We start from the raw sequence: 114703 nt of genomic DNA on the forward strand, positions 1-114703 counted from the left end.
CATCGGTCTCGGCATGGCGTTGGCCCTGCTCGCGATCGGTATCGGCGCCGTGCACTGGGGCAAGGCCCTCATGCACGACGAAGAGGGCATCGACTACCGTCACAAGGTCGGCGGCAATCAGGCCAGCCGCGATCGCGCGGTGGAGATCATGCACCAGGCGAACGTCGAGTCCGGCATCGGACGACGCGCGCTCATCCGCAACAGCCTCATCGGCTCCCTCATCGTCTTCCCGCTCCCGGGCATCGCGCTGTTCCGCGGTCTCGCGCCGTACGACGAAGACCCCGTCGAGCTCATGCAGCACACGATGTGGAAGGAAGGCACGCGCCTCGCCCGTGACCCTTCCGGTACGCCAATCAAGGCGTCCGACGTGACCCTCGGCAGTGCGTTCCACGTGATCCCCGAGAACCTCCACGAGGCCGATCACGTCCTCAACGAGAAGGCGAAGGCGATCGTGCTGCTCATGCGACTGAAGCCCGAAGACCTCGTCGAGGAGGAGTCCAAGAAGGACTGGTCCTACGACGGCATCGTCGCCTACTCCAAGGTGTGCACGCACGTCGGTTGCCCGGTCGCGCTCTACGAGCAGCAGACGCACCACCTCCTCTGCCCCTGCCACCAGTCGCAGTTCGATGTCACGAACCACTGCGCGGTCATCTTCGGACCGGCCGCCCGGCCGCTTCCGCAGCTGCCGATCACCGTCGACGACGAGGGCTACCTCGTCGCGCGGAGCGACTTCCACGAACCTGTCGGCCCGAGCTTCTGGGAGCGTCATTGAGCACCTCGACCGCAACACGCGCCCCTGAGCAGGCCAAGGCCGCTCCGGCGAAGAGCTCCGGTGGATTCACCGGCGCCGCAGCGAACTACCTCGAAGAGCGGACGTCCATCTCGGTCGCCGTCAAGGAGTTCGGCCGCAAGATCTTCCCCGACCACTGGTCGTTCCTCCTCGGCGAGGTGGCGCTCTACAGCTTCGTCATCATCCTGCTGTCGGGCTCCTTCCTCACCTTCTTCTTCCAGGCATCGATGGCGGAGGTCCACTACGACGGGTCCTTCGTCCCGCTGAAGAACATCGAGATGTCCGTCGCCATGGCGTCGACGCTCGACATCTCCTTCGACATCCGCGGCGGCCTCCTGATGCGTCAGGTGCACCACTGGGCGGCCCTGCTGTTCGTGGCGTCCATCGGCCTCCACATGCTGCGCATCTTCTTCACCGGTGCGTTCCGCAAGCCGCGTGAGCTGAACTGGGTGATCGGTTTCGTCCTGTTCATCCTGGCCATGGCCGAGGGCTTCACCGGGTACTCGCTGCCCGACGACCTGCTCTCCGGTAACGGTCTGCGGATCATCGACGGCATGGTCAAGGGTCTGCCCATCATCGGCACGTGGACGACCTTCCTGCTCTTCGGCGGGGAGTTCCCGGGCACCGACATCGTCGGCCGCCTCTACACGCTCCACATCCTGCTCCTGCCGGCGCTGGTGCTGCTCTTCATCGCCCTGCACCTGGTGTTCGTCGTCGTGCACAAGCACACGCAGTTCCCGGGCGCCGGTCGCACCGAGCAGAACGTGGTCGGATTCCCCGTCCTCCCCGTCTACGCGGCGAAGGCCGGTGGCTTCTTCTTCATCGTCTTCGGTGTCGTGATGCTCATCGCCTCGCTGTTCACGATCAACCCGATCTGGAACTACGGACCGTACGACCCCTCCCCGGTCTCGGCGGGTACGCAGCCTGACTGGTACATCGGGTTCGCCGACGGCGCGCTCCGACTGGTTCCGCCGCACCTCGAGTTCGTCCTCTGGGATCACACGTTCTCGTTCAACATCATCCTTCCCGTCCTCGTCCTGGGTCTGTTCATCGTCACGGTGTTCATCTACCCGTTCGTCGAGGCGTGGATCACGGGTGACAAGCGTGAGCACCACATCCTCGACCGTCCGCGCAACGCGCCGACCCGCACCGCCATCGGTGCTGCCGGTGTCACCTTCTACGCCGCCCTCTGGGCTGCTGCGAGCTCGGACATCATCGCCACCCACTTCAAGGTGACGATGGAGGGCGTGATCCACACGCTGCAGGCGATCCTCATCCTCGGACCGTTCATCGCCTACTTCATCGCGAAGCGCACCTGCCTGGCGCTGCAGAAGAAGGACCGCGAGATCCTCCTCCACGGCTACGAGACCGGGCGCATCGTCCGCCTCCCCGGTGGCGAGTTCATCGAGGTCCACGAGCCCGTCGACGAGTACGAGCGCTGGCGCCTCGCGAGCTACGACGACCACAAGCCGTTGATGATCCGTCCGAACGCCAAGGGCAAGATCACCGGTGTCCAGAAGGCTCGCGCCGCGATGTCCCGCTGGTTCTTCGAGGATCGGATCGCTCCGGTCACGAACACCGAGATCGAACGTTCCCACGGCGACCACCACTAGGCGGATCCTCTTGGAAGGCCCCGCAGTCCTCACGGACTGCGGGGCTTTCGTCGTTGCGGGCGGGGATCGCCGAATTGCGCCGCGACAAGACGCGTGCGATAGCGGACGTCCGTGCAGCCCCTCTCCCCCGTTCTCCGGGCGCCGAAGGCCGGTGCGGATGAGGTGAGCCCTTCGAAAGGCTCAGGGACCCGCGTCCGCTCACCGTGGCTACCGGCATTCCTGCGCGACAGCAGACGATGTGAGCCGATCGACCGGCCCCGGGGGCGACGTTCCCGACCCAGGGTGATCGTGGCCGTACTGAACAGACACCGGACTACGGCTGCCCTTCGACGGGCTCAGGGACCGGAATGCCTGCGCCAGATCTCTTCGAACGCACCCTGAGTCCTTTGTGGGCCGCGCACCCGCCCGACAGGAGGGCCAGGTTCTCCCTCTGCGCCCAGGTCTCCTGATACGCGCCCTGAATCCTCTGCGGGCGGCGTGTGCCCCTCGACAGCGTCAGGGACCGGGGGCCGCTTCCCCTGTCGATCAGGAACAAGGAGGCGTCACCAATACGGCTGCCCACCGGGAGCAGCCTCGCCGAACGGAAGGGTGACGATCGCGACCTTCGGGGGCGGGTGCGCGCACCAACGCCGGCTGCTTGTTCTCCACGTCCAGGCGAGCACCAGAACACGAAAGAGCCCCCGAGCATGGCTCGGGGGCTCTTCGATGACTCTTTGGCGATCAGCCCAGCGGGAGGATCTTCTTGTAGAACTCCGCCGTCACGTTGTAACCGAGACGACGGTAGAAGTCGCCGGCTCGAGAGGTGGACATCGTCAGCTGGCGCGCACCGCGCTCGACGGCGTAGTGCTCGTTCGCCTCCACCAGGGCCGAACCGATGCCGGCGCCGCGGGCCGTCTCGTCGACGACGAGCTCCTGCAGGTGGGCGGTGAGGCCGGCAGCGTGCAGCAGCCGGGACACCGTCATCAGGGTGTAACCGACGACGCGGTTCGCTTCGTCGACCGCGACGTACAGCACGTTGGTCTCGTCTTCACGAGGGCGCATGACGTTGTTGTATGCGGCCATGAAGTCGTCCGCGGCAGGCGGGATGGACCCCGTGATCAGCTGGCCGGCCAGCGCGAAGACGGCTGAACGGTCGTCGGGCTGACCACGACGGATGCTGAACGAGGCGACCATCAGCGTGCGAAGTATCCGCGGTAGTACTCGTAGTTCCAACCGACGACCGCGATGACGACCAGCGGGATGCCGATGATCGCGATCCAGAACCCGACCGCCAGACCGAGCACGAGCAGACCGCACGCACCGGCGAGGATGATGGGCCACCAGCTCCACGGGCTGAAGTGCCCGATCTCCGGGTCGCCGTCGTCGATGTTCGCCGTCAGCGTGTCCTCGGGGAGCTCGGCGCCCTGGCTCTTGTGCACCCGGCTGAGGTAGAAGCCGAGGAAGGCGCTCAGGATCGCGGCGAGAGCCAGGGTGACCGTGCCGACCCACTCGACCCGACCGTGCAGCGGATCGACGAGCGACCACACCGTGTAGACCGCGCAGAGGAGGGCGCAGAACACCGTCAGGATCGTGAAGAGGATGATATTGGCGCGCATGGCGGCTACTTCACCTTTCCGGCGTCGATGTCGAGCGTGGGTGCGTCAGGTGCGTCCTTCGCGGGACCGACGCCGACCGGGATACCGACTTCGGGGTGGTGGAGGTCGAAGGCCGGTCGCTCCGAGCGGATGCGCGGGATGGAGACGAAGTTGTGACGCGGCGGGGGCGAGCTGGTCGCCCACTCGAGCGATCCCCCGTAACCCCACGGGTCGTCCTCGGTGACGCGAGGAGCCTTCCGGATCGTGATGTACACGTTCAGGAAGAAGGGCAGCAGCGAGATGGCGAGGATGAACGAGCCCACGGTCGACAGCTGGTTCATCCAGGTGAAGCCGTCCTCGGGCGAGTACGTCGCGTAGCGGCGCGGGAACCCGATGACGCCCAACCAGTGCTGGATGAGGAACGTCGTGTGGAAGCCGATGAAAAGCAGCCAGAAGTGCCAGTAGCCGAGCTTCTCGTTGAGCATCTTGCCCGTCCACTTCGGCCACCAGAAGTAGAAGCCGGCGAACATGGCGAACACGACCGTGCCGAACACGACGTAGTGGAAGTGCGCCACGACGAAGTAGGAGTCGGAGACGTGGAAGTCGAGCGGCGGCGAAGCGAGGATGACACCGGTGAGTCCACCGAAAACGAAGGTGATCAGGAAGCCGATGGACCAGAGCATCGGGGTCTCGAAGGTGACCGAGCCGCGCCACATCGTGCCCAGCCAGTTGAAGATCTTCACGCCGGTCGGAACCGCGATGAGCATCGTCATGAGGGCGAAGAACGGCAGGAGCACCGACCCGGTGACGTACATGTGGTGTGCCCACACCGTCACGGAGAGGGCCGCGATCGCGATCGTCGCGTAGATCAGGGTCTTGTACCCGAAGATCGGCTTGCGGCTGAACACCGGGAAGATCTCGGACACGATGCCGAAGAACGGCAGCGCGATGATGTAGACCTCGGGGTGCCCGAAGAACCAGAACAGGTGCTGCCAGAGGATGACACCGCCGTTGGCCGCGTCGTAGATGTGGGCGTCGAACACGCGGTCAGCTGCGAGACCGAAGAGGGCCGCCGCGAGCACCGGGAACGCCATCAGGACGAGGATGGACGTCACGAGGACGTTCCACGTGAAGATCGGCATGCGGAACATCGTCATGCCGGGGGCGCGCATCGTGATGATCGTGGTGATGAAGTTGACGCCACCGAGGATGGTGCCGAAGCCACTGAGCGCCAGGCCGAGGACCCAAAGATTGCCTCCGAGCCCTGGCGAGAACGTCGTGCTCGACAGTGGCGCATAGGCGAACCAGCCGAAGGCGGCGGCGCCCTGCGGGGTGAGGAAGCCACCGACGGCGATGAGGCTACCGAAGGCGTAGAGCCAGAACGCGAAGGCGTTCAGACGCGGGAACGCGACGTCCGGTGCGCCGATCTGCAGCGGCATGAGCGCGTTCGCGAACCCGGCGAAGAGCGGCGTCGCGAACATGAGGAGCATGATCGTGCCGTGCATCGTGAAGAGCTGGTTGTACTGCTCCTTCGTCTCCACGATCGTGCCGCCGGGCTCGAAGAGCTGGGCTCGGATGATGAGCGCCATCACGCCGCCGAGGCAGAAGAAGATGAACGAGGCGATCAGGTACATGTACCCGATGGTCTTGTGGTCGGTGGAGGTGATCCACTTGACCAGGATGTTGCCCTTGCGCTCGACCGAGGTGCGTCCGACGACGCTCGCCTGGCCTGCGGGAAGCGTGGTGGAGGTCATTCCCCGTCTCCGTGCTCTTCGAGACCTGCCGGCGCCTTGGTGCCGGGGAGGTTGCTGTTGCGATCGTATTCCGTGCCGTAGTCGCCGATGTTGCCCGACTCGGCCAGGTCTTCGAGGTGCTTGTCGTACTCGGCCTGCGAGACGACCTTCACGTTGAAGAGCATGAGCGAGTGGTACTCGCCACAGAGCTCGGCGCACTTGCCGGCGTACGTGCCCTCGCGCTCAGGGGTGAAGGACATGTAGTTCGTCTTGCCCGGGATCATGTCCTTCTTGTAGAGGAAGTCGATGACCCAGAAGGAGTGGATGACGTCGCGCGACTGCAGCGCGATCTTCACCGTCTTGCCGACGGGCAGGTAAAGCGTGGGAAGTGCGTCCTGGTCGATGACGCCACCGGGCTTCTCATCGGCCTGCACGCCCGCGGTCCAGACGTCCTGGCCGTTGACGGCCTCGTCGTACACGAAGTCCCACGCCCACTGCTTCGCGAAGACCTCGATGGCCACGTCGGGATCCTCGTACTGGGTCTCGATCGCGTTCTGGTCGCGCGCCGTGAAGGCGAAGAAGCCGAGGACCAGGATGAGCGGGACGATCGTGTAGAAGATCTCGATCGGCATGTTGTACCGCAGCTGGACCGGGAGACCGGTCTGCCCCTTGCGGCGTCGGTACACGATGACGGCCCAGATGATGAGCCCCCACGTGATGACACCGACTGCGAGCAGCACCAGCCATGCCGTCACCCACAGGCCCGCGATGCGGTCCGTGTGGTTCGTGACGGGAGATTCGCCCTCGACGAATCCCGGCAGGTAACCATGCAGTTCCGCCTGCGTACAACCCGCCAGGACTATGGCGAGTGTGGCTGCGACCGGAATGGCAGCCCATCTGAGACGACGAGTCGAGCGCACCTCTGAAACCTTTCGAATACACACCTGTGGATCGCCCCCCAGTCTAGTGGGGATGGGCGGTGAACGCCGGACCATTCGCGTCCGCGGTGCGGGATCGTGACCGGAATGACGAAGGGGAAACCACCCGGGACCGGGTAATTTCCCCTTCAGGAAGAATCTGGCTCAGTGGAAGCTGTCGCCGCAGGCACAGCTGCCCTCGGCGTTGGGGTTGTCGATGGTGAACCCCTGCTTCTGGATGGTGTCCTCGAAGTCGATCTTGGCGCCGTCGAGGTAGGGGACGCTCATCTTGTCGACGATGACCTCGACGCCGTCGAAGTCGACCGTGGCGTCGCCGTCGAGCATGCGCTCGTCGAAGTACAGCTGGTAGATGAGGCCCGAGCATCCACCCGGCTGGACGGCCACGCGGAGACGGAGGTCGTCGCGACCCTCCTGCTCGAGGAGGCTCTTGACCTTCTGCGCCGCCGTGTCGGACAGGCCGACGCCGTGAGCCGCGTCGATCTTGGTCTCGGTCAGGATGGTGTCGCTCATGATGCTCCTCGCGAGGTCTGGCGGCGCCGGGTCGACGCCTGTGTGAGATTCTACCGCCTGACGCGCCGGACGCACCCCGTGGTTCCGGCGGCGCGTCCGGCGCCGACTACGCGTCGGAGGACGGGCGGGGTGCGGCCGCCAGGCGGGCGAGGAGCACCGCCTCCGTGAGGATCGCCTTCTGGAAGACGCCGAGGTGCAGCGACTCGTTCGGGCTGTGGGCGCGCGAGTGCGGGTCTTCGACACCGGTGACGAGGATCTGGGCGTCCGGGAAGACCCGGACGAGGTCGGCGATGAACGGGATCGATCCGCCGACACCCGTCTCGACCGGCTCGACCTCCCAGGCGTCGGCCATGGCGCGCTTCGCCTCCGCGACGGCCCAACCACTCGTGTCCACGAGGAACGGGCTCCCCTGGTCGACCTCGTCGATCGTCAGCTGCGCGCCGAACGGGCTGTTGGCGAGGAGGTGGGCCTCGAGTGCACGGTAGGCCTCGGCCGGATCCTGCCCGGGGGCGATCCGCGCACTGATGCGCACCGACACCTCCGGGATGAGCGTGTTCGAGGCGTTGGCCACCGACGGTGCGTCGATGCCCGTGACGGTGATCGCGGGCTGCGACCAGATCCGGCTGAGGATGGAGCCGCGTCCGATGGGCGAGACCCCCTCGGACAGACCTGACTCGGCGCGGAGCTGCGCCTCGTCGAACTCCGGGGTCACGGCGTCGTGCGAGGTGAGTCCGTCGACCGCCACCGAACCGTCGGCGTCCCACAGGGTCGCGAGCAGGGTGACCGTGGCCAGCATCGCGTCCGGCACCGCTCCACCGAGCATCCCGGAGTGGGAGGCGTGGTCGAGGGTCTTCACACGCAGCCGGAAGGTGACGTTGCCGCGCAGACCGATCGTCAGCGCCGGCGTCCGCTCGTCCCAGTTGTCGCTGTCGGCGACGACGATCACGTCCGCCGCGAGGGTGTCGCGGTGCTCCTCCAGGAAGGAGCCGAAGGACCGCGAGCCGAACTCCTCCTCCCCCTCGATGAACAGCACGATACCGAGGTCGAGGTCGGAGCCGAGGACCTCGGTGACGGCTCGGATCGCGGCGATGTGGGACATGACGCCGGCCTTGTCGTCAGCCGCGCCCCGTCCGTAGATACGGCCGTCGCGGACGGTCGGCTCGAACGGCGGCGAGTCCCACTTGTCGTCGCTTCCGGGGGGCTGGACGTCGTGGTGCGCGTAGAGCAGCACGGTCGGTCGGCCGTTCCGTGGTTCGCGGCGGGCCAGCACGGCGGGCTGTCCGAGCTCCGCTCCGCCGTCGATGGCGGACCGGCGCACCGAGACCTCGTCGAAGACGCCGAGACCGCGGGCGAGCTCCGCGACCGCCTCGGCACTCCGCGCCACCTCGGCCGCGTCGAACGCCGACCACGACACCGAGGGGATGCGGACGAGCGCCGACAGATCGGCGATCGACGACGGCAACGCACCGGCGACGGATTCGCGCAGCCGATCGAGGACTTCCTGGTCGTTGCGTGGGTCTTGGGTCGATTCCGTCGTGGTACCTGTCGTCATGCGAGTAATCTTAAGGGAATCCCCGAATCAAGGACGTTCCATCGTGGCCAAACAGCAGAGCACCCCGGCATCAGAGCCGATCGTCGAGACCGCAGCGCAGACGGCTGAGCGCCTCGCCCGCGGCGCCAAGGAGGCGAAGGGTCGACCGACCCCGTCCCGGGCGGAACGCGAGGCGCAGAACAAGCGTCCGCTCGTCCCCTCCGACCGCAAGGAGGCGTCGAAGGCGGCGAAGGCGCAGCAGGCCGAAGCACGGCGGCGGGCGCAGGCCGGCATGGCCGCCGGCGACGACAAGTTCCTCCCGGCACGCGAGCGCGGTCCGCAGAAGAAGTTCGTCCGCGACTACGTCGACGCCCGGTTCAACATCGGCGAGTTCATGATCCCGGTGATGTTCCTCGTGATCATCCTCACCTTCATGCCGGTGCCCGAGATCCAGGTCTACGGCATGCTCACCCTCTGGGTGTTCTTCATCATCGCGATCGCCGACTGCTTCTTCCTCGGCTTCCGCGTCCGGAAAGCGCTGCGGGCGAAGTTCGGGCAGGACGAGCGTGGCGTGCGCTGGTACGCCGCCATGCGCGCGCTGCAGCTGCGCCCGCTCCGTCTGCCGAAACCGCAGGTCAAGCGCGGCCAGTTCCCCAACAAGTAGTCCCACGAACGACGAACGCCCGCCGGTCCCAGACCGGCGGGCGTTCGTCGTCGATGGCGCCTTATGCCGATCAGCGGGCGGTTCGAGCCAGTCGGTCGAGCCCGCGGTTGATGTGTCTCGCCCAGAGCGGCCCGCGGTAGAGGAACGCCGTGTAGCCCTGCACGAGGGTTGCTCCTGCAGCCAGGCGCTCCCGGACGTCTTCGGCGGTGTCGACGCCTCCGACTGAGATGACACACAACTCCGGGGGCACGATGGCCCGGATGCGCCGCAGGACGTCGAGCGAGCGAGCCGCAAGCGGCGCACCGGACAGCCCACCGGCTCCGGCCGCCTCGACGACGGCGGGATCGGTGGCCAGGCCGTCGCGAGAGATGGTCGTGTTCGTCGCGATGACACCGTCCAGGCCGAGTTCCACGACCAGCTCTGCGATGCGGTCGACCTCCGCATCGCTGAGGTCGGGCGCGATCTTGACGAGCAACGGCGTGGATCCGGCGGCCGCACGGACGGCTTCGAGCAGCGGCGCGAGCTGGTCGAGCTCCTGGAGGCCGCGGAGCCCCGGGGTGTTCGGCGAGCTGACGTTGACGACGAGGTAGTCGGCCACGGGCGAGAGGAGCGTCGCGCTCCGGACGTAGTCGGCCGTGGCGTCGGCGACGTCCACGACACGGCTCTTGCCGATGTTCACGCCGAGGACGGGTCGGTGGCTCACCCGCGCGGTCCGTTCGAGCCGACGCCTGGCCTGGTCGGCTCCCCCGTTGTTGAAGCCCATGCGGTTGACGACCGCCCGATCGGCGATGAGTCGGAACAATCGGGGCTTGGGATTGCCCGGCTGCGGAATCGCCGTGATCGTGCCCACCTCGACATGGCCGAACCCGAGGAGTCCGAGGCCGAGGACGCCCTTGCCGTCCTTGTCGAAGCCGGCGGCGACACCGAACGGGGTCTCGAACCGCAGCCCCAGCGTCTCCACCGACTGGTCGAGTCGCGGTGCCGTCCAGCGTCTGATGACGGGGCCGAGGCCGGTGGCGGGAAGCGAACGGATGACGTCGAAGGCCAGGTGGTGTGCGCGTTCGGGATCGAGCTTGGACAGCACCTGGGCGAAGAGGAAGCGGTACACGGCTCAGAGCTCCTCGGACGGCACGGGGGCGGCACCGGAAGCGTGCTCGACGCGGAGCAGCGCGATCGCGGACTCGAAGTCGTCGAGCGATTCGAAGGCCTGGTAGACACTGGCGAAGCGGAGGTACGCGACCTCGTCCAACTCACGCAACGGCGCGAGGATCGCCAGACCGATGTCGTTCGCGTCGATCTGCGACGCGCCGGTGGCGCGGATGGACTCCTCCACCCGCTGAGCCAGGACGGCGAGGTCGGAGTCCGTCACCGGGCGGCCCTGGCAGGCCTTGCGGACACCGCTCACGACCTTCTCCCGGCTGAAGGGCTCCACCACGCCGGAACGTTTGATCACGCCGAGACTCGAGGTCTCCATGGTGCTGAAGCGCCTCCCGCACTCGGGGCACTGCCGGCGTCGGCGGATGGCGAGTCCGTCGTCGCTGGTGCGCGAGTCGATCACACGGGAATCCGGGTGGCGGCAGAACGGGCAGTACATCAGCGGGCTCCCTCGGGGGCGGTGGGGGCGGTGGTGTCGTCCGCCGCACGGATCTCGGCATCGACGAGCCCGAAGCGGGCCGACACCGCCTCGCCGTGCGCCGGCAGGTCCTCCGAGCCTGAGAGAGCGACGATGTGGGCCGAGACCTGACGGAGCGCCGGTTCGTCGTACCGGACGACCTGCTGCGGCCGGAGGAAGGTGAACGCTCCGAGGCCCGAGGAGAATCGTGCCTGACCGCCCGTCGGGAGGACGTGGTTCGACCCGGCCAGGTAGTCTCCGAGGCTCACCGGGGTGTGGTCGCCGAGGAAGATCGCGCCGGCGTTGGTGATGGCGCCGAGGAGCGACTCCGGGTCGCGGGTCTGCACCTCGAGGTGCTCGGGCCCGTACGCGTTGCTGAACGCCACGGCCGCCTCGAGGTCGTCGACGAGCACGATCGCCGACTGCGGCCCGCCCAGGGCCTCGACGACGCGCGCTCCATGACGTGTGCCTGCGGCGTACCGCTGCAGCCACTCCTCCACCGCGGTGGCGAGCGCCGCACTGTCGGTGACGAGCAGCGATGCCGCCGCCTCGTCGTGTTCCGCCTGGCTGACGAGGTCGGCTGCGACGAGCCGGGCATCGGCCCCGGCGTCCGCGATGACCAGGATCTCGGTGGTCCCGGCTTCGGCGTCGATCCCCACCTGCCCCTTCACGAGGCGCTTGGCGGCCGCCACGAAGATGTTGCCCGGGCCGGTCACGACGTCGACCGGGTCGAGGGCGAGGTCTGGTACTCCGTAGGCGAACGCACCGATCGCTCCGGCGCCGCCCATGGCGTAGACCTCGGTCACCCCGAGCAGCCCGGCGGCGCCGAGGATCGTCGGGTGGACGCGGCCGCCGAACTCGCGCTGCGGGGGCGAAGCGAGCGCCACGGAACCGACGCCGGCCTCCTGGGCCGGCACGACGTTCATGACGACACTCGAGGGGTAGACGGCCTTCCCGCCCGGGACGTAGAGGCCGACGCGACCGACCGGGGCCCAGCGCTGCACGACGGTCGCGCCGTCGCCGAGTTCGGTCGTACGCTCCGGCGGGACCTGCGCTCTCGTGGCGGTCCGGACCCGGTCGATGGCCTCCACGAGCGCGGCGCGCACGGCCGGCTCGAGTGCCGTGACGGCGGCGTCGATCTCGGCCTGTGGGACGCGGATCCGCTCAGGGCGTCCCCCGTCGAACCGGTCTGCCTGCGCTGAGAGCGCCTCGGAACCGTCCGCTCGGACGTCGTCGATCAACGCCTGAGCGGCGTGCGCTGCCGCGGTGATGTCGACGACGGGACGGGGCAGCATGTCCAGGAGCTCGGTGCGGCTCGGCCGCACTCCCCTGAGGTCAATGGTGGTGATCATGGCCGTCACAGCCTATCGTCCGCAGCGGTCCGTCCCGGCTGCCGCCCGCGCCCGAGCGGGGTCAGCCGAGACAGTTCGGGCCGAGCAGGGACTTCAGCTCGCCGAAGAGTCCGGACGAGAGACTGACGCGATGGGGCAGCTCGAACACCCGCGCGATCTCGCCTCGGATGAGCTTCAATCGGACCTCGGTCGACCCAGCGTGCCGCGTCAGCACATCGCTGAGCGTGGTCACCGTCTCGGTCGTCGCCCGGGCGTCCGCCATCGACAGCTGGAGCATGCGATCGGCACCGGCCTCGGGCAGTTCGGGCGAGAAGATGCTGTACGCGTGGAGGTTCATCCCGTCGTCTCGGACACTGACCCGTCCGCGAACCACCACGATCGAGTCGCCGACGAGTTCGGATGCGAACTCCTGGTACGCCTTGCCCATGAACATGGCGGTCATCTCGCCGCCGAAGTCCTCGACCTGGATCATGCCGTACTGGTTGCCGGAGGCCTTGGCGATCCGGTGCTGGACACTCGTGACGAGCCCCGAGATCACGACGGTCTCGCCGTCCATGCCCTCGGAGGTCATGAGGTCGGTGATGGTCGTCGTGGCGTGCTTCGCCAACTCGATCTCGAGTCCGGCCAGCGGGTGGTCCGAGACGTACAGCCCCAGCATCTCCCGTTCGAAGTTGAGTTTGTCGCGCTTGCTCCAGTCAGGACGCGCGGGGACGCTCGCGAGCGGCACTTCGCCGACCTCGGCGAACAGGCTGTCGAAGTCGAAGCCGATGCTCCCGGACGCCTCGGCACGCTTGTCCTTCACGACCGAGTCGACGGCGTCCTCGTGGATCTCGTAGAGCGCACGTCTGCTGTCGCCCATGGAGTCGAACGCGCCGGCCTTGATGAGCGACTCGATGGTCCGCTTGTTCGCCACCGGCAGCGGCACCTTGCGGAGGAAGTCGTGGAAGGAGGTGAACCTGCCCTCGCGCTCGCGTGCCTGCCGGATGAGCTCCACGACGTTCGAACCGACGTTGCGGACGGCACCCAGACCGAACCGGATGTCCTCCCCGACTGCGGCGAAGAACCCGATGGACTCGTTGACGTCGGGCGGCAGGACCTGGATCCCCATGCGGCGGCACTCGTTGAGGTAGAGCGCCATCTTGTCCTTGGAGTCGCCGACACTCGTCAGCAGACCGGCCATGTACTCGGCCGGGTAGTGCGCCTTAAGGTACGCCGTCCAGTAGGAGATGACCCCGTAGGCGGCGGAGTGCGCTTTGTTGAACGCGTAGTCCGAGAACGGGAGGAGGATCTCCCACAGCTTGTTGACGGCCTCCATCGAGAAGCCGTTCGCGACCATGCCGCCGGAGAAGCCCTCGAACTGCTTGTCCAGTTCGGACTTCTTCTTCTTGCCCATCGCACGACGGAGGATGTCGGCCTGCCCGAGGGAGAAGCCGGCGACCTTCTGCGCGATCGCCATCACCTGCTCCTGGTAGATGATGAGGCCGTAGCTCGTCGACAGGATCTCGGAGAGCGGCTCCTCGAGCTGCGGGTGGATCGGGGTGATCTCCTGGAGGCCGTTCTTCCGCAGCGCGTAGTTCGTGTGCGAGTTCGCGCCCATCGGCCCTGGCCGGTACAGCGCGATCAGCGCCGAGATGTCCTCGAAGTTGTCGGGTTTCATGAGGCGCAGCAGCGCGCGCATCGGTCCGCCGTCGAGCTGGAACACCCCGAGGGTGTCGCCTCGGGACAGGAGTTCGTACGCACCGCGGTCGTCGAGTTCGAGGTCTTCGAGGACGAGTTCGATGTCGCGGTTGCTCTTGATGTTGTCGAGGGCGTCGTTGATGATCGTCAGGTTGCGCAACCCGAGGAAGTCCATCTTGATCAATCCGAGGGACTCGCACGCCGGGTAGTCGAACTGCGTGACGATCTGGCCGTCCTGCTCGCGCTTCATGATCGGGATGATGTCGATGAGCGGGTCGCTCGACATGATCACGCCGGCCGCGTGGACACCCCACTGGCGCTTCAGGTTCTCGATGCCGAGCGCGGTCTCGAAGACGGTCCGCGCTTCCGGGTCGGTGTCGAGGATGCCACGGAGGTCGACCGCCTCCTTGTACCGCGGGTGCTTGGTGTCGAGGATGCCCTCGAGCGGGATGTCCTTGCCCATGACCGCCGGCGGCATGGCCTTCGTCAGTTTGTCGCCCATGCCGAACGGGAAGCCGAGGACGCGCGACGAGTCCTTGAGCGCCTGCTTGGCCTTGATGGTGCCGTAGGTGACGATCTGCGCGACGCGCTCGTCGCCGTACTTCTCGGTGACGTACTTGATGACCTCGCCGCGGCGGCGGTCGTCGAAGTCGACGTCGAAGTCGGGCATCGACACGCGGTCGGGGTTGAGGAACCGCTCGAAGATGAGCCCGTGGCGGAGCGGGTCGAGGTCGGTGATCTGCATAGCGTACGCGGCCATGGAGCCCGCACCGGAACCACGACCGGGACCGACGCGGATGCCGTTGCGCTTCGACCACTGGATGAAGTCAGCGACGACGAGGAAGTACCCGGGGAAACCCATCTGCACGATGACGCGCGTCTCGTAGTTCGCCCGTTCCCGGACGTCGGCTGGGATCCCGTTCGGGTACCGCAGGTTCAGCCCGGTCTCGACCTCCTTGATGAACCAGCTCTCCTCGTTCTCGCCCTCCGGCACGGGGAACCGCGGCATGTAGTTGGCCGAGGTGTCGAAGGCGACGTCGCACCGCTCCGCGATCGCGAGGGTGTTGTCGCACGCCTCGGGGTACTCGCGGAACAGTCGGCGCATCTCGTCCGCGGACTTCAGGTAGAACTCGTCCGCGTCGAACTTGAACCGGTTCGGGTCGTTGAGGGTGGAGCCGGACTGCACGCAGAGGAGGGCGGCGTGGGCTTTGGCGTCCGCGGCGTGCGTGTAGTGGAGGTCGTTCGTCGCGAGGAGCGGAAGACCGAGGTCTTTGGACAGCCTGATGAGGTCGGCCATGATCCTGCGCTCGATCCCGAGCCCGTGGTCCATGATCTCGCAGAAGTAGTTCTCCGCGCCGAAGATGTCGCGGAAGTCCGCCGCGGCCTTGACCGCCTCGTCGTATTGACCGAGACGGAGTCTCGTCTGCACCTCGCCGCTCGGGCAGCCGGTCGTCGCGATGAGGCCGGCGCTGTACAGGCTCAGGATCTCGCGGTCCATGCGTGGCTTGAAGTAGTACCCCTCGATCGACGCCTTCGACGAGAGCCGGAAGAGGTTGTGCATCCCCTCGGTGGTCTCCGAGAGCAAGGTCATGTGGGTGTAGGCGCCGGCGCCGGAGACGTCGTCTCCCCCGCCGTCGCCCCACTTGATCCTCGTCCGGTCGCCGCGCGCGGTCCCCGGGGTGATGTACGCCTCGGTGCCGATGATCGGCTTGATACCGGCATCGGTCGCCGTGCGCCAGAAGTCGAAGGCGCCGAACATGTTGCCGTGGTCGGTCACGGCGACGGCGGGCATCCCCTGCTCGACCGCGGCCTGGATGAGCGGCTTCACGCGGGCTGCTCCGTCGAGCATCGAGTACTCGCTGTGGACGTGCAGATGGACGAACGAATCGGTGGACGTGGGCACGGACGGCGCCTCCGGGGATCGTGCTGTGGGGTTCGGCGCGGACGCCGAGGTGGTCTGTGATCCAGCCTAACCGTCACCGCCGACGGTCGGCTCCGGCGATGCCGTCAGGGACACCGACGGGATGGGCGGGCGTCGGCTCAGTCGAGCTCGAGCACGGACAGCGCGTGCTGGAGGTCGGCCGGGTAGGCAGCCTCGAACCGAACGAACTCGCCCGTGGCCGGGTGGGCGAACCCCAGCTTCGTGGCGTGGAGCCACTGGCGGGTGAGTCCCAACCGCGCCGACAGCGCCGCGTCGGCCCCGTACATCGCGTCGCCGACGCAGGGGTGCCGCTGGGCCGCCATGTGCACGCGGATCTGGTGGGTGCGGCCGGTCTCCAGGTGCACCTCGAGCAGCGAGGCGTACGGGAACGCCTCGAGCGTCTCGTAGTGCGTGATCGAGGGCTTGCCGTCGGCGGTCACGGCGAACCGCCAGTCGTGACGCGGATGGCGGCCGATCGGTCCGTCGATGGTGCCGGCGAGTGGATCGGGATGCCCCTGCACCACAGCGCGGTAGATCTTCTCGACCTCGCGGTCGTGGAAGGCCCGCTTGAGCCAGGTGTAGGCCCGCTCGGTCTTCGCGACGACCATGAGGCCGCTCGTCCCGGCGTCCAGCCGATGGACGATGCCCGCGCGCTCGGCGGCTCCCGAGGTCGAGATGCGGAAGCCCGCCGCCGCGAGGGCGCCGAGCACCGTCGGTCCCTCCCAACCGACCGAGGGATGCGCCGCGACGCCCGCAGGCTTGTCGACGACGACGATCTCGTCGTCGTCGTGGACGATGCCGAGGTCGGGGACGGCGATCGGGACGATCACGGCCTCCCGTCGAGGCGTCCATTCGATCTCGAGCCAAGCGCCGCCGAGCAGGCGATCGGACTTGTCGACCGACTTCCCGTTCATGGTAACGCCGCCGGCCAAGGCCACCTCGGCTGCGTAGCTGCGCGAGAAGCCCAGGAGCTTGGCGAGTCCGGCGTCGACGCGCTCGCCGTCGAGTCCGTCGGGGACGTACAGGCTGCGGGACTCGTTCACGGACGACCTGCGTCCGGGCTCGCGTCGCCAGGCTCCGCAGGATCGAGGACGGCCGCGTCGGCTTCAGCCTCGCGGTCCTCCGCGTCCTGGGCGGCCCGTTCACTGGCTCGCGTCGTGCGCGTGCCGTCGAGGTTGACACCGAAGAGCGTCAGGAGGATGAACAGCGCCATGCTGACCACGATGCAGATGTCGGCCACGTTGTAGATCGCGGGGAGCATCCAGGGCGTCGAAATGAAGTCGACGACGTGGCCGAGGCCGAAGGACGGCTCTCGGAAGAGGCGGTCGGTCAGGTTGCCGAGCACGCCTCCGAGGAGCAGGCCGAAGACGATCGCCCAGGCGCGCGAACGGATGCGGCGCGCGAACCAGACGATGACGACGACGACCACCGCGGCGAGGATCGAGAAGATCCAGGTGTAGCCGGCACCCAGCGAGAAGGCGGCGCCCGAATTCTTGACGAAGTACAGGACCAGCGCCTGTCCGAAGACGGGGACGGACTCACCGACCGTCAGGTTGGTGGTGACGAGGAACTTCGTGAACTGATCGGCCGAATAGGCCACGACGGCAACCAGCGCCAGGACTGCAAGAGTCCTGGCGCTGGCCTTCGACGGTGATGCGGGAGACAACCGGGTGTCTGCGCTAGACCGCTGCGCTGTCGGCGGTGACGCCGGACTTCGCATCGGGTGCGGAGCTCGACGACGAGGCGTCGAGGTCCTTCAGCTGACCCTCGATGTAGCCGCGGAGCTGCGAGCGGTACTCGCGCTCGAAGTTGCGCAGCTCGTCGATCTTGTGCTCCAGCACGGAGCGCTCCTGCTCGAGGATCTGCATCTGTGCGCGCTGCTTGGCCTCGGCCTCGGCGACGACACGTGCCGCGGTCGCGTGACCTTCGGCGATGAGTGCGTCGCGACGCTGAGCGCCCTCTGCGACGTGCTCGTCGTGCAGGCGGCGGGCCAGCTGCAGGAGGTTGTTGGAGCTCTCGGCCGTGTTGTCGGTCGACTCGGCGGCAGGAGCCGCTGCGGGTGCGACGACCGGAGCCGGTGCGGGAGCGGGCTCAGCCTTGGCGAGCGCGGCGGGAGCGGAGGAGCCGCCCTTCTGCAGCTCGGCGACCTTGGCCTCGGCCGCGGTCAGCTTCTGCTGGACCTCGTCCTTCTCCTGGATGAGGCGACGCAGTTCGACGACGACCTCGTCGAGGAAGTCGTCCACCTCGTCCTGGTCGTAGCCTTCGCGGAACTTGGTCTGCTGAAACCGCTTCTGGACCACGTCTTCGGGAGTGAGCGCCATAGCGAACCACCTTCACTGTCGAATCGAAAATCTGTGTACAACGCCCCCACGCTAGCAAAGTCTGACCCAGTGGGTGAGACATGTTGTCAGCGTCGGAGCTTCCCGTCAGGTGACGGGCGTTCTATCGTAGCCGCACAATCGGGGTGAACTCTGCGCGGGCACCGGCGTCGGCGGCTACAGGAGCTGGACGAGCGTCATCGCGATGATGCAACACAGCATCGTGAGCGTCCAACCGAAGTCGAGCGCGACGGGACCGACCGCGACGCGCGGCAGGACACGGCGGAAGAACCGGATCGGCGGGTCGGTGACCGTGAAACTGAGCTCGGCGAGGACCAGGCCGACGCCCGACGGTCGCCACTGCGGTCGGAGTACCCGAGCCAGGTCGAGGATGAACCGCGCCCAGAGGACGAAGAAGTACAGGAGCAGCGCGAGATAGAGGATCGTGCCGATCACGGAGATGAGAGAAGCCACCCCTCGATTATGACTGAGCGAAGAAGGTCGCCTCGGTCGCTTCCGGTGCGCCCTGCCCGTTGTCGCCGGAAACGGCGACGTGCTCGGGCGAGAGCAGGAAGACCTTGCTCGTCACTCGCTCGATCTTCCCGTAGAGGCCCTGCGAGAGGCCACTGGCGAAGTCGATGAGGCGTCGGGCGTCGCCGTCGCTCATCTGGGAGAGGTTGATGATGACCGGGACACCGTCGCGGAAGCTCTCGGCGATGATCTGAGCGTCGCGGTACTGCTTGGGGTGCACCGTGAGGATCTCGTTGAGGTCGGAGCTCGGGGCGACCGGCTGGCGGACCGGGACCGGCTTGCGCAGCGGGGTCACGGGAGCGGCCTTCTCGACGCGCTCGACACGCTCTGCGCGCTCGGGACGTTCTGCCCGGCGAGGCTCGGACTGCTGCGTGGGCTCGGCCTGGGCAGCGTGCTGCTGCTCGTACTCGAGATCATCGTCGGCGAGCCCGAGGTACACCATGGTCTTCTTCAGTGGGTTCGACATCGTTTCCTCCGTGATCTGCGGTCCTTGCACCTTTGAGATTAACGTCACACCGGACGATTCCCGGTGATTGCCGTGCCGATGCGTAGGTGTGTCGCGCCCGCTTCGATCGCCTCGACGTAGTCGTGGCTCATCCCGATCGACAGGCCGTCGGCCTGCGGAGCGAGGGATCGCACCCGCGCGGACGCCGCGACGACCCGCGCGAACGCGGCGGCCGGTGGCTCGTCGAGCGGCGCGACGGCCATCACGCCTCGCAGGAGGACGCCTTCGGCTTCGAGCGTCTCCGTGGCGAGCGCTTCCAGCGCCTCGTCGCCGACCACACCGCCTCGACCCGGGTCGTCGGTCAGGTTCACCTGGAGGAACACCTCGATGAGGCGGTCTGGTGATGACAGCGCGCGCAGGAGTTCGGGCCGGTCCACCGAGTGCACGGCGTCGACGTATCGGCGCACCTGCTTGGCCTTGTTCGTCTGCAACTGGCCGATGAAGTGCCACCGCAACCCGAGTCCGGCGGCCGCCTCGGCCTTGTCGCGGGCCTCCGGGTGTCGGTTCTCCCCCACGTCGGTGACCCCCGCGGCCGCGAGCTGCTGCACGAGTGCGACCGGGTGGAACTTCGTCACGACGATGAGCGTCGGCTCGTGGGTGCGACCGGCCGCACGGGCGGCGTCTGCGACGCGGCCGCGGATCGCGGCGAGGCGATCGAGCAGAGCCGGATCGGGCTCCGAAGAGCCCGACCCGGCCGGGGTGATCGTGTCGCCGCCCACTACTTCAGGAAGTCGGGGATGTCCAGCTCGCCCTCGTCGTCGAACGAGGGGTCGACGACGGCGGTCTCGACGACCGCTTCAGGCTGGCGGTGCGTCGCGCCGGAGAAGGGCGAGGACGCGTTCTGCCTGGAGCCCCAGTCGCCGCCGGAGGCGACCGGCGCCGCAGCGGGCGCCGAGCGGTGCTCGGACGACTCGGAGGCCGTGTTGGCCGAGGTGCTGATGGGAGCACTGGGTGCCTCGTCCGAGGTGCTCATCACGCCGCCCGAGATGACCGCGTCGGCCGGCGAGGCCGCCGTCCTGGTGAGGGGCTCACCGCCGTCGAATCCGGCGGCGATGACCGTCACGCGCACCTCGTCGCCGAGGGTGTCGTCGACGACCGCACCGAAGATGATGTTCGCCTCGGGGTGCACGGCCTCCTGGACGAGCTTGGCGGCGTCATTGATCTCGAAGATGCCGAGGTTCGAGCCACCCTGGATGGACAGCAGGACACCGTGGGCGCCCTCGATGCTCGCTTCGAGGAGCGGTGAGGCGACGGCGAGTTCGGCCGCCTTGATGGCACGATCCGCGCCACGCGAGGAGCCGATACCCATCAGGGCGGAGCCGGCTCCCTGCATGACCGACTTGACGTCGGCGAAGTCGAGGTTGATGAGACCGGGGGTGGTGATGAGGTCGGTGATGCCCTGGACGCCGGCGAGGAGCACCTGGTCGGCGGTCGCGAAGGCCTCGAGCATGCTGATGCCGCGGTCGCTGATCTCCAGCAGGCGGTCGTTCGGCACGACGATGAGCGTGTCGACCTCCTCCTTCAGGCGGGCGACGCCGAGCTCGGCCTGGGCCTGACGGCGACGACCCTCGAAGCCGAAGGGCTTCGTGACGACACCGATGGTCAGCGCACCGATCGACTTCGCGATCCGTGCCACGACGGGTGCGCCACCGGTTCCGGTACCGCCACCCTCACCGGCGGTGACGAACACCATGTCGGCGCCGGCGATGGCCTCTTCGATCTCCTCGGCGTGATCCTCCGCCGCACGGCGTCCGACCTCGGGGTCGGCGCCGGCGCCGAGGCCGCGGGTGATCTCGCGGCCGACGTCGAGCTTGACGTCGGCATCGCTCATCAGCAGCGCCTGCGCGTCCGTGTTGATGGCGATGAATTCCACGCCTCGGAGGCCGAGCTCGATCATGCGGTTGACCGCGTTCACGCCGCCGCCGCCGATACCGACGACCTTGATGACGGCGAGGTAGTTCTGGTTTGTAGTCACTTCAGGCCTCCGTGAGAACTCTCAACCTCTAGTTAAGGTTTAAAGTTATGCTGCGTATGCATTTTCTGTCCTGAGCACGACGTTAGGGCCCAGCCCCGACCGTGTCGGGACGCTTCCGGGCGTGTCGGCACATCGACGGGAATATCCCGGCGCGCTTCCTCAGCGAACGATCGCGGCGGAGGGCGACGACACGTCGTACTGGTTCACCTGGGACGGGTCGGTGGCCGCCATCGTGGTCGCGAGGATCCGCGCTTTCAGGACCGAGTCCTCCGCACTCCCCCACACGACTTCGGCGGGCGAGTCCACGAGCGTGAGGGTGACGTCGTCCGCGGTCGACGCCGAGACGGACGCCACGCGGGCGCGGAGATCGGCCGGGAGCGCGCGGATCACCGCCGCCGCGGCGACGAAGCCCTTCGAGGTCGGGCCGCCGGTGACCATGAGCGTGGGATACCCGGCGATCGGTTGGTCGCTGCGCTCGATGGTGACCCCGGCGGCGTCGACGAGGGTGTACACCGATCCTGATTGCAGCACGCCCACCGGCTCGCGTTCGACGATCCGCACGACGAGCGTGCTCGGGGGCTGGGATTCGAGGGAGTAGCTCGCGATGAGCGGGTATCCGACGAGCACCGCCTTGACGGCGCCCGCATCGACCAGCGCGAGTGGGCGACCCAGCTGGTCGCTGAGCGCCTCGGTGATCTCGGCCTGGTTGACCCGGCTCGCACCGACGACCTCGATGGACCGGACGGCCAGCAGCGGCGAATAGGCTCCGGCGAGCGAGACGACGATCAGGACGGCGAGGATCGCGGCCGCGATCACCCAGGGACGGTGGCGACCCCGCTTGCGGGCCGTGAACCGACGGATCTCCTGGCGTTCGTGACGACGTCGCAGCTTGGCGGCCTCACGCGGGGTGAGGAACGCCTCATCCTCCGGTTCGTCCGGGCGCTCCAGGGTCGCCGTCGCCGAGGCGGAGGACGTCGCCGCCGGTTTCGCACCGACCTTCGACGATGGTGCCGGCGTCGATGAGGCTGACGCCGACTTCGACTTCGACTTGGACCTCGAGCCCGACGGCTGGGACGGTGCGCCGGCACCCGACCGCTTCGGCCGGAGCCGCGCGGCGTCCAGCTCGATGACGTCCGTCTCCTGCTCTGTGACGGGCTCAGCAGGCGCGGCGGCGCGGTCGACCGGCGCGGACGCCGACGGTCGCGCCTGGCGCTCGGGGCGCGGACCGGCCGCGGGGTCGAAGCCGTCCGGGCGCTTCACCGGACGCCCATCAGACGGACTCGCGACCGGCGATGGCCTCGAGGAGCTGCGGCACGATGCGATAGACGTCGCCGCATCCGAGCGTGATGACGAAGTCACCGGGTCGCACGACCGTCGCCGTGTAGTCCGCGGCGCGCTGCCAGTCGTCGATGTACGCGACGCGGTCCGCGTCGGAGAACCGGGTCGACACCGTGGCACCGGTCACACCGGGCTCGGGGTCCTCGCGCGCGCCGTAGACCTCGAGCACGACCGTGTGGTCGGCGTACCGTTCGAGGGCGTCGGCGAACTCCTGGGCGAACAGGCGGGTCCGGCTGTACAGGTGCGGCTGGTGGACCGCGATGATGCGTCCGTCGCCGACCACCGTGCGCGCGGCGGCGAGAGCGGCGGCGACCTCGGTGGGGTGGTGCGCGTAGTCGTCGTAGACACTGACACCGTCGACGACCCCGTGCAGCTCGAATCGACGCTGCGTTCCGCCGAAGGCGCTGATGCCTCGGAGCGCGTCCGCCGGGTCGAACCCGACACCGACGAGGACGGCGAAGGCGCCGGCGGCGTTGATCGCGTTGTGGCGCCCGGGCACGCGGAGGGTCGCCGCGTAGCTGGTGCCCTCATAGCTGAGCTGGAACGAGACCGGACCGGTGGAGCCGACGTCGTGCAGTCGGACGTCCGCGTCGGGGGCCTCTCCGAAGGTCAGCACGCGCTTGCCGTCGGCGGCCGCGCGAAGCGCCGGGGTGATCCGGACCGCGCCGGCGTCGTCCGAGGAGATGACGACAAGTTCGCGAGCCTGCTGTGCGAAGGTCACGAACGCCTGCTCGAACGCTTCGAGCGAGCCGTAGTGGTCCAAGTGGTCGGGGTCGATGTTCGTGATGAGCGCGACGGCCGTGTCGTAGAGCAGGAACGAACCGTCGGACTCGTCCGCCTCGACGACGAACAGTTCTCCGGCGCCGCGGGCCGAGCTCAGCCCGAGGGACTCGATCACGCCACCGTTGACGAAGCTGGGATCGGCACCGAGCTCCAGGAGCGCCGTGATGATCATGCCGGTCGACGTCGTCTTCCCGTGGGCCCCCGCGACGGAGACGAGCCGTGTCCCGGAGGTCAGCCACGCGAGAGCCTGCGACCGGTGCAGGATCGTCAGACCCCGTTCCTTCGCCAGCAGGTACTCGGGATTGTCCGCCCACAGCGCTCCGGTCACGACGAGGGTGTCCGCGTCACCGACGTTCTGTGCATCGTGGCCGATGGCGACGGGGACGCCGAGCTCGCGCAGGGCGTCGATGTTCTTCGACTCGCGCACGTCCGAGCCGGTCACGCGCGATCCGGCGCTCACGAACAACCGTGCGATGCCGCTCATCCCGCTGCCGCCGATTCCGACGAAGTGCACGACGCCGAGGTCGGCGGGGATCTCGACGGTGGGGTCTGGCTTGATCACGGTGTCACGCTTTCTGGGAAGACTGGATCACCGGCCGCGCACGCGCTGCACCGATGGTTGGAGCGCCTCATCGATGAGGGCGATGACGCGAGCCGTGCCGTCGGAGACACCGACGCTCTTGGATTGGGCGGCCAGGTCGTCGACCCGGTGCCGATCGCTCAGCAACGGGACGAGGTGCTCACGCACCCAGGCTGGCACGAACTGCGCGTCATCTACCATAACCGCTCCCCCGGCACGCACGACGTCGGCGGCGTTGAAGCGCTGCTCACCGTTGCCGACCGGGTAGGGCACGTAGACGGCGGGGAGCCCGACCGCGCACAGCTCACTGACGGTGGCGCTGCCAGCACGCGACACCGCGAAGTCGGCTGCGGCGATGGCGAGCTCCATCCGGGAGCAGTACTCGAGGAGGTGGTAGTGGGCGACACCGGGATCTGAGATCTCGCTCTTCGCACCCGTGATGTGGAGCACCTGCCAGCCTGCCGCGACGATGTCTTCGGCGCTCTGGCTCATCGTCGCGTTGATCCGTCTCGCGCCGAGCGAACCGCCGGTGACGAGCAGCAGTGGTCGGTCCGACGCGAGGCCGAACTCGGCGAGGGCCGCCGGCCGGAGCGCCTCGCGGTCCAACTCCTCGATCTCGCGACGCAGCGGCATGCCGACGAAGCGTGCGTTGCGGATGGGCGTGTGGTGGAAGGCGACACCGACGTAGGGCGTGTACCTCGCGCCGAGCCGGTTCGCGAGGCCCGGACGAGCGTTCGCCTCGTGGATGACCAGCGGGACACCGGCGCGCCTGGCAGCCGTGTACGCCGGTGCGGCCGCGTAGCCGCCGAAACCGATCACGACGTCCACCCGATGCTCCCGGATCATCGCGACCACGGCTGCGACCGTCCGACGGAGGCGACCGGGGAAGCGGAGCGCATCGACGTTCGGCCGGCGGGGGAAGGGCAGTTTGAGGATCGTGAGCAATTCGTAGCCGCGTTCCGGGACGAGTCGCGCCTCGAGGCCCTCCGCCGTACCGACGACGAGGATCGTCGCTTCGGGGTCTCTGGCGCGGAGTCCGTCGGCCACCGCCAACAGCGGATTGACATGGCCGGCGGTGCCGCCGCCGGCGAGGAGGTAGGTGGTCATCGGGTGGCTCCGGAGGATTGGGGACGTCGAGCGGGTGTCCGACGGGACTGCTGGGACGCGGGGCGCCCCCGCTCCCGGGCGAAGGACAGGACGATCCCGATCGCGACGAGGGTGGTGAGCAGCGCCGTGCCGCCCGAGGACAAGAGTGGTAACGGCACGCCGAGCACCGGGAGGACTCCGAGGACGACGCCGATGTTCACGAGCGCCTGGCCGATGATCCAGGCCATGACGGCGCCGGTGGTGATCCTCACGAAGGAGTCGTCGCTGGTGCGGATCACCCGGATGAACATGACGGCGAGGAAGACGAACAGCCCGAGGACGAGGACGGCGCCGATGAGGCCCAGCTCCTCGCCGATCGCCGCGAAGATGAAGTCGTTCGAGATCGCCGGCAGCCACCCGTACTTCGCGCGCGAGTTGCCGAGGCCGACTCCCCAGAGGCCGCCGTTCGCCAGCGCCCACGTGCCGTGGGTCGACTGCCAGTCGGCGTTCTCGTAGTCCCCCTTGCCGTCGCCGAAGAACGCCATGATGCGCTGCATGCGGTTGGCGCTCGTGACGGCCATGATGAGGAACAGCACGGCCCCCGCGACCACGGGGATCGCGATGTAGCGCAGTCGCACTCCGGCGAAGTACAGCGCCGAGAACACGATGAGGGCCATGATCACGACGGTACCGAGGTCGCCACCGAGCAGGACGAGGCCGATGGAGAGACCGGCGAAGGGGATGACCGGGATCAGGGCGTGCTTCCACTCGAGGAGACGCGGTTGCTTGATCGTCAGCACGAGCCCGAGCCACACGACCAGTGCGAGCTTGACCGCTTCCGAGGGCTGCGCGGTGAAGCCGCCGATCTCGATCCAGTTGCGGTTGCCACCGATCTCGTAGCCGAGCGGTGTGAAGACGAGCAGTTGGAGGCCCATGGCGACCAGGAGGAACACCCACGCCCACTTCTTCCAGAACCGTGCCGGGAAGCGGCTCACGATGAGCATGAGCGGAACACCGATCATCGCGAACGTCGCCTGGCGCCAGAACAGCCCGAAGTACCCGTCGCCGGCCTCGTAAGACTCGACGGAGGATGAGGACAGCACCATGACGAGCCCGAGCCCGACGAGGAACAGGGTGACACCCAGCAGGAGGAAGTAGTTCTTCGACTCCGGACGCAGCACCTTGCCCAGCGAGATCCGCGCACTCGACATGCCTCTCGGCGACGTCGGTGCGTCGGGTGTCCCACTGCCTGAGGCGACCGTCGTCATCCGGGACGACGACCGCACGCGGCGCGGGTCAGCGCGAGGCGGATCGATCATCCGCCTCACCTCCCAGCTCTGCTTCGACGGCGGCCTGGAACAGGCGACCACGGTGTCCGTAGTCCGTGAACTGGTCCATCGAGGCGGCTGCAGGAGCGAGGAGCACGGTGTCCCCTGCCTGCGCGACCTCGGCGGCCCGGCGAACGGCCTCCGGCATGACGTGTTCAGTCTCCGCTGCGTCGACCTCGATGACGGTCAGGGTCGGCGCGTGTCGCGCGAATGCCGCGAGGACCTCCGAGCGGTCGGCGCCGATCACGACGGCCGCGCGCAGGTGGTCGGCGTGCCGCTCCACCAGATGATCGATCGAGACGCCCTTCAACAGGCCTCCGACGATCCACACCACCGAGCGGTAGGCGGCGAGCGAGGCGTCGGCGGCGTGCGGATTGGTGGCCTTCGAGTCGTCGATCCAGTCCACCTCGAGCCTCCGCGCGATGAGCTGGATCCGGTGCGCGTCCAGGCCGAACGACAGCAGGGTGTCGCGCACGGCCTCGACCGTGATGCCGGCGGCCCGGGCGAGTGCCGCTGCCGCCAGGATGTTGGCGACGATGTGCGGGGCGGCGAGCCCGCGCTGGGCGAGCGCTTCGACCGTCGTGATCTCGAGGGCGCTCGTCCGACGGTCGTCGAGGAACGCGCGGTCGACCAGGATGCCGTCCACGACGCCGAAGTCGCTCGGTCCGGGGACGTCGAGGCCGAACCCGACGGCTCGGGCGCCGTCGACGACCTCGGCCTCCTCGACCATCGACATCGTCGCCGCGTCAGCGCGGTTGTAGACGCACGCGATTTTCGTGTTCTCGTACACCACGGCCTTCGCCGCCCGGTACGCCGCGGCGGAGCCGTGCCAGTCGAGGTGGTCGTCGGCGAGGTTCAGGCAGACGCTGGCGAGCGGCGAGACGATGCTCCGACCGCCCTGCAGGCCGAGGGTGTGCAACTGGTAACTCGAGAGCTCGACGACGAAGAAGTCGAAGCCCTGCGGATCACGGACGGCGTCCAGGACCGGGACGCCGATGTTGCCGCAGGGCGCCGCCCGGAAGCCCGCCTCGACGAGCATCGACGCCGTCAGCTGAACGGTCGTGGTCTTGCCGTTCGTGCCGGTGACGCAGATCCACTCAGCCGGGGTGCCGACCTTGTCGCGGACCCGCCAGGCGAGCTCGATGTCGCCCCAGACGGCGACCCCGGCCGCCTGCGCCCACGCGACGACGGGGTGGTCGGGGTGGAAGCCGGGTGACACGACGACGAGTTCCGGAGCGAACTCCACGAGCTCGGACGGCACGGTCGACAGGTCCCGCTGGATGAGACGCGCACCGATGACGCCGACGAGTTCGGCACGTTCGTCCGCGGCCTCGCCGGCCAGGACCAGTACCTCCGAGCCGAGCTCGGTGAGCGTGTCAGCGACGGAGAACCCGGTCATGCCGAGCCCCAGGACGGCGACCCGGAGTCCGCGCCAGTCGGCGTGCCAGCTCCGGAGTCCGTCGAGGCGCTCGGCGCTCAACGGCTCAGCCACTCGAGGTAGAAGGAACCCACACCCGCGGCGACGAGCAGACCACCGATGATCCAGAAGCGGACGACGACGGTGACCTCAGCCCAACCCTTGAGTTCGAAATGGTGGTGGATGGGGCTCATGAGGAAGATGCGCTTGCCGTGGGTCACCTTGAAGTAGGCGCGTTGCACGATCACCGAACCGGCTTCGATCACGAACAGCCCGCCGACGAGCACCAGGAGGAGCTCGGTCTTGCTGAGGATGGCCAGCGCCGCGAGTGCTCCACCGAGCGCCAACGAACCGCTGTCGCCCATGAAGATCTGTGCCGGCGAGGTGTTCCACCAGAGGAACCCGATGAGCGCGCCCACGATCGCCGCGGCGACCACGGCGAGGTCGAGCGGATCCCGGACGTCGTAGCACTTGTAGGCCACGTCGGAGGCGAGCGAGGAGCTGAAGCAGGACTGGTTGAACTGCCAGAACCCGATGATGATGTACGAGCCGATCGCGAGGATCGAGGCACCGGTGGCGAGCCCGTCGAGCCCGTCGGTGACGTTCACGCCGTTCGACGTCGCCGCCACGATCACCGAGGTCCAGAGGATGTACAGCAGGATGCCGATCACCGGGATGCCGATCGCCATGAAGTTGATCGGGATGTCGCGGATGATCGAGATGTTCGTCGATGCCGGGGTGAACCCCTCGGTGTTCGGGAAGTTGATCGCTAGGACGGCGAACACCGTCGCGACGATGAGCTGCCCGGAGACCTTCGCCCACCCACCGAGGCCGAGGCTCTGCTTCTTGCGGACCTTGAGGAAGTCGTCGATGAACCCGACGATGCCGAGTCCGACCATCATCAACAGGACCAGGAGCGCCGAGACGCCGACCTGCTCTTGGAAGATCAGATAGCTCGCGAAGAAGCCGACGAGGGTACCGACGATGATGATGACGCCGCCCATCGTCGCGGTTCCGCGCTTGGTGTGGTGGCTCTGCGGTCCGTCGTCGCGGATGAACTGACCCCAGGCGAGTTTGCGGAACGCTCTGATGAAGAGCGGGGTCAGGAAGAGGGAGAACGCCAGCGAGATCGCTCCCGCGGCCAACAGGACTCTCATGCGTACAACTCCCCCAGTCGATCGCCCAGCAACCGGAGCCCGGCCGCGTTCGACGATTTCACGAGCACGGTGTCGCCCGGGGCGATCTCCGCGCTCAAGTACGCGAACGCCTCGTCCGCGGTCGCGAAGTACACCGACTCGCCGTCCCACGACCCTTCGTTGATCGCGGTGATGTGCATGCGGCGGGCCTCGGGGCCGACCACGACGAGGCGGCCGATGCCGAGCCGGACGACCTGGAGTCCGATGCGGTCGTGTTCCTCGCCCGCCCAGTCGCCGAGTTCGCTCATGGCACCGAGCACCGCGATGGTCCGGCCGCGTTCAGCACCGATCTGGGCGAGGGTCCGGATGGCGGCCGACATCGAGTCGGGGCTCGCGTTGTAGGCGTCGTTGATGATGGACACGTCGTCGCGTCCGCCGAGGGGCTCCATCCGCCACCGCTCCGCCCTGCTCACGCTCTCGAGGGCGTCGACGATGAGGTCGATCTCCACGCCGAGTTCGTGGGCGGCTGCGGCCGCGGCGAGGGCGTTCATGACGTGGTGCTCACCGAGCACCTTGAACCGGACGGGCGCAGAGGAACCGTCGGGCAGGTGCAGCGTGAACGCGGTCCCGGACGCCGTCGCGACGATGTCGGTCGCTCGAACGGCGGCGCGGTCGTCGAGGCCGAACCAGAGCACGCGTGCCCGGGTGGCATCGGCCATACCGGCCACCCGTGGATCGTCGAGGTTGAGGACGGCGACATCCTCCGGGAGCAGCTCGGACACCATCTCGGTCTTCGCCGTGACGGTCGCTTCGATCCCGCCGAACTCCCCCGCGTGGGCGAGTCCGACCTTCAGGACCACGCCGATGTCGGGCTTCGCCATGCGGATGAGTCGGGCGATCTCGCCGATGCCGCTGGCACCCATCTCCGCGACGAGGAACCGCGTCTCGTTCGTCACGCGCAGCATGGTGATCGGCGCTCCGACCTCGTTGTTGAAGGAGGCCTTGGGGCTGACCGTCTCCCCGACGCGCTCGAGGACCGCGGCGAGGAGGTTCTTGGTCGTGGTCTTGCCGTTGGAGCCGGTGATACCGACGATCCGGAGTCGTCCGAGCGCGCGCACCCTCGTGATGACCTCGGTGGCGAGGGCACCGAGCGCGGTCACGGAGTTCTCGACGACGATCTGCGGCACGGCGACGGCCAGTTCTCGTTCGACGAGGAGCAGGGCGGCGCCGTTCGCGACCGCCGCATCGGCGAACAGATGTCCGTCGGTCTCCTCGCCGGGCTTCGCGACGAAGATGTCGCCGGGCGTGATGAGTCGGGAGTCGGTGTCGGCGACGCCGGACACGACGAGGCCGGGGTCAGCCGTACCGGGGATCAGTCGGCCGTCGGTCGCCGCGGCGATCTCGGTGAGGGTCAGGTCGATCATCAGAGCCACCCTGCCTCACGCAGCGCGTCGCGCGAGTCGTCGCGCGCCGAGTACGGGAGCTTCACACCGGCCACCTCGTGGTAGTCCTCGTGCCCAGGTCCGGCGTAGAGGATGGTGTCGCCCTGACCGGCCAGCGCGAGGGCGGTGCGGAACGCGGTCGCCGGGTCGGCGACCTCGTGCAACTCGCCGTCCGGTGCGGCTTCGCGGGCGGCTTCGAGGAGCACGCGTCGGATCGACGCCGGGTCCTCGCTCCGTGGATGGAAGTCGGTGACCACCACGACGTCGGCACCCCGGGCCGCGATCGCGCCCATGTCGCGACGCTTCGTCGTGTCGCGGTCTCCGTCGGCGCCGAACACCATGATGACCCGGCCCGGCGTGACGGCCCGGATGGCCGCGAGGGTGTTGAGGAACGCGTCTGGGCTGTGCCCGTAGTCGATGTACACGACCGGGCCGCGGTCGCCGCTGATCCGCTCGGCACGCCCGGGGATGTAGGCGTCGATGCCACCGTCCCGCTCGAGGGACTGAGCGATCATGTCGAACTCAACACCGGACTCGACGAGCATCACGATCGCGAGCGCGGCGTTCGCCGCCATGAACCAGCCGAGCAGCGGCACGCTCGTCACGAGCACCTGGTCGCCGGGGCCGTCGAGGCGGAACGTCGTGGAACCGGCGGTCTCCTCGAGGATCGTCATGCGCCAGTCGGCGTCGACCTCCGGGCGGGTCGTCAGGGTCGTCACCGGGATCCGGCTCTGCTCGACGAGCCGGCCGCCCCAGTCGGAATCGATCGTGACCACGCCTCGTCGGGCCCGGTCGGGTTCGAACAGCTCCCGCTTGGCCGCGAAGTACTCGTCGAAGTCGCCGTAGTCGTCGAAGTGGTCGTGACTGAGGTTGGTGAAGCCGACGACGTCGAAGACGATGCCGTCGACGCGGTGCCTGGTCAGCGCCTGGGCGGAGACCTCGATGGCGACCGCGCGCACCTCGGACTCGCGCATGCGCGCGAGCAACGCGTGCAGCTCGCTGGCCTCCGGCGTGGTGAGGGAGCTCGTCACCGCGAGGTCGCCGATGCGCCGCTCCGCGGTCGAGCTCAGACCGGAGACGATCCCGAGTTGCGCGAGCATGCCGCTCAGGAGGTAGACCACGCTCGTCTTACCGTTGGTGCCGGTCACGCCGAACAACGTCGGCGGCTCCTCGGCGGTGCGGTAGACCCAGGCGGCGAGGTGGCCGAGGGCGGCACGCGGCTCCGGCACGACGATGATCGGCAGACCGGCCGCTGCGGCCAGGTCTCGTCCGGCGTCGTCCGTCAGCACCGCGACGGCGCCGCGTTCCTTCGCCTGCTCCGCGTACGCGGCACCGTGGGCACGGACACCCGGCATGCCGATGTAGAGGTCACCGGGCTCGACGGCACCGGAGCTCAGACTGACACCGCTGATCTCCACGCCGTCGGCTGATCCGTGCAGGTCGAGGTCGAATTCGGTCACCAGCTGCGAGAGCGCCCGCCGTTGCGGATGTTCCGGTCTGAGGCTGATCGGGCCCTGATTGTTCACGCTGAGCCCATCCTTCATGAGGTCGTTCAAAATCTGAGCGGCAGGTTCGGTGCCGGCTCCGTGGACGGCTGCACTCCCCTGCTCTTCAGCACCTGGGTGGTCACATCCCGGAAGATGGGAGCGACCGCAGCCGATGTGTTCATCTTAACCGGGTCCGCCAGGTTCACCGAAACGACGAACTGCGGGGCCTCGGCGGGTGCGAAGCCGGCCATCGAGACGAGGTAACTCGAGCTGTATCCGCCATCGCCGTCCGGCTGCTGGGCCGTTCCGGTCTTCATCGCGACGCGGTAGCCGGGAACGTCGACGTTCGCCGCGACCCAGCTCTCCTGGTCGACCATCTCGAGCATGTCGCTGACCTGCTTCGCGGCATCGGGCGAGACGACCTGGGTCCCGGTCGCGTCGGGGACGTCCGTCACCGTGCCGTCCGCGTTGCGACACCCCTCGACGAGCTGCACCGGCATCCTGACGCCACCGTTCGCGATCGTCTGGTAGAGGCTGGCACCTTGGATGGCGGTCGTCGAGAAGCCCTGACCGAACATGGTCGCGTAGTCCGTCTGGTTGTCCCAGTCCGCCGGGTCGGACATCAGGCCTCCGGACTCGCTCGGGAAGCCGACCTCGGTCTTCTGGAGCTGACCGAACTTCTGGAAATACGCGTAGCGGGTGTCGGCACTCATCTTCTCGCCGAACTGTGAGATCCCCGTGTTGGACGACTCGACCATGACACCCGCCAGCGTGAGGTTCATGTCCTCGTGGAACTCGCTGTCGTTGATGTCGGCACCGTTCGACGGCTTGTACCGGAACGGAGCGACCACCTGGGAGTTCGGGTTCGCGACACCCTGGTCGATGAGTGCGGCGGCGGTGAGGGACTTGTACGTCGATCCCGGTTCGAACGGGGCCGCGAAGGCACGTGAGCCTCGGTCCTCGGCAGGCGTCGCGCTGACGTTGCCGGGGTCGACGGCCGGGTACTCGGCGACGGCGAGGAGCTTGCCGGTCTTGACCTCCATCACCGTGACGACGCCCCAGCTCGCACCGACCGCTTCGGCCTGCGCGGCGAGCGACTGCTGCGAGAACCACTGGATGTCCTTGTCGAGCGTGAGCACGACGTCGCCGCCGTCCTTCGCCGGCTTCGTCACCGTGGTGCCGGGGAGCGGGAGACCGCCGCTGCCCTTCTCGTAGGTCGTGCGACCGTCCTCCCCCGCGAGGCAGGAGTTCTCCATGAGTTCGACGCCCGCTTGCGCCTCGCCCTCCTCGCCGACGAAGCCGACGATGTTGCCGGCGACGGCACCGTTCGGGTACACCCGGTACGGCTCTTCCTTGAAGGTCGTCCACGGGATCTCCAACGCCTTGAGCGCGCGGAGCTGGTCGAGGGTGAGCTTCTTCGCAAGGAGGGCGTAGAGCGAGTCCTTGTCCGCGGCGAGGGCGTCCGTGATGAGCGCGAGGACCTCCGGGCCGGGCTTCCCGATGATCGCGCCGATCTCGTTCGTCGCCTGCTCGAGGGTGATCGTCTGCTCGGTGCCGTCGACGTCGCGTTCGAACGGTCCGGCGTCCTTCGGAGACGCCGCCATGCTGTAGCGCATCACCGCTTCGGCAAGCACCGAACCGTCGGAGGCGAGGATGCTGCCGCGGGTGGCGAGGATCGTGTCGCCCGTCTCGGTCTTCTCGAGGGATTCGGCGCTCAAGGCACTCGCGCGGACCACCTGGATGTCGACCAGACGGAGGACGAACAGCGTCATCACGATGGAGACCGCGACGATGGTGAACGCGAGGCGTCGGCGCGTGGTCTTCGTGTGTCTCACCATGATGCCCGCACCGCGTCCTCTCCTGACGTCGCACCTCCGAGCAGGGCGTCGTCCTCCACCGTGAGCCGTCCGGTCATCGTGTGGTCGGCGACGGCAGCCCGTCCTGCAACGGTACGGGCGGGGTGACAGCTTCCTGGCTCGACGCGCCGTCTGCGGCGGCGGCGTTCTGTCCGCCGACGAGCGGGAGCGTCGCTGCCTGTGCGTTCGGCACGAGGGCGGCGTTGAAGATCGGACTCGTGCTCGCCGACGCCGGCGTGGGCGTCCCCAGCACAGCGCCGTCGGAGAGCCGGAGGTAGGTCGGGAGCGAGTTGCCCACCATGCCGAGTGCCTGCGCGTTGACGGCGAGGTACTGCGGCGAGGCGAGGCGGTCGAGGTCCTCGGCCAGCGCGGCCGAGGTGCGGCCGAGTTCGACCTGCTTCCCCTCGAGCTGCTGGATCTGGTAGGCGCCCTGGCTCAGCCCGACGCTGAGGAGCAACTGGCCCACGACGATGGCGACGACCGCACCGACGACGATGACCGCGTACATGGGCCGTGGTCGGAGCTTCGAGCGCGCCCCGGTCGTGACCGCACGGATGTGCTGCCGTTCGGGGGCGGTCCGGGTCGGCTGCGGCCGAGCGCGCCCGAGCCGTTCGGGTGCGAGATCGAGTGCTGCGGTCGCTCCGCTCATGCTGGCCTCCTCAGCCGTTCAGCCGCGCGGAGTCGCACGGGTTTCGCTCTGGGGTTCTCGTCGATCTCCGCCTCGGTGGCGAGTTCGGCGCCCTTGACGAGGAGTTTCAGCTCCGCACTGTGCTCCGGGAGTTCGACGGGCAGGCCCGCCGGTGTGGTCGACTTCGCCCGGGTCTGGAGCTCGCGCTTGACGATCCGGTCCTCCAGCGACTGGTAGGACAGGAACACGATCCGGCCTCCGACCCGCAGCAGGTCGAGGGCGCGGGGCACGGCGGCCTCGAGGACCGACAGCTCCGCGTTGACCTCGATGCGCAGCGCCTGGAAGACCCGCTTGGCCGGGTGGCCGGTGCGACGTGCGGCCGCCGGCGTGGCCCGATCGATGAGCTCGACGAGCTGACCGGAACTCGTCAGGGGTCGCTGCTGGCGTTCCTCGACAATGCGGCGCGCGTAGCGCTGCGCCAACTTCTCGTCGCCGTACTCCCAGAAGATCTTCCGAAGTGCGACCTCGTCGTAGGTGGCGAGGATCGTCTCCGCCGTCAGCTCGCTCGAGGCGTCCATCCGCATGTCGAGTGGCGCGTCCTGCGAGTACGAGAAGCCGCGTTCGGTCCGATCGAGTTGCAGTGAGGAGACACCGAGGTCGAACAGGATCCCGTCCACCTGTGGGAACCCGAGCTCCTCGGCCGCCTCGTCGATGTCGTCGTAGACCGCTTTGACGAACCGGGCTCGCGACCCGAAGCGCTCGAGCCGCTCCTGAGCGATGTCGAGTGCATCGAGGTCTCGGTCGAGCCCGATGAGGGTCAACTGCGGGAACCGCTCGAGCATCGCTTCGGCGTGGCCCGCCATGCCGAGCGTGGCGTCGATGAGGACCGCGCCCTCGTGGGACACAGCGGGGGCGAGCAACTCGATGCATCGCTCGAGGAGGACCGGGGTGTGGATGTCGTTGATGGCCATATGCGTAATCCGGACGGTCCCTGACCCCTGATCCCCATCCGTTCCGACCTGGCACCGGGGAAGTGTGTCAGGGCGGGCTCCGACCTGGCACCGGGGAAGTGTGTCAGGGCGGGACGGCTGGGAGTCAGGGGGCAGGGCACTAGAAGAGTCCGGGGATCACCTCCTCGGCGGTCTCGGAGAAGACGCTCTCCTGTTCGGCGAGGTAGGACTCCCATGCCTCGGCGTCCCAGATCTCCGCGCGGCTGCCGGCGCCGATGACCACGAGGTCGCGGCTGAGCCCGGCGTACTGGCGGAGGTTGGACGGAATGGTCACGCGGTGCTGCTTGTCGGGGGTCTCGGCGCTCGCTCCGGAGAGGAACACGCGCAGGTAGTCGCGGGCCTGCTTGCTGGTGACCGGAGCCTGGCGGATCTTCTCGTGGAGCGCCTCGAACTCCCGCGTGCTGAAGACGTAGATGCAGTGCTCCTGGCCTCGAGTCATGACGACCCCGCCGGAGAGCTCATCGCGGAACTTCGCCGGCAGGATGATGCGGCCTTTTTCGTCGAGTTTGGGGGCGTGACTACCGAGGAACATACGCCCCCGCCCCCAATCGTTCTGGCCAACATCTTGGTTGGGCTCCACTTTACTCCACTTTGCACCACCAATGCAGCACATTCCCCCACATTGGACCATTTGCTCATGAAAAAACCCCGCAAAGTCAGGACTCTGCGGGGTGGAGGGAAATGGAGGAGTTTTGCCATACTCGGGACGATCAGGGAGGGCCCGAAACGACGAAACGGGGCCGATCCGAAGATCGGCCCCGTTTGGAGTCGTGGTGCGGCGGCGCCGCGAGGGAGGGAAGTGGAGTCAGGTGGCCGACCGAGGAGCGACCAGGAGACCGGGCCTCGCTACCGCTCGTCGCCCGACTGGCGCTTGTCCCAGCGGTCGTTGAAGCGGTCCATCAGACGCGAGGACTTCTGTCCTGCCGGCGCAGCCTGACGAGGTCGCGGCTGTTCGAGTGGAGCCCGGGTCGGCTTCGTCGCCACGAGCACGCCCGTGAGCATGATCGCGAACCCGAGCAGACCGACGATGGGCTGCTGGATCACGACTCCGAGCACGAGGCCGATCGCCCCGACCACCGCGATGAGGGAGCCGAGCGCGATTCCGCGGTAACTCGGTTTGCCCGCGCCAGCGCTGACCTTGGAGACGAAATCGGCATCGCTGCGGTAGAGGTGGCGTTCCATCTCATCGAGGAGCCGTTGCTCCTGCTCTGAAAGTGGCATCTGATTCCCCTCAAGGTCACACGACGCGACGTTGTTGATCGAGTCTAGCCACCGAAGCATGACTAGGCTAGGTGCGTGATCGAAAGCAATGAACTCGCCACCCTGGTGGGCCGCGGGCTCTCCGACTTTCTCTCCTCGCGAAGCTCCATTGTCGCGCAGATCGGCCCGGAGCTCTCCCCGTTCCTCGACTTCTCCCGGGAATTTCTCAGCGGTGGGAAGCGGTTCCGAGCACAGTTCTGCTTCCGGGGCTGGCAGGCCGTCTCGACCGGGAGGCACGCCAGCGGCCAGGGCGGCCTCGAGACCGTCATCGCGACGTGTGGAGCACTCGAGCTGTTCCACGCCGCGGCGCTCGTCCACGACGACATCATCGACAACTCCGACACCCGCCGGGGTGCACCGTCGGCTCACGTCTCCTTCGCGGAGTTGCACCGTCGCAGCCGATGGGACGGCGACCCGACCACCTTCGGCACCGGAGCCGCTACACTCCTCGGCGACCTGCTCCTCGGCTGGAGCGACGAACTCCTCGACGACGGACTCGACCAGCTGGACGACCGCACCGCCGCTCGCGCAGCGCGGGCTGAGTTCAACCGGATGCGGACCGAGGTCACGGCCGGCCAGTACCTCGACATCCTCGAGGAGCGCGCCTGGCGCGACGCCGCCGACGACGAACAGCGCCGCCGGGCCGAGCGCGTCCTGATCTTCAAATCGGCCAAGTACAGCATCGAGTCCCCGCTCGCGCTCGGGGCGCTCCTCGGCGGCGGGAACGAGCAGCAGCTCGCGTCGCTCCGCGGGTACGGCCTCCCCCTCGGCATCGCCTTCCAGCTGCGTGACGACCTCCTCGGCGTCTACGGCGATCCCGCCGTGACCGGCAAGCCGAGTGGCGACGACCTCCGCGAAGGGAAGCGAACCATCCTCATCGCGCTCACGAGGGAAGCCCTCCAGCCGGGCGCGCGCGCCATCCTCGACGAGCTGCTCGGGGATCCCGAACTCGACGACGACCAGATCGGCCTGCTCCAGGCGACCATCCGCGACAGCGGTGCCGTCGACCAGGTGGAGAAGCTCATCCAGGACCACGTCGCACGGGCGCTCTCCGCATTGGGCGAGGCTCCGATCAACGACGACGCCCGGGCCCACCTCCGCGGCCTCGCGGTCTCGGTCGCACGCCGCGAGACCTGAGCCGTCCGGCTCGGACGGCGCGGGATCAGGCGAGCGCCTGAGCCACCCGGCGCACCTCGGAACGACGTCCCTCGCGGAGGGCTTGGATCGGCGAGGTCCCGATCGCGTCGTCGTCCTCGAGCATCCAGACCATCGCGGCCTCATCGTCGAAGCCGTTGTCGGACAGCAGCGTGAGCGTGCCGCGCAGGTTGTGCACCGGCCCGCCGTCCGCGATGAACGACGACGGCACCTGCAGCACGCCGTCACGTCGGACGGCGAGGAGGTCGCGCTCCTCGAGGTACTGGCGGATGCGGCGGATCGGCAGCCCGAGTTCGGTCGCCAGATCGGGAAGGGTGAACCACACGAGTTCGGAATTCTGCTCAGTCACGCACAGCAGTCTGCCACGACCGCGCTCCGCTCGGCGCCGTCGGATCGCGTTCGGGTAACGATCCAGGCACCTCGCCGCCCTCCCGGGGTGTTGACAGCTCTTCGCGCTCGACGTTCCATACACTCGACTGGTGAGTAGCAACCAGCAGACCGATCCGATGATCGGCCGTCTCCTCGACGGGAGATATCAGGTGCGCTCACGCATCGCCCGTGGCGGCATGGCGACGGTCTACCTCGCCACGGACCTCCGGCTGGAACGGCGCGTCGCGATCAAGGTCATGCACGGCCACCTCTCGGACGACACGACGTTCAAGAACCGCTTCATCCAGGAGGCGCGCTCCGCCGCCCGGCTCGCGAACCCGCATGTCGTCAGCGTGTTCGACCAGGGCCAGGACTCGGACATGGCATACCTCGTCATGGAGCACCTGCCGGGCATCACCCTCCGCGACCTCATCCGCGACAACGGCACACTGACCCCGCGGCAGGCCGCCGACATCCTCGACGCCGTGCTGTCCGGCCTCGCCGCCGCGCACCGCGCCGGCATCGTCCACCGCGACGTCAAGCCGGAGAACGTCCTCCTCGCCGACGACGGACGCATCAAGATCGGCGACTTCGGCCTCGCGAGAGCCGCGAGCGCGAACACGGCCACCGGCCAGGCACTCCTCGGGACGATCGCCTACCTCTCCCCCGAACTCGTCACCCGTGGACAGGCCGACGCGCGGAGCGACATCTACGCGCTCGGGATCATGCTCTACGAGATGCTCACCGGCGAACAGCCCTACAAGGGCGAGCAGCCGATGCAGATCGCCTACCAGCACGCCAACGAGTCGGTCCCGGCACCGAGCGCCAAGAACCCCGCCGTCCCGAAGGAACTCGACGACCTCGTCTTCTGGGCGACTGAGCGCGAACCGGACGATCGTCCGTCGAACGCCGGCGAGATGCTCGAGCGCCTGCGCTCCATCGAGTCCAGTCTCGGGTTCACCTCGGTCGCCACCGGGGCGCAGCCCACGATCGTCATGCCGGCCTCCTACTCGAGCGAGCACGCCGACGACGTCACCCAGGTCATCGGCCGCAACACCAAACCGCAGCAGGTCCCGGTGCGCGCCGACGCGACGGACGGTCCGGGCAAGCTTGCCACGAAGGCCCGCAAGCGCAGCCGCGTGGGCGTCGCGCTGTTCACGATCGTCCTCATGCTCGCCGCGCTCGCCGGTGGAACCGGATGGTACTTCGGCCAGGGCCCCGGCTCGCTCGTCGAGGTCCCGAACGTCGCCGACGGGAGTTTCGACCAGGCGTCCGCCAAACTCGTGGAGCTGGGCTTCGTGCCCGTCGAAGGCGCGACGTTCAGCCTCACCGTCCCGGCCGGCACGGTCGCCGGCAGCGATCCGCCGTCCGGCTCGAAGATCGACAAGGGAAGCTCCGTCACGGTCCTCGTCTCGCAGGGACCGCAGCCGGTGGACATCCCGGTCCTCGCCGGGCTCGCACAATCCGACGCCGAACAGCAGCTGGACGCGCTCGGCGTCGCCGTCGGCACCGTGAACCAGCAATTCGACCCGAGCATCGCGAAGGACATCGTGCTCGCGGCGACCGACGCGACCTCGGGCGCCGACTACAGCCAGGGCGGACCGTCCTTCCAGGGCTCCACGGTGACGTTGCTCGTCTCGGCCGGACAGGTGCCCTCGGTCTCGGGGATGACGCCGGACCAGGCGCGCGACGCCCTCGAATCCGTCGGGCTCGGCGTGGGTGCCTCGGACGAGGCGTTCGACGACACGATCCCCGCAGGGCAGGTCATCGGCATCCAGGCCAAGACCGATGCCGACGGGAACGAGACGGCGTTCATCCCGGGCGACGACGTCACGCTGATCGTGTCGAAGGGCGTCGAGTTGGTCGCCGTCCCGGACACCACCGGCCAGACGATCAACCAGGCCATCACGACGCTGCAGGACGCGGGTTTCACCGTGGGTGACATCGCCGTAGCCGAGGCCTTCCGCGACATCTTCAAGGTGAAGAAGACCGATCCCCCGGCGGGCAAGTCCGTCAAGAAGGGCTCCACCGTCAACATCACCGACTTCGGTCTGTAGCCACGGCGAAGCGCGATCCACCCACGCAGCTGCCAGACGACGAAGCGCCCATGCCGGACCAGGCATGGGCGCTTCGTCGTGTGAGACCTACTTCGCGGCGGCGAGCTCCTCCGCCACGAGGAAGGCGAGCTCGAGCGACTGCATGTGGTTGAGGCGCGGATCGCACAGCGACTCGTACCGCGTCGCCAGGGTCGCTTCGTCGATCTGCTCGGAGCCACCGAGGCACTCGGTGACGTCGTCGCCGGTGAGCTCGACGTGGATGCCGCCCGGGTGCGTCCCCGCGGCGCGGTGGGCTTCGAAGAACCCCTTGACCTCGTCCACGACGTCGTCGAAACGACGCGTCTTGTAGCCGGTGGGCGTCGTGAGTCCGTTGCCGTGCATCGGATCGGTGACCCACAGCGGCGTCGCGTCGGCACCCTTGATCGCCTCGAGCAGCGGAGGCAGGGCGTCCCTGATCTTGCCCGCACCCATCCGCGTGATGAACGTCAGGCGCCCGGGCTCGCGCTCGGGGTCGAGCTTGTCGATGAGACGCAGCATGTCGTCGGCCGAGGTGGTTGGGCCGAGCTTCACGCCGATCGGGTTGCGCACGCGCGACAGGAAGTCCACGTGCGCGCCGTCGAGCTCGCGGGTCCGCTCACCGATCCACACGAAGTGGGCCGAGGTGTTGTACGGCGTCCCGGTCCGCGAGTCGATCCGCGTCATCGGTCGCTCGTAGTCCATGAGCAGCGCCTCGTGGCTCGAGTAGAACTCCACACCGCGCAGCTGGTCGAAGTCGGCTCCGGCCGCCTCCATGAACTTGATCGCACGATCGATGTCGCGCGCCAGTCCCTCGTACCGGTGGTTCACCGGGTTGGCGGCGAACCCCTTGTTCCAGCTGTGGACCTCGCGGAGGTCGGCGAACCCGCCTTGGGTGAACGCCCGGATGAGGTTCAGCGTCGATGCGGAGGTGTGGTAGCCCTTGACGAGCCGAGCGGGGTCGGCCGTGCGCGACTCCGGGGTGAAGTCGTAGCCGTTGACGATGTCGCCGCGGTAGGCGGGCAGGGTGACGTCGCCCCGCGTCTCGGAGTCGTTGGAGCGCGGCTTGGCGAACTGCCCGGCCATCCGGCCCATCTTGACGACCGGCATCGACGCACCGTACGTGAGCACGACGGCCATCTGCAGGACCGTCTTCACACGGTTGCGGATCTGCTCGGCCGTCGCACCGGCGAAGGTCTCCGCGCAGTCGCCGCCCTGGAGCAGGAACGCATTGCCGCTCGCCGCCCGGGCCAACCGGTCGCGCAGGATGTCGACCTCGCCGGCGAAGACCAGCGGAGGGAGGGTCGCGAGTTCGGCGGAGGCACGCGCCACCGCGGCCTGGTCCGGCCATGACGGCTGCTGCTTGATCGGCAGCTCACGCCAATAGTCCAGTCCGGCGATCACCGAGGGTTCGGCCATGACGACTGGTTCTGTAGCGTGGGACACGGATTTCCTGTTTCTCTTCGACCGGACGCGCTCCGGAGCCCGCCCGGAAGGGGGAACGGACCGCGATCGCGGCCCGGTTTTTCAGCTTAGCGTCACGCCGACGCGGCGCGCTCCTTGACGCTCGTGGCGTAGACGTCGCGATAGTCCTGGCCCGAGAGCTTGCGGAGCTCGACCATCAACTCGTCCGTGACGCTGCGGAGGATGAAGCGGTCCCCCTCCATGCCCTCGAACCGCGAGAAGTCGAGCGGCTTGCCGATGACGATCCCGATCCGACGGATCCGGGGCAGCTTCGTGCCGATGGGCATGACCTTCTCGGTGTCGATCATCGCGACGGGGACGATGGGGACCCCGGCCTCGAGCACCATCCGCGCGACCCCGGTGCGGCCTCGGTACATCGTCCCGTCGGGACTGCGCGTGCCTTCCGGGTAGATCCCGAGCAGATGACCGCCACCGAGGACCGCGAGTCCGGTGTTGAGCGAGGCTTCGGAGGCCTTGCCTCCCGACCGGTCGATCGGGAGTTGCCCCGTGCCGAGCATGAAGGTCTTCGTGGCCCAGCCGCCGAAGCCCTTGCCGCGGAAGTACTCGCTCTTGGCCAGGAAGGAGATCCGCCGATCGACGCACAGCGGGAGGATCACCGAGTCGATGAAGGACAGGTGGTTGCTGGCGATGATCGCGCCGCCGTGCTCCGGGATGTTCTCGGCGCCGATCACCCACGGCCGGAAGATCGACTTCAGGATCGGGCCGGCGACCAGGTACTTCATGAACCAGTAGAACATCGTGCTCCTCCGTCTTGCCGTCGTCGTCAGCCGAGGACGAGGGCGCTCCTGGCGAGATCGCCGGCGCCGATGACACCGGCGTCGTTCACGAGCTGCGCGATGCTGAAGGACGGCTCCGGGTGGAACCCGCGCGCCGGGAGGTGCGTCAGGAACGCCTCACGAACGGGGTCCAGGAGGAGGTCGCCGGCCTGGGCGACGCCGCCGCCGATCACGAAGATGTTGGGGTCGAGGATGGCCGACATGCTCGCGAGGGCCTGCCCCAGCAGATCGGCGAGCTCGTTGAGGCACCGGAGGGCGCCGGGATCACCGGACTCGAGCAGGGCGGAGACGTGGTGTCCGTTCAGCAGCCCCCCGGCCGCCACCCGGGCTCGGGCGAGGGCGGCACCGTCGCCACCGGCGTCCGCTGCCTCGTTCGCGAGTCGGAGCAACGCGTTCCCCGAGCAGTACTGCTCGACGCAGCCACGCGCGCCGCAGCCGCAGGGCAGACCGTCCGGGATGAGGCGCATGTGTCCCAGTTCCGCACCGCTGCCGAAGCCACCGGTGAGGAGCCGGTCGTCGAGGACGATCGCTCCGCCGACACCCGTGCCGATCGTCACCATGACCATGCTGCGTTCCTCGCGCCCCGCACCGAACCGGAACTCGGCCCAACCCGCGGCGTTCGCGTCGTTCTCGATGGTCACGACCTTGTCGGGCAACCGCGCGGCCAGCCGGGCCTGCAGGGGCTCGTTCCGCCAGGCGATGTTCGGCGAGTAGTAGACGGTCGAGCGCGTGGCGTCGAAGAACCCGGGGGCGGCGACGCCGACGCTCGAGATGCTGCCGTCGTCCAAGGATCGGACCATGGCGACGACGTCGTCGATGATGGCGTCGGGATCGGAGGCCTGCGTCGGCGTGCGCCCGGCCGCGAGGATCCGGCCGTCGTCGTCGACGACCCCGCCCGCGATCTTCGTCCCGCCGATGTCGATGCCGATCGCGTTTGCCATAACGGTGCCGTCTCCCTGTCCTGATGTCGCCGATACCGGCAGCGGCGTGTGACCGACCGTCAGTCGAGTCGGTCGCCCGCGCACCGCAGTCGAGTCTACTGAGCGTCTGCGCGCCACAGAAACCGCGCAAACACCCGTGCTCTAGGATGGAGCCACATCTTGCCGACCTGGTACCGAAGGAGTTGCCGTGGAACAGTTCGACGTCCCTGCAGTCGTCGCAGCAGACCCATCCGCCAATGCGACCGATCTGCTCGTGAAGCGCCTGGCTGCTGCGCCCGACGCCGCACTGTTCGCCGTTCCCCGCGGGTCGGAGTGGGTGGACGTGACCACCGCCGAGTTCCACGCCCAGGTCGTCGCCCTGGCGAAGGGGCTCGTCGCCGCGGGGATCGAACCCGGCGACAAGATCGGGCTCATGTGCAAGACCCGATACGAGTGGACCCTCATCGACTTCGCCGTGTGGTTCGCCGGAGCACTCCTCGTCCCGATCTACGAGACCAGCTCGCCGAGCCAGGTGCAGTGGATCCTCAGCGACTCGGGAGCGACGAGCGTGCTGGTCGAGACGCCCGACCAGTTCGCCCGCTTCGACGAGGTGCACGGCGACCTCCCCGATGTGGCACGGGTCTGGCAGATCGACCTCGGAGACCTCGACAAGATCGCGGCCGCCGGCGTCGACGTCCCCGACGAGGAGATCGAACGCCGCCGCAACCTCGCGGTGGGTTCCGACATGGCGACCCTCATCTACACCTCCGGCTCGACCGGCCGGCCGAAGGGCTGCGTCCTCACCCACTCGAACTTCGTCGAATTGTCGCGGAACTCGGCCGTCGCACTCAAGGACGTCGTGTCCGCTCCCGGCGCCTCCACCCTCCTCTTCATCACGACGGCGCACATCTTCGCGCGCTTCATCGCCGTGCTGTGCGTGCACTCCGGCGTGAAGACAGGCCACCAGCCGGACACGAAGCAGCTGCTCCCCTCGCTCGGCACCTTCAAGCCGACGTTCCTCCTCGCGGTCCCCCGGGTCTTCGAGAAGGTCTACAACTCCTCCGAGCAGAAGGCCGAGGCCGGCGGCAAGGGCAAGATCTTCCGTGCGGCCGCCGAGACCGGGATCGCCTACTCGAAGGCCCTCGAGAGCGGTTCGGTGCCGTTCGGCCTGAAGGTGAAGTTCCGGGTCCTCGACCGCCTCGTGCTGTCGAAGATCCGCACGGCCATGGGCGGCCGGGTGCGGTACGCGGTCTCCGGCAGCGCTCCACTCGGTCCGCGACTCGGTCACTTCTTTCACGCGCTCGGCATCGTGATCCTCGAGGGCTACGGCCTCACCGAGACCACCGCGCCTGCAACGGTCAACCTCGCCCAGAAGTCGAAGATCGGGACGGTCGGACCGGCACTCCCCGGCGTTTCGCTCCGCATCGCCGACGACGGCGAGGTCGAGGTGCGCGGGATCAACGTCTTCAAGGAGTACTGGCAGAACCCCGAGGCCACGGCGGAGGCCTTCGACGACGGCTGGTTCCGCACCGGCGATATCGGGTCCTTCGACGCCGACGGCTTCCTCACGATCACCGGGCGGAAGAAGGAGATCATCGTCACCGCCGGCGGGAAGAACGTCGCCCCGGCGGCGCTCGAGGACCCGATCCGCGCGACCCCGGTCGTCGGACAGGTCGTCGTCGTCGGCGATCAGAAGCCGTTCATCAGCGCCCTCATCACGCTCGACACCGAGATGCTGCCGTCATGGCTCGCCAACAACGGCCAGGACGCGTCGATGAGCGCCGCCGAGGCTGCTCGGAACCCCGCAGTGCTCGCCGCCGTCCAGCGCGCCATCGACGAGGCCAACACCAAGGTGTCCCGCGCGGAGTCGATCCGCAAGTTCGTCATCCTCGACGACGAGCTCACGGAGGCGAGCGGTCACCTCACGCCGAAGCTCAGCATCAAGCGGAACGTGATCCTCAAGGACTTCGCGGAGACGATCGAGGGCATGTACCTCGGAGCGGGTTCGCCCGAGACCCAGGGGATGTCCCTGAAGTAGCGCCTCGACGGGCTCGGCGGTCGGTCGACGACCGCCGGGCCCGTCGACCGGCGTCTAGAACCAGTCGCTCTCGCGGACCTGCTTCATCGCCTCGCGGCGGTGCTCCTTCGACAGCCGGTCGAGGTAGAGCATGCCGTCGAGATGGTCGGTCTCGTGCTGCAGTGCCTGGGCGAGGAGTCCTTCACCCTCGACGACGAGCTCCTGCCCGTCGAGGTCGATGCCGACGGCACGCGCGTAGGGATGGCGCGGCGTCGGGAACCAGAGCCCGGGCACCGACAGGCAGCCCTCGCCGATCTCCTCGAGTTCACCGCGCACCTCGACGAGCTTCGGGTTGATGAGGTACCCGATGACGCCGTCGACGTTGTAGCTGAACACGCGGAGTCCGACGCCGATCTGCGTGGCGGCGACGCCGGCACGACCGGGGAGCTCCACGCTGTCCACGAGATCGCGGACGAGGCTGCGGATGTCGTCGTCGATCGTGACGACCTCGGCCGTCGGAGCCTTCAGGACCGGGTCACCGAAGTGTCTGATGGGTCGTGTCGTCACGGGTTGGATCCTTCCGGGCGGGACAGGTGTGGTGGACGCGGAGACCGGCCGCGTCGCCTCGAGGAGGGGCGCGGCCGGTCTCGGGAGGGTCAGGCGCTCGGCTTCACGACGACGAGCAGGTCGCCCGCCTCGACCTGCTGGGTCGCCGGGATGGCGAGGCGCTCGACGATGCCGGCGACGGCGGTCGTGATCGCCGCCTCCATCTTCATGGCCTCGATCGAGGCGACCGGCTGGCCCGCCTCGACGCGGTCGCCGACGGCGACCTTGACGGTCACGACGCCGGAGAACGGCGCGGCCACCTGGCCGGGGACGGAGGTGTCGGCCTTCTCGGCCGCGCGGGAGTCGACCTCGATGCTGCGGTCGCGGACGAACACCGGTCGCAACTGACCGTTGAGGGTCGCCATGACGGTGCGCATGCCCTTCTCGTCGGCCGCACCGATCGCTTCGAGCCCGACGAACAGCCGGACGCCCTTGTCGATCTCGACGACGTGCTCCATGCCCGGCTCGAGGCCGTACAGGTAGTCGGCGGTGTCGACGACGGAGAGGTCGCCGTACAGGTCGCGCTGCTGCTCGAACTGCTTGGTCGGCGCCGGGAACAACAACCGGTTGAGGGTCGAGCGGCGCTCGGCGGACTCGCCGTCGAGCGAGGCCTGATCTTCAGCGGAGATCGGCGTGATCCCGATGTCGACCGAACGACCGGCGAGGACCTTCGAGCGGAACGGCTCTGGCCATCCGCCCGGGAGTTCCCCGAGTTCGCCCGCCATGAACCCCACGACGGAGTCCGGGACGTCGTACTTGTCGGGGTTGGCCTCGAAGTCGGCCGGGTCCGCCTTGACGGCGGCGAGGTGGAGCGCGAGGTCGCCGACGACCTTGCTCGACGGGGTCACCTTGGGCACCCGACCGAGGATCTTGTTGGAGGCCGCGTACATGTCCTCGATGAGCTCGAAGTGGTCTGCGAGTCCCAGGGCGATCGCCTGCTGGCGGAGGTTCGACAGCTGACCGCCCGGGATCTCGTGCGTGTACACGCGACCGGTCGGGCCCGCGAGTCCTGACTCGAACGGCCGGTACATCGCGCGGACCGCCTCCCAGTAGGGCTCGAGGTCGGCGATCCCCTGCAGGGAGATGCCGGTGTCGCGCTCCGTGTGGGCCAGCGCGGCGACCAGCGAGGACGCGGACGGCTGACTCGTCGTGCCGGCCATCGGCGCGCTCGCGACATCGACGGCGTCGGCGCCCGCGTTGCTCGCCGCGAGGAGGGTCGCCAACTGTCCACCGGGGGTGTCGTGCGTGTGCACGTGGACCGGCAGGTCGAACCGCTCGCGGAACGCCGCGACGAGCTTGGCCGCCGCGGACGGACGGAGGAGCCCCGCCATGTCCTTGATGGCGAGCACGTGGGCACCGGACTCGACGATCTTCTCGGCGAGACGGAGGTAGTAGTCGAGGGTGTAGAGGTCCTCGGCCGGGTTCAGCAGGTCGCCGGTGTAGCAGACGGCGACCTCCGCGACGGTCGTCCCCGTCTCCAGGACCGCATCGATGGCGGGGCGCATCTGCGACACGTCGTTGAGGGCGTCGAAGATCCGGAAGATGTCGATCCCGGTGTCGGCGGCCTCCCGCACGAAGGCGTTCGTCACCTCCGTGGGATACGGCGTGTAGCCGACGGTGTTCCGGCCGCGCAGCAGCATCTGGATCGCGATGTTCGGCATCGCCTGACGCAGCGAGGCCAATCGCTCCCACGGCTCCTCACCGAGGAAGCGGAGGGCCACGTCGTACGTCGCGCCACCCCAGGCCTCGACGGACAGCAGTTCGGGGGTGAGCCGGGAGACGAACGGTGCGACCGCCAGGAGGTCCTTCGTCCGGACGCGCGTGGCCAAGAGCGACTGGTGGGCGTCGCGGAAGGTGGTCTCGGTCACGGCGAGGGCGGTCTGAGCGCGGAGGGCGTCAGCGAAGCCCTTCGGGCCGAGCTCGAGCAGTCGCTGACGCGAGCCGGCCGGGGCGTCGGTGGTGATGTCGATCGCGGGCAGCTTGTCGACCGGGTCCGCGCCGGACGGACGCGACCCGTTGGGCTGGTTGACCGTGACGTCGGCGAGCCAGTTGACGATCTTCGTCCCGCGGTCCTTCGAGACGTGCCCGCGCAGGAGCTGCGGACGCTCGTCGATGAAGGAGGTGCTGAGGTCGCCGGCCACGAACGAGGCGTCCTCGAGGACCGCCTGCAGGAAGGGGATGTTCGTGGAGACGCCGCGGATGCGGAACTCGGCGAGGGCGCGCTTGGCTCGCGTGACGGCCGCCTCGAAGGTGCGCCCACGGCAGGTGAGCTTCGCGAGCATCGAGTCGAAGTGGGGACTGATCTGTGCACCGGAGGCGACCGTGCCGCCGTCGAGTCGGATGCCGCCGCCGCCCGGAGAGCGGTAGGTCGTGATCTTCCCGGTGTCTGGACGGAAGCCAGCAGTGGGGTCCTCGGTGGTGATGCGGCACTGGAGCGCGAAGCCGCGGAGGTGCAGGGACTCCTGCGTGAGGCCGAGGTCGCCGAGCGACTCGCCGGCGGCGATGCGCATCTGCGACTGGACGAGGTCGACGTCGGTGACCTCCTCGGTCACGGTGTGCTCGACCTGGATACGCGGGTTCATCTCGATGAACACGTGCTGTCCGGCCCGCTCCCCCGCGGTGTCGAGGAGGAACTCGACCGTCCCGGCGTTGACGTAGCCGATCGACTTGGCGAACGCGATGGCATCGCGGTACATGGCCTGACGAGTGTCCTCGTCGAGGTTCGGGGCCGGCGCGATCTCGACGACCTTCTGGTGCCGGCGCTGCACCGAGCAGTCGCGCTCGAAGAGGTGGATGGTCTCGCCGTCGGCGCTCGCTAGAATCTGGACCTCGATGTGCCGGGGACGGACGACCGCCTGCTCGAGGAACATCGTCGGGTCGCCGAAGGCGCTGTCCGCCTCACGCATGGCGGCCTCGAGGGCGCCGCGGAGGTCCTCGGCGTTGTCGACGCGGCGCATGCCTCGTCCACCACCACCGGCGACCGCCTTCGCGAAGATCGGGAACCCGATGTCGGCGGCACCGGCCAGCAACTCTTCGATGTCGCGGCTGGCCGGCGTGGACTTCAGGACCGGGACCCCGGCCGCGATGGCGTGCTCCTTCGCGGTCACCTTGTTGCCGGCCATCTCCAGGACGGAGGACGGCGGACCGATGAAGGTGATGCCGGCGGCTCGAGCGGCCTCGGCCAGTTCCGGATTCTCGGAGAGGAAGCCGTACCCGGGGTAGATCGCGTCGGCGCCCGACTCCTTCGCGACGCGGATGATCTCCGAGACGTCGAGGTAGGCGCGCACCGGATGACCCTCCGTGCCGATCTGGTAAGCCTCATCGGCCTTCAGCCGATGCATCGAGTTGCGGTCCTCATAGGGGAACACCGCAACCGTCTTCGCCCCCAGCTCGTACGCGGCACGGAACGCCCGGATGGCGATCTCTCCGCGATTGGCGACAAGAATCTTCCTGAACATGGAACCCTTCCCACAACAGCCAACTCAGCAAACGTTGAGATTCCCTAGCCTAGTCACGGTAACGTTGAGCCTTGTGCATGTACTCAGCGTTAGCTCCCTGAAGGGGGGCGTCGGCAAGACCACCGTCACCCTTGGCCTGGCTTCCGCCGCGTTCTCGAAGGACATCCGCACGCTGGTCGTGGATCTCGACCCCCAATCCGACGTCTCGACCGGCATGGCCGTCGACGTCGCAGGGCACCTCACGGTGACGGATGTGCTGACCTCGCCGAAGAAGAAGATCGTCGAGCAGGCGATCGTGGCGAGCGGCTGGACGAAGATCCACCCGGGCAAGATGGACGTCATGATCGGCAGCCCGTCTGCGATCAACTTCGACGGCCCGCACCCCAGCATCCGCGACATCTGGCGCCTGGAAGAGGCACTCGCGCACGTCGAGGAGGAGTACGACCTCGTCCTCATCGACAGCGCCCCCTCGCTCAACGCGCTCACCCGCACCGCCTGGGCGGCGAGCGATCGCGTCGCCGTCGTCACGGAGCCGGGCCTGTTCTCGGTCTCCGCAGCCGACCGCGCCCTCCGCGCCGTCGAGGAGATCCGTCGTGGGCTGAGCCCCCGGCTGCAGCCGCTCGGCATCATCGTCAACCGGGTGCGTCCGCAGTCGATGGAGCACCAGTTCCGCATCAAGGAACTGCGCGACATGTTCGGTCCCCTCATCCTCAACCCGCAGCTGCTGGAGCGCACGTCACTCCAGCAGGCTCAGGGTGCCGCCAAGCCCGTCCACGTGTGGCCGGGTGACACGGCGCAGGAGATGGCGAAGAACTTCGACTCGCTCCTCGACCGCGTGCTGCGCACGGGCCGCGTCGGCGAGTACGCCGACGGCGCTCCCCCGGAGCCGGCTGCCGTCACGAGTCCCGCTGCCGTCGAGGCACCCTCCACCGACAGCTGAGGTCGCGGCGAGACCGTTCGGTCGGCTCACGGACCAGGCGCTCGCTCGGGTCGCCCTTCGACAGGCTCAGGGACCGGCAGGCGCGCTCAGGGACCGGCAGGAGCTCCAAGGATCGGCAGGAGCACCACGTACCGGGGATGCGTGCTCAGACAGCGTGTGGCGCGCGTCGGTGAGCCCTTCGACAGACTCAGGGACCGGCGCCTTCGGCTCGGGTCAGGCGCTGCGAGCGGAGCGACGTGCTGCGAGCTCGTCCATGGGGTCGGCCGACTGTGCGTCGAACTCGATGAGCGTGGACTCCACCTCGCGCAGCACCTTGCCGACGGCGATGCCGAAGACGCCCTGTCCGCGGCTGACGAGGTCGATGACCTCGTCGTTCGAGGTGCAGAGGTAGACACTGGCGCCGTCGCTCATGAGCGTGGTCTGGGCGAGGTCGACGATGCCCGCTTCGCGGAGCTGGTCGACTGCCGTGCGGATCTGCTGCAGGGAGATGCCCGTGTCGAGCAGGCGCTTGACGAGCTTGAGGACGAGGATGTCGCGGAAGCCGTAGAGACGCTGCGTTCCGGATCCGGATGCACCGCGGACGGTGGGCTCGACCAGACCCGTCCGGGCCCAGTAGTCGAGCTGGCGGTAGCTGATGCCGGCTGCACGGGCGGCGACCGCTCCGCGGTAGCCCTGGCCCTCTTCGAGTTCTGGAAGCCCGTCGGTGAACAGCAGCCCGAGGTCACCGTACCGTGACGCCCCGTCGCGACTGAGTTCACTCATGTCTGCTTCTCCTCGATGCTCGCTGCACGGTCGGTACGGTCTCGACGGGGGCGTCGAGCCGGCTTGACCACTCCCACCACGCTACCGATCCGCCCCGGTCAACGCTGCGACATCCGTTCGAAACGGACGGCGTGTCGTGACGAGTGATCGAACTGTGACCTGGCCGTGATGGATGAGGGCAGTCTACGCCCTGGTCGATCAGGAGGATTGGTGTCGCTCGAGTGCCGAGCGGACGAGGTTCGACCGCACACCCTCGAGCTGTGCGGCGATCTCCAGCGCCCGGTCGGCGGTACGTGCCCGGCCGGCGGCGTCGTTCCGCTTGGCGACGGCGCTCAACGCGCTCTCGATGAGCCCGACCTCGCGCTCGATCGAGGCGCGGAACCCGCGGAGGTGCCGTGGTTCGATGCCGGAGCGCTGCAGCTCCACGAGGATCCGCAGGAGGGACGCGACGTCCTCGCCGTAGTTCTCGGCGGGCAGGATCAGCGACGCGCTCACGGCGTCGTTGAAGAGCATCGGGGTGGCGCCGGCTTCGCGGATCAGCTCGTTCCGCGAGAATCTGCGGACCCCTGGGTGGATCGACGGCGCGCCGACGGCTTGCCCACTGCCAGGGAACAGCGGCGACCGTCCCGCGTCGACCTCGACGAGGTAGGTGCGGATGACCTTGAGGGGGAAGTAGTGATCTCGCTGCATCGACAGGATCAGCCGCAGGCGTTCGAGGTCATCGCTCGAGAACTTCCGGTACCCCGACTTCGTCCGTGCCGGGGACACCAGCCCCTGCTCCTCGAGGAACCGGAGCTTCGAATTGCTCAGCTCGGGGAACTCCGGAGTGAGGCGTGCGAGGACCTGCCCGATGCTCAGCAGCGGAGCGCCGTCGCTTCGCGCGTTCGCGCTGGCTGCCGCCACTAGCTTCCCAGCTGGGAGGCGAGGTCGATCCGCGACGCGTAGAAGGTGAGGCGGAACTTGCCGATCTGCACCTCGGCGGCGTCGCGCAGGATCGCCTTGTCGATGCGGACACCGTCGAAGTACGTGCCGTTCAGGGAGTTGAGATCGCGGATCTCGAACGCGGTCCCGTGACGGTGGAACTCGGTGTGCCGACGCGACACCGTGACGTCGTCGAGGAAGATGTCGGCCTCGGGGTGACGTCCGACGGTGGTGACGTCGGCGTCGAGGAGGAACCGCGCACCGGCGTTCGGACCACGACGGACGATCAGCAGCGCTGAACCGGACGGCAGGGCCGCGATCGCCTCGTGCTCCTCAGCGGTGACGTCGGAGTCGATCGCCGCGAGGGCCGCTCCGAGGTCTTCACCGAAGGTGAGTGTCGTGTCGACTTCCCGATCGCCCGAGCCGCTCGTCGGGGCACCGTCATCGACAGCTCCCGGCGTGTACGCCCCGGTCGCGGGATACTTCTCATCGTGCTCAGCCACCGTCGACCTCCTCTCCGTCAAGCGTATCCGATGTGGCGTCACTGTCGAGCCGCCCGGTCGAGGGTGATCCGTCGGATCGGGCCCGTTCCCGCTGCTTCGAACGGGCATCCCCCGAGATGCGCACGGTCTGCAGCAGGTAGAGGATGCCGGCCCACCAGTAGAGCGTCGCTCCGGCGATCACCGACACCCAACCGAGCGGCGTCGCGATCATCGCGACGGCTGGGAACGCCTGACCGAGCATGAGGACCGGGAGCCCGATGAACAGGAGTGCCGTGCCCCACTTCCCCACGCGGATGACCGGGAGCACGCCCGTACCGGACCGGTGCAGGACGACGGCGAGCCCGACGAGCAGCAGGTCGCGGGCGAAGACGACGATGAGCAACCACCACGGGATGAGTCCGCGGGCCGCGAGACCGATCAACGCTGCGAGGATGTAGAGGCGATCGGCGGCCGGATCCAGTTGTCGACCGAGCTTCGTCATCTGGTCGAACCGTCGCGCGATCCACCCGTCGAGGAGGTCGGTGACGCCCGAGAACGCGAGCGTCGCGAGAGCCAACAGGTCCTGCCCCTGCACGAGGAGGATCAGGAAGACCGGGACGAGGAGGATCCGGAAGACGCTGAGCGCATTGGGGAGGGTGACGACGCGGTCTTCACCGGTCCGTCGAACCCCGCGCCCCGCCCCGTCAGTCACGGGTCGAGTCTACCGATGGGCTGCTCTACCATCGGAGGATGGACAGCCCGTCGAGCGTGCGCGTCGACGCATGGATCTGGGCGGTGCGGCTGACGAAGACCCGCTCGGCCGGCGCGACCGCTTGCCGAGCCGGCCACGTCCGGGTCAACGGCGAGCGGGCGAAGCCGGCACAGGCCGTCAGGATCGGCGACGAGGTCCGACTCCGCGTGGCGGGCTTCGACCGGGTCGTGGAGGTCCGACGCCTCATCGCGAAACGGGTCGGGGCGGACGTCGCGGCGGAATGTCTCATCGACCGCTCTCCCCCGCTGCCGACGCCGGCGGAACGGCAGGTCGTGGCCGTCCGAGACCGGGGCGCCGGTCGACCGACGAAGCGTGAACGACGCGACATCGAGCGGTTGCGAGGGCGCTGACGCGCTGCTGACGACCCGACCGGCCTCATCGGCGACGCATCGTCCCCGTCCAGGGAACACTCAAGCGCCGCCAAGGTGGCTCGGGCATGCTGGGCCGATGTTCCGCCGCCATCCCGTGCTCAGCACCCTCACCGTGGTGTACCTCGCGCTCGTGGCGGCCATCACCCTCGGCCCACGGCCCTTCGACGGCCGGACCGAGTCCCTCGTGTACCGACTCGTCGACCTCCTCGCCCGGTGGGAGTCGACGGCGTGGGTCACTTACGAGCGCCTCGAATTCGGAGCGAACATCGCCATGTTCGTCCCGATCGGCGTCTTCTTCCTGCTCCTGCTCGGACGGCGGCGCTGGTGGCTCGCCATCCTCGTCGCAGCCACGCTGACGGTCGGCATCGAGGCCGCGCAACTCGCGATCCCCGGACGCGTGAGCGATCCCCGCGACCTCCTCGCGAACACGTCCGGGGCCGTCGCCGGGGTCGTCCTCGGCCTGATGCTGACCGCCGGGCGCGCCCGCCGGCTCCAGGCCTCGTCACGTCGCCGCGCGGCCCTGCAGCACTGAACTGCTCGCGACGGTCCTGATTCACAGGAGGCTGAGAGGCGTTCCAAGGCCGCTTCAGTAGAGTGCGAGCGGGCCGTCGGCCCGTCGGAGACAGAGCTGGAGCGCACGCCCATGACCGGACCAACGTCGTCGGACAACCTCGAGGAGCTGAAGCGCCTCAAGGACGAGTTCACGCGGTTCATGATGCTGTACAAGTTCGGCATCGACGAGATCACCACGAAGCTCAACATCCTCAAGGAGGAGTTCACGCAGATCCACGACTACAACCCGATCGAGCACATCAGCTCGCGGTTGAAGTCGCCGGAGAGCATCATCGGCAAGATCGAGCGCAAGCAGTACGGGCAGGACATCGACGACATCCGCGAACACATCACGGACATCGCGGGCATCCGCGTCACCTGCAGCTTCATCTCCGACACGTACAAGGTGTTCGAACTCCTGACGAGCCAGCAGGACATCACCGTGGTGAAGGTCAAGGACTACATCGCGAACCCGAAGCCGAACGGGTACCAGAGCCTCCACGTGATCGTCGAGGTTCCGGTGTTCATGTCCGACGGCGTCGTGCAGGTGCCCGTCGAGATCCAGTTCCGGACGATCGCCATGGACTTCTGGGCGAGCCTCGAACACAAGATCTACTACAAGTACGACAAGGCCGTGCCGGACAGCCTGCTCGCCGAGCTCAAGCACGCCGCCGAGGCTGCCTCCAGGCTCGACGCGAAGATGGAGCACCTCCACGGTGAGGTCCTCGCGCTCGACCGGGCGACGACCTCGCGGACCACCGCCGACGGGCACCCGAAGCCTCCGTCACTCGCCGACCGGGTCATGACCGAGCTGATCGACGGGCTGGACCCGCGTTAGAGCGCCTTGCGCATCTGCACGGCCATCGTCTCGTAGCCGAGCGACTCGTACAGGCCGCGCGCGATCCGGTTGAATCCGAAGACGTTCAGCCCGAGCGTCTTCGCGCCCTGCTCCTTGGCCGCCGTCTCGGCGAGCTGCATGGCCTGCCGGCCGAGCCCACGCCCGCGGAACGACTCGTCGATCTCCACGTCCCAGACCCACCACTCGTCCGGGTGGCTCGTGCTCCGCGGTCCGATCCAGAGCACGCCGACTGCGGCTTCGTCGAGGACCACCTCGAAGACGAGGTGTCCGACCTGGAGTCGGCCGGCCGGGAACGTCTCGGCGAGGGACTGTGCAGCCTTCGCCGTCGCCTCTGCCTCGGTCTCCCCCGCCTCGATGCGTTCGAGGCGGTACTGCGCGTTCGCGGCGAGCATCCACCCCCGCAGTCGATCGGCGGGCATGCGGACGAGCGTGGCGTTCATGAGGACATCCTCCCAGACCGTCGCGACCCGGTCGCTCGCCGTCCCGCGCAGGGTCGTCGCCGGGCTCGGGAATAGTTCCCGCCCGAAACGAGCTGGACTCCGAAGGACACACGATTGGGACCCGCCCGCCGTCATCCGGAGAATCGAGACATGCCGATCCACACCGCCCCGCAGCCGAACGCGATCGCCGAGCACGACGCCTGGCGCGAGGAGCGTCGAGCCGCCGTGACCGCGCCGCTCGGCAACCTCGCCCTCGTCGAGACGCGGTGGCTCGCGGAGGAGACGCCGGCCACCGTCGATGCAGCCGCAGCCGCCATCGCCGCCGAGCAGCCGAGCGGCGTCACGGTGACGACGCTCCGCCGCACCCACCTCGACACGGGCCAGGACGAGGTCGGCATCCGCCGATGGGACGCGAACGCACCCGCCATCCGCGCGTTCGACGGCATCGAGGTCTTCCCGTACGACCCCGCCTGGGTCCAGACGGCGCGGTTCACGCCCGTCGACGGCTCGCGGACCGTCCCGTTCGAGCACATCCGAGACAACGGCGGATCACGGGAGCTCGTCGTCCCCGGCGACATCGTGTTCACGCGGGACGGCGTCGAGTACACGATGAGCGCCTTCGACGACGGCGGCACGCTCCTCCTCGTGTTCGGCGACGCGACGAACGGGCGCGATGACGAGTCGGGCACCTACGGCGCCGGCCGGTTCCTGTTCGTGCAGCGGACCGACGACGGCGGCTTCGGCACGGCGGGCGAGGTCGTCCTCGACTTCAACCGCGCGTTCGTGCCGCCCTGCGGCTTCTCCGTGCAGTACAACTGTCCGATGCCGCCGCCGCAGAACCGGTTCGCCGGAGACGTCCTCGCCGGAGAACGGATCGTCCGGTTCCGCGAAGGCTTCGACCTCTACGCCGTCTGACCCCCAGCACCCCACACCTGCACCAGCACCCCCACACCACAGGAGTATCCGTGAAGAGAACCATCGGGCTCGTCGCCCTGTCCGTCGCCGCCGCCGTCGCCCTCGCCGGCTGCGCCGGTGGTGGTGGCAGCTCGGCGACGGGCGACGACGCGACCATCGCCGTCGGCTCGCTCTACGAGCCGCAGAACCTCAGCAACACCGGCGGCGGCGGCCAAGGCGTCACGGAGGCCTTCACCGGCAACGTGTACGAGGGCCTGTACCGCCTCACGGACGACGGCGAGGTCGAACCGGTGCTCGCCGCCGACAGCACGGTGAGCGACGACGGCCTGACGTACACCTTCACCCTCAAGGACGGCGTCACCTTCCACTCCGGCGACCCGCTCACCTCGGCGGACGTGAAGTCGAGCATCGAAGCCGTGACCGCCGAGGACTCGCAGTCGGCACGGAAGAGCAGCTTCGCGGTGATCTCCGGCATCGCGACCCCCGACGACAAGACCGTCGTCATCACCCTCTCCGAGCGCTCCATCTCCTTCATCTACAACCTGAGCTACGTCTGGATCGTCAACGACGCGGCGAAGGACCTCAAGACCACCGAGGACGGCACGGGTCCGTACACGCTCGGCGACTGGAAGCGCGGCAGCACCCTGAGCCTCGAGCGCTGGGACGACTACTGGGGTGAGCCCGCCAAGAACGCGGAGGTGGTCTTCACCTACTTCACCGACGCGACCGCGCTCAGCAATGCGCTCGTCACGAAGCAGATCGACATCATCACGAGCGTGCAGAGCCCCGACCAGCTGAGCCAGTTCACCGACAACGCGGACTACGTCGTCTCCGACGGCGACTCCACGACGAAGGAGCTGCTCGCCTTCAACGACCGGGTCGCCCCGTTCGACCAGGCGCTCGTCCGCAAGGCCGTGTACTCCGCGATCGACACCAAGAAGCTGCTCTCGTCGATCTGGGGCGACTACGGCACGCTCATCGGGTCGATGGTCCCGCCGACGGACCCCTGGTACGAGGACCTCACGCAGGTGAACCCGTACGACCCCGAGCTCGCCAAGCAGCAGCTCGCCGAAGCGGGCTTCGCCGACGGCTTCACCTTCACCCTCGACACCCCGAGCTACGACCCGCACCCGGCCGTCGCCGAGTTCCTCCAGAGTGAACTCGCGAAGGTCGGCATCACGGTCGAGATCAACACGATCAGCGCGGACGAGTGGTACTCGAAGGTGTTCAAGGAACGCGACTTCCAGGCGACCCTCCAGGAGCACGTGAACGACCGCGACGTCGTCTGGTACGGCAACCCGGACTTCTACTGGGGCTACGACAACCCCGAGGTGACCCAGTGGGTGTCGGAGGCCGAGCAGGCGACGACCACCGAGGAGCAGACGGCGAAGCTGAAGCTCGTCAACGAGCAGATCGCCGAGGACGCGGCGAGCGTGTGGCTCTACCTCTACCCGCAGATCGTCGTCGCCGCGAGCGACGTCTCGGGGTACGGCGTCAACGGCCTGAACTCGCAGTTCTTCGTGGCGGACATCGTCCGCAAGTAGTCGTCGCCCGGGCCGACCGGCACCGCCCGGTCGGCCCGGGCCTCGCTACGCTGAGGTCCACCATGCTCGCTTACCTGCTGCGCCGATCCGCGTTCCTCGTGGTGTCGTTCCTCGTCGCCATGACGGTGCTGTTCGTGCTGCTCCGGCTGCTGCCGGGCGACCCGTCGAACGCCCTGCTCTCGGTGAACGCCACGCAGGAGCAGATCGACGCGGCGCGCGAGCAGGTGGGAGCCGACCGGCCGCTCGGCGAGCAGTTCGCCGCCTGGTTCGGCGGCGTCCTCACCCTCGACCTCGGTTCCTCGTTCGTGAGCTCGCTCCCGGTCGGACCCGAGATCGCGTCGCGCCTCCAGGTCACCGTGCCGCTGACGCTCCTCGCCTTCCTCCTCGCCGTGGTGCTCGCCCTCGTGGCCGGTGTCGTGTCCGCACTCCGGGCCGACCGCTGGTACGGCATCGCGTTGTCCGGCCTCTCGCAGCTCGGGATCGCCGTGCCGGTGTTCTGGGTCGGCATCCTGCTCGTCAGCGTGTTCGCGGTGACGCTCCGACTGTTCCCGTCCGGCGGCTTCCCTCGCGACGACTGGGCAGATCCTGCCGCGGCACTCACGAGCCTCGCCCTCCCGGTCATCACCATCGCCATCGTCATGAGTGCGTCGATCACCCGATACGTCCGCTCCGCCACGCTCGACGTGGTCGGGAGCGACTATCTGCGCTCGGCACGGGCGCAGGGAGCCGGCTTCGGTGAGGCCCTGCTCCGACACGGCGCCCGGAACGCGGCGGTGCCCGTCGTGGCGATCCTCGGCATCGAGCTCGCCACCACCTTCCTCGGCGCCGTCGTGGTCGAGAGCGTCTTCAGCCTGCCCGGCCTCGGGTCGATGCTCCTGACGGCGATCCAGCAGCACGACTACCCGAACATCCAGGGCATCCTCCTCGTCTCGACCCTCGTCGTCCTCCTGACGGGTTTCGTCGCCGACATCGCGCAGCGGCTCATCGATCCGCGTCTGCGCACTTCGATCTCGGGGAACGGGCTCCGATGAGCGCCGTCGACGCCCAGACCGCGCTCGCCGACCGACGCCCGGTGCGGCGCCGCGCCCGGTCCGCGACGCTGACCGTCGGACTCGTCCTCGTCGGCGTCATCGCCGTCCTGGCGGCCGTCTCGCTCGTGTGGTTGCCCTTCGCCCCCACGGACACCTCCGGCGGTCGTCTCGAAGGCCCGACCGGCACCCACTGGCTCGGTACGGACAAGCTCGGTCGCGATTTGATGACCCAGCTCATGATCGGTGCGCGCATCGCGCTCGCGACCGGGGCGGGGGCCGTCGCGGTCGGCGCGGTCATCGGTATCGCCGTGGGACTCGCTGCGGCCTTCGCGTCGGCCTGGCTGGACGACACGATCTCCGCCGCGCTCGACGTCGTGATCGCCTTCCCGGTGCTCCTGCTCGCCATGCTCATCGTGGCAGCCCAGGGCGCGTCACTCGGCACCGCCATCATCGCGATCGGACTCGCCATGTCGGCCATCGTGGCCCGCCTGACCCGGATCCTCACGAAGCGGGTCCTCAGCGAGCAGTACGTGGTCGCGGCCAGGACTGCCGGGACGAGCTGGGCCGGTGTCATCGGCCAGCATGTGCTCCCGAACATCTGGCCCACCCTGAGCGTCAACCTCGCGCTGCAGTTCGGCATCGCCGTCCTCGCCGAAGCGAGCCTGTCGTACCTCGGCCTCGGCGCGCCACCGCCGAACGCCTCCTGGGGACGCCTGCTGCAGGAGGCCCAGGCCACCGTCACGACGGCACCGGTCGGCGCGATCGCTCCGGGTGTCGCCGTGGTGATGCTCGTGGTGGGCGTGAACTTCATCGCGGACGGCCTGCGGGACCTCGGCGATCCGACGAGGAGGCGCGGCGCATGAGCGATCTCCTCGACATCTCCGGACTGACCATCACCCGAGGCGTCCGGCGCGGTGCTCCCGACGGCGCTGACCAGCCGCTCCTCGACGGGCTGGACCTGACCATCGCCGCCGGGGGTCGCCTCGGACTCATCGGCGGTTCCGGGTCCGGGAAGTCCTTGACCTCCCTCGCGGTGATCGGGCTGCTCGGCGAACAGCTGAGCGCGAGCGGCAGCGTCGAACTGGCCGGCACCCAGGTGATCGGTGCCCCGGACCGCGCGCTGCGGCCACTCCGCGGTCGGGTTGCCGGACTCGTCTTCCAGGAGCCGCTGACCGCACTCGACCCGCTCATGCGGGTCGGCGCCCAGCTCGCCGAGCCCCTGCGTCGCCATCTGGGACTCCGGGGCGAACGGCTCAAGGAGGCCGTCGAAGCAGCCCTCGTCGAGGTGTCCCTCACCGACACTGCGCGCATCGCCGCCTCCTACCCCCACGAGCTGTCCGGCGGGCAGCGGCAGCGCATCGCGATCGCCATCGCGCTCGCCGGTCGCCCGCAGCTCCTCATCGCGGACGAGCCGACGACGGCGCTCGACGTGACCGTCCAGGCGGAGGTGCTCGCGCTCATCGACCGGCTCGTCCGGGAACGCGGCATGGCGCTCCTGTTCATCAGTCACGACCTCGCCGTCGTGTCGACCATGGTCGACGAGGTCGTCGTGCTGAGCGAGGGTCGGGCCGTGGAACGCGGCGCGGTGGCGCAGGTGCTGACGGCACCGCAGCACGAGGACACCCGTCGTCTGGTCACCAGCGCACGCGCGCTCGACGACGCGCTGGAGGACCCACGATGACCGATGCACCGATCACGACGACGCCGATCCTCGAGCTGGATGCGGTCGGTTTCCGGTACCGCGGCGGTCAGGAGGCCCTGGCCGACGTGTCGCTGGCCGTCGGCGCAGGAGAGGCCGTCGGGATCGTCGGTCAGTCCGGCGCCGGTAAGAGCACCCTCCTCCGGCTGCTGCTCGGCCTCGACCGGCCGACCACGGGCTCGGTCCGGTTCGACGGTGGCGCACTGGACCCCCGCGATCGGACACGGGTCCGTCGGTTCCGCGCATCGGTGCAGGCCGTCTTCCAGGATCCGTACTCCTCGCTCGATCCTCGGCAGCGCATCGGGCGCATCGTGGCCGAACCGCTGCGATCCCTCCGTCTGGCGACCACCGAGCAGGCGACCGTCCGCGCGACCGAGGCACTCGAGGCGGTGGGACTGCCCGCCGACGCGGCGTCGCGGTTCCCGCACGAGTTCTCGGGCGGCCAGCGGCAGCGGATCGCCATCGCCCGCGCGATCGTCCCGAACCCCCGGCTCCTCCTCGCCGACGAGCCCGTCAGTGCCCTCGACATGAGCACCCGGATCCAGATCATCGAGCTCCTCGCCGAACTGCGGGCCTCGAACGGTCTGGCGCTCGTGATGGTCTCGCACGACCTCGGCACGGTGGCCGCGCTGTGTGAACGCACGATGGTCCTCCGACACGGGCAGGTCGTCGAGGCCGGCGCCACCGCGCAGGTCCTCCACGATCCCGCCGAGGCCTACACGAAGCAGCTCATCGCGGCGATCCCCCGCCTCCCCCGCTGAGTCGACGACGAGGCCGACGCCATCGGCCCGGCCGAGCCGGGAATACGGCGCCGGCGGACGGTGTTCGAATCCGAGTGGCCTCGGCCGCATCGACTCTCCACAGGAACAGGACCCGTGACGCAGGATTCAGCGCAGCCCGACGACCACGACGAGGACCAGCCTGGGGCCGAGCGCCCCTGGCTCAGCGACGAGGAGCGGGCGGCACTCCGCAAACCACTTCCGGAGCGGGCGGTCGTCACGAGCCTCGCGTTCACCGGTCTCGTCGCGGCGTTCATGATGACGCTCGTCACCCCACTCGTGCCGACGCTTCCCACGATCCTCGGCGTGCACGCCTCCGACAGCATGTGGGTCGTGACGGCCACGCTCCTGTCGGCCGCGGTCGCGACCCCGATCGCCGGTCGGCTCGGCGACCTCTACGGCAAACGACGGATGGTGCTCGTCCTGCTCGGGATCATGATGGCCGGATCGGTGCTCGCCGCCTTCTCGTCCACGATCGTCCCGCTCATCGTCGCCCGTGCCCTCCAGGGGATGGCGATGGGCGTGATCCCGCTCGGCATCAGCATCCTGCGCGACGTGCTCCACGCGAAGCGGCTCGGCCCCGCGGTCGCGCTCGTGAGTGCCACCCTCGGCATCGGTGGTGCCGTCGGTCTCCCGATCTCCGCCGTGATCTCGCAGTACCTGGACTGGCATGTGCTGTTCTGGGTCGCGGGTGCACTCGGGCTCATCGGCTTCGTCCTCGTCGCGCGCTTCGTCCCGGTGAGCACCCTCCGGAGCGAAGGCGGTTTCGACTGGATCGGCGCGATCGGTCTCGCCGCCGGCCTCGTCCCGATCCTCCTCGCCGTCTCGAAAGGCAACGAGTGGGGTTGGACGAGCGTCGGGACCCTCAGCTGCTTGATCGGCGGCGTCGTCGTGCTCCTGCTCTGGGGGTGGTTCGAGGTACGGTCCTCCAGCCCGCTCGTCGACCTGCGCATCGCCGCCAGGCGGACGGTGCTCTTCACGAACCTCGCATCCATCACGGTCGGCTTCGCCTTCTTCGGCAGCACGGTCGTCCTCCCGGGCATCCTCGAGGCGCCGGTCGGCACCGGGGTCGGTCTCGGGCAGAACATGCTCATCGCGAGCCTCTGCCTCATGCCCAGCGGTCTCATCATGTGGGCGATGTCGCCGGTCGCCGCTCGACTGACCGCGGCCAAGGGCGCCCGGTTGAGCCTGCTGATCGGCATCACGATCATCGCGGTCGGCTACGCGATCGCGATCGGACTCATGACCGAGGTCTGGCACACCGTGCTCACAGCCACCGCGGTCGGCTTCGGGGTGGGGTTCGCCTACGCCGCCATGCCGACGCTCATCATGGGTGCCGTCCCGCCCAGCGAGACGGCGGCGTCCAACGGACTCAACTCCGTGATGCGGACGCTCGGTTCCACGATCGCGAGTGCGGTGATCGGCGCCATCCTGGCCTCCCAGGTCGTCACCGACGGAGCTGTCACGACACCCAGTGCGGACGCCTTCCGTCTGAGCTTCGCGATCTGCGCTGCAGCAGCCGTCGTCGGACTCGTCTGCACGATCCTGCTGCCGCGGCACCTGGCCAAGGACACCCGCTCCAGCCTCCACGAGGGCTGATGGGCGATCAGCCCACGATCCCGAGCGCGAACGGGAGGACCGGGCCGGATCCGGCGCGGCGGAGCGCGCGACCGGCGACGGTGAGCGTCCACCGACTGTCGGCCCGGTCGTCGACGAGCAGGACCGGCGCGCCCTCGAGCGCTGCGAGCTGCGCCCGGAGTTCGGATCCGACGGTGAAGGCGTCCCAGACGCCCGCCAGACGGTAGGCGCTGTTGCCGCCGGGACCACCGCGCGGGCCGTCGCCGACGAGGTCGAGCTCCCCGAGGTACGGCAGTCGCCCGAGCGACGCGATGCCCCTCGCCACCGAGTCGACGAGCTGCGGACGCGACCGTGACGGCACACTGACCACGGCGGCCGGCCGTTGCGTCCACGGCCAATCCGCCAGGACGCGGACACTCGCGTCGATGACCGCGCGGGAGGCGGGAGCGTCGGGTGCACCCGCGGCGAAGAGCTCACGCAGCACACCACCCCAGCCGAGGTCGGTGAGCCGAGCGAGCGCACGCCCGGCCTCGAGGCGGTCGTCGAGCGCAATGCGTCCCTTCACCGCTGCGCCGTCGGCGGTGACGCCGAGGCGGTCGGCTCCCGTGGGCCACTGCGCCCGCGGTTCGAGCTCCACGCCGACCCGACCGAGCGCTTCCGACGCGGAGGCGGCCGCCGCACTGTCGAGTTCGGTGGGGAACCACGGCCCGGCGCAGCGGTCGCACCGGCCACAGGGCACCGCGCTCGCGTCGTCGAGCTCACGTTGCAGCACGAGCATCCTGCACTCGTCGCCCCGCTCGTAAGCCAGCATCGCCTGTTGCTCCGCAACCCTGGCCTCAGCGATCCGCCGGTACCGCTCCCGGTCGTAGACCCACGGCTGCCCGGTCGACACCCATCCCCCGGCCACCCGCTGCACCGCGCCGTCGACGTCGAGCACCTTGAGGAGGAGTTCGAGGGGTGTGCGACGCAGGTTGACGAGCGCCTCGAGCGCGGGCGTGGACCGCGGCTGACTGTCGAGTGCGTCGAGCACCGCGGTGGCCCGCGCTTCGTCCGGCATCGACGCGGTCGCGAAGTACTGCCAGATCTCCTCGTCCTCCGCCCCGGGCAGGAGCAGGACGTCGGCATGCTCGGTGGCGCGGCCGGCGCGACCGACCTGCTGGTAGTACGCGACCGGCGAGGACGGAGCGCCGAGATGCACGACGAACCCGAGGTCCGGTTTATCGAACCCCATGCCGAGCGCGCTCGTCGCGACCAGCGCCTTCAAGCGGTTCTCCTTGAGGAGCCGCTCCGACTCCTCGCGTTCATCGGGATCGGTCCGGCCCGTGTAGGCCCGGACCTCGTGACCGGCCTCGCGCAGCAGCCGCGCGGTGTCCTCCGCGGCGGACACCGTGAGCGTGTAGATGATGCCGGACCCGGTGAGCCCGCCGAGGTGGCTGAGCAGCCAGGTGAGGCGGTCCCGGGACTCCGGCAGCCGGAGCACGCCGAGCCGGAGGGACGCCCTCGCGAGCGAGCCGCGGATGGTGAGCACCTCGGCTCCGTGGGAGCCTGCGGCGCCGGGTGCGGTGAGCTGCTCGGCGATGTCGCGGACGACGCGTGCGTTGGCCGTCGCGGTGGTCGCCAGAACCGGGACCTCGGCCGGGAGGCGTCCGATCAGTTCGGCGAGCCGCCGGTAATCGGGTCGGAAGTCGTGTCCCCAGTCGGAGATGCAGTGCGCCTCGTCCACCACCAGCATGCCCGTGCGGGCCACGAGGGTCGGGAGCTGTTCATCGCGGAAGCGTGGATTGTTGAGCCGCTCGGGTGACACGAGCAGGACGTCGACCTCGTCGGCCTCCAGGCGCGCCCGGACGTCGTCCCATTCGTGTGCGTTCGCCGAGTTGATCGCCACAGCGCGCACGCCGGCGCGCTCGGCGGCCGCCACCTGGTCGCGCATGAGCGCGAGCAACGGCGAGACCAGCAGCGTCGGCCCGGCGCCCCGTCGGCGCAGGAGGGCGGTCGCGATGAAGTAGACGGCGGACTTGCCCCAACCGGTGCGCTGGACGACGAGCGCACGACGTTGTTCGTCGACGAGCGCGAGGATCGCTTCGAGTTGACCGTCGTGGAACGTGGCCCCCGGAACGCCCGTGAGTGCGGCGAGCGCCGCCGTCGCCTCGGCGACCGATCCGGTGGGGGTCGGTTCGGAGTGGGCGGGGGTGGGCGCGCTGGGGTGGGACATGCGGCAAGTCTGTCAGGAGCTGCTGACGGTGGACTGCGTCGGCGTCTCGGAGGGGCGGTGTCCCGTCGATTGGTCGGTTGTGGAGGAGCCGCTATCGACCGTCCGCTGCGGCGATGAGTTCGGCGATGACGAACTTGGTCTGCCCCATCATGCATTGCATGGCCCGTGCCGCGCGTTCCCGGTCGGGGTCGTTCTGCAGTTCGGCGAGGATGGCTGGCACGATCTGCCAGGACAGTCCCCAGCGGTCCTTGAGCCACCCGCATTGGCTCGGGGCGCCGCCGTCGGCGATGAGGGCGTCCCAGAGCCGGTCGATCTCGTCCTGGGTGTCGGCTCTGACGGAGAAGGAGAACGCCTCGGTGAAGGAGAAGATGGGCCCGGCGTTCATCGCGCTGACGGGGAGTCCTTCGAGCTCGAACTCGACGACCATCGCCTGGCCGGCCGGCATGGGTCCGCCCTCCGGGTAGCGGCTCACCGAGGTGATCCGGGAGTCGGGGAACAGTGACACGTAGAAGGTCGCCGCCTCCTCGGCTTGCGAGTCGTACCAGAGGAACGGGGTGACGCGGTGCTCCATCATGTCGTGCTCCCTCTCAGCCCGGGCGTCGTCGCTCAGGCGCTCTTCTTGCGTTTCGTCGCGGTCGACGGTTTCGACGCCGCGGTCTTGGCGGTAGCGGTCTTCGCGCCACTCGTCTTGGCGGTACCCGTCTTCGCGGTACCGGTCTTCGCCGAGCTGCTCGTCGCGGCCGGCTTGGCGGTGCCGGACCGTTTCGCTCCACTCGCCGTCTTCGCGCCGGTCGTGCCACGTTGCCGTTCGATGCTGCGTTGCAGCACCTCCATGAGGTCGATCGGCTCGGCGCCCGTGTCGTCGTCGGGTTCGGGCTGCTCGCCGAAGGTGGCGGCGGTGTCGAGTGCGTCGCCCTGCTCGAGTTTCGCGTCGATGAGCTTCCGGAGCTGTGCCTGGTATTCGTCGACGAACGCGTCCGGGCGGAAGCGGGACGAGAAGGACTCGACGAGCGCCTCCGACATCTCGAGTTCCTTGGCGGAGATGCGGACGCGTTCCTCGAGGGCCGGGAACCGCACCTCCCGGACCTCGTCCTCCCAGAGCAGTGTCTGCAGGAGGATGACGTCCTCGCGCACCCGGAGGGCACCGAGACGCGTCTTCTGGCGGAGGGCGAACCGCACGATGGCCGTGCGGTCGGTCTCCTCGAGCGTCCGCCGGAGGAGGACGTAGGCCTTCGACGAGGAGGAGTCCGGTTCGAGGAAGTAGCTGCGGTCGAACATGATCGGGTCGAGGTCGTCGCTCGGCACGAACTCGACGACCTCGATCTCGCGGCTGCGTTCCTCGGGGAGTGACGCCAGGTCGTCGGCGGTGAGGACCACCGTCTGCTCGCCGTCCTGGTAGGCCTTGTCGATGTGGTCGTAGCTGACGACCTTCCCGCAGACCTCGCACTTGCGCTGGTACCGGATGCGTCCGCCGTCGGCGTCGTGGACCTGGTGCAACGACAGATCGTGGTCCTCCGTGGCGCTGTACACCTTCACCGGGACGTTCACCAGACCGAAGGTGACCGCACCCTTCCAGATCGCGCGCATGACCGCTCCCGTCCGCGGGCGGATCCGCCCGCGCTGTCGTGGTGACCAGTAGACACCCGGAACATCGTCAAGGGCTAGCCCTTGACGCCCCTGGGCGGCAGGCTGATCGCCATGGCGAGGACGAGCGGTGGCGGGCAGACGCAGTGGGTCGACGTCGACGGACGCCGGATCCAACTCACCCATCTCGACAAGGTGCTGTACCCCGAGACCGGCACGACGAAGGCCGAGGTCCTCGCCTACTACGCCGCGGTCGCCGAACACCTGCTCCCGCACCTCGCCGATCGGCCGGTGACTCGGAAACGCTGGGTGCACGGCGTCGGCACGGCTGCGTCGCTGGAGTCGGGGTTCTTCCAGAAGGACCTGGGCGCCTCGGCTCCCGACTGGGTCCAACGGCTCCCCATCGAGCACAGCGATCACACGAACGAGTACCCGATCGTCGACGATCTCGCGACACTCACGTGGCTGGCGCAGCTGGGTGCGCTCGAGCTGCACGTGCCGCAGTGGCGGTTCGACCGATCCGGCGAGCGCCGACCGCCCGACCGTCTCGTCCTCGACCTCGATCCGGGTGAGGGGGTGTCCCTCGCCGAGTGCGCGGGGGTCGCGGGCCTGGCGCGGGCGGTGTTGGTGGACATGGGGTTGGATCCGGTTCCGCTCACGAGTGGGAGCAAGGGGATCCATTTGTACGCGGCGCTGGACGGTCGGCAGAGTTCCGCGGAGGTGTCGCTCGTGGCGCATGAGCTCGCGCGGGCGCTGGCCGCGGACGAGCCGGGCCTCGTGGTGAGCGAGATGTCGAAACAGCGACGCACGGGGAGGGTCTTCGTCGACTGGAGTCAGAACAACGGGTCGAAGACGACGATCGCGCCGTTCTCGTTGCGGGGTCGGTCACGGCCGACGGTGGCGGCTCCCCGCCGGTGGGAGGAGCTCGACGATCCTGGGCTGGCGCAGCTGGAGTTCCCTGCGGTGCTCGAGCGGCTGGCGGACGGTGAGGACCCGTTGCGGGTGCTCGGCGACCCGCGTCCGTCGATCACGATCCGCCCGTCGGAACACGAGGACCGGCTCGTGGAGTACCGGCGGAAGCGGGACGCGGCGCGGACGCCCGAGCCCGTCCCGGAAGGACCGCCGGCGCCTCCCGCTGCCGGGACGCCGCCCTCGTTCGTGATCCAGCGACACGAGGCCCGGAAACTCCACCATGACTTCCGACTCGAGCACGACGGCGTGCTGGTGTCCTGGGCCCTGCCGAAGGGGGTGCCGACGGATCCGAGCAGCAACCATCTGGCGGTGCGCACGGAGGACCACCCCATCGAGTACGGCAGTTTCGAGGGCACGATCCCTGCTGGTGAGTACGGGGCCGGTGAGGTGACCATCTGGGACGCGGGCACCTACGAGCTGGAGAAGTGGCGCGACGACGAGATCATCGGGACCCTGCACGGCCGGGCGGGAGGTGCGCTCGGCGGGCCGATGCGGTTCGCGCTCATCCGGACCGCGGGCGGGACGGGACGGGAGGCGCCGTCGTGGCTCATCCACCGGATGCGCGCCCCGGGTGACCCGCCGGCTCCGCCGGTCGCACGGCCTCGTGGGATCCCCACCCCCATGCTCGCGAGTGTCGCGGCACCCGGCGAGCTGGTCGACGACGGATCCTGGGCGTTCGAGATGAAGTGGGACGGCATCCGTGCGATCGCGAGCGTCGACGGCTCGACGGGGCGGGTGCGGTTGTCGAGCCGGAACGGCAAGGACCTCACGGCGGCGTACCCGGAGGTGGTCGAGGAACTCGCGGCGTCGCTCGCCGGCCGTGCGGTCGTCCTCGACGGCGAGATCGTGGCGTCGGGTCCTGACGGCCGTCCCGACTTCTCGCTGCTGCAGCGTCGGATGCAGCTCACCGCGGAGCGCGACGTCGAACGGGAGCGCCGTCGGACGCCGGTCCGGCTGCTGCTGTTCGACCTGCTCGCGCTGGACGACACGGATCGGACGGAGCTGCCCTACCGGGAGCGTCGCGAACTGCTCGAGCGGACGATCGGATCCGGGACCGTCGTCCAGGTGCCACCAACGATCGACGGCTCGCTCGACGATGCGCTCGAGGTGAGTCGGGGGTTGCGGTTGGAGGGGGTGATGGCGAAGGAGCTCGACGGACGCTACCGCCCGGGTCGGCGCAGCAGCACCTGGGTCAAGTTCAAGCACGAACGCATGGAGGAGGTCGTCGTGGCCGGCTGGCGTCCCGGTCGGGGCGGGCGCTCGGGTGGGATCGGGTCGCTCCTACTCGGGGTGCCGGGCTCGGACGGGTTGCTGCACTACGCGGGACGGGTCGGAAGCGGCTTCAGCGATCGGGAGTTGGCGGCGACCGCGCTCCGCTTCGAACGGCTGGGCCGGGCATCGACGGCCCTCGTGGGTGTCCCGCCGGCCGATGCGGCCGACGCCAACTGGGTGGAACCCGTCCTCATCGGGGAGGTCCGCTTCAGCGAGTGGACACCGGACGGACGGTTCAGGCATCCGGTCTGGCGTGGGTGGCGCCCCGATCGGACGGTGGACGACCTCGAAGCGCCGGACCGCGGACGCTGAGCCCGCGCATCGACCGCGGACGTCCCGTCAGGACAAGCGGCCGGATTCGGCGAGGAGGGCGAGGACGGCCGAGACCCGTGGGTTGCTCGAGGTGTCGTGCTCGATCCCGAGTGCGGCGTAGATCGCCGTGAGGTGGTTCTGGACGGACTTCTCCGCGATCCCGAGCCTGGTCGCGATCCCCGTGTTCGAACGACCGGTCGCGAGCAGCTGCAGGACGGCGTACTGCCGGTCGGTGAGCGACTCGAGACTCGATCCCGCTCTGGGCCGGGTCCGGTCGATGAGTTCGGGATCGAGCATCGTCTCGCCACGTGCGGAGACCCGGATGGCCTCGAGGAGGATCTCGCGCGTGAGCGACGAGGTCTTCGACAGGTAGCTCCACCCGTCGCGGACGTCCGCCGGCATCTCGAGCAGCATGTCCATGAGGTCGTAGGCGGACAGCAGGACGACACCGAGGCCGGGTTGCGCACGGCGGAGGGAGACGCCGAGGCTCACCCCGTTGCCGTCGGGCAGCTCGATGTCCATGGTCAGCACGTCCACCGTTCCCGGGAGGAAGAGCCTGCGGGCCTCGGCGACCGTACCGGCACGCCCGACGAACTCCACGCCTGGCGCCCCGTCGAGCAGCTCGGCGAGCATGCCGCCGAGCAGCGGCTGATCCTCGATCACCCCGACACGCAGCGGCCTGGTGGTCGCGGCGTCCGTCGTCGCGTCACCGACCGTGGACAGCGCGGCGGGCGAAGGGTCGGAGTGCGACTGGTGGTGCATGTTCCGAGTATCCCGGATCGACCGGGGAACGACCGAGGGGGAAGCTCCCGACCGACCGCACGTCGATGTCGGCGGTGGCGCGCACGGCAGGTCAGAATGGACCCATGACCCAGGAGGCCCGGACCGCTCGCGCTGAGCGCTGGAGCGACAGCCGGGCGTTCATCACGGCCAGTGGCGCCATGGCAGCGGTCTTCGGACTCGCCGTGTCGTTCCAGAGCGTCTACATCTACACCTGGGTCGCCCCGGGCGGGACGCGTGGCATGCTCGCCGAACGGGTCACCGCGAACCTCGTCTCGCTGAGCGCGGCGATCCTCGTGCTCGCACTCCTGCTGTGGTCGAGGTGGGGTCCGTCGCTGCACGAGTGGTGGCGCCCGAAAGTGCTCGCGGGTGTCCTCCTCGTGGCGATGCTGACGGGGCTGCTGCGCAGCGGACTCCAGCTCCTGCTGGGCGTGTACCGCGACCCGAGCCTGCAGACGGTCCTCGTCGAAGCCGGGACGACGACGCTCGCCCTGGCGGTCTGCGCGACGTTCGGGTTCAGCCTCAGTGCCGCCCGGCGACGCGCCCGCGAGGAGGAGCGTGCGCACGCCGATCAGCGACACCGGGCCGACCTCGCCCTCCAGTCCCTGCAGGGTGAGGAGCTGCGGGTGAAGCGGGAGGTCGCGGAAGGCCTGCACGGCACCCTGCAGCAGCACCTCGTCCTCATCAGCGCCCAGCTCGCATCCGTCACCACGGCCCTCGAGCAGGGCGGCGCGGACGTCGGGTCGGATGCGGCCAGGACCCTGCGGTCGCTCGGCGAGGAACTCCGCACCGTGCGCGAGCGCGACGTGCGCGAACTCAGCCGGCTCCTGTCACCGCCGCTGCTCGAGGTCGGGATCGCACCGAGCATCCGCGCGATCCTGCAACGGCTCCCCCCGTCGATCACCACCAGTCTCGACGTCTCTCCGGAATTCCGGCTCCTCGACGACCCGATCGACAACGTCTTCACGACCGCGGAGCGCGCGGTCGTCGTCCGCACGCTCGAGGAGGCCGTGACGAACGCACTGACCCACGGGGCGGCCGACCGACTCGTCGTGGACCTCCGGGTCTCGTCGCCCGCCACCGAGCGGCGAGGGACGATGGCGAGCACCGTCGAACTGCGCGTCGTCGACAACGGCTCCGGTCTCCGCGAGGACGCCGAACCGTCCGGCGGCCTGCTGCAACTGGATCGACGGGCCGACGCGTTCGGCGGGTCCCTCAGGGTCGGCCCGGCAGCCGACGACGAGACCGGCGGCACCGTCCTGACCCTGACGATGCCCTACCGTGCGCCGGCCATGCGCTGAGCCGGATCAGGCGGTCGAGGTCTCGGTCAGCAGTTCACGGACGCGAGGGACGACCGCGGAGCCGTACAGACCGATGCTGTCCATGAGGTGCTCGTGCGACAGCGAACCGTTGCTGATCTTCAGATCCACGCGGGACAGCCCCAAGCCGTCGACCGCGGTCGCGACCTTCCGTGCGACCGTCTCGGGCGAACCGACGAACAGCGCACCCTCCGGGCCGGCCTCCTGCTCGAAGTGCCCGCGCGTCATCGGGCTCCAGCCCCGCTCGCGGCCGATCCGGTCCATCATCGCCCGGTAGTGCGGCCAGAGCTGCTCCTGCGCGAGCTCATCGGTCTCGGCGATGTGGGCAGGCGAGTGCATGCCGACGGGCTGGGTCGGCAGCTGGAACTGCGCGAGTGCGCGGTGGTAGAGGTCGACGAAGGGGGCGAACCGCAGCGGCCCACCGCCGATCACGGCCAGCATCATCGGCAGGCCGTATCGAGCGGTCCGCACGACCGACTCGGGGCTTCCGCCGACACCGACCCACGTCTTCAGCTTCCCGTGCTCCACCCGGGGGTAGACCGACTGCTCCCGGAGCGGCGCGCGCGTCTTGCCCGACCAGGTGACCGGTTCCTGCTCGAGGAGGGCGACGAACAGCTCGAGCTTCTCCTCGAAGAGCTCCTCGTACTGCGACAGCTCGTACCCGAAGAGCGGGAACGACTCGGTGAAGGATCCGCGGCCCAGGATGGCCTCGGCCCGCCCTCCGGAGATGCCGTCGAGCGTCGCGAACCGCTGGTAGACCCGCACCGGGTCGTCGGAGCTCAGCACCGTGACCGCGGATCCGAGATGGATGCGCTCGGTGCGGGCCGCGATCGCCGCCAGCACGACCTCGGGAGACGAGACCGCGAAGTCCTCGCGGTGGTGCTCCCCCACCCCGATGAAGTCGAGGCCGACCGCCTCGGCGTGGACGCCCTGCTCCACGACGTTGCGCAGGACCTGCGCCTGGGACAGTGGCGCGCCGTCGGCGTCGACCGTGACGTCACCGAAGGTGTCGATGCCGAACTCGAGGGGTGTGGTCATGGGGTTCTCCAACGTCGTGTGGCTCGCCGCGAGCTGTCACGGCGATTGTATGTGTTTGCATACATATCGGTGAACCCCGTCACTCCGACGGGTATTCCCGATCCACCCAGGGTGGCAGAACCGGACGCCGGCTGGGAGCGCCTTCTCAGCCGTCCCTGGCAAGCTGGAAGACCTGCACCCCGAGCCTTGGAGCCCCTGTGTCGCCGCGCCGCCTCTTCCGCCTGATCGCGATCGCCGAGGCGATCACCTGGACCCTGCTCATCATCGGGATGATCCTCAAGTACGTCACGAAGACGACCGACCTCGGCGTGAGCATCGGTGGCGCGCTGCACGGCTTCGTGTTCCTCGTGTACGGCGCGACGGTCCTGCTCATCGGGATCAACCAGCGCTGGCCCATCGGCACGATCCTCGTGGGCCTCGTGAGCGCCGTCGTCCCGTACGCGACCATCCCCTTCGACCTCTGGGCGGACCGCACCGGCCGACTCGACGGGGCGTGGCGCCGCGAGGCGGGCGCCGACCCGCGCGACCAGCGCGTGCTCGACCGCCTGACGCGCTGGCTCGTCCGACACCCGATCCTGCTCGTGGTCGTCGGCGGCCTCGTGGTCGTCGCCGTCTTCACGGCCCTGCTCGTCGTCGGGCCGCCGGTCCCGAAGGGCTGATCGTCAGGGTCCCTGCGGACCGCCGGGGCCAACCCCTACGCTCAGCCGAGCAGCTCGACCAGATCCCGCGTGATCTCGGAGCGGGCCTCATCGGTGGAGATCGTCGCCGTACCGTCGCCGGGCTGCACCCCGTAGTCACCGAAGCTCGCGTGGTTCGCCCCCTCGATCTCGATCATCGTCGCGTCAGCGGGCAACCGGACGCGCGCGTCGGCGACCTTCTCCGGGGTACTCAGTCCGTCGTCGCTCCCCGCGAGGCTCAGCACCTCGAGGGAGGAGCCGGAGAGGTCGTTCGCGCAGTAACTCCCGAACAGGACGAGACCCGTCACTGCGGGATCCTCCGCGAGCTGGCAGGCTCGCACCCCACCGAGTGAGTGGCCACCGACGAACCAGGTGTCGACGTCCGGGGCGGCGGCGGTGAACGTCTCCAGCGCCCGTTGGTCGAAGAACGCCAGGTTGAGCGTCGGCTTCGTGATGACCACGGTCACGCCGGCCTCCTCGACGACGCCGGACAGCTTGTACAGGTAGGCGTACGGGTCGACCTTCGCCCCGGGGATGAAGACGAGACCGGTACCGGAGGCAGGACGCTCGGCGTCCGCGGTCGGGGCGAGGACCACGGCGTCGCCGACGTCGGTGACGGAGACCGCGGGGTCCTCCCACACCGCGAGTGCGGCGGGACGGGTGCCCTGCATGACGATCTGGGTCCAGACGACGAACCCGAGGACGACGACGAGCACCGCACAGAGGATTCCGATGAGGATCGGCTTCAGCCGCCCCGCCCGCCGTAGTCGGCCAGGGTGCTCGGTCACATCGCTCATGTCGTTCCTCCACGCTCGGCGCCCCGTGAGGATCACGGCGGACCGGCTCCCTCCAGTATCCCAAACCCGGCCCGGCGCGCGTCGGTCGCGAGGCACGCTGCTGCCCGCTGGGCGCTCGGGTCCCGGTCGCGCTGTCAGGCGATCGGCCTATGCTCGACGGGTGACCACCACTCGCACGAAGCACCCCACCGGGCCGTCGATGACGATCGGCCTCATCACGCACCCGACGAAGAACATCGACGACTCCGTCCGCATCCTCCGCTCATGGCAGCTCGAACACGGCGCGCGCCTCGTCGGACTCCGCGCCGAGGCCAACCGGCTCGGCGACGACGTCGAACTGCTCGACGAGGACGCCTTCGCGTCGTCGGTCGACGTCGCCGTGGCGATGGGCGGCGACGGCACGATGCTCGGGGCGATGCGGCTGCTCGCCGGCCGGTCCGCACCGGTGCTCGGCGTCAACTACGGCAACGTCGGCTTCCTCGTGGAGGTCGAACCGGCCGCACTCGCGGAGGCGCTCCAACGGGTCAGCGACAACGAGTTCTCCCTCGAACCGCACCACGGCCTCGAGGTGACGATCACCACCGGCGAGCAGGTCGCCCATCTCCTCGCCTTCAACGACGTCTCCATCGCCCGGCGCCCGGGAACCGGCGTGGTCATGGCCGACCTCGCCGTGGACGGCACCGCCTACGGGTACTTCAAAGCCGATGCGATCGTGATCGCCACCCCGACCGGATCGACCGCCTACAACTACGCGGCCGGCGGACCGGTGCTCTCCCCCGCCGTCGCCGCCACCGTCGTGACGCCGGTCGCCCCGATGTCGGGCATCGACCGCTCCTTCATCCTCGGGCCGGCGGAGCGCCTGCAGTTCTCGATCGGGACGGCGACCAAGCAGGCCGCCGTCGAGATCGACGGCCAGGTCCTCGCCGATGTTGCAAGTGGCGCGGTCGTGACCGTCCGGCTCGTGCGCGACGCAGCCAACGTCGTCCGTCTCGACCCCAGCCGGCACTCGCGCAAGGGCCGGATGAAACTCAGCCTGCTCGACCTCCCGTTGCGGCGCGATCAGTTGCTCGACCTCGTTCCACCGGACATCCGCGCGCGCGTCGAGCGTCCGTCGCGGGTCCGCCGGACGCGGAGCAAGCCGGCCGACCCCTCGCACTGAGTCCCGCGCCCGCCCGCAGCGCGGCGCCGGGGCGGGGCGGGCGTCACGACGTCGGCAGGACGACCCCGATCGGTTCGCGCTTCTCCGCCTGGAAGCGGTCCTCCGTGCGTCCGTAGGCCCAGTACCCGGACAGAGAGAGCTGGGAGCGGTCGAGCCCTCGTTGGGTGAGGAACACCTCGCGCAACGCCTTCATCGACTCCCGCTCGCCATGGGCGAAGACCTGCACGCGTCCGTCGGGCCACGGGTGTCCGCTGATGGCGGTCGCGAGGAGCGCGGCCGTCGATTCGTCGCGGGCCGCACGGCCGACCCAGATCAGCTGCACCCCGGCCGGGTGGTCGAGGTCGACGAGGTCGTCCCGGCCACCGATCTCGAGGAACGCGAGCCCTTTCGCGTCCGCCGGGAGCGCCTCGAGGGCGGCGGCGATCGCGGGGATCGCCGACTCGTCGCCCGCGAAGAGGTGCCAGTCGGCGGTCGGGTCGGGCCGGTAGGCACCGCCGGGGCCGGCGAGCACGACGCGGTCTCCCGGCTGCGCGGCAGCGGCCCACGGGCCGGCGATCCCCTCATCGCCGTGCACCACGAAGTCGATGTCCATGGTGCCCGCCGCCTGGTCCACGCGTCGCACCGTGTAGGTGCGGGTGACCGGGAGGTCGGCGGGTGCCAGCGTCTCGCGGAGCGCCGCGAGGTCGTACGGCGGCTCGAGGCCGAGTTCGGGCTTGGCGAAGGAGATCTTCACGTAGCTGTCGGTGGCGTCCTTGGGCTGGAAGTCGGCGAAGCCGGGACCGCCGAGGGTGAGGCGCACGAGGTGCGGTGTGACCCAGGAACTGCGGACCACCTCGAGGATGATCTGTGGACGTGGGGCTCGAGGTCGCGGTGTCGTCGTCATGATTGTCTCCATTCTGCCGCCCATCGGACGGTCTCGGCATCCCCGGTCCCGCTGTCATACTTGAGGGATGGCTACGACCGCAGGCTGGTACCCGCACCCCGACGACCCGACGAAGGAACTCCACTTCGACGGCGAGACCTGGGGCGACTCGAGGGTGCTGCGGTTCCAGCGGGACAAGCCCTCGCAGGCCGAAGCCGCGGGCTGGTACCCGCACCCGACCGACGAGGAACGCCAGGTCCACTTCGACGGACGAGCGTGGACGGACACGCGGGTGTTGCAGCTCAGCGGCGGGGCGTCCGGTGACGGCGGGCAGGCTCCGGTCTACGTGTCGCCCGCCGAACTGCCGGCACCGGAACGCGAGAGCCGCGCCTGGACGATCACCAAGGCCGCCCTGTCGTTCGGGCCCATCGTCGCCATCGCGGTCGTCGGCGTGCTGGCGATCGTAAGCGGCAACACCGGGGGCTGAAGGCACCCTCCACAACGACGAAGAGCGCCCCGCCGAACCGGCGGGGCGCTCCTCGTGTACATGGGTCCTACTTGGCTGCGACGGCCTCGGGGGTCGCGATCGACGAGGCGAGCACCTCGTCGAGGCCCGCGGACGCCTCTTCGTCCGTCATCGACTGCGCGAGCGCGAGTTCGGAGACGAGCACCTGGCGCGCCTTCTGGAGCATGCGCTTCTCGCCGGCCGACACGCCGCTGTCCTGGTCGCGACGCCACAGGTCGCGGACGACCTCGCCGACGCGGTGGACGTTACCACTGGCCATCTTCTCCTGGTTGGCCTTGTACCGACGCGACCAGTTGCCGGGCTCCTCGACGAACGGCTCGCGGAGCACGCCGTAGACGGCCTGGACGCCGTCGTGGTCGATGACGTCGCGCACACCGACGAGGTCGGCGTTCGCGATCGGCAGCTTGATGGTGAGCTCGGACGTGTGCACGCGAAGCGTCATGACGTCCTGCTCGACACCCTTGATCGTCACCTTCGACAACTCGGTGATGGTGACCGCTCCGTGGTGCGGGTAGACCAGAGTCTCTCCAACGATGAACTGCATGGTTCCTCTTCTCTTCTCAGGTCGTCACCGGTACTCGCGCACCGGCGTCGTCGTGCTCCGGCGGTTCAGCGGCCGGATGGCTCAGGGGTCGGTGGTGGCGGTGACGCGCCGACGGGTCGTTCGTCGAGCAACCAGGCGGGCAGCAGGGCGACCAGGGCTTCGACCAGTTCGTCGTCCGAGACGTCGATGCGTCCGCGGCGCCAGCCGTCGACGAGGGAGAGCGTGCCACCGGCGACATAGGCGGAGACCAGGCCCGCCGGGATGCCGACCGGGACCTCGGTGCGCTCGAGCAGCGAGCCGATGAGGTGGTCGGCGTGCTCGCCGACGAGGTCGTCGAATGCGCTGCGGGCGACGGGGAGCTCGAGCACGCTCGAGTAGAGCGGTGCGTCTTCGAGGAGCTGGGCGACGAGGCGTCGGTAGGCTTCGCGGGCGCGCTCGGCGCTGCCCAGCGACTCCCCGGCGGGACGCACCGAGACACCGGACGCGGCAAGGCCGGCGAACTGCACCCGTAGGTAGGCCGCGGTGAGGTCGTCGAGGCTGGAGAAATGTGCGTAGAACGAGCTGCGGCTGATGCCGGCGACCCGGACGATGTCGCCGACGGACACCCGTTCCGGCCGACCGGCGAGGATGGTGGCGACGGCGTCGAAGATCGTCTGCCTGGTGCGCTCGGCACGTGGGTCGCCCGTCACTCGGAGGACGGGAGCGAAGCGCTCGACGCGCGACGGCGGAGCGGGACGTTCAGTGGTGGACTGCTCGACACCGAGGGCGGGAACTCCTGATGTGCGAGGCATTCCCACCAGTGTACCACGACTTCTCGGACAGCTGTCCGAGACAGGTGTCGGCTCGGGGACCGAGCGTGTCCAGCTGCCCCCTCCCGGTCGCCGAGGCAGCGCGACCCGAGTGCCCTTCGACAGGCTCAGGGACCGAAACGTTCCCGGAGAACCTCCCCCGGTCACTGAGCTTGTCGAAGTGCCCACGAGGACGCCTCATCGTCCCGGGCACACCGCGCCCGCTCACTGAGCTTGTCGAAGTGCTCAGGAGGAACCCTTCGATCTGAGTACGCCGCGGCAAGTCAGAACGGTGCGGGATCCGGTTCCGTCCGGTGGTGCTTCCCGTCGGGTGTCGTCCAGTCGAGCACGCCGCCGGGACCGTGGTCGAGGTTCCACCCGGGCAGATGCTTCATCCGGTGGTGATGCCGACAGAGACAGGCGAGGTTCCCGACATCTGTCGTCCCGCCGTCTTCCCAGGCGACCGAGTGATCGAGGTCGCAGGCCCGGGCTCGCCTGCCGCAGCCCGGTGCACGACAGGTGCCGTCCCGAAGCCGGACCGCGCGCTGCAGATCGGCCGGAACCCGGTACTGATTCCGCCCGACGGAAAGGACCGCACCCGTTTCCGGTTGGACGAGGATCCGGGTGAAGCTGGGCGCGTTCACCGCGATACGTGCTGCAGTCTCCGGGTCGATCGGACCGTACCCGTCGAGCGTGGCCGGGGCGTCACTGACACCGGCCATGCTCAGCGCCGGCACGGTGATCTGCACGGTCGGCTTGATGTGCTCCTGGACCTCGATCGGGTGCGGGAGCACCGGGCTCGACATCACGTCGTCCGGGGTCACTCCGGTGAGAGCGAGCGCCGCGAGGGCATCGGCCTGCAGCTGCGCGCAGGTGCGAGTGTCACCCGCAGCGCGCGACTCCGCTGCCGCTGCTTCGACGCGCTCGATGATGCCCTGCGCGATCGGCGCCGTGGTGAAGAGGTGCACCCAGGCCATACCGTCCGCTGCGGGCTCGAACTCCGCCCGACGGTCAGCCTCGGAGCGGGTTGCGCGTGTCGTGATGGATTCAGGGTGGAGGCGCTCGCGCAGGACGCGGGCGCTCGTGCGGAGGCCAGCGACAGTGGTGCGCTCGGCGACGACGAGAACCTGTTCGAGGAACACCGCCCGGCCAGCGGTCGGGACGTCGCAGAGTTGGTCGGTGATCACCTGGGCGTGCCGGGCGGAGATGCGACCGGCCTCGAGTGATTCGAGCACGGCTGGAGCGTCGTTGACGAGGCGTTCGGCGTCGTTCGTCGCACGCTGGATCGTCCGTTCCGGTATTCGGGTCGCCATCGCGAGGGCCGCACACGTCGACCGGCGGGAGAGGGCCTGACGTTCAGCCGGCGGGAAGATGGCCGGGACCGTGGCGTCCGCGAACGCGTCGGCATAGGCGGCGGAACGGGCAAGGAGGCGCGCCTTCCGCGCGTCGAGGACGGCCTGTTGCCGGTGGATCTCTGCCCACGCATCCGAGAACTCCGCCAGCTGCGCGGCGTATGTGTCGCCGACGCGGGTTGCGGTGAGGGTGGTCTCGGTCATGGAACAAGTCCACCATGGACCACTGACATTCCAGATGCCGAGTCGCGCCGATTGTGGAAGTTGCTCGGGCGCCCTTCGACAAGCTCAGGGACCGAAAGAGAGATACAGGCTTCGCGGGGTCTCTGGTGTGCCCTTCGACAGGCTCAGGGACCGGAGAGGGTTGCTCGGCGAACGGAGTGAATGCGAGTGCACCTCTCCCGGTCACTGAGCCTGTCGAAGTGGCTACGCGAGCCCTTCGACAAGCTCAGGGGCCGAGCGCCTTTCGGACAGACCGCTCCCCCCTCGCCTGGCGTGTCCAGGTGGAAGTGTTCCCCGGCTACGCGGCTGCCGGGGCGGCGATGTTGACCATCCAAGCGACGCCGAAGCGGTCCTGCAGCATACCGAAGGAGTCACCCCAGGGCGCCACCGTGAGTGGCTGCTGAACCGTCCCTCCGGCTGCAAGGCTGTCGAAGTAGCCGGTCAGTTGCGCTTCGTCCTCGTTCGGCCCGCTCAGCGACATCGAGAAGTTGCTGCCCTCGCGATAGTCCATGTGCTTCGGGGTGTCCGACGCCATGAAGACCACACCAGCATCACCCGTGAGCTGGGCGTGCATGACCAGATCCAGCTCGTCCGGTTCGACCTCGGCACCGAAGTCACGGAAGGTCGAGAGCAGCAGCTCGCCGCCGAAGACCCCCTGATAGAACTCCATCGCCTCGCGGGCTGTCCCGCGGAAGCCGAGGTACGGGTTGAGCGTCGTCATGATCGTCCCTTTCGCCTGGGCGGGCGCATCGTCGCGCTCGTCTCGCGATCATTCTCACGCTCCGACGTCGGATGCGCGAGCACGTTCCGGTGTCTCCGTCACGAGGGGCCGGGACGCCCACGGCTACTAGGCTCGTCTGGTGCCCTCGCAACCCCAGCCCCTCCGCATCGCGATGATCTCGCTCCACACCAGTCCCGGTGACGAGCCGGGTTCCGGTGATGCTGGCGGGATGAACGTCGTGGTCCGTCATCAGGCCGTCGCGATGGGCGCAGCGGGCCACGAGGTCGACGTCATCACCCGGCGGTCTTCGGCCGACCAGCCGTCCGCCGCCTCCCTCGCCCCCGGCGTGACCCTGCGCTTCCTCGACGCCGGTCCCGTCGAGCCGGTCGCGAAGGGTCGGCACGAGGAGTTCGTCGAGGACTTCCGCTCGGAACTCGCCCGACTGCCGCGATACGACGTCCTACACGCCCACCACTGGTTCTCCGGCATGGCCGCACTCCCCCTCGCGCGGGAACTGGGGATCCCGCACGTGCAGAGCTTCCACAGCATCGCCGCCGAGTCCACCACGCCGCTCTCGCACGGCGAGCGCGCCGAGTCCCCCGGGCGCCTGGCCGGCGAGGCACGGCTCGCCGCGGAGTCGGACGCAGTCGTCGCGATCAGCGCAGCCGAGGCCGACACCGCGATCACCCGGCTCGGAGCCCGCCCCGATCGGGTGTCGATCGTGCCACCCGGTGTCGACGGGACGCTGTTCCACCCGCTCGACGGTCCTCGTGCAGGTCGTCCGACCGCGGTGGTCGCCGGTCGCCTGCACCCGCTGAAGGGCTTCGACCTCGCCATCGAGACCATCGCCGCGGTCGCGCCCGAGCTCCGCCCCGAACTCGTCATCGCCGGGGACGTCTCGGTCGACTACGACCGCTACGCTGAGGAACTCGCCGCCCTCGCCCGCGACCTCGGCGTCGCCGACGACGTCCGATTCGTCGGGCCGCAGTCGCGCGTCGGGCTCGCCACGCTATTCCGCGAGAGCACGCTCGTGCTCGTCCCCTCCCATTCGGAGACGTACGGTCTCGTCGCACTGGAAGCCGCGGCGAGCGGAGTGCCCACCGTCGTGGCGGCCTCGGGCGGCTTGCGGGAGGCCGTCGTCGACGGTGAGACGGGCATCGTCATCGACTCCCGCGACCCGCAGGTCTGGGGCGCCGCGGTCTCGTCCATCCTCGGCGACCCGGAGCGGCTCGCGCAGCTCGGTTCGGCAGCGCGACGTCGGGCAGAGCGGTTCGACTGGCAGCGCTCGGGAGACGCCCTCGTCGACGTCTACCGGACCCTGCTCGACACCACTCCGGCCGCCGCCACCGCTCCGGCGACCTCCGTCTCGTGAACCGCGGACTCCTCCCGCTCGTCGACAGCGGGCGCACCGTCCTGTTCGCACACGCGCACCCCGACGACGAGACGCTCGCCTCGGGTGCGCTCATCGCCGAGCTCGTCGACAAGGGGGCTCGCGTCGTCCTCGTGACGGCCACGCGAGGCGAGCGCGGCGAGGTCGTCGACGGCCCGCTCCGGTCCCTCGCCGGCTCCGCTGCACTCGCGTCCCACCGCGAGTCGGAGCTCGCCGCCGCCTGCCGGACGCTCGGCGTGGCCGAGCAGTTCTGGTTGGGGACGGGTCCGGCGGCCCGGCCGGGGACGTCGACGCGGTACGTGGACTCTGGCATGCGGTGGGTGCGCGAGGGACTCGCCGGCCCCGCTGACGACGTCTCCCCCGGCGCGTTCTCACTCGCTCCGCTCGACTTCGTCGCCGACGACCTCGTCGCGCTCATCGGACACGTCTCGCCGGACCTGGTGATCAGCTACGACCACGGTGGCGGGTACGGGCACCCTGACCACCTCCGCATGCACGAGGCCGCGATCGTCGCGGCGCGGAGGAGCGGGGTGCCGTTCGCGGAACTCGTGCACCACCGCACCGACCTGGAACCGTTGGGCGACGACGCCGTGTGGTTCCCACTCGATCACCGCCTCCCGATCGTCGCCGCGGCACTCGCGGAACACGCCAGCCAGCTGACGGTCGACGGCGAGCAGCTCGTGCACTCCGGCGGTCAGCGCGAGGGCATCACCACCTCGGTGGGTCTGCGACTCCGGTCCCGCTAGGTGGTCGCCGGCTGGTTCCGGTGCTCCCGCGGCATGCGGGCCGCGAGCACGGGGACGAGCAGCATGAGCACGACCGCGGAACCGAAGGCCGCGGGGAACGAGAAGGCGTCGAGCAGTGCGCCGGCGACCAGCGGGCCGACGATGGCGCCGAGATCGGACGTCGCCTGGAAGACCGCGACGGCCCGGCCTCCCCGACCACCAGCGGCGTCTCCGACGGCCGCCGCCGGAGCGGTCCCGAGAAAGGCCGCCGCGACACCGTAGACGCACAGGGCGACGACCAGCAGCCAGAGCTCGCCGACGAACGGCATGGCGAGGAGCGCCCCCGCCGCGACCGGGAAGGCGACGAGCATCGCGGGTCGCCGTCCGACGGTGTCGACGAAGCGACCGGCGGGACCGAGCGCGAGCGTCTGCGCGACAGCGGCGATCGCGAAGGCGATCCCGGTCCAGGCGGCCTCCTCGTGGAGCGCCTCCACCACGAGGACCGGCACGAGTGCGCCACGGACGCCCATCGACGCCCATCCGTTCGCGAAGTTCGCGAGGAGCGCCGCCTGGTACCGGCGATCGGCGAGGACGGTGCGGAACGGCTCGGCCTGCGTGGCGGTCTCGACCGGCGCGGCGATCCGACTGCCGCGCAGCATCACGAGTCCGAGGACGCCGGCGACCGCGAGGGTCCCGGCGTAGAAGAAGAAGGGTGCCGTGAGCGAGATGGTCGCGAGCAGGCCACCGACGGCCGGTCCGGCCATGCCGCCGACGAGGAACCCGCCCTGGTAGAACCCGACCGCCCGCCCACGACGGTGCGGTGGGGTGGTGCGCAGCAGCAGCGTCATCGCGGCGACGGAGAACATCGCCGACCCGATCCCGCCGACCCCGCGGAGCAGGAGCAGCTGCGGATAGTCCGCCGCGAGCCCGACGAGCGCGCTCGACACCGCGACGATCCCGATGCCGGTGGCCAGCACCACCCGCTCGCCGATCCGATCGACGAGCGCACCCACGAACGGGTTCGCGATGAGCCGCATGAGCGCGAAGACCGAAACGACCGCCCCGACCTCGAGGTAGCCGACGCCGAAACTCCGCACGTACACGGGCAGGACCGGGATCACGACACCGAACCCGAGCATCACGAAGAACGCGACACCGCCGAGGACGAGGACCTCGCGGCCGAGGGGCTCACGAGGAACGGCTCCCGCTCCGCCTGGACGACGGAACGGGAGCCGGATCATGCTCTCAGGGTATCGGTGCGATCAGCCGATCGTCGCCGTGTCGATGACGAAGCGGTAGCGGACGTCGCTGCGGACCACGCGGTCGTAGGCGCCCTCGACCTCGTCGGCACCGATGAGCTCGATCTGCGAGCCGATGCCGTGCTCGGCGCAGAAGTCGAGCATCTCCTGCGTCTCGCGGATGCCGCCGATGTTCGAGCCGGCGAGCGAGCGGCGGCCACCGACGAGCGAGAACACCCGGAACTGCTGCGTGTTCTCGGGCAGTCCGACGAAGACCATCGAGCCGTTGAGCTTGAGCGTCGACAGGTAGGCGTCGATGTCGAGGTCGGCGGAGACCGTGTTGATGATGAGGTCGAAGCGTCCGCGGAGCGACTTCAGGGTGCCCTCTTCACCGGTCGCGTAGTAGTGGTCGGCCCCGAAGCGCTTGCCGTCCTCCTCCTTCGAGGTCGTCTGGCTGAGCACGGTCACCTCTGCGCCGAGGGCGTGGGCGATCTTGACGCCCATGTGACCGAGGCCACCCATCCCGACGATGGCGACCTGCTTGCCGGGACCGGCGCCCCAGTGCTTCAACGGCGAGTAGGTGGTGATGCCGGCGCACAGCAGGGGTGCCGCGACGTCGAGCTCGATGCCCTCGGGGATGCTCAGCACATAGTTCTCGTCGGCGACGATCTGCTTGCTGTAGCCGCCGTACGTGGGCTCGCCGTCGTACTCACGGCCGTTGTAGGTGGCGACGTTGCCCTTCAGGCAGAACTGCTCCTCGCCGGCGAGGCAGTTCTCGCACTCGCGGCAGGAGTCGACGAAGCAGCCGATGCCGACGCGGTCGCCGACCTGGTGCTTGGTGACCGCGTCGCCCACCTCGGTGACGATGCCGGCGATCTCGTGGCCGGGGACCATCGGGAAGATGGCCTTGCCCCATTCCTCGCGGGCCTGGTGGATGTCGCTGTGACAGATGCCGGCGTAGTGGACGTCGATGACGACGTCGTTGGCGCGCGGCGCACGGCGCTCGATGGTGCCGACCTCGAAAGGCGCGTCGGCGGTGGGCTTGATGATGGCGGCGACGGTGGTCATAGGACTCCTCGGGCTGGGGGTGTTGGGGGTGCCGTGGGGCGGGATGCACGCGCCGGACAGCACGTTCGACGCTAGCAGCCCACTCCACCGGACGAACCCCCAAGGGACGATCACCCGAGCTGTGCTACGAGCGGCGCGGAGGTGTGAATCCCTGCAGAGTTGCTTGGCAGTTCCCGCAGAGGATCGGCCTCAGGGTGGCATCCTGCCGCGAACCCGAGCAAGGTGGGGAACTCGTATTCGCGAACGGAACGGAGAACACACATGCTCACCCTGACCGAGAACGCCGGCCGAGTCGTCAAGACCCTCGCCGAGAACGCACCACTCACCCCGGGACTGGTCGTCCCGGACGACGCGTCGTCGCTCACGCACGGCGCCGGACTGCGCATCAGCAGCAGCTCCGACGACAACAACTTCGAAGTCACCATGACGGCGACACCGCACGAGGCCGACCAGGTCATCGAGAGCGCCGGAGCGACCGTCTTCCTCGAGGAGTCCGCAGCCGTCGCCCTGAGCGACGCGGTCCTCGACGCGCAGATCGACGAGCAGGGCGGCGTCCGCTTCGCCCTCGGCAAGGCCGAATAGCGCCCTGATTCAGCAGAACGCCCGGTGATCCACGATCACCGGGCGTTCGTGTGTCCGGGTGGGCTCAGTCCTCGGAGTGTCTGGCGCGACTCGGCTGCACCCGCGGCGGCTCGCCCGGCATCTTCGGGAAGTCGGGAGGGAACGGGAGCTCCCCCAGTCCTTGCTCGAGGTCCCGCTCCCACCACTGCAGGAGGACGTCGATGCGCCCGGCGGTGTCGTGCATGCCGGCCCACGGGTCTCCGGTCGTCCGGAGTCGCTCCGGGACGGTCCGCACGGTGAAGGCGCCCGGGTCGATCTCGGGGAGTTCGTCCCAGGTCACCGGACATGAGACGGTCGCCGAGGCCAGCGCACGGGGGCTGTAGGCGCCGGCCATCGTCCGGTCGCGGTTCGCCTGGTTGTAGTCGACGAAGATGCGTTCACCGCGCTCCTCCTTCCACCACGAGGTCGTGACGCGGTCGGGATCCCGTCGCTTCAGTTCCCGAGCCGCCGCGATCACGGCGTGCCTGACGTAGAGGAACTCGTGCTCCGGCACGATGGGCGCGAACACGTGGACACCTCGGTTGCCGGAGGTCTTCACGAACCCGGTCAGTCCGACCTCCGTCAGCAGCTCCCGCAGCGAGCCCGCAACGCGCACGGCGTCGGCGAAGTCGGTCCCCGGCTGCGGGTCGAGGTCGATCCGCAGTTCGTCGGGATGGTCGGTGTCCGACGCCCGTGACGGCCACGGATGGAACACGACCGTGTTCATCTGCGCGGCCCAGACGACCGCAGCGGCCTCGTCGAGGACGAGTTGCGGATGCCGCCGGCCACTCGGATACACGACGTCGACCGCCCGGACGTACTCGGGTGCTCCTTTCGGCGGGTTCTTCGAGAAGAACCATTCACCGTCCACACCGCCCGGGAACCGCTGGAGGGACACCGGGCGGTCGCCGTTGGCGGCGAGGAAGGCCGGCGCGACCTCGATGAGGTATTCCGCGAGCTCCCGCTTCGTGACACCGGACTCCTCCCAGAGCACGCGGTCGGGACTGGAGAGACGCACCTCGCGGTCGCCGTGCGGTCCGGGGACGGTGAGGACGATCGCGGTGCTGGCCATGTCGGACACCGTACGCCGACGGCACCCTGCTGTCAGGAGGCTTGCGCTCGACGAGGCAGGGCCGTCCCGCTCAGCCCAGGTGGACGGCCTGCTGGTCCCCCGAGGGCAGGAGGTCCTCCTTGCGACCGCGGATGCAGACGATGGCGATGACGCTCGCGATCACGAGGCCGACCGCGGCCGCGATGAACGCCGCCGAGTAGCCCTGGGTGAACGCCACGAGCTGCGACGCCTGATCGGTGACCGTCGCCTGGTCGGTGACACTCGCGTAGACCGTGGTGAAGACCGACAGGCCGATCGACCCACCGATCTGCATGGAGGCGTTCGCCGTCGCGGAGGCCGCACCGGCGTCGTGCGGGGCGACACCCGTCAGCGCGAGGTTCTGCATCGGGACGAAGATCATCGCCATGCCGATCCCGAGCACGAGGAGCGCCGGCAGCACCTGGACGAAGTAGTCGCCGTCGGCCGTGATGCGGCTGAGGTACACGAGGGCGGCCGCCGCGATGAGCGGACCGATGATGAGCAGCGGGCGCGGGCCGATGGCCGGCAGGAGCTTCGTGGCGATCGGGGCGACGATCATGATCGCGACGGTCATCGGGAGGGTCGCGATGCCGGCCTCGAGCGGCGGGAAGCCGAGCACGATCTGCAGGTGGAACGTCAGGTAGAGCAGGGCCCCGATCATGACGCTGCCGACGATCATCTGCATGAGGAAGGCACCGCCGCGGACCCGGTCCGCCACGATGCGCAGCGGGAGCAGGGGCTGCGCGACGCGCATCTCGATGAAGACGAAGAGGGAGAGCAGTCCCGCACCGAGCGCGAGGAAGCCGATGGTGTCGGCGCTCCCCCAGCCGCCCTCGGCGAGCGTGAAGCCGTAGACGAGGGAACCGAGGCCCAGGATGACCGTGATCGCGCCGAGCCAGTCGTAGCGGTTGTCGCCCTCGGCCTTGCTCTCGGTCACGAGGATGAGGCCGGCGATGAGTCCGACGATCACGAACGGCACGTTGACGAGGAGGCACCAGCGCCAGTCGACGAACTCGGTGAGCACGCCGCCGAGGATCAGGCCGACGGCCGCTCCCGCACCGGCGACGGTGCCGAAGACGGCGAAGGCCGTGTTGCGGTCGCGTCCGTGGGAGAAGGTGACGGTGAGGAGCGCGAGTGCGGCAGGTGCCATGAGCGCTGCGAACACGCCCTGCAGACCGCGAGCGACGATGAGCTCGGTCCCGCTCTGGGCGAACCCACCGAAGGCCGATGCGGCGCCGAAGCCGACCATGCCGACCAGGTAGGTGCGCTTCCGACCCCAGTAGTCGGCGATGCGGCCACCGAGCAGCAGCAGGGCACCGAACGCGAGCGCGTAGGCCGTGACGACCCACTGACGCTGCGTGTCGGACAGCTCGAGCTCCTGCTGGGCTGCCGGAAGGGCGATGTTCACGATCGTGCCGTCGAGGACGACGATGAGCTGCGTCATCGCGAGGACGACGAGGACCCACCAGCGGCGGGCCGGGGAACCGGACGGTGCTTCGGTGGGATGCGATGCGGTGGCTGCGGATGCAGACAAGGAGGACCTCCGTGCGAGGGGTGGGGGTGCTGGGGGTTTCCAGCCCCAGATCGATGCTCGGCACACGGCGCGAGTGCAGCACGGTGCGGACGATCAACCACCCCAACCACGAAGTCGGGCAGAGGACCAGGATAGCGGATGCCGACGTGGCTGCACCCGCGAGGCCACGCGGATCACTCCGAGGTGACGAGCTCCAGGACGGCCTCCGGGTGTTCCACCGCCGCGAAGTGCCCGGTCGCCGGCAGCGTGCGCACTCGGAGGTCCGGGACCAGGGCGGCGAGGACGGCTGTGTCGTCGGGCCCGATGAAGACGTCGCGGTCGCCCATCATGCCGCGGACGGGACACCGCACGCCGCGCCAGACATGCAGGTCATAGGCGGCGGCCGCTCGGGCCGCCAGGAGGAACGACGCCGGCCGGACGTCGGCTGCGAGCGCGTCGACGACCGACCGGTCGAGGTCCCGGCGTCGTCCGAACAGGGGCGACATGAGCGGTGCGAGCAGGCCGATCCGGTTCAGCGCGCGGACGAGCCCCGATCCGCGTTCGCCGAGTGCCTGCAGCAGGCGCATCGCGAGGAGCATGCCCGCGAACCACGGGAGCCGGGCGCCGCCACCGACCGGCTGGCGGATCGCCTCGACGACGCCGATCCCCGTCGGCGAGACGAGGTCGACCCGGATCGTCGCCTCGGGCTCGCGGACGGCGAGGTCGAGCGCGACGAACCCGCCGAGCGAGTGCCCGACGACGCGCCAGGACCGGTAGCCGAGCGAGCGAGCGACGGTCGCGACGGCTGCGGAGAGGTCTCCGACCGTCACCGGGTCGGCGGTGGGCAGAGCCGACTCGCCCCACCCCGGGAGGTCCACGGCGATGACGTCGTCGACGACCGCGCCCCGCTCGTCGTCGGCACGGAGGAGGGGTGACCACGTGGTCCAGGAGCCGGCGGCGCCGTGCAGCAGGATCATGGCCGGTCCGCCCGCTTCGCGACCCGCCCGGACGGTGACCGGTCCGATGTCGGTGTCCACCGTGACGCGTCGCAGGCCGAGCGCGGTCGCGTCGGCGGTGATCACGGAGGGGTCGTCCGGCGGGGCAGGACGCGAGGAGTTCACGGGCATGCGTGTCATTCGGAAACGAGGTACCGCTCGGATCGGTGCTCGATCGACGACGCCGGTCCCCCGGTGCGGCGCGCAACCCCCCTTCCGGTCGGGAACCCGGCCGCTACCGTGGTCTGATGCCTGAGAACGCACGCGCCGCCGCAGACCAAGCCGCTGGAACCGCACAGAACAGCACGACCCTCCGCACCCTCGCCCGCACCGGCCACGCCGTCAACGGATTGCTCCACGTCCTCATCGGCGGGATCGCGATCTCCATCGCCCTGTCCGGCGCGGGCGGTGGATCCGGCGGCGGCGGTGACGCGGACCAATCGGGTGCGCTCAAGACGCTTGCAGGCACGCCCGGCGGGATCGTGATCATCTGGGTCGTCGCCGTCGGATTGTTCGCCCTCGGTCTCTGGACGGCGATCTCCGCCTTCCTCGTGCGCGAATCCGACACCCGCAAGCGGTGGAGCAAGCGGATCTCGACCGCCGGACGCGCGATCGCCTACCTCGCCGTCGGATCGACCGCGCTGACCTTCGCCCTCGGCGGCAGCCAGGACTCCTCGCAGTCCAGCCAGGGCCTCACGGCGACCCTCCTATCCTCCCCCGGTGGGGTGTTCGTCGTCATCGTCGTCGGCCTCGTGGTCATCGGCATCGGCGGCTTCTTCGTCTTCAAGGGCGTCACGCGGAAGTTCCTCGAGGACGTGCACCCGCCCACCGGCACGACGAAGCGTGCCGTCGTCGTCCTCGGGGTCGTCGGATGGGTCGCGAAGGGCGTCGCGCTCGTCACGGTCGGGATCCTCTTCATCGTCGCCGCTGCGACCCAGGACCCCGAGAAGGCCTCCGGCATGGACGGCGCCATCTCGGCATTGGCCGCGCTCCCGTTCGGCGTCGTCATCCTGCTCGTGGTCGGCGTCGGGCTCATCGCCTACGGACTCTTCTGCGGTGCCCGGGCGCGCTGGGGCAGCCTCTAGGACGGTGAGGCGGACGCCTCGGGCGACGACGCGGACGGGTCGGCTCCAGACCATGTCCTGCAAACGCTTGCGTTGCGACTACCGTTAGGAGTATGACGTCTTCTGATTCCACGACGCAGCCCGAGGCGGAACCCGCCGGCGCTACGCAGACCTTCTCCGACCTCGGCCTCGACGACGCGGTGCTCAAGGTACTCAAGGACGTCGGCTACGAGACCCCGTCCGCCATCCAGGCGGCCACCATCCCGCTGCTGCTCGAGGGACGCGACGTCGTCGGCCTCGCACAGACGGGCACCGGCAAGACCGCGGCGTTCGCCCTGCCGATCCTGTCCCGCCTCGACATCACGCAGAAGACGCCGCAGGCGCTCGTCCTCGCACCGACCCGTGAGCTCGCCCTCCAGGTCTGCGAGGCGTTCGAGAAGTACGCCACGCACCTGCGCGGCGTCCATGTCCTGCCCGTCTACGGCGGCCAGGGCTACGGCGTCCAGCTGTCGGCCCTCCGTCGCGGTGTCCACATCGTCGTCGGCACGCCGGGTCGCATCATGGACCACTTGGAGAAGGGCACCCTCGACCTCACGGAGCTCAAATACCTCGTGCTCGACGAGGCCGACGAGATGCTGAAGATGGGCTTCGCCGAGGACGTCGAGACGATCCTGGCCGACACCCCGAAGGACAAGCAGGTCGCGCTGTTCTCCGCGACGATGCCGTCGTCCATCCGTCGCATCTCCGCGAAGTACCTGAACAACCCGGAAGAGATCACGGTCAAGACGAAGACCACGACCTCGGCCAGCATCACGCAGCGCTTCCTGACGGTCTCGTACCCGCAGAAGGTCGACGCCCTGACCCGCATCCTCGAGACCGAGAACTTCAGCGCGATGATCATCTTCACGCGCACGAAGAACGAGACCGAGACGCTCGCGGAGAAGCTCCGGGCGCGCGGCTACTCGGCGGCCGCCATCAACGGCGACGTCGCCCAGGTGCAGCGCGAGCGGACCGTCAACCAGCTGAAGGCCGGCAAGCTCGACATCCTCGTCGCGACCGATGTCGCCGCGCGCGGTCTCGACGTCGAGCGCATCAGCCACGTCGTCAACTACGACATCCCCGTCGACACCGAGTCCTACGTGCACCGCATCGGCCGCACGGGCCGCGCCGGACGCACCGGTGACGCGATCAGCTTCGTCACGCCGCGCGAGCGCCACCTCCTGAAGGCCATCGAGCGGGCCACCCGCCAGCCGCTCACGCAGATGCAGCTGCCGAGCGTCGACGATGTCAACGCCACGCGCCTCACCCGCTTCGACGACGCGATCACCGAGGCACTCGGCCAGACCGACCGCATCGAGCGCTTCCGCGAGATCATCGGCCACTACGTCTCCCACCACGACGTCCCGGAGGCCGACGTCGCCGCGGCCCTGGCCGTCGTCTCCCAGGGCGAGACGCCGCTGCTCCTCTCGGCCGAGGACGAGCGCCGCCGCCGCGAGGAGTTCGACAACACCAACCGTGGCAACGACCGCGCCGGTCGCGACCGTCGTGACTCCGGCGACCGCGGCTCACGCTTCGACCGCGGCGACCGCGGCGATCAGGGCGACCGTCCCGAGCGTCGCAGCCGTCCGTCCAGCGGACCGATGGCTCCGTACCGCATCGCGGTGGGTCGTCGCCAGAAGGTCGACCCGCGTCAGATCGTGGGCGCGCTCGCGAACGAGGGCGGTCTGAAACGCGAGGACTTCGGCGCGATCCAGATCAAGCCGGACTTCTCGATCGTCGAACTGCCGGCGAGCCTCGGCAACGACGTCTTCGACCGTCTCGAGAACACCCGCATCAGCGGCAAGCTCATCGAGCTCCGTCCCGACCGTGGCGGTCCCGCCCGCCGACGCGACGACGAGGGTGGCACGAGCGGCGGCTCGTACGACCGCAAGCCGCGTTCCTAGCTCGCACGCACACGACGAGGGCCGGACGGAATCCCAGGATTCCGTCCGGCCCTCGTCGTTCCGCACCCGGCGGGGTGCGTCCGTCAGTCGCGCGGGTCGAGCACGCTCGTGACCACGGCGTAGTCCGCGTCGAGCGCGACCTCGAGCTCGTCGCCGTTCTCGAGGAGGACGTCGACCTCGAACGCCTCGCCCGGGTCGTCGCTGCGGTCCACATCGGTCACGGTGCCGCCCTTCGCCTCGGCGAGCGCTGCCTTCGAGGCCGCGTCGAACTCGGTGTCGGTGAGCGGCACGTCGTCGGCGTCACGGGCGTCACGGTCATCGGTGGCAGCCGTGGTGTCACCGTCGTCGATGGCGGTGCCGCCGTCGCGGTCGGTGTTCGACGCCGCGGTGGCGCGGTCGTCGTCGGTGTCTCCGAACTCGTCCACCGCGTAGGCGGCGCCGGCTCCGCCGAGGGCGAGGGCCCCGACGACGATCGCGGTGATCCACACGGGCTTCCGGCGCCAGAAGGCCGGCTTGCCGGTGGTCGCCGGGGTCGCGGGGATGGCGGTGTGGTCGGTCGCCTCGACGCGCTCGACGGGTTCGATGCGCTCGGTGGCTGCGGTGGGCTGTGTGGGATCGGTGGGCTGGGAGGCGGTGTGCTCGTTCATGTGCCCCAGACTGTCCGAGGAGCGCTGAAGCGGACCTGAAGCGAGCTGAAGCCGCGTTCAGGAAGCGGACGACGCCGGGAGCGTGACGATGAACGCCGCCCCGCCGAGCGCGCTGTCGATGAGTTCGATCGACCCACCGTGCAGCCGCACGACGTCGGCCACGATCGCCAGGCCGAGGCCCGAACCGCCGGCGTCGCGCGAACGACTCTCGTCGAGGCGGACGAACCGTTCGAACACGTGTGCGCGGGACTCGACCGGCACACCGGGTCCGTCGTCCTCCACGGAGATCCTGACGATCCGACCGTCGGTGGCGGATCCCAGTCGGACCACGGATCGTGCGTGCCGGACGGCGTTGTCGACGAGGTTCCGCGCCACGCGGGCGAGGAGCACCTCGTCGCCGTCGACCCTCGCCGCCGCGACGGCCGCGGACTCGACGCGCAGTCCACCGGCGGATCGGAGACGTGCAGCCTCCGTCAACAGGAGGTCGTCGACGTCGACCATGCGCCGCGCGGTGCCCGTCGCCCCTTCGTCGAGCTTCGCGAGCAGCAGGAGCGACTCGACGAGCGCCTGCATCCTGGCGCCCTCCTCGAGGACCGTCGAGGACAGCTCGGCCGGGTCGACCCGGTCCGGGTGGAGCGCCGCCACCTCGGCGTACTGCCTGATCACCGCGAGCGGTGAGCGGAGCTCGTGCGAGGCGTCCGACACGAACCGCCGCTGCGCCGTCTGGGCGTCCTCGAGCCGCTCGAGCATGCCGTTCATCGTCCCGGCCAGGCGACCGATCTCGTCGCCCGTGGCGGGGACCGCGATCCGTCGATCCAGTTCGCCGGCCCCCAGTTCCGAGACCTCGCGGCGGATCCGCTCCACCGGCGCCAGCGCACGCCCGACGAGCAGCCAGGTCAGGCCGCCGACGAGGGCGACGAGCACGGGGACAGCGATGAGCAGGAGCATCGACACGAGTCCGACGGCGTCGTCGGTCTCCTCGAGGGAGCGGCCCGCGAGGACGACCAGGTCACGGCCGTCGACGTCGACGTCCTCGCTGGCGAACAAGACCGGCTCGTCGTCGACGACTGAGACGAACACGTCACCGTCCGGGATCGGCGTCGGGAGCTCGATCTCGTCGTCCGTCCGGTCCACGACACGGCCGTCCTCGACCAGGACCAGGAGTCGACCGTCGTCCTCGGGCAGCGTCGTCGCGTCCGCCGCGACCAGCTGCGCCGAGACGCTCTCCGCCTCGGCCGATGCGCTCTGTTCGACGCCGGAACGGAGCGCCGCGGAGAAGAGGCCGACGAACGCCACGGAGCCGACCCCGAGGAACAGTCCGACCGCGAGCACCGATCCCAGTGCCGCGCGGGCTCGGACCGAACGCCACAGCCGCTGTCGGGGCGCGACCGCTCCGTGCGGCCCGCCGTCAGCCACGTCCGCCCGCCAACCGGTATCCGAACCCACGCACCGTCTCGATCGAAGCCCGCTCGAAGGGGCGGTCCACCTTGTTGCGGAGATGCCCGACGTAGACCTCGACGATGTTGGGATCGCCCTCGAAGTCGTCGTCCCACACGTTCTGCAGCACCTCGCGCTTCGACACCACCTCGCCGCCGCGTCGCATGAGGAACTCGAGGACCGCGAACTCGCGCGAGGTCAAGTCGATCGGGACGTCGCCCCGGTGGACCTGCTTCGACGCCGGGTCGAGCCGCAGTTCGCCGACCTCGAGCACCGCCGGCCGCTCCCGCGATCCACGTCGGACGAGTGAGCGGATCCGCGCGACGAGCACCGCGAAGGAGAAGGGTTTGCTCAGGAAGTCGTCGGCACCGGTGTCGAGGGCTTCGACCTGGTCCCAGTCGCCGTCCTTCGCCGTGAGCATGAGGATCGGGGTCCAGTCGCCCGCGTCGCGGAGCTGCTGACAGACGCGGTAGCCGCTGAGGCCCGGCATCATGATGTCGAGGATGATCGCGTCGTAGCGGTGTTCTCCGGCCATCCAGAGTCCGTCGACGCCGTTCGCCGCGACGTCCACGGCGAAGCCCTCCGCCTCGAGTCCCCTCCGAACGCCGTCGGCGAGTCGCACCTCATCGTCCACGACGAGTATCCGCATCCGGTGCGACCTCCAGGCTCCGTGCCGGTCGACGGTCGAGCGGCGCGTCCCAGTCTGGCGCGGACAAGCTGAAGCAGCGCTGAAGCGGGACGGTCCGGCGTGGACCCCCGTACGCTGGAGCGGTGCCAGTCCCCGCCGCCGCCGACCCGTGGCAGCAGTCCCTCGACGCGACGGACACGGCACCGGCGCGTCGCAGACTCCCCCTCTTCGAGGCCGGCGCGATCCCCGTGCCGTTCGTCATCCGCGGCAACACCGAGCGGATCGCGCGGGACACGCACTGGGACGAGCACTCCCACCCCACGCACGAGCTCCTGTGGAACGATCGCGGCGCATCCACCGCGACCGTCGGCGAGCGCGTCTGGACCGTGACCCCGCACCACGGTCTCTGGATCCCGGCCGGTGTCCGCCACACCGGATGGACCCCGGCCGGCACCTGGCAGCGGGCAGCGATGTTCAGCGTCGACCGCGTCCCCACGATCTCCGAGCAGCCGACCGCGGTGGAAGTGACGCCCTTGCTGCGCCTCCTGCTCGACCGGCTCGGCGACGCCGAGCTCGAGGACCGCGCGCGTGCCACCACCGAGGCGGCCATCGTGGACGTGCTCGAGCCGGCCGAGCACGAACTGCTCCTCCGACTCCCCCGGTCGGCGCTCCTGACACCCATCACCGAGCGGATGCGCACGAACCCGTCCGACACGACCTCGCTCGCCGAATGGGCCACCCGGCTGGGCGTGAGCACGCGGACGGTGACGCGCGCCTTCGAATCCGAGACCGGGTTGGGGTTCACCCGGTGGGTCGCCGCCGCGCGAGCTCAGCACGCGATCACCCGACTGACGGCGGGTGACAGCATCGACGAGGTCTCGACCGCCGTCGGGTACCGCTCGTCGACGGCGTTCGGGACCGCGTTCCGCCGCGTCACCGGCATGAGCCCCGGGCGATTCCGGAACCGCTGAGGACGGATCGATGCACCCGCGATCGGTTGTCCGATTCGCGAAGGAACACGTCGGATCCGCTCGATTGCGTCAGGGTGGGATGCCAGCTAACTTTGGTTAGGCAATCCTTCATCATCCCCTCCTCGCGTGTGACGCCGGCCGTTCACGGCCGCCATGCCGACCCCTCGACGACGTCCTCCGACGTCGTCGTTCGTCGTGCTCGCACGCAGGTGTCAGCCAGCAGCACCCGAAAGGACCCCATGCAGCGCGCATCACGTCTCGTCGCCCTCTCCGCGGCGGCGTTCCTCACCATCGGCCTCGCGGCCTGCTCGTCGTCATCGGCCGAAGAAGGCACCGGCAGTGGCGACGGCTTCACACCGATCACGATCGAGCACGCCCTCGGCACCACGACGATCGACGCCAAGCCGGAGCGCGTCGCCACCGTGAACTGGGCGAACCACGAGGTTCCACTGGCCCTCGGCATCGTGCCCGTCGGGATGGCCGCTGCGAACTTCGGTGACGACGACGGCGATGGCATGCTCCCCTGGGTCGAGGAGAAACTCGAAGCGCTCGACGCCGAGACCCCGGTGCTCTTCGACGAGACCGACGGGATCGACTTCGAGGCCGTCGCCGACACGAACCCCGACGTCATCCTCGCCGCCTACTCGGGGCTCACGCAGGAGGACTACGACACCCTCACCGAGATCGCCCCCGTCGTGGCCTACCCGGAGACCGCCTGGGGCACGTCCTGGCGCGACACCATCCTCTTCAACAGCGAGGCGATGGGCATGGCCGACGAGGGCGAAGCACTCGTGACGCAGCTCGAGGACGAGATCAGCGACGCGGCGGCGGCGTACCCGCAGCTCGAGGGCAAGACCGCGATGTTCCTCACCCACGTGGACACCAGTGATCTCAGCGAGGTCAGCTACTACACGACCCACGACACCCGCACCGCGTTCTTCGAGGACCTCGGCCTCGCGTTCCCCGAGAGCGTCGCGACGGCCTCCGCCGAGACCGAGTTGTTCTCCCTGACGCAGAGCGCCGAACAGGCCGACGCGTTCAGCGACGTCGACATCATCGTGACGTACGGCGGCGACGAGCTCATCGCGGCACTCGAGGCCGACCCGCTGCTGTCGCAGATGCCCGCCGTCGCGAACGGCGCCATCGTCGCCCTCCCCGGCACCAGCCCCCTCGGAACCGCCGCCAACCCGACGCCGCTCTCGATCTCCTGGATCCTCGACGACTACCTGAAGCTGCTCGCGCAGGCGGCTGACCAGGCGGCGTGATCACCTGTACCGCCACCCCACCCGCCTCGCGTGTCGCCGTCGTGCGACGCCCGAGGCGGGTTCGTGGGCTCTGGCTCCTCGTCGCGGCCCTCGTCCTCCTCGCCGCGATGGTCGGTTCCGTGACGATCGGATCGCGCGACGTCGACTGGTCAGCGGTCCTCGGTGCCGTCGCGGGTGGCGTGGACGGCTTCGACCAGGCGGCGGTGGCCAAGCGGATCCCCCGCACGCTCCTCGCGGTCGTGGCCGGTGCGGCGCTCGGCGTCTCCGGCACGGTCATGCAGGGCGTGACCCGCAACCCCCTCGCCGACCCGGGCATCCTCGGAATCAACCTCGGCGCCTCCCTCGCCGTCGTGACCGGTCTCGCATACTTCGGGCTCGCAGCGGCGAGCACCACCATCTGGGTCGCGATCATCGGCGCCGGAGCCACGGCGGTCTTCGTGTACACGGTCGGCTCGCTCGGCCGAGGTGGCGCGACACCGCTCAAGCTCGCGCTCGCGGGCGCCGCGACGTCCGCCGCGCTCGCCTCCGTCATCACTGCCGTCGTGCTGCCCCGCGGCGACATCGCGAGCAGTGTGCGGTCCTGGCAGATCGGTGGCGTCGGTGGTGCCACCGTCGTCCAACTCGAGCAGGTGCTGCCGTTCCTGGTCGTCGGGTTCCTCGTCTGCCTGCTGTCCGCACGCGGTCTCAACTCCCTCGCGCTCGGCGACGAGCTCGCCGCCGGCCTCGGTGAACGCGTCGCCATCGCACGCGGTGCGGCGGCCCTCGGTTCGGTGGTGCTCTGCGGGGCGGCGACCGCGGTCACCGGTCCCATCGGCTTCGTCGGGCTCGTCGTGCCGCATGCCTGTCGGCTCATCGTCGGCGTCGACCACCGGTGGCTCCTCCCCTTCTCAGCCGTCGTCGGGGCGATCCTCCTCACCGTCGCCGACGTCCTCGGCCGCATCGTCGCCCGCCCCGCGGAGATCGACGTGGGCATCATCACCGCGTTGATCGGCGCTCCGATCTTCATTGCGATCGTCCGTCGGCAGAAGGTGAGCGCCCTGTGACCGAGCGCCAACCCGTCTCGGCGCCCGGCCTCGGTGGACGGACGCCCTCGACCCTCGACCGCGTTGTCGGTGGACGCCGGGGGCGCCGCCGTCGCCGGGTCGCCGTCATGACCACCCTCGCCGCACTCATCGTCGCGGTCTTCCTGATCTCCCTGATGGTGGGCAACACCTTCTATCCGCCGAGCGACGTCGTGCGTGTCGTCCTCGGTCAGGACGTGCCGGGCGCCTCCTTCACCGTCGGACGGTTGCGGCTCCCCCGGGCGGTCCTCGCGGTCATCGCCGGGGCTTCGTTCGGTCTGGCCGGCGTCACCTTCCAGACGATGCTGCGGAACCCCCTCGCGAGCCCGGACATCATCGGCATCAGCGCCGGGTCGAGCGCGGCCGCCGCATTCGCGATCGTCACCCTCTCCCTCGGCGCGACCGAGGTGTCGGTCTTCGCCATCGTCGTCGGCCTCGCCGTCGCGGTCCTCGTGTACGTCCTCGCCTACCGCGGCGGCGTCGCCGGAACGCGACTCATCCTGATCGGCATCGGTGTCGCCGCCATGCTCGACAGTGTGACGACGTACATCCTGTCGCGGGCAGCCCAGTGGGACCTGCAGGAGGCGACCCGGTGGCTGACCGGCAGTCTCAACGGGACAAGCTGGTCGCAGGTCGGTCCGGTCGTCGTCGCGCTGCTCATGCTCGGCCCCGTCCTCCTCGCCCAGTCCAGGAGCCTCGCCGCGACCCGACTCGGCGACGACACCGCCGCCGCACTCGGCGTCCGCGTCGACCGGACCCGCCTGATCGTGATCGTCGCGGCAGTCGGCCTCATCGCGTTCGCGACAGCGGCGTCGGGCCCCATCGCGTTCGTCGCGTTCCTCTCCGGCCCCATCGCCTCGCGGATCGTCGGACGCGGCGGGTCGATGCTCATGCCCGCCGCGCTCGTGGGCGCCCTCCTCGTCCTCGTTGCCGATCTCACCGGGCAGTACCTCCTCGGCGCGCGCTACCCCGTCGGCGTCGTGACCGGAGTGCTCGGGGCACCGTTCCTGATCTGGCTCATCATCCGCACCAACCGCGCCGGTGGCTCGCTGTGACCGGCACGCCACCCGACCATCCCGGAGGCACCCTGTGACCACGGAACACCAGCTCCTCGTCGAGCGACTCGCACTCGGCTACGGCGACCGGACCGTCATCGACGGACTCGACCTCCTCGTTCCGCCCGGCCGGGTTACGGCGATCGTCGGCGCGAACGCCTGTGGCAAGTCGACGCTGCTGCGTTCGATGTCCCGCCTACTGACGCCTCGGAGCGGCCGCGTCGTCCTCGACGGTAAGGACGTGCACCGATTGCCGGCGAAGCAGCTGGCACGCACGCTCGGCCTGCTCCCCCAGTCGCCCATCGCACCGGAGGGGATCACGGTCGCCGACCTCGTCGGGCGAGGCAGACACCCGCACCAGGGCTTCCTCTCTCGTTGGAGCACCGAGGACGACGTCGCGGTCGCTGCGGCGCTCGACGCCACCGAGACGAGCGAGCTCGCGGACCGGCACGTCGACGAGCTGTCCGGCGGACAACGTCAGCGCGTGTGGATCGCGATGGCGCTCGCGCAGCAGACCGACCTGCTCCTCCTCGACGAACCGACCACCTTCCTCGACGTGAGCCATCAGGTGGAGGTGCTCGACCTCCTCACCGACCTCAACCGTTCCCGCGGGACGACCATCGTCATGGTGCTGCACGACCTGAACCTCGCCGCACGTTACGCCGACCACCTGGTCGCCCTTGCCGGTGGGCGCCTCCATGCGGCGGGGACACCCCACGAGGTGCTGACGGAGTCGACGGTGCGCGCGGTGTTCGGACTGCAGAACCAGGTCATCACCGACCCGACCTCGGGCAAGCCGCTCATGCTGCCGATCGGCCGTCACCACGTGACGGTCTGAACGGGGGCGTCACCGTCGACCGCGTCTAGGCTGGGCGCATGGGTGATGAGGACCGCAGGAAGCGAGCCGCCGAGCAGGAGGCCCGGGCGCTGCGGGCGCTCGAGTCCATCAGGAACGGCGGCGATCTCGGCAAGGAGACCCTCGACCTCTCGAACGAGTACTCCGACGGACTGCGCACCCGCGTCGCAGCGTGGTTCCGTGGCGCGAGGCGCCGGAAGGACTGAGCGCCGTCAGTCCGCCTGCTCCGGGTGCACCGGGTAGTGGCTCGTGATGGAGACGCGGTTGAAGGCGTTGATGACGATCGCCAGCCACCGGACCGCGGCGATCTGACCGTTCGTGAGCGTCGACAGGTCGTCGTCCGGCAGTCGCCGGCGATGCTGCACGTCCGCGATGAGGGTGACGTCCTCGGTGATCGCGAGTGCGGCCTGCTCCACCGGGCTGAAGTACTCGCTGTCGCGCCAGGCGGACAGGATGGCGAGGCGTTCCGTGGTCTCGCCGAGCGCGATAGCGTCAGCGACGTGGAGACGCAGGCAGTACGCGCAACCGTTGATCTGCGAGGCCCGGATCCGGATCAGCTCGATGAGCCGCTTGTCGATGCCGGCGTCGAGAGCCGCGCGACCCGCGGCGCGGCCGGTCTCGACGAGCGCCTGATAGACCTCGGGTGATTCCTTGTCGAGCCAGACGTCGGCGCTCATGGGGTTCCTCTCGTCACTGGGCGGGTGCGGTCCCGCAGACCACTCCTCCAACGCTAACGCGCGTGGCGGGAGGACGTCACCGTGGACGGTCTCGGTGATGCGTCACCGCGGCGGGATGTCCTGGCGCGTGACCGGGACCGATGGTGCGTCGTCGTTGGGTCGCAGTTCCATCCGACGACTGCCGCAGGCGGTACACCGGAGGTAGCGCAGCGACCCCTCCGAGGTGGTGTGCGCCGACTCAGTCGCCCAGATGTGGCGGCAGGCGTCGACGGCGTTCGGCGACGGTTCGGAGGACTGCGGGGGTGCGTCGAGGAGGGTCATGACTCCACCATGATGTAATGGCGTTATGCATCTCAACCCTTACGGCTCGTACGCCGTCCTCCTGGCCGCTTCGCTGGCGAACGACTGGCCCGACGACCGGGACGCCATCGTCGCCCGCACCCGGGAGCACGGGATGACGATGCCCTTCACCGAGGTCCCCCATGACCACGCCCGCGTCCGCCGGGTCGTCGACGAATGGCTGACCGTCGTCGACGCGGCCGACGATCAGGCCAGGGCGGCCGCCCTCAACCGCCAGATGGCCGCTGCGGCCGCGTTCCCGCGCCTGACGGACCACGACGGCGAGGGGTGGCACCTGCACTACCGCGACGAGCACCAGGCGCTCCCCGAGGTCCTCGGCGCGGTGATCAGCGTCGGGACCGCCCTCCACCTGACGACGAGGGGGATGCAGCGTCTCGGTCGGTGTGCCGCGGGGACCGAACCCGGCGACACCTGCCGACGGGTCGTCGTCGACGTCACCCGCAACGGCCGTCAGCGCTACTGCTCGGTGCGGTGCGCCAACCGGTCGGGCGTCCGGAGGCACCGCGCACGCGCGGGCGACTCAGGCCGCTGATCGGGCGTCGGGCAACAGGAACCAGACGCTCGCTCCCCCGAGCCCCGACTCGTCGATCTCGATCCGGCCACCGTGCGCCTCGACGATGCGTCGACAGGTCGAGAGGCCGATGCCGAGGCCGGCGACCTCGCTCCCCGCCGCGCGTTCCATGAGGTCGAAGACGCGCTCACGCTGCTCCGGAGCTACACCAGGACCGTTGTCCTCGACCGCGACCAGCACCCCGGCGGAGACCCGCTCGGCCTGCACCAGCACGTGCGGGACGACTCCGGCGGCCGCACTGAACTTCACCGCGTTCGCGATCAGGTTCTGCAGCAGCGCGCCCAGCAACGTCTCGTCGCCGTGCACCTGGAAGGGCGTGTCGACGTCGACGGTCGCGCCGGTCGAGGTGATGGTCGCATCGAGGTCCTCGACCACCGAGGACACGAGCGGCCCGAGGTCGATCGGGGCGCGTCGCGGACGGGCGCCACCGATCCGGGCGAAGTCGAGCAGGTCGGTGATCATCGCCGCCATCCGGTCGGCGGCGGACTCGGCTCGCGCGAGCGCTTTCGCCGCGTGCGGCGCGTTCGCCATCTCCGGGCTGTCGGTCGCGAGCTCGAGGAACCCGGAGACCGCCATGAGCGGGTTGCGCAGGTCGTGGCTCACCTGGCCGGCGAACTGGGCGAGCTGCTCGTTGGACTGGCCGAGCTCGTAGGTGAGGCGGAGCAGCTCGAGGACGTCGACGACCTGCCTCGCGAGGAGGTCGAGCGCCTTGCCCTGTTCCGGAGTCAGCTCACGGACACGGTCGTCGAAGATGCACAGGGTGCCGATCGGGACGCCGTCGGGGGTGACGAGCGGGCTCGATGCGTAGAAGCGGACGTTGGCGAGCTCACCGGTGACGAAGGGGTTCGCCGCGAAGCGCGGGTCCTCACGAGCGTCCGAAACGATCGTCCGTACCTGCTGTTGGAACACGACCGCGCACATCGAGTCCTCACGCGAGCAGCTCGCCGGTTCCAACCCGACCGCAGCGATCTGGTGCTGGAACCGGTCGTCGATGATGTTGATGACGGCGGTCGGCACGCCGCACATGGCCGCGGCGAGGTGGACGAGGCTCTCGAGGTCCGTCTCGGGCGGACGACCGACGACCTGGTATTCGGCGATCGCGGAGCGCCTCGTGATGTCCTCTGCGGTGATCACGCGCGCCCTTTCGTCGTCGGAATCCGGAACGTGTCCATGCTACCCATCCAGGGCACATGCGCTGCCCCGACTGTCGGATACGTCCGGGATGTCCCCACTCGCCACCCGGACGGTCGACCGTCGCTCAGGCGAGCTGCAGGCGCCTCCAGGCGAGTTCGGCGAGCACCGCGGCCTGCAGGTCCAGGACGTCGTCGTCGAACACCGCGCGTTCGGAGTGCAGGGCGACGGAGCCCTCGTCCGGGGCGGCACCGACGAAGACGAGCGTGCCGGGGACCTCGTCGAGGATGTAGCCGAAGTCCTCCGATGCCATCGACGGCACCTCCTGCCGGACGACCCGGTCGGGCCCCACGAGTGCGTCGAGCGTGCTGAGGACGAACCGCGTCTCCTCCGGGTCGTTGACGGTGACGGGGTAGGACGCGATGAACGTCGACTCGAGGGTGCAGCCGTGCGCCTCGGCGATCGCGGTCAGCAGCTCAGGCAGCTGCTCACGCACCGTCTCGAGCGTCGCCTTCGACAGCGTGCGGATGTTCGCCTCCAGGCTGACGGCCGAGGCGAGCACGTTGCTGGCCTCGGAGTCGCTGCTCAGCCGGGTGATGGAGATGACGGCCTGGTCGGTGGCCGGAAGCCGACGGGCCGCGAAGGTCTGCACGGCGAGGATGAGGTGTGCGGCGACCGGCACCGGATCGACGGCGAGGTGCGGGAACGCCGCGTGACCGCCCGTCCCGCGGAGGGTGAGCTGCAACGCGTTGGCACTCGCCATCATCGCGCCCTCGCGCGTGACGAGCTGCCCGCGTGGGGTGCTGCAGTCGACGTGCAGCGCGTACGCCGCGACGGGTCGCTCTCCGGCGATGTCGAGCAGGCCTTCCTCGAGCATGATCCGCGCGCCGGCCTGGCCCTCCTCCCCGGGCTGGAACATGAACACGACCGTTCCGGCGAGGTCATCGCGACGGGCGACGAGCAGCCGGACGGCGCCGAGGAGACCCGCCATGTGGAGATCGTGGCCGCAGGCGTGCATGGCCCCGGAGGTCGACGCGAACGGCAGCCCGGTCGCCTCGGTCACCGGCAGACCGTCCATGTCGGCACGGAGCAACACGGTGGGGCCGGGGGCGCCGCCCCGGAGGACGGCGACGACCGAGGAGAGTCCGGTGCCCGTCGTGATCTCCAGGCCGAGCCCCGCGAGTTCGCGCAGGATGATCCCCTGTGTCATTGGCAGGTCGAGGCCGATCTCGACCTCCTGGTGCAGCTCACGTCGGACGGCGATCAGCTCGTCGCGCATCGCGGTCGCGTCCCCCTGGAAGCCGGTCATGAGCGGACCCCCTCGTCCTGCGGCGAGCGCCGGTACACCTGCTCGCCGCGGATCCATGTCTCGGCCACCCGGACGGTGGCGATCTCGTCGGCGGGGACGGAGAAGACGTCGCGGTCGAGGACGGCGAAGCTGCCGTCGTATCCCGTGGCGATCCGGCCGACGCTGTCGAGCGGCGAGAGCAGGCCGGCTCGTCCCGTGTACAGCAGGAGCGCCTGGGCGACGCTGATGGCTTCCTCGGGGACGAAGTCGGCGCCGTTGTAGGCCTGGCGTCGGACGGCGGCCTCGACGGAGAGCATGACGTCGTCGGCGCCGCTCCAGGCGGTGGCCGGGCGGTCGGAGGAGAGCGCGAGCGGCCCGATGGTGCGGAACAACCGGGCGATCGGGTAGGCGTCGGGGACCTGTTCGGCGCGGAGGGCGAGCTCGTAGCCGTCGTATTCGGCGAAGAAGAACACGGTGTGGGTGGCGATCCCGAACGTCATGCGCGCGGAGCGGAGCCGTTCGGCGTACTCCTCGCTGATGATGGTCGCGTGCTCGATGCGGACGGAGGGGATGCCGTCGAGCCAGGGCTCCTGGTCTTCGAAGAGGCTCGCGACGCGGTCGAGGGCGCGGTCGCCCATGGCGTGCACGGCGAGCTGGACGCCGTTGCGGCGAGCCCAGGCGCCGGCTGCGAGGACGTCGTCGTCCTCGACGAGTCGGAGTCCGTGGTCGCAGGATTCGGGATATGGTTCGGCGACCCAGGCGGTGCGGTTCGAGTAGGCCCCGTCGAGGACGACCTTCACCCCGCCGATGCGGATCTGTCCCTCGCGATCGTCCGGGGTCAGCTCGGCGAGTGGCACGGAGGGGTCCCAGCCCGGGTAGAGGGCGACGCGGGTGCGGAGCCCGATGGCGGCAGCGGAGCGGAAGGCGTCGAGGGGGTCGTGCAGTCGGTTGGACAGCAGGTCGCACACGGCGACGATCCCTCGCGAGGCCAGTTCCTCGCCGATCGCGACGAGTGAGGCGACCTGCTCGTCGCGTTCCGGCACCGGGATGAACCTGGCGACCGCCTCGACCGCGGCGATCTCGGTGAGGACGCCGTTCGGTTCGCCGTCCGGTCCGCGTTCGAAACGCGCCCCGGCCGGGTCGGGCGTTGTGGCCGTGATGCCCGCGAGGCGGAGCGCCGCGGTGTTGCAGACGGCGGAGTGGGCGTCGCAGCGCCAGACGAGGACGGGGCGTTCTGCGGACACCGCGTCGAGGTCGGCCGTGGTCGGCATCCGCCCCTCGGGGAACTTCGTGTCGTCGAACCCGCGGCCGAGCACCCAGGCGCTCGGCGCGGTCAGCGTCGCCTGGTGCTCTCGCAGCCGCTCCACGAGTCCGTCGATGGAGACCACCGACGGCGGGAAGCACTCGGCGGCCACGGCGGTGGCGGCCATGAGCGCCGGGTGGGTGTGGCTGTCGATGAGGCCGGGGAGCACGGTGCGTCCGCCGAGGTCGACCGAGGGTTCACCTGCGACCGCGGACGCCTCCCCCACCCAGTCGAAGCGGCCGTCGACGATGCGGAACGCGGAGGCGAAGCCCGTCTCGTCGGTGCCGGTGAACACCAGTGCGTTCGTGAAGAGCTGCACGTGGGTCGGCGTTGCGGTGGGTTGCGGTGTCACGGTGGGGGTCTCCCTCTCGGTCTCAGCTGCCATCAGATCGCGCGCCAGGTGAAGCGTCCGCCGAGCAGGGCCGCCGCGACCGGCATCGAGCGCAGCCGTTCGGTGTCGGCGTCGAACGGGTCGAGGTCCGTGATGACGAGGTCGGCGGGCTGCCCGACCGCGATCGAGGTGCGGACGCTCGCGGCCAGGGCGACGTCCAGCGGGAGCCGTTGCTCGGGGTGCCAGGCGTCGCGGCCGTCGCGACTCCGGCTCGTCGCGGAGGCGATCGCCTGCCACGGGTCGAGTGGCGAGACCGGAGCATCCGAGCCGAGTCGGAGGCCGACGCCTGCGCGGTGCAGGGATCCGAACGCGAAGGCGCGACCCGTGCGGCCGCTCCAGTGGCGGTCGGCGACATCGCGGTCGTCCATCGCGTGCTCGGGCTGCACGCTCGCGATGAGCCCGAGGCTCGCGAACCGGGCGAAGTCCTGCTCGCGCACGAGCTGGGCGTGCTCGATGACGCCGCGCATCCCGAGCGCTTCGAAGGTGTCGAGGACCTCGGTGTTGGCTCGGTCGCCGATCGCGTGGACGGCAGCCTCGATCCCGGCGCCCCTCGCTCGTTCCAGCAGTCGGCGGAGCTCGTCGACCGAGACGCTCTCGACCCCGCAGGCGTGCGCACTCGACGGGTCGACGCCCGGATACGGGTCCCAGCACCAGGCGGTCCTCGTGTTGAGGGAACCGTCGACGACGACCTTGAGCCGCCCCATGGTGAGGAGTCCGGCCGGGTCGATCGCGTCGCCGGTGCGGAGTCCCGCCGCGATGACGGACTCCAGACGGTCGGGCCACGCGGCGGCTTCGATCCGCAGGCTCGTCCCGCCGTCCGCGATGCGCTCGGACCATTCGCCGAGATTGTCGGTGTTCTCGAACTCGACGACCCCGACGACGCCGCGTCGGGCTGCCGAGTCGGCGGCGTCCCGGTAGGCGTGCGCGGCGAGCCCCGAGTGCTGGTCGATCCGCTGCAGCGCCTCGATCCACGGAGCTTCGGCGACGACCCCGCTCGCGTCGAGGTCCAGACCGAGTCGTCGCGCGGCGCGCGTGTTCATCCAGGCGCAGTGGAGGTCGCCGCTGACGAGCACGACGGGTACGTCCGATTCGGTGGCCTCCAGCGCGGCGAGCGTCGCCGGCTGCGCCCACAGGCCGTCGCGGAACCCGTACCCCATGAGGAACCCGTCAGTGAGGGGTGCACCGGTGTCGACCGCGCGACGGACGGCCGCGAGGACGTCGGCCGCGCTGGCGGTCTCCGTCAGGTCGATCCGTCGCCGCTGGATCACCCACTGGGTCATGTGGACGTGGGCGTCCCAGAGCCCCGGTCCGATCGTGCGTCCGGCGACGTCCACGACCTCGCCGGACGCCGGGGCCGTCCCGGCCGGTCGGATCTCGGCGATCCGACCGTCGCGGACGAGGATGTCGACGGGCTCGCCGCCGGAGGGTCGTGCGTTCCGGAGCGTGAGGTCGGTCGCGGTCACCGTGCCGGTGTCCCGTCGTCGGTGGTCGGCGCAGCTGTCCCCATGTCGAGCCCGTGGAGGGCCGCCATGCGGGCGGCGAGGCTCGGGTTCCGGTACGGACCCGGCTCCCCGAGCGCCGTGACGACCCGTTCGACGACCTCGGCCGGTTTGTCCTGGCTCATCTTCTCCTTGGCCTCGAACCGGGTCACGCGCAGGCGGAATCCGACCGTCCCATGGACGATGCGTGCCGCGTACTCGCTGTTCGCGATCGTCCCGTTCATCAGGTACGGCTCGGGCAACACGCGCTCGAAGTGGGCGACGAGACGGTCGAGCACCTGCAGGTTCTCCTCGTCCGAGAGCAGTTCGGGCACCCCGTACAGGTGCGCGACCGCGAAGTTCCAGGTGGGGACGGCCGGCGACGTGTCGTACCAGCTCGGCGACACGTACCCCTGGGGGCCGTAGACGATCACCATGGCTTCGTGCTGACCGAGCTCGTGCAGTCGCTCATCCGGCCGCCCGACGTGGCTGAGGAGCACGATCCCGTCCTCGTCCTGCTCGAGCAGGACCGGATAGTGCGACGAGACGAGCCCACGACCGGGGACGTGGCTGACGACCGTCGCCCAGGGGTGCTCGCGCACCAGCGCGCGGACCGCTTCGACGTCGCCCTGGACGTACTCGGTGGTGTGCCTCATCTGCCGCCTCCTGCGGTGCTCGGGGTGTCGACCGCGGACGCTGCGGCCGCCAGGGCCGTCGCCACGTTCGAGGGGGCTGCGACGCCCCGGACGCGCGCCAACCAGGCGGTCGTCGCGGCGAGGGCCCCGAGGTCGAGCCCGGTCTCGATCCCGAGCCCGTGGAGCATCCACACGAGGTCCTCGGTTGCGAGGTTACCGGTGGCGCCCTTCGCGTACGGGCAGCGACCCAGGCCACCCACGGAGGAGTCGAACTCGGCGACGCCCAGCGAGAGCGCCGCGTACACGTTGGCGAGTCCCTGCCCGTAGGTGTCGTGCAGATGCAGCGCGACCGCCTCGACCGGGATCCCGGCGGCGAGCACGTCCCGGACGACCCGGGTCGTGAGCCCGGGCGTCCCGACCCCGATCGTGTCGCTGACGGCGACCGTCGAACACCCGGCGCGGTACAGCCGCACGGCGGCCTCGACGACCGTCGCCGGATCGACCGCACCCTCCCAGGGGTCCCCGAACGCCATCGACACGTAGCCGCGCACCGGCACGCCCTCCGCGGTCGCGGCGGCGACGACCTCCTCGGCCCGTTCGACGGCACCCTCGCGCGAGGTGTTGAGATTGGCCCTGGCGAACGACTCCGATGCGCTCACGACGACGGAGACCTCCCGGACACCCGCGTCGATCGCCCGATGCAGGCCGCGCAGGTTCGGCACGAGGCCGACCGCCCGCGCACCCGTCGGCACGTCGAGGCCCGCGACGAGCCGTTCCGCATCCGCGAACTGCGGGATCCAGGTGGCCGGCACGAAACTCGTCACCTCGAGGTCCCGCGACCCCGCCTCGTACAGACGCCGACAGAGCTCCGCCTTCACCGCCGTGGGCAGGGTGTCCGTCTCGGCCTGCAGCCCGTCGCGCGGCGCCACCTCGTAGACGCGCACCCGCGTCGGGAGACCGTCCACCGGTTCCATCCGGGGCTGCGGCAGGCCGCTCATGCCGAGGTCGCCCGGAGCTCGTCGAGCACCTCGCGTGCGTACTCGACCCGGATCCGACGGTCGGCGACGATCCTCGCCGCGACCGCCCCGATCTCGTCCACGGTCGCGCCGGCGCTCGCCGCGATCGTCCGGGCGTGCAGGGTCATGTGGCCGCGCTGGATGCCTTCGGCGGCGAGCGCCCGACACGCGGCCAGGTTCTGGGCGAGGCCCACGGAGGCGATGGCCGCCGCGAGTTCCCGAGCCGTCTCGACGCCGAGGAGGGCCACGCCCGCCTGCGCCGTCGGATGCGCCTTCGTCGCTCCACCGACGAGCCCGACGGCCAGTGGGACCTCGATCGTGCCGACGAGGTTCCCGTCGGCGTCCTGCTCGAACTGCGACAGCGCCGCATAGCGACCAGACCGCGCCGCGTGGGAGTGGCAGCCGGCCTCGACCGCCCGGGTGTCGTTGCCCGTGGCGAGGACGACGGCCGTGATGCCGTTCATGATGCCCTTGTTGTGCGTGGCCGCCCGGTACGGGTCGGCCTCGGCGAACGCGCTCGCGGCGACGATGTCGGCGACGACCTGCGCACCGCCGAGGAGGTCGGCGTCGAACACCGCCCTGGCACGGGTGATGCGCTGGTCGGCTTTGTTCGTGAGGATCCGCAGGAGGGTCCGCGATCCGGCGATCTCGGCGATGCGGGGCGCGATCGCCTCGGCCATCGTGTTCACGGCGTTCGCGCCCATGGCGTCGCGGACGTCGACGTGGAGGTGGACGATGACCTGTGTCCCCACCCGCGTCGGCAGGATCCGCACGTCGATGTCGCGGGCGCCGCCGCCGAAGGAGACGAGGATCGGGTCGAGCTCGTTCGCGAGGGCGAGCAGTTCGTCGCGGGCCTCGAGGACGCGGAGCCGCGCGGCGTGCGGGTCGACGGCGTCGAGGATCTGGATCTGCGCGATCATGACGTCGCCCGACGACGACGTCCGGAAACCGCCGTGCACGCGCGCGATGCGGGCGGCGTTGGATGCCGCGGCGACGACGCTCGGTTCCTCGGTCGCCATGGGGACGAGTCGATCCTCGCCGTCGATGGTGAAGTTCGTCGCGACACCCACCGGGACGGCGATGACGCCGACGACGTTCTCCACGAGGTGGTCCGCCTGGGCGATCGACAGGCCGGCATCGGGTCGCAGTGCGGCGAGCGCCTCCGCCGCGATCCCGGCCCCCTCGGCGACGAGGTCGAGCCGCTCGTCCGGCGTGTGGTCGCGCAGCCCCTGGATTCGGCTGTTTCTCGGCATGGGTCGCCCTTCGGTACAGGCAGACACCGGATCCTCGGTGCTGCGGTCAAGACGACCCTAGGAGCGGTGATCGTCGACGACGATGGGCGGATGACTCAGCGGATCGGCGATCGTGTGGGCGGATCCCACACCCCGCTGGACCGGCCGTCGCCTTAGACTCCTGAGGGACCAGTCAGGAGACCCGATGCGAGAGCCTGCCGACGTGCGAACGGCCACCGACCTCGTCGACGCCGAACCCCACGACACCGAGCGGGAGCTGATCCGGCTGCGACGCCGCGAGCACGAGCTCTCAGCCCTGTTCTCGAGCGCCCGCGAACTGGCCGAGCTCCGCGACAGCGACGCCGTGCTCGCCAGACTCGTCCAGCGCGCCCACCAGATGATGGGCGTCGATCTGGCCTACCTGTCCGAGTTCGACCCGGTCACCCACGAGTTGCGCGTACGCGAGACGAGTGGCTCCGTCAGTCCGTCGTTCCAGACGCTGCGCGTCCCTCCCGGGCGCGGGCTCGCGAGCGTCGTCGTCGAATCGCGCACGGCCCAATGGGTCGCGGACTACTCCGACTACTCGACCGATCGACACGAGCGGGGCATCGACGACGCGGTCGCAGCGGAGGGGCTCGTCTCCCTGCTCGGCGTGCCGATGCTCACGAGTGATGACGTCCTCGGCGTCCTCTTCGTCGGCAACCGCGACCGGAAGGACTTCTCCCCCGACGAGGTCGCGCTCCTGGCGGCGCTCGCGGACCACGCCTCGGTGATCCTCCAGACCACGCAGACCCTCCGCGACCTGCAGGACTCCGAGGACGCCAGCCGACGGAACCTCGCGGACCTCACCGCCCACCTCGTCGAACGCGACCGGGCGAACACCGTCCACCAGGAACTCGTCCAGGCGGTCCTCGCCGGGGGCGGATTCGCACCCGTCGCGGACACGCTCGCGACGGCACTCGGCCGTGCGGTCGCCGTGACCGACGCGCAGGACCGGGTGATCGCGGCAGCCGGTCTCCCGCTCTCCCCCGGCATGCTCGACCTCGACGACGTCACGCGCGCGGCCATCACCGACAGCCGTCGCTCGGGCCACTGCGTCCTGGTCGCGAGCGGCGGTGTCGGAGCGGTCGCCGCCCTGTCCGCCGGCAGCCGGCACTTCGGCGCCCTCATCCTCGGTGACGGCGACTTCGAGCTCGGCGCCGTGGACCTCCGCACCGTCGAACGCGCGGCGCAGGTCGCGGCACTCCTCGAACTGCAGCAGGAGGCGGCTTCAGGCGCAGACCACCGGGTCCGCAGCGAACTCATCGCCGACCTCCTCGACGACGTGCCCGAACGCCGATCCGACGTCGAACGACGCGCCAGGCGCCTCGGCATCGACCTGCACGAACTCGACTCCCTGCTCCTCCTCGCCGTCCCCGGAGACCAGCAGACCACCGCCGCCCGAGCGCTCAGCCGCCGACTCGACGACCATGCGCTCGTCGGCGAGTACCGCGGGTACGTCGTCGCCGCACACGCCTCCGGCCGTCAGCCGCTCGACGCCGACGCCGTCCGCCGACACGTCGCCGGCAGCATCCAGCAACCCGTCGTCGCCGTCGTGCCCCGCACCGCACCCGACGCCCTCACCTCCGCGTTCACCAGCGCGATGCGCACCGCCAGACTCATCGCCGCACTGGAACTCTCGGACCTCACCGCATCGACCGACGACTTCCTGCCCTACTCCGCGATCTTCGACACCGATGCGCGGGCGCTCGCGGACTTCCTGCGCGACACCATCGGACTCGTCCGGCGCTACGACGCCGAGCGGAACGCCGACCTGCTCGGGACGCTGCGCGCGTTCGTGCGGAACAACGCGAGCCCCACCCGCACGGCGCGCGCCCTGAACTTCCACACGAACACGATCCTGCAGCGGCTCGACCGGCTCGACCAGGTCCTCGGAGCCTCCTGGCGCGAGGACGAGCGCATGTTCCGGCTCGGCATCGCCGTCCGCCTCGACGAGCTCCGCGAGCAGTTGCAGGCCGGACGGTAACCTGCAGCACTCGGACCGGCCCGCTCCGGATCAGCTCGCGGAGGTCGGCATCGGTGAGAGGCGGTCGGCGCTGCGGGCATGGGACGGGGCGAAGCTCGCGATGTGGTCGCTCGTCTCCCCGTCGAGCGCGAGCTCCGCGAGGATGCGTCCGAAGGCCGGCGTGAATTTGAAGCCGTGACCGGCGGCGAGGGCGACGATGACGTCCGGGTGCTCCTCGAGCGGGCCGAGGACGAAGTTCCGGTCCGGGGTGAGCGCGTACTGGCAGGTCACCGTGCGGAGCTGGGGGCCCGACGCCGGCACGAGGTCCGCCATGAAGTCGGCCAGCTGCCCGGTGAGCTCCGGCGACGGGACGAAGGTGCGCTCCGCCGGCGACATGCGGTTCTCCGAGACGTCGCGTGCGGCCTTCACCGTCGGTTCCCCGAAGGTCGGGAAGCCGTAGTAGCACTCCTCGTCCTCCCAGATCCACACCGGGAACCGCTCGCGATCGAGCTGCTCGGCGTCGGCCGGGCGGAAGTAGGTGACCTGCTCCTGCATGACGTCGAGTGGGATCGCCGCGCCGAGGGGTTCGAGCAGCTCGTTGGCCCAGGCATCGGCGGCCAGGACGACCTTGCCGGCACGCACCGGGCCGCCGGAGGTCTGCACCACGACGCCGGATCCATCAGGGGTCAGCGCGTCGACCCGGGTGCGGTCGCGGATGTCCGCACCGAGCGCCCGAGCACGGAGCTGCAGCGTCGCGACGGTGCGCGCCGCGTGGGCGATGCCGGTGTCGGCGGTGTAGACCGTCTCCACGTTCTCGGGGATCCGGAACTGCGGCCACCGCGCGTGCACCTCGGCCGGCGTCAGCAGCTCGTGCGGGACCCCGCACTCCTCCAGCGCCGCGGTGAAGTCGGTGGCCGAGTAGGGCCCGTCGACGGGCAGGAAGATGACCCCGCCGGTGATGGTGAGCAACCGCTCGCCCGACTCCTGCTCGAGGTCGGCCCAGTCACGGTACGCCGACTGCGCGAGTCGCACGCACTGCGGAGCGCCGTACGACGTCCGGATGATCCGCGAGGTGTCGTGCGAGGCGCCGCGGACGTGCCCGAGTTCGAACTGCTCGAAGGCGACGACCTTCGCGCCCCGACGGGCGAGGTGGTAGGCGGCGGCACTGCCGAGAGCTCCCATACCGACAACCGCGACGTCGAACGATTCCATCCGGTGGTGCTCCCTCGTGCTTGCCCGATCGATTCAGGCAAGTGTGCTGGAGCGCCGGAGACCGGCCTATGGACCGTTGATCCAGGTTTTCGCGTCAGGAGTGTGCCGTGGCGACGACCCCTCGCCGGGGTCAGCGCCCGCGGCGCCCCGAGAACAGTGCATGGAGGAGTGGCACGACGGAGACCACCATGAAGACGGTGCCGAGCACCGCGTCGTCGGCCCGGAGGACGGCACCCGCGACGAGCAGCGCGGCGAACAGCACGGCCGAGACGACCCGGCCCGTCGTGCGGTCGAGCCGCGCGATCCGCTGTTCCAGTCTCGGGTTGGTGGTCGCGACGGTGCCGGCTTCGACCCGCGTGATGACCGCGTCGAGACGCTTCGGCAGGCGGACGGCGACCGTGGCGATGTCGAGTGCCTCGCGACCGAGGTCCTGGACGACGTTGCCGCGTTCGTCACGGAGCAGCTGCGCGGCGTAGGGCTCGACGGAGTCCCAGAGGTTGAACTCGGGGTCGAGGGCGCTGCAGACACCGGAGGTGAGCGAGATCGCGCGGATGATGAGCAGGAAGTTCTCGGGGAGCTGGAACGGCAGCGTGCGGATGACCTCGCTGAACTGGTTGCCGAAGTCGCGGAACTCCTTCGGGTCGACGTCGCGCAGTTCCGCGAACCCCATGCCGCCGAAGCGTCCGAACAGCGCGGTCATGGCCCGCTCGAGCTCGGTCGTGTCGGCCGAGGGCAGGAGGACGCCGAGGTCGCGGATCGCGTCGACGAGGCCCTTGCCGTCGCGCGATGCGGCGGCGATGAGCAGCTTCCGGAGGCCGCGCCTCGTGGTCGGCGGGACCTCGCCCATCATCCCGAAGTCGATGAAGGTCAGCTTCCAGGGTCGCTCGCCCGGGGTGGCCTCGACGGGCGTCACGAAGATGTTGCCGGGATGCGGGTCGGCGTGGAAGAACCCGTTGGTGAAGAGCTGGTCGAACATGACGGCTGCGAACACGGGCGCCACGTCGACCGGGTCGATGCCGGCGGCGCGCAGAGCGTCCGCGTCGGTGATCTTGATGGCGGTGACGTCTTCGAGCGTCAGGACGCGCTGGGTCGTGCGCTCCCAGACCACCGCGGGCACGGAGACGCGGTCGTCGCCGGCGAAGTCGGCGGCGAACCGCTCGGAACTCGCGGCCTCATGGAGGTAGTCGATCTCCTCGAGGCTCGTCGCGGCGAACTCCTCGACGAGTGCGGGCATGTCGACGCGGTCGGAGACGAGCCGGACGCGGCGCAACCAGCCGCCCACCTTGCGCAGGGCGGCGAGGTCGACGGTGACGATCTCGTCAATGCCCGGCCGCTGGACCTTGAGCACGACGGCGTCGAGCCCCGTGTCCGCGGCGAGCGCCGGAGCGAGCAGGGCGCGGTGCGCCTGGCCGAGCGAGGCCGCTGCGACGGGGCTTTCGTCGATGCCGGCGAAGACCTGCGAGAGCGGCACGCGGAGTTCCGACTCGGCGAGCGCGCGGATGCGAGGGAAGGCGACGGGCGGGACTTCGTCCTGCAGGCCTTCGAGCTCCTTCGTGATCTCCGGCGGGAGCACGTCGAGGCGCGACGACATGAACTGGCCGACCTTGATCATGAGGCCGCCGA

The 114703-nt window shown here is 69.4% G+C and carries 106 protein-coding genes (2 of these 106 cut by a window edge); 35 read left to right on the forward strand and 71 right to left on the reverse strand.

Annotated elements, in window-relative coordinates:
• Nucleotides 1–772, forward strand: partial view of a ubiquinol-cytochrome c reductase iron-sulfur subunit gene (locus tag ACLIME_RS05885; RefSeq protein WP_085510950.1) — the 3' portion only. Its footprint begins 314 nt before the window's first position; only the last 772 of its 1086 coding nucleotides appear in the window; the start codon falls outside the window, past its left edge; the stop codon is at nucleotides 770–772.
• A complete protein-coding gene (locus ACLIME_RS05890; protein ID WP_064296978.1) occupies nucleotides 769–2403 on the forward strand; it encodes a cytochrome b in 1635 nt (544 codons plus the stop codon). Before ACLIME_RS05885 ends, ACLIME_RS05890 begins: the two co-directional genes overlap by 4 nt.
• A gap of 720 nt (nucleotides 2404–3123) precedes the next feature.
• Here ACLIME_RS05890 and ACLIME_RS05895 read toward each other — a convergent pair.
• The 6 genes from ACLIME_RS05895 to ACLIME_RS05920 form a co-directional block, all read right to left on the reverse strand.
• Nucleotides 3124–3576 carry a GNAT family N-acetyltransferase gene (locus ACLIME_RS05895; protein ID WP_064296979.1) on the reverse strand — a complete coding sequence of 151 codons (453 nt, stop codon included), beginning with the start codon at nucleotides 3574–3576 and terminating at the stop codon, nucleotides 3124–3126.
• Entirely contained in the window at nucleotides 3576–3998 is a 423-nt protein-coding gene (locus tag ACLIME_RS05900) for a cytochrome c oxidase subunit 4 (protein WP_064296980.1), read from the reverse strand. The genes ACLIME_RS05895 and ACLIME_RS05900 overlap by 1 nt, the downstream gene beginning before the upstream one ends.
• 5 nt (nucleotides 3999–4003) lie before the next feature.
• Nucleotides 4004–5731, reverse strand: a complete 1728-nt coding sequence (gene ctaD, locus ACLIME_RS05905) for a cytochrome c oxidase subunit I (RefSeq protein WP_064296981.1) — start codon at nucleotides 5729–5731, stop codon at nucleotides 4004–4006.
• Nucleotides 5728–6630: a cytochrome c oxidase subunit II gene (gene coxB, locus ACLIME_RS05910; protein ID WP_079706003.1), complete on the reverse strand. Its 903-nt coding sequence runs from the start codon at nucleotides 6628–6630 to the stop codon at nucleotides 5728–5730. The genes ctaD and coxB overlap by 4 nt, the downstream gene beginning before the upstream one ends.
• 162 nt (nucleotides 6631–6792) lie before the next feature.
• Complete coding sequence (gene erpA / locus ACLIME_RS05915) at nucleotides 6793–7158, reverse strand: iron-sulfur cluster insertion protein ErpA (protein ID WP_064296983.1); 366 nt, start codon at nucleotides 7156–7158, stop codon at nucleotides 6793–6795.
• Between the two features lie 106 nt (nucleotides 7159–7264).
• The gene (locus ACLIME_RS05920) at nucleotides 7265–8710 is read right to left on the reverse strand and encodes a dipeptidase (protein WP_079706004.1); all 1446 of its coding nucleotides are present in this window, start codon (nucleotides 8708–8710) and stop codon (nucleotides 7265–7267) included.
• A 43-nt stretch (nucleotides 8711–8753) separates the two neighbouring features.
• Here ACLIME_RS05920 and ACLIME_RS05925 point away from each other — a divergent pair, with 43 nt between their 5' ends.
• A complete protein-coding gene (locus ACLIME_RS05925) occupies nucleotides 8754–9353 on the forward strand; it encodes a DUF3043 domain-containing protein (RefSeq protein ID WP_064296985.1) in 600 nt (199 codons plus the stop codon).
• Nucleotides 9354–9423: 70 nt separating this feature from the next.
• Here ACLIME_RS05925 and ACLIME_RS05930 read toward each other — a convergent pair whose 3' ends face one another.
• The 24 genes from ACLIME_RS05930 to ACLIME_RS06045 form a co-directional block, all read right to left on the reverse strand.
• Nucleotides 9424–10461, reverse strand: coding sequence for a quinone-dependent dihydroorotate dehydrogenase (locus ACLIME_RS05930; RefSeq protein ID WP_411558415.1), 1038 nt, complete (start codon nucleotides 10459–10461; stop codon nucleotides 9424–9426).
• Between the two features lie 3 nt (nucleotides 10462–10464).
• Nucleotides 10465–10947: a transcriptional regulator NrdR gene (gene nrdR / locus ACLIME_RS05935; protein ID WP_064296987.1), complete on the reverse strand. Its 483-nt coding sequence runs from the start codon at nucleotides 10945–10947 to the stop codon at nucleotides 10465–10467.
• Complete coding sequence (gene hisD / locus ACLIME_RS05940) at nucleotides 10947–12317, reverse strand: histidinol dehydrogenase (RefSeq protein WP_411558416.1); 1371 nt, start codon at nucleotides 12315–12317, stop codon at nucleotides 10947–10949. Before hisD ends, nrdR begins: the two co-directional genes overlap by 1 nt.
• A 61-nt stretch (nucleotides 12318–12378) precedes the next feature.
• Nucleotides 12379–15843 carry a DNA polymerase III subunit alpha gene (gene dnaE, locus ACLIME_RS05945; protein WP_411558779.1) on the reverse strand — a complete coding sequence of 1155 codons (3465 nt, stop codon included), beginning with the start codon at nucleotides 15841–15843 and terminating at the stop codon, nucleotides 12379–12381.
• Nucleotides 15844–16034: 191 nt separating this feature from the next.
• On the reverse strand, nucleotides 16035–16958 hold the full coding sequence (locus ACLIME_RS05950; RefSeq protein WP_079706009.1) for an RluA family pseudouridine synthase: 924 nt from the start codon (nucleotides 16956–16958) through the stop codon (nucleotides 16035–16037).
• Nucleotides 16955–17515: a signal peptidase II gene (gene lspA / locus ACLIME_RS05955; protein WP_241160893.1), complete on the reverse strand. Its 561-nt coding sequence runs from the start codon at nucleotides 17513–17515 to the stop codon at nucleotides 16955–16957. The genes ACLIME_RS05950 and lspA overlap by 4 nt, the downstream gene beginning before the upstream one ends.
• Nucleotides 17516–17594: 79 nt before the next feature.
• On the reverse strand, nucleotides 17595–18236 hold the full coding sequence (locus ACLIME_RS05960) for a DivIVA domain-containing protein (protein ID WP_079706011.1): 642 nt from the start codon (nucleotides 18234–18236) through the stop codon (nucleotides 17595–17597).
• 174 nt (nucleotides 18237–18410) lie between these two features.
• A complete protein-coding gene (locus ACLIME_RS05965; RefSeq protein ID WP_064296991.1) occupies nucleotides 18411–18707 on the reverse strand; it encodes a YggT family protein in 297 nt (98 codons plus the stop codon).
• 7 nt (nucleotides 18708–18714) lie between these two features.
• The gene (locus ACLIME_RS05970) at nucleotides 18715–19230 is read right to left on the reverse strand and encodes a cell division protein SepF (protein ID WP_079706012.1); all 516 of its coding nucleotides are present in this window, start codon (nucleotides 19228–19230) and stop codon (nucleotides 18715–18717) included.
• A gap of 44 nt (nucleotides 19231–19274) precedes the next feature.
• Nucleotides 19275–19988, reverse strand: a complete 714-nt coding sequence (locus ACLIME_RS05975; RefSeq protein WP_411558417.1) for a YggS family pyridoxal phosphate-dependent enzyme — start codon at nucleotides 19986–19988, stop codon at nucleotides 19275–19277.
• Nucleotides 19988–21244, reverse strand: coding sequence for a cell division protein FtsZ (gene ftsZ / locus ACLIME_RS05980; protein WP_079706013.1), 1257 nt, complete (start codon nucleotides 21242–21244; stop codon nucleotides 19988–19990). The genes ACLIME_RS05975 and ftsZ overlap by 1 nt, the downstream gene beginning before the upstream one ends.
• A 159-nt stretch (nucleotides 21245–21403) precedes the next feature.
• The gene (locus ACLIME_RS05985; RefSeq protein WP_411558418.1) at nucleotides 21404–22504 is read right to left on the reverse strand and encodes an FtsQ-type POTRA domain-containing protein; all 1101 of its coding nucleotides are present in this window, start codon (nucleotides 22502–22504) and stop codon (nucleotides 21404–21406) included.
• 10 nt (nucleotides 22505–22514) lie between these two features.
• On the reverse strand, nucleotides 22515–23927 hold the full coding sequence (gene murC, locus ACLIME_RS05990; RefSeq protein WP_411558419.1) for a UDP-N-acetylmuramate--L-alanine ligase: 1413 nt from the start codon (nucleotides 23925–23927) through the stop codon (nucleotides 22515–22517).
• Between the two features lie 27 nt (nucleotides 23928–23954).
• The gene (locus tag ACLIME_RS05995; protein WP_411558420.1) at nucleotides 23955–25052 is read right to left on the reverse strand and encodes a UDP-N-acetylglucosamine--N-acetylmuramyl-(pentapeptide) pyrophosphoryl-undecaprenol N-acetylglucosamine transferase; all 1098 of its coding nucleotides are present in this window, start codon (nucleotides 25050–25052) and stop codon (nucleotides 23955–23957) included.
• Entirely contained in the window at nucleotides 25049–26350 is a 1302-nt protein-coding gene (gene ftsW / locus ACLIME_RS06000; protein WP_411558421.1) for a putative lipid II flippase FtsW, read from the reverse strand. Before ftsW ends, ACLIME_RS05995 begins: the two co-directional genes overlap by 4 nt.
• A complete protein-coding gene (murD, locus tag ACLIME_RS06005) occupies nucleotides 26328–27839 on the reverse strand; it encodes a UDP-N-acetylmuramoyl-L-alanine--D-glutamate ligase (RefSeq protein WP_124769402.1) in 1512 nt (503 codons plus the stop codon). Before murD ends, ftsW begins: the two co-directional genes overlap by 23 nt.
• A complete protein-coding gene (gene mraY / locus ACLIME_RS06010) occupies nucleotides 27836–28933 on the reverse strand; it encodes a phospho-N-acetylmuramoyl-pentapeptide-transferase (RefSeq protein ID WP_079706018.1) in 1098 nt (365 codons plus the stop codon). Before mraY ends, murD begins: the two co-directional genes overlap by 4 nt.
• Nucleotides 28930–30336 (reverse strand): UDP-N-acetylmuramoyl-tripeptide--D-alanyl-D-alanine ligase, encoded by a 1407-nt coding sequence (locus ACLIME_RS06015; RefSeq protein WP_124769403.1) that lies wholly within the window; start codon nucleotides 30334–30336, stop codon nucleotides 28930–28932. Before ACLIME_RS06015 ends, mraY begins: the two co-directional genes overlap by 4 nt.
• Nucleotides 30336–31880, reverse strand: coding sequence for a Mur ligase family protein (locus ACLIME_RS06020; protein ID WP_241160896.1), 1545 nt, complete (start codon nucleotides 31878–31880; stop codon nucleotides 30336–30338). The genes ACLIME_RS06015 and ACLIME_RS06020 overlap by 1 nt, the downstream gene beginning before the upstream one ends.
• Nucleotides 31881–31906: 26 nt before the next feature.
• On the reverse strand, nucleotides 31907–33679 hold the full coding sequence (locus ACLIME_RS06025) for a peptidoglycan D,D-transpeptidase FtsI family protein (protein WP_079706019.1): 1773 nt from the start codon (nucleotides 33677–33679) through the stop codon (nucleotides 31907–31909).
• Between the two features lie 73 nt (nucleotides 33680–33752).
• Nucleotides 33753–34346 carry a hypothetical protein gene (locus ACLIME_RS06030; protein WP_064297001.1) on the reverse strand — a complete coding sequence of 198 codons (594 nt, stop codon included), beginning with the start codon at nucleotides 34344–34346 and terminating at the stop codon, nucleotides 33753–33755.
• Complete coding sequence (gene rsmH, locus ACLIME_RS06035) at nucleotides 34343–35296, reverse strand: 16S rRNA (cytosine(1402)-N(4))-methyltransferase RsmH (protein ID WP_124769406.1); 954 nt, start codon at nucleotides 35294–35296, stop codon at nucleotides 34343–34345. Before rsmH ends, ACLIME_RS06030 begins: the two co-directional genes overlap by 4 nt.
• Nucleotides 35297–35435: 139 nt before the next feature.
• Nucleotides 35436–35867, reverse strand: a complete 432-nt coding sequence (mraZ, locus tag ACLIME_RS06040; RefSeq protein ID WP_064297003.1) for a division/cell wall cluster transcriptional repressor MraZ — start codon at nucleotides 35865–35867, stop codon at nucleotides 35436–35438.
• Between the two features lie 314 nt (nucleotides 35868–36181).
• Nucleotides 36182–36556: a DUF3040 domain-containing protein gene (locus tag ACLIME_RS06045; protein ID WP_064297004.1), complete on the reverse strand. Its 375-nt coding sequence runs from the start codon at nucleotides 36554–36556 to the stop codon at nucleotides 36182–36184.
• A 75-nt stretch (nucleotides 36557–36631) separates the two neighbouring features.
• Here ACLIME_RS06045 and ACLIME_RS06050 point away from each other — a divergent pair, with 75 nt between their 5' ends.
• Nucleotides 36632–37732, forward strand: a complete 1101-nt coding sequence (locus ACLIME_RS06050) for a polyprenyl synthetase family protein (RefSeq protein WP_411558422.1) — start codon at nucleotides 36632–36634, stop codon at nucleotides 37730–37732.
• Between the two features lie 25 nt (nucleotides 37733–37757).
• On the opposite strand, the gene ACLIME_RS06055 is transcribed toward ACLIME_RS06050, so the two are convergent.
• Complete coding sequence (locus ACLIME_RS06055) at nucleotides 37758–38099, reverse strand: Rv2175c family DNA-binding protein (protein WP_064297006.1); 342 nt, start codon at nucleotides 38097–38099, stop codon at nucleotides 37758–37760.
• A 130-nt stretch (nucleotides 38100–38229) separates the two neighbouring features.
• On the opposite strand from ACLIME_RS06055, the gene pknB reads away from it, so the two are divergent.
• Entirely contained in the window at nucleotides 38230–40176 is a 1947-nt protein-coding gene (pknB, locus tag ACLIME_RS06060; RefSeq protein WP_236555473.1) for a Stk1 family PASTA domain-containing Ser/Thr kinase, read from the forward strand.
• Between the two features lie 87 nt (nucleotides 40177–40263).
• On the opposite strand, the gene ACLIME_RS06065 is transcribed toward pknB, so the two are convergent.
• From ACLIME_RS06065 to ACLIME_RS06075, 3 genes are all read right to left on the reverse strand, one after another.
• Complete coding sequence (locus ACLIME_RS06065; RefSeq protein WP_056005400.1) at nucleotides 40264–41610, reverse strand: class II 3-deoxy-7-phosphoheptulonate synthase; 1347 nt, start codon at nucleotides 41608–41610, stop codon at nucleotides 40264–40266.
• 119 nt (nucleotides 41611–41729) lie between these two features.
• Nucleotides 41730–42413 carry a lysophospholipid acyltransferase family protein gene (locus ACLIME_RS06070; protein ID WP_064297009.1) on the reverse strand — a complete coding sequence of 228 codons (684 nt, stop codon included), beginning with the start codon at nucleotides 42411–42413 and terminating at the stop codon, nucleotides 41730–41732.
• 26 nt (nucleotides 42414–42439) lie between these two features.
• Complete coding sequence (locus ACLIME_RS06075; RefSeq protein WP_079706022.1) at nucleotides 42440–43393, reverse strand: ROK family glucokinase; 954 nt, start codon at nucleotides 43391–43393, stop codon at nucleotides 42440–42442.
• Nucleotides 43394–43580: 187 nt separating this feature from the next.
• Here ACLIME_RS06075 and ACLIME_RS06080 point away from each other — a divergent pair, with 187 nt between their 5' ends.
• A complete protein-coding gene (locus ACLIME_RS06080; protein WP_071260288.1) occupies nucleotides 43581–45410 on the forward strand; it encodes an AMP-dependent synthetase/ligase in 1830 nt (609 codons plus the stop codon).
• Between the two features lie 54 nt (nucleotides 45411–45464).
• On the opposite strand, the gene ACLIME_RS06085 is transcribed toward ACLIME_RS06080, so the two are convergent.
• A complete protein-coding gene (locus tag ACLIME_RS06085) occupies nucleotides 45465–45956 on the reverse strand; it encodes a peptide deformylase (protein WP_064297012.1) in 492 nt (163 codons plus the stop codon).
• A gap of 89 nt (nucleotides 45957–46045) precedes the next feature.
• Nucleotides 46046–49453 carry a pyruvate carboxylase gene (locus ACLIME_RS06090; protein WP_079706023.1) on the reverse strand — a complete coding sequence of 1136 codons (3408 nt, stop codon included), beginning with the start codon at nucleotides 49451–49453 and terminating at the stop codon, nucleotides 46046–46048.
• 73 nt (nucleotides 49454–49526) lie between these two features.
• On the opposite strand from ACLIME_RS06090, the gene ACLIME_RS06095 reads away from it, so the two are divergent.
• Nucleotides 49527–50393 carry a ParA family protein gene (locus ACLIME_RS06095; protein ID WP_079002579.1) on the forward strand — a complete coding sequence of 289 codons (867 nt, stop codon included), beginning with the start codon at nucleotides 49527–49529 and terminating at the stop codon, nucleotides 50391–50393.
• Between the two features lie 213 nt (nucleotides 50394–50606).
• Here the strand turns inward: ACLIME_RS06095 and ACLIME_RS06100 are convergent, their stop codons facing one another.
• From ACLIME_RS06100 to ACLIME_RS06115, 4 genes are all read right to left on the reverse strand, one after another.
• The gene (locus tag ACLIME_RS06100; RefSeq protein WP_064297014.1) at nucleotides 50607–51155 is read right to left on the reverse strand and encodes a MerR family transcriptional regulator; all 549 of its coding nucleotides are present in this window, start codon (nucleotides 51153–51155) and stop codon (nucleotides 50607–50609) included.
• A gap of 198 nt (nucleotides 51156–51353) precedes the next feature.
• Nucleotides 51354–52058: a MerR family transcriptional regulator gene (locus ACLIME_RS06105; protein WP_079706024.1), complete on the reverse strand. Its 705-nt coding sequence runs from the start codon at nucleotides 52056–52058 to the stop codon at nucleotides 51354–51356.
• Nucleotides 52058–52579 (reverse strand): FHA domain-containing protein, encoded by a 522-nt coding sequence (locus tag ACLIME_RS06110; RefSeq protein WP_086473205.1) that lies wholly within the window; start codon nucleotides 52577–52579, stop codon nucleotides 52058–52060. Before ACLIME_RS06110 ends, ACLIME_RS06105 begins: the two co-directional genes overlap by 1 nt.
• Nucleotides 52572–53270 carry a CDP-alcohol phosphatidyltransferase family protein gene (locus ACLIME_RS06115; protein WP_079706026.1) on the reverse strand — a complete coding sequence of 233 codons (699 nt, stop codon included), beginning with the start codon at nucleotides 53268–53270 and terminating at the stop codon, nucleotides 52572–52574. Before ACLIME_RS06115 ends, ACLIME_RS06110 begins: the two co-directional genes overlap by 8 nt.
• A gap of 38 nt (nucleotides 53271–53308) precedes the next feature.
• Here ACLIME_RS06115 and ACLIME_RS06120 point away from each other — a divergent pair, with 38 nt between their 5' ends.
• The 3 genes from ACLIME_RS06120 (at nucleotide 53309) to ACLIME_RS06130 (ending at nucleotide 55091) form a co-directional block, all read left to right on the forward strand.
• Nucleotides 53309–53680, forward strand: a complete 372-nt coding sequence (locus tag ACLIME_RS06120) for an RNA-binding S4 domain-containing protein (protein WP_079706027.1) — start codon at nucleotides 53309–53311, stop codon at nucleotides 53678–53680.
• A 97-nt stretch (nucleotides 53681–53777) separates the two neighbouring features.
• Entirely contained in the window at nucleotides 53778–54233 is a 456-nt protein-coding gene (locus ACLIME_RS06125; protein ID WP_124769411.1) for a VanZ family protein, read from the forward strand.
• 111 nt (nucleotides 54234–54344) lie between these two features.
• Nucleotides 54345–55091 carry a GTP pyrophosphokinase family protein gene (locus ACLIME_RS06130; RefSeq protein ID WP_082916274.1) on the forward strand — a complete coding sequence of 249 codons (747 nt, stop codon included), beginning with the start codon at nucleotides 54345–54347 and terminating at the stop codon, nucleotides 55089–55091.
• Here ACLIME_RS06130 and ACLIME_RS06135 read toward each other — a convergent pair.
• Entirely contained in the window at nucleotides 55088–55552 is a 465-nt protein-coding gene (locus ACLIME_RS06135; protein WP_086473201.1) for a GNAT family N-acetyltransferase, read from the reverse strand. The genes ACLIME_RS06130 and ACLIME_RS06135 overlap by 4 nt on opposite strands.
• Before the next feature lie 150 nt (nucleotides 55553–55702).
• Between ACLIME_RS06135 and ACLIME_RS06140 the strand changes: the two genes are divergently transcribed.
• The 7 genes from ACLIME_RS06140 to ACLIME_RS06170 all read left to right on the forward strand — a co-directional run bounded on the left by ACLIME_RS06140 (nucleotide 55703) and on the right by ACLIME_RS06170 (nucleotide 63119).
• The gene (locus ACLIME_RS06140; RefSeq protein WP_079706031.1) at nucleotides 55703–56467 is read left to right on the forward strand and encodes a DUF1684 domain-containing protein; all 765 of its coding nucleotides are present in this window, start codon (nucleotides 55703–55705) and stop codon (nucleotides 56465–56467) included.
• A 50-nt stretch (nucleotides 56468–56517) separates the two neighbouring features.
• Nucleotides 56518–58011, forward strand: a complete 1494-nt coding sequence (locus tag ACLIME_RS06145; protein WP_191941141.1) for an ABC transporter substrate-binding protein — start codon at nucleotides 56518–56520, stop codon at nucleotides 58009–58011.
• Between the two features lie 62 nt (nucleotides 58012–58073).
• Nucleotides 58074–59042 (forward strand): ABC transporter permease, encoded by a 969-nt coding sequence (locus ACLIME_RS06150; RefSeq protein WP_079706032.1) that lies wholly within the window; start codon nucleotides 58074–58076, stop codon nucleotides 59040–59042.
• Nucleotides 59039–59905, forward strand: coding sequence for an ABC transporter permease (locus ACLIME_RS06155; RefSeq protein ID WP_159878884.1), 867 nt, complete (start codon nucleotides 59039–59041; stop codon nucleotides 59903–59905). The genes ACLIME_RS06150 and ACLIME_RS06155 overlap by 4 nt, the downstream gene beginning before the upstream one ends.
• Nucleotides 59902–60723 (forward strand): ATP-binding cassette domain-containing protein, encoded by an 822-nt coding sequence (locus ACLIME_RS06160; RefSeq protein WP_079706034.1) that lies wholly within the window; start codon nucleotides 59902–59904, stop codon nucleotides 60721–60723. Before ACLIME_RS06155 ends, ACLIME_RS06160 begins: the two co-directional genes overlap by 4 nt.
• On the forward strand, nucleotides 60720–61502 hold the full coding sequence (locus tag ACLIME_RS06165) for an ABC transporter ATP-binding protein (RefSeq protein ID WP_079706035.1): 783 nt from the start codon (nucleotides 60720–60722) through the stop codon (nucleotides 61500–61502). Before ACLIME_RS06160 ends, ACLIME_RS06165 begins: the two co-directional genes overlap by 4 nt.
• 114 nt (nucleotides 61503–61616) lie before the next feature.
• Nucleotides 61617–63119 carry an MFS transporter gene (locus ACLIME_RS06170; RefSeq protein ID WP_411558423.1) on the forward strand — a complete coding sequence of 501 codons (1503 nt, stop codon included), beginning with the start codon at nucleotides 61617–61619 and terminating at the stop codon, nucleotides 63117–63119.
• Between the two features lie 7 nt (nucleotides 63120–63126).
• Here ACLIME_RS06170 and ACLIME_RS06175 read toward each other — a convergent pair whose 3' ends face one another.
• From ACLIME_RS06175 to ACLIME_RS06185, 3 genes are all read right to left on the reverse strand, one after another.
• Entirely contained in the window at nucleotides 63127–65310 is a 2184-nt protein-coding gene (locus tag ACLIME_RS06175) for a RecQ family ATP-dependent DNA helicase (protein ID WP_411558424.1), read from the reverse strand.
• 91 nt (nucleotides 65311–65401) lie between these two features.
• Nucleotides 65402–65884 carry a VOC family protein gene (locus tag ACLIME_RS06180; protein ID WP_411558425.1) on the reverse strand — a complete coding sequence of 161 codons (483 nt, stop codon included), beginning with the start codon at nucleotides 65882–65884 and terminating at the stop codon, nucleotides 65402–65404.
• A gap of 32 nt (nucleotides 65885–65916) precedes the next feature.
• Complete coding sequence (locus tag ACLIME_RS06185) at nucleotides 65917–66897, reverse strand: Ku protein (protein ID WP_191941146.1); 981 nt, start codon at nucleotides 66895–66897, stop codon at nucleotides 65917–65919.
• A gap of 111 nt (nucleotides 66898–67008) precedes the next feature.
• On the opposite strand from ACLIME_RS06185, the gene ACLIME_RS06190 reads away from it, so the two are divergent.
• Nucleotides 67009–69450: an ATP-dependent DNA ligase gene (locus ACLIME_RS06190; protein WP_411558426.1), complete on the forward strand. Its 2442-nt coding sequence runs from the start codon at nucleotides 67009–67011 to the stop codon at nucleotides 69448–69450.
• A 27-nt stretch (nucleotides 69451–69477) separates the two neighbouring features.
• On the opposite strand, the gene ACLIME_RS06195 is transcribed toward ACLIME_RS06190, so the two are convergent.
• On the reverse strand, nucleotides 69478–70212 hold the full coding sequence (locus tag ACLIME_RS06195; protein WP_079706041.1) for a response regulator transcription factor: 735 nt from the start codon (nucleotides 70210–70212) through the stop codon (nucleotides 69478–69480).
• A gap of 104 nt (nucleotides 70213–70316) precedes the next feature.
• Between ACLIME_RS06195 and ACLIME_RS06200 the strand changes: the two genes are divergently transcribed.
• Entirely contained in the window at nucleotides 70317–71531 is a 1215-nt protein-coding gene (locus ACLIME_RS06200) for a sensor histidine kinase (RefSeq protein ID WP_411558427.1), read from the forward strand.
• A 6-nt stretch (nucleotides 71532–71537) separates the two neighbouring features.
• Here the strand turns inward: ACLIME_RS06200 and ACLIME_RS06205 are convergent, their stop codons facing one another.
• Nucleotides 71538–72587: an LLM class flavin-dependent oxidoreductase gene (locus ACLIME_RS06205; protein WP_194600463.1), complete on the reverse strand. Its 1050-nt coding sequence runs from the start codon at nucleotides 72585–72587 to the stop codon at nucleotides 71538–71540.
• A 197-nt stretch (nucleotides 72588–72784) separates the two neighbouring features.
• Between ACLIME_RS06205 and ACLIME_RS06210 the strand changes: the two genes are divergently transcribed.
• Nucleotides 72785–73246: a DUF3817 domain-containing protein gene (locus ACLIME_RS06210; protein WP_079706044.1), complete on the forward strand. Its 462-nt coding sequence runs from the start codon at nucleotides 72785–72787 to the stop codon at nucleotides 73244–73246.
• 41 nt (nucleotides 73247–73287) lie between these two features.
• Here the strand turns inward: ACLIME_RS06210 and ACLIME_RS06215 are convergent, their stop codons facing one another.
• Nucleotides 73288–74061, reverse strand: a complete 774-nt coding sequence (locus tag ACLIME_RS06215) for an alpha/beta hydrolase (protein ID WP_411558428.1) — start codon at nucleotides 74059–74061, stop codon at nucleotides 73288–73290.
• Between the two features lie 160 nt (nucleotides 74062–74221).
• Here ACLIME_RS06215 and ACLIME_RS06220 point away from each other — a divergent pair, with 160 nt between their 5' ends.
• A complete protein-coding gene (locus tag ACLIME_RS06220; RefSeq protein WP_236555474.1) occupies nucleotides 74222–75220 on the forward strand; it encodes an NAD(+)/NADH kinase in 999 nt (332 codons plus the stop codon).
• A 43-nt stretch (nucleotides 75221–75263) separates the two neighbouring features.
• Here the strand turns inward: ACLIME_RS06220 and ACLIME_RS06225 are convergent, their stop codons facing one another.
• Nucleotides 75264–76103 carry a siderophore-interacting protein gene (locus ACLIME_RS06225; RefSeq protein ID WP_124769423.1) on the reverse strand — a complete coding sequence of 280 codons (840 nt, stop codon included), beginning with the start codon at nucleotides 76101–76103 and terminating at the stop codon, nucleotides 75264–75266.
• 67 nt (nucleotides 76104–76170) lie between these two features.
• Between ACLIME_RS06225 and ACLIME_RS06230 the strand changes: the two genes are divergently transcribed.
• Nucleotides 76171–76569, forward strand: a complete 399-nt coding sequence (locus ACLIME_RS06230; protein ID WP_274500006.1) for a hypothetical protein — start codon at nucleotides 76171–76173, stop codon at nucleotides 76567–76569.
• 67 nt (nucleotides 76570–76636) lie between these two features.
• Here the strand turns inward: ACLIME_RS06230 and ACLIME_RS06235 are convergent, their stop codons facing one another.
• The 4 genes from ACLIME_RS06235 to ACLIME_RS06250 all read right to left on the reverse strand — a co-directional run bounded on the left by ACLIME_RS06235 (nucleotide 76637) and on the right by ACLIME_RS06250 (nucleotide 80235).
• Nucleotides 76637–77152: a CarD family transcriptional regulator gene (locus ACLIME_RS06235; protein ID WP_064296128.1), complete on the reverse strand. Its 516-nt coding sequence runs from the start codon at nucleotides 77150–77152 to the stop codon at nucleotides 76637–76639.
• Nucleotides 77153–77217: 65 nt separating this feature from the next.
• Nucleotides 77218–77943, reverse strand: a complete 726-nt coding sequence (locus ACLIME_RS06240) for a TetR/AcrR family transcriptional regulator (protein WP_124769425.1) — start codon at nucleotides 77941–77943, stop codon at nucleotides 77218–77220.
• A 281-nt stretch (nucleotides 77944–78224) separates the two neighbouring features.
• Nucleotides 78225–79496 (reverse strand): DUF222 domain-containing protein, encoded by a 1272-nt coding sequence (locus ACLIME_RS06245; protein WP_411558429.1) that lies wholly within the window; start codon nucleotides 79494–79496, stop codon nucleotides 78225–78227.
• 316 nt (nucleotides 79497–79812) lie between these two features.
• The gene (locus tag ACLIME_RS06250) at nucleotides 79813–80235 is read right to left on the reverse strand and encodes a VOC family protein (RefSeq protein ID WP_411558430.1); all 423 of its coding nucleotides are present in this window, start codon (nucleotides 80233–80235) and stop codon (nucleotides 79813–79815) included.
• A gap of 139 nt (nucleotides 80236–80374) precedes the next feature.
• On the opposite strand from ACLIME_RS06250, the gene ACLIME_RS06255 reads away from it, so the two are divergent.
• Nucleotides 80375–81607, forward strand: coding sequence for a glycosyltransferase (locus tag ACLIME_RS06255; protein WP_191941154.1), 1233 nt, complete (start codon nucleotides 80375–80377; stop codon nucleotides 81605–81607).
• A complete protein-coding gene (locus ACLIME_RS06260; RefSeq protein ID WP_124769429.1) occupies nucleotides 81604–82371 on the forward strand; it encodes a PIG-L deacetylase family protein in 768 nt (255 codons plus the stop codon). The genes ACLIME_RS06255 and ACLIME_RS06260 overlap by 4 nt, the downstream gene beginning before the upstream one ends.
• On the opposite strand, the gene ACLIME_RS06265 is transcribed toward ACLIME_RS06260, so the two are convergent.
• Both ACLIME_RS06265 and ACLIME_RS06270 read right to left on the reverse strand, forming a co-directional pair.
• Nucleotides 82368–83591, reverse strand: coding sequence for an MFS transporter (locus tag ACLIME_RS06265; protein WP_079706054.1), 1224 nt, complete (start codon nucleotides 83589–83591; stop codon nucleotides 82368–82370). The genes ACLIME_RS06260 and ACLIME_RS06265 overlap by 4 nt on opposite strands.
• Nucleotides 83592–83612: 21 nt before the next feature.
• Nucleotides 83613–84656: an NAD(P)-dependent alcohol dehydrogenase gene (locus tag ACLIME_RS06270; protein ID WP_064296121.1), complete on the reverse strand. Its 1044-nt coding sequence runs from the start codon at nucleotides 84654–84656 to the stop codon at nucleotides 83613–83615.
• 261 nt (nucleotides 84657–84917) lie between these two features.
• On the opposite strand from ACLIME_RS06270, the gene ACLIME_RS06275 reads away from it, so the two are divergent.
• Nucleotides 84918–85238, forward strand: a complete 321-nt coding sequence (locus ACLIME_RS06275) for a hypothetical protein (RefSeq protein ID WP_064295440.1) — start codon at nucleotides 84918–84920, stop codon at nucleotides 85236–85238.
• A 64-nt stretch (nucleotides 85239–85302) separates the two neighbouring features.
• Here ACLIME_RS06275 and ligD read toward each other — a convergent pair whose 3' ends face one another.
• The 3 genes from ligD to ACLIME_RS06290 all read right to left on the reverse strand — a co-directional run bounded on the left by ligD (nucleotide 85303) and on the right by ACLIME_RS06290 (nucleotide 88986).
• Complete coding sequence (gene ligD, locus ACLIME_RS06280; protein ID WP_411558431.1) at nucleotides 85303–86328, reverse strand: non-homologous end-joining DNA ligase; 1026 nt, start codon at nucleotides 86326–86328, stop codon at nucleotides 85303–85305.
• A 70-nt stretch (nucleotides 86329–86398) separates the two neighbouring features.
• The gene (locus ACLIME_RS06285) at nucleotides 86399–87880 is read right to left on the reverse strand and encodes an MFS transporter (RefSeq protein ID WP_236555475.1); all 1482 of its coding nucleotides are present in this window, start codon (nucleotides 87878–87880) and stop codon (nucleotides 86399–86401) included.
• Nucleotides 87881–88053: 173 nt separating this feature from the next.
• Nucleotides 88054–88986 (reverse strand): alpha/beta fold hydrolase, encoded by a 933-nt coding sequence (locus ACLIME_RS06290; protein WP_411558432.1) that lies wholly within the window; start codon nucleotides 88984–88986, stop codon nucleotides 88054–88056.
• Nucleotides 88987–89102: 116 nt separating this feature from the next.
• Between ACLIME_RS06290 and ACLIME_RS06295 the strand changes: the two genes are divergently transcribed.
• Together ACLIME_RS06295 and ACLIME_RS06300 are read left to right on the forward strand one after the other, a co-directional pair.
• Nucleotides 89103–89939: a DUF1206 domain-containing protein gene (locus ACLIME_RS06295; protein ID WP_411558433.1), complete on the forward strand. Its 837-nt coding sequence runs from the start codon at nucleotides 89103–89105 to the stop codon at nucleotides 89937–89939.
• Between the two features lie 92 nt (nucleotides 89940–90031).
• Nucleotides 90032–91861 carry a DEAD/DEAH box helicase gene (locus ACLIME_RS06300; RefSeq protein WP_411558434.1) on the forward strand — a complete coding sequence of 610 codons (1830 nt, stop codon included), beginning with the start codon at nucleotides 90032–90034 and terminating at the stop codon, nucleotides 91859–91861.
• A gap of 83 nt (nucleotides 91862–91944) precedes the next feature.
• On the opposite strand, the gene ACLIME_RS06305 is transcribed toward ACLIME_RS06300, so the two are convergent.
• Genes ACLIME_RS06305 through ACLIME_RS06315 form a run of 3 tightly spaced genes read right to left on the reverse strand, consistent with a single transcriptional unit; the run spans nucleotide 91945 to nucleotide 94594 of the window.
• The gene (locus ACLIME_RS06305) at nucleotides 91945–92508 is read right to left on the reverse strand and encodes a hypothetical protein (protein WP_411558435.1); all 564 of its coding nucleotides are present in this window, start codon (nucleotides 92506–92508) and stop codon (nucleotides 91945–91947) included.
• A 57-nt stretch (nucleotides 92509–92565) separates the two neighbouring features.
• Nucleotides 92566–93954, reverse strand: a complete 1389-nt coding sequence (locus ACLIME_RS06310) for a sensor histidine kinase (RefSeq protein ID WP_411558436.1) — start codon at nucleotides 93952–93954, stop codon at nucleotides 92566–92568.
• Nucleotides 93917–94594 carry a response regulator transcription factor gene (locus tag ACLIME_RS06315; protein ID WP_079706060.1) on the reverse strand — a complete coding sequence of 226 codons (678 nt, stop codon included), beginning with the start codon at nucleotides 94592–94594 and terminating at the stop codon, nucleotides 93917–93919. The genes ACLIME_RS06310 and ACLIME_RS06315 overlap by 38 nt, the downstream gene beginning before the upstream one ends.
• Before the next feature lie 122 nt (nucleotides 94595–94716).
• On the opposite strand from ACLIME_RS06315, the gene ACLIME_RS06320 reads away from it, so the two are divergent.
• The 6 genes from ACLIME_RS06320 to ACLIME_RS06345 all read left to right on the forward strand — a co-directional run bounded on the left by ACLIME_RS06320 (nucleotide 94717) and on the right by ACLIME_RS06345 (nucleotide 99987).
• Complete coding sequence (locus tag ACLIME_RS06320) at nucleotides 94717–95544, forward strand: helix-turn-helix domain-containing protein (protein ID WP_411558437.1); 828 nt, start codon at nucleotides 94717–94719, stop codon at nucleotides 95542–95544.
• 239 nt (nucleotides 95545–95783) lie between these two features.
• The gene (locus tag ACLIME_RS06325) at nucleotides 95784–96809 is read left to right on the forward strand and encodes an iron-siderophore ABC transporter substrate-binding protein (protein ID WP_079706331.1); all 1026 of its coding nucleotides are present in this window, start codon (nucleotides 95784–95786) and stop codon (nucleotides 96807–96809) included.
• Nucleotides 96809–97852 (forward strand): FecCD family ABC transporter permease, encoded by a 1044-nt coding sequence (locus ACLIME_RS06330; protein ID WP_411558780.1) that lies wholly within the window; start codon nucleotides 96809–96811, stop codon nucleotides 97850–97852. The genes ACLIME_RS06325 and ACLIME_RS06330 overlap by 1 nt, the downstream gene beginning before the upstream one ends.
• The gene (locus ACLIME_RS06335; protein ID WP_411558438.1) at nucleotides 97849–98925 is read left to right on the forward strand and encodes a FecCD family ABC transporter permease; all 1077 of its coding nucleotides are present in this window, start codon (nucleotides 97849–97851) and stop codon (nucleotides 98923–98925) included. Before ACLIME_RS06330 ends, ACLIME_RS06335 begins: the two co-directional genes overlap by 4 nt.
• Before the next feature lie 34 nt (nucleotides 98926–98959).
• On the forward strand, nucleotides 98960–99763 hold the full coding sequence (locus tag ACLIME_RS06340; protein ID WP_124769441.1) for an ABC transporter ATP-binding protein: 804 nt from the start codon (nucleotides 98960–98962) through the stop codon (nucleotides 99761–99763).
• 38 nt (nucleotides 99764–99801) lie between these two features.
• Nucleotides 99802–99987: a hypothetical protein gene (locus tag ACLIME_RS06345; RefSeq protein ID WP_085514378.1), complete on the forward strand. Its 186-nt coding sequence runs from the start codon at nucleotides 99802–99804 to the stop codon at nucleotides 99985–99987.
• A gap of 6 nt (nucleotides 99988–99993) precedes the next feature.
• Here the strand turns inward: ACLIME_RS06345 and ACLIME_RS06350 are convergent, their stop codons facing one another.
• Nucleotides 99994–100458: a carboxymuconolactone decarboxylase family protein gene (locus tag ACLIME_RS06350; protein ID WP_079706065.1), complete on the reverse strand. Its 465-nt coding sequence runs from the start codon at nucleotides 100456–100458 to the stop codon at nucleotides 99994–99996.
• 102 nt (nucleotides 100459–100560) lie between these two features.
• The gene (locus ACLIME_RS06355; protein ID WP_411558439.1) at nucleotides 100561–100779 is read right to left on the reverse strand and encodes a hypothetical protein; all 219 of its coding nucleotides are present in this window, start codon (nucleotides 100777–100779) and stop codon (nucleotides 100561–100563) included.
• Between the two features lie 25 nt (nucleotides 100780–100804).
• Between ACLIME_RS06355 and ACLIME_RS06360 the strand changes: the two genes are divergently transcribed.
• Nucleotides 100805–101350 (forward strand): CGNR zinc finger domain-containing protein, encoded by a 546-nt coding sequence (locus tag ACLIME_RS06360; RefSeq protein WP_411558440.1) that lies wholly within the window; start codon nucleotides 100805–100807, stop codon nucleotides 101348–101350.
• On the opposite strand, the gene ACLIME_RS06365 is transcribed toward ACLIME_RS06360, so the two are convergent.
• The 7 genes from ACLIME_RS06365 to ACLIME_RS06395 form a co-directional block, all read right to left on the reverse strand.
• Entirely contained in the window at nucleotides 101339–102523 is a 1185-nt protein-coding gene (locus ACLIME_RS06365; protein WP_124769444.1) for a sensor histidine kinase, read from the reverse strand. The genes ACLIME_RS06360 and ACLIME_RS06365 overlap by 12 nt on opposite strands.
• Before the next feature lie 124 nt (nucleotides 102524–102647).
• A complete protein-coding gene (locus ACLIME_RS06370; RefSeq protein WP_411558441.1) occupies nucleotides 102648–103829 on the reverse strand; it encodes a M20 metallopeptidase family protein in 1182 nt (393 codons plus the stop codon).
• Nucleotides 103826–105463 carry an amidohydrolase gene (locus tag ACLIME_RS06375; RefSeq protein WP_411558442.1) on the reverse strand — a complete coding sequence of 546 codons (1638 nt, stop codon included), beginning with the start codon at nucleotides 105461–105463 and terminating at the stop codon, nucleotides 103826–103828. Before ACLIME_RS06375 ends, ACLIME_RS06370 begins: the two co-directional genes overlap by 4 nt.
• 32 nt (nucleotides 105464–105495) lie before the next feature.
• On the reverse strand, nucleotides 105496–106965 hold the full coding sequence (locus ACLIME_RS06380) for an amidohydrolase (protein WP_411558443.1): 1470 nt from the start codon (nucleotides 106963–106965) through the stop codon (nucleotides 105496–105498).
• Nucleotides 106962–107636, reverse strand: coding sequence for an FMN-binding negative transcriptional regulator (locus ACLIME_RS06385; protein WP_411558444.1), 675 nt, complete (start codon nucleotides 107634–107636; stop codon nucleotides 106962–106964). The genes ACLIME_RS06380 and ACLIME_RS06385 overlap by 4 nt, the downstream gene beginning before the upstream one ends.
• On the reverse strand, nucleotides 107633–108613 hold the full coding sequence (locus ACLIME_RS06390) for a hydroxymethylglutaryl-CoA lyase (RefSeq protein WP_411558445.1): 981 nt from the start codon (nucleotides 108611–108613) through the stop codon (nucleotides 107633–107635). Before ACLIME_RS06390 ends, ACLIME_RS06385 begins: the two co-directional genes overlap by 4 nt.
• Nucleotides 108610–109884, reverse strand: coding sequence for a hydroxymethylglutaryl-CoA reductase, degradative (locus ACLIME_RS06395; protein ID WP_411558446.1), 1275 nt, complete (start codon nucleotides 109882–109884; stop codon nucleotides 108610–108612). Before ACLIME_RS06395 ends, ACLIME_RS06390 begins: the two co-directional genes overlap by 4 nt.
• A 202-nt stretch (nucleotides 109885–110086) precedes the next feature.
• Here ACLIME_RS06395 and ACLIME_RS06400 point away from each other — a divergent pair, with 202 nt between their 5' ends.
• Nucleotides 110087–111889, forward strand: coding sequence for a GAF domain-containing protein (locus tag ACLIME_RS06400; RefSeq protein WP_411558447.1), 1803 nt, complete (start codon nucleotides 110087–110089; stop codon nucleotides 111887–111889).
• Between the two features lie 30 nt (nucleotides 111890–111919).
• On the opposite strand, the gene solA is transcribed toward ACLIME_RS06400, so the two are convergent.
• A complete protein-coding gene (gene solA / locus ACLIME_RS06405) occupies nucleotides 111920–113080 on the reverse strand; it encodes an N-methyl-L-tryptophan oxidase (protein ID WP_411558448.1) in 1161 nt (386 codons plus the stop codon).
• A 130-nt stretch (nucleotides 113081–113210) separates the two neighbouring features.
• A protein-coding gene (locus tag ACLIME_RS06410) for an ABC1 kinase family protein (RefSeq protein ID WP_411558449.1) crosses the window boundary here: on the reverse strand, nucleotides 113211–114703 show its 3' portion. It continues 211 nt past the right edge of the window; 1493 of the gene's 1704 nt are visible here — the last part of the coding sequence; its start codon lies off the right edge, out of view; it ends in the stop codon at nucleotides 113211–113213.

The sequence above is a fragment of the Plantibacter sp. MPB07 genome, assembly GCF_046619465.1.
GTDB classification, from domain to species: Bacteria; Actinomycetota; Actinomycetes; order Actinomycetales; family Microbacteriaceae; genus Plantibacter; species Plantibacter auratus.

Coding starts and splice junctions, on each gene's coding strand:
- ACLIME_RS05895 (WP_064296979.1), bottom strand. CDS start 3,576: ATGGTCGCCTCGTTCAGCATCCGTCGTGGTCAGCCCGACGACCGTTCA.
- ACLIME_RS05900 (WP_064296980.1), bottom strand. CDS start 3,998: ATGCGCGCCAATATCATCCTCTTCACGATCCTGACGGTGTTCTGCGCC.
- ctaD (WP_064296981.1), bottom strand. CDS start 5,731: ATGACCTCCACCACGCTTCCCGCAGGCCAGGCGAGCGTCGTCGGACGC.
- erpA (WP_064296983.1), bottom strand. CDS start 7,158: ATGAGCGACACCATCCTGACCGAGACCAAGATCGACGCGGCTCACGGC.
- ACLIME_RS05920 (WP_079706004.1), bottom strand. CDS start 8,710: ATGACGACAGGTACCACGACGGAATCGACCCAAGACCCACGCAACGAC.
- nrdR (WP_064296987.1), bottom strand. CDS start 10,947: ATGTACTGCCCGTTCTGCCGCCACCCGGATTCCCGTGTGATCGACTCG.
- hisD (WP_411558416.1), bottom strand. CDS start 12,317: ATGATCACCACCATTGACCTCAGGGGAGTGCGGCCGAGCCGCACCGAG.
- dnaE (WP_411558779.1), bottom strand. CDS start 15,843: ATGCTCGACGGAGCAGCCCGCGTGAAGCCGCTCATCCAGGCCGCGGTC.
- ACLIME_RS05960 (WP_079706011.1), bottom strand. CDS start 18,236: ATGGCGCTCACTCCCGAAGACGTGGTCCAGAAGCGGTTTCAGCAGACC.
- ACLIME_RS05970 (WP_079706012.1), bottom strand. CDS start 19,230: ATGTCGAACCCACTGAAGAAGACCATGGTGTACCTCGGGCTCGCCGAC.
- ACLIME_RS05995 (WP_411558420.1), bottom strand. CDS start 25,052: ATGACCACCTACCTCCTCGCCGGCGGCGGCACCGCCGGCCATGTCAAT.
- ftsW (WP_411558421.1), bottom strand. CDS start 26,350: ATGATCGATCCGCCTCGCGCTGACCCGCGCCGCGTGCGGTCGTCGTCC.
- mraY (WP_079706018.1), bottom strand. CDS start 28,933: ATGAGAGTCCTGTTGGCCGCGGGAGCGATCTCGCTGGCGTTCTCCCTC.
- ACLIME_RS06015 (WP_124769403.1), bottom strand. CDS start 30,336: ATGATCGACCTGACCCTCACCGAGATCGCCGCGGCGACCGACGGCCGA.
- ACLIME_RS06025 (WP_079706019.1), bottom strand. CDS start 33,679: ATGGTGAGACACACGAAGACCACGCGCCGACGCCTCGCGTTCACCATC.
- ACLIME_RS06030 (WP_064297001.1), bottom strand. CDS start 34,346: ATGAGCGGAGCGACCGCAGCACTCGATCTCGCACCCGAACGGCTCGGG.
- rsmH (WP_124769406.1), bottom strand. CDS start 35,296: ATGGCCATCAACGACATCCACACCCCGGTCCTCCTCGAGCGATGCATC.
- mraZ (WP_064297003.1), bottom strand. CDS start 35,867: ATGTTCCTCGGTAGTCACGCCCCCAAACTCGACGAAAAAGGCCGCATC.
- ACLIME_RS06045 (WP_064297004.1), bottom strand. CDS start 36,556: ATGCCACTTTCAGAGCAGGAGCAACGGCTCCTCGATGAGATGGAACGC.
- ACLIME_RS06065 (WP_056005400.1), bottom strand. CDS start 41,610: ATGGCCGAACCCTCGGTGATCGCCGGACTGGACTATTGGCGTGAGCTG.
- ACLIME_RS06070 (WP_064297009.1), bottom strand. CDS start 42,413: ATGTTCTACTGGTTCATGAAGTACCTGGTCGCCGGCCCGATCCTGAAG.
- ACLIME_RS06075 (WP_079706022.1), bottom strand. CDS start 43,393: ATGGCAAACGCGATCGGCATCGACATCGGCGGGACGAAGATCGCGGGC.
- ACLIME_RS06090 (WP_079706023.1), bottom strand. CDS start 49,453: ATGTTCAGGAAGATTCTTGTCGCCAATCGCGGAGAGATCGCCATCCGG.
- ACLIME_RS06100 (WP_064297014.1), bottom strand. CDS start 51,155: ATGAGTGAACTCAGTCGCGACGGGGCGTCACGGTACGGTGACCTCGGG.
- ACLIME_RS06120 (WP_079706027.1), top strand. CDS start 53,309: ATGGACAGCCCGTCGAGCGTGCGCGTCGACGCATGGATCTGGGCGGTG.
- ACLIME_RS06125 (WP_124769411.1), top strand. CDS start 53,778: ATGTTCCGCCGCCATCCCGTGCTCAGCACCCTCACCGTGGTGTACCTC.
- ACLIME_RS06130 (WP_082916274.1), top strand. CDS start 54,345: ATGACCGGACCAACGTCGTCGGACAACCTCGAGGAGCTGAAGCGCCTC.
- ACLIME_RS06135 (WP_086473201.1), bottom strand. CDS start 55,552: ATGAACGCCACGCTCGTCCGCATGCCCGCCGATCGACTGCGGGGGTGG.
- ACLIME_RS06140 (WP_079706031.1), top strand. CDS start 55,703: ATGCCGATCCACACCGCCCCGCAGCCGAACGCGATCGCCGAGCACGAC.
- ACLIME_RS06150 (WP_079706032.1), top strand. CDS start 58,074: ATGCTCGCTTACCTGCTGCGCCGATCCGCGTTCCTCGTGGTGTCGTTC.
- ACLIME_RS06155 (WP_159878884.1), top strand. CDS start 59,039: ATGAGCGCCGTCGACGCCCAGACCGCGCTCGCCGACCGACGCCCGGTG.
- ACLIME_RS06160 (WP_079706034.1), top strand. CDS start 59,902: ATGAGCGATCTCCTCGACATCTCCGGACTGACCATCACCCGAGGCGTC.
- ACLIME_RS06165 (WP_079706035.1), top strand. CDS start 60,720: ATGACCGATGCACCGATCACGACGACGCCGATCCTCGAGCTGGATGCG.
- ACLIME_RS06175 (WP_411558424.1), bottom strand. CDS start 65,310: ATGTCCCACCCCAGCGCGCCCACCCCCGCCCACTCCGAACCGACCCCC.
- ACLIME_RS06180 (WP_411558425.1), bottom strand. CDS start 65,884: ATGATGGAGCACCGCGTCACCCCGTTCCTCTGGTACGACTCGCAAGCC.
- ACLIME_RS06185 (WP_191941146.1), bottom strand. CDS start 66,897: ATGCGCGCGATCTGGAAGGGTGCGGTCACCTTCGGTCTGGTGAACGTC.
- ACLIME_RS06190 (WP_411558426.1), top strand. CDS start 67,009: ATGGCGAGGACGAGCGGTGGCGGGCAGACGCAGTGGGTCGACGTCGAC.
- ACLIME_RS06195 (WP_079706041.1), bottom strand. CDS start 70,212: ATGCACCACCAGTCGCACTCCGACCCTTCGCCCGCCGCGCTGTCCACG.
- ACLIME_RS06200 (WP_411558427.1), top strand. CDS start 70,317: ATGACCCAGGAGGCCCGGACCGCTCGCGCTGAGCGCTGGAGCGACAGC.
- ACLIME_RS06205 (WP_194600463.1), bottom strand. CDS start 72,587: ATGACCACACCCCTCGAGTTCGGCATCGACACCTTCGGTGACGTCACG.
- ACLIME_RS06215 (WP_411558428.1), bottom strand. CDS start 74,061: ATGAGCGATGTGACCGAGCACCCTGGCCGACTACGGCGGGCGGGGCGG.
- ACLIME_RS06225 (WP_124769423.1), bottom strand. CDS start 76,103: ATGACGACGACACCGCGACCTCGAGCCCCACGTCCACAGATCATCCTC.
- ACLIME_RS06230 (WP_274500006.1), top strand. CDS start 76,171: ATGGCTACGACCGCAGGCTGGTACCCGCACCCCGACGACCCGACGAAG.
- ACLIME_RS06235 (WP_064296128.1), bottom strand. CDS start 77,152: ATGCAGTTCATCGTTGGAGAGACTCTGGTCTACCCGCACCACGGAGCG.
- ACLIME_RS06240 (WP_124769425.1), bottom strand. CDS start 77,943: ATGCCTCGCACATCAGGAGTTCCCGCCCTCGGTGTCGAGCAGTCCACC.
- ACLIME_RS06245 (WP_411558429.1), bottom strand. CDS start 79,496: ATGACCGAGACCACCCTCACCGCAACCCGCGTCGGCGACACATACGCC.
- ACLIME_RS06250 (WP_411558430.1), bottom strand. CDS start 80,235: ATGACGACGCTCAACCCGTACCTCGGCTTCCGCGGGACAGCCCGCGAG.
- ACLIME_RS06265 (WP_079706054.1), bottom strand. CDS start 83,591: ATGATCCGGCTCCCGTTCCGTCGTCCAGGCGGAGCGGGAGCCGTTCCT.
- ACLIME_RS06270 (WP_064296121.1), bottom strand. CDS start 84,656: ATGACCACCGTCGCCGCCATCATCAAGCCCACCGCCGACGCGCCTTTC.
- ACLIME_RS06275 (WP_064295440.1), top strand. CDS start 84,918: ATGCTCACCCTGACCGAGAACGCCGGCCGAGTCGTCAAGACCCTCGCC.
- ligD (WP_411558431.1), bottom strand. CDS start 86,328: ATGGCCAGCACCGCGATCGTCCTCACCGTCCCCGGACCGCACGGCGAC.
- ACLIME_RS06290 (WP_411558432.1), bottom strand. CDS start 88,986: ATGCCCGTGAACTCCTCGCGTCCTGCCCCGCCGGACGACCCCTCCGTG.
- ACLIME_RS06295 (WP_411558433.1), top strand. CDS start 89,103: ATGCCTGAGAACGCACGCGCCGCCGCAGACCAAGCCGCTGGAACCGCA.
- ACLIME_RS06300 (WP_411558434.1), top strand. CDS start 90,032: ATGACGTCTTCTGATTCCACGACGCAGCCCGAGGCGGAACCCGCCGGC.
- ACLIME_RS06305 (WP_411558435.1), bottom strand. CDS start 92,508: ATGAACGAGCACACCGCCTCCCAGCCCACCGATCCCACACAGCCCACC.
- ACLIME_RS06315 (WP_079706060.1), bottom strand. CDS start 94,594: ATGCGGATACTCGTCGTGGACGATGAGGTGCGACTCGCCGACGGCGTT.
- ACLIME_RS06325 (WP_079706331.1), top strand. CDS start 95,784: ATGCAGCGCGCATCACGTCTCGTCGCCCTCTCCGCGGCGGCGTTCCTC.
- ACLIME_RS06345 (WP_085514378.1), top strand. CDS start 99,802: ATGGGTGATGAGGACCGCAGGAAGCGAGCCGCCGAGCAGGAGGCCCGG.
- ACLIME_RS06350 (WP_079706065.1), bottom strand. CDS start 100,458: ATGAGCGCCGACGTCTGGCTCGACAAGGAATCACCCGAGGTCTATCAG.
- ACLIME_RS06355 (WP_411558439.1), bottom strand. CDS start 100,779: ATGACCCTCCTCGACGCACCCCCGCAGTCCTCCGAACCGTCGCCGAAC.
- ACLIME_RS06360 (WP_411558440.1), top strand. CDS start 100,805: ATGCATCTCAACCCTTACGGCTCGTACGCCGTCCTCCTGGCCGCTTCG.
- ACLIME_RS06370 (WP_411558441.1), bottom strand. CDS start 103,829: ATGACCGGCTTCCAGGGGGACGCGACCGCGATGCGCGACGAGCTGATC.
- ACLIME_RS06385 (WP_411558444.1), bottom strand. CDS start 107,636: ATGAGGCACACCACCGAGTACGTCCAGGGCGACGTCGAAGCGGTCCGC.
- ACLIME_RS06390 (WP_411558445.1), bottom strand. CDS start 108,613: ATGAGCGGCCTGCCGCAGCCCCGGATGGAACCGGTGGACGGTCTCCCG.
- ACLIME_RS06395 (WP_411558446.1), bottom strand. CDS start 109,884: ATGCCGAGAAACAGCCGAATCCAGGGGCTGCGCGACCACACGCCGGAC.
- solA (WP_411558448.1), bottom strand. CDS start 113,080: ATGGAATCGTTCGACGTCGCGGTTGTCGGTATGGGAGCTCTCGGCAGT.